This is a genomic window from Mesorhizobium sp. NPDC059054, from assembly GCF_042739215.1.
Classification (GTDB): domain Bacteria; phylum Pseudomonadota; class Alphaproteobacteria; order Rhizobiales; family Rhizobiaceae; genus Mesorhizobium.
On the sequence record NZ_JBHYHV010000001.1, the window covers coordinates 170122 to 285040 of the forward strand.

At 62.1% G+C, this 114919-nt stretch carries 99 protein-coding genes (2 of these 99 running past the window's edge); 61 read left to right on the forward strand and 38 right to left on the reverse strand.

Annotated features, from left to right (window positions below):
• Positions 1-478: the 5' portion of an allantoinase PuuE gene (gene puuE / locus ACFWXH_RS00805; protein ID WP_379116669.1), read on the reverse strand. The gene continues 956 nt to the left of window position 1, outside the view; only the first 478 of its 1434 coding nucleotides appear in the window; it begins with the start codon at positions 476-478; the stop codon falls past the left edge of the window.
• Positions 479-660: 182 nt separating this feature from the next.
• On the opposite strand from puuE, the gene uraH reads away from it, so the two are divergent.
• From uraH to xdhC, 4 genes are read left to right on the forward strand one after another with little or no spacing between them, the layout of a single operon-like run.
• Positions 661-1035, forward strand: a complete 375-nt coding sequence (uraH, locus tag ACFWXH_RS00810; protein ID WP_379116671.1) for a hydroxyisourate hydrolase — start codon at positions 661-663, stop codon at positions 1033-1035.
• A gap of 3 nt (positions 1036-1038) precedes the next feature.
• Complete coding sequence (gene xdhA / locus ACFWXH_RS00815; RefSeq protein ID WP_379116673.1) at positions 1039-2520, forward strand: xanthine dehydrogenase small subunit; 1482 nt, start codon at positions 1039-1041, stop codon at positions 2518-2520.
• A 1-nt stretch (position 2521) separates the two neighbouring features.
• Positions 2522-4882, forward strand: coding sequence for a xanthine dehydrogenase molybdopterin binding subunit (gene xdhB / locus ACFWXH_RS00820; RefSeq protein ID WP_379116675.1), 2361 nt, complete (start codon positions 2522-2524; stop codon positions 4880-4882).
• Between the two features lie 60 nt (positions 4883-4942).
• Positions 4943-5830, forward strand: coding sequence for a xanthine dehydrogenase accessory protein XdhC (gene xdhC, locus ACFWXH_RS00825; protein ID WP_379118893.1), 888 nt, complete (start codon positions 4943-4945; stop codon positions 5828-5830).
• A 15-nt stretch (positions 5831-5845) separates the two neighbouring features.
• On the opposite strand, the gene dps is transcribed toward xdhC, so the two are convergent.
• The gene (dps, locus tag ACFWXH_RS00830; RefSeq protein ID WP_054309284.1) at positions 5846-6334 is read right to left on the reverse strand and encodes a DNA starvation/stationary phase protection protein Dps; all 489 of its coding nucleotides are present in this window, start codon (positions 6332-6334) and stop codon (positions 5846-5848) included.
• A gap of 111 nt (positions 6335-6445) precedes the next feature.
• Positions 6446-7366 carry a LysR family transcriptional regulator gene (locus tag ACFWXH_RS00835; RefSeq protein WP_054309283.1) on the reverse strand — a complete coding sequence of 307 codons (921 nt, stop codon included), beginning with the start codon at positions 7364-7366 and terminating at the stop codon, positions 6446-6448.
• Positions 7367-7507: 141 nt separating this feature from the next.
• Between ACFWXH_RS00835 and ACFWXH_RS00840 the strand changes: the two genes are divergently transcribed.
• From ACFWXH_RS00840 to ACFWXH_RS00855, 4 genes are all read left to right on the forward strand, one after another.
• Positions 7508-8731, forward strand: coding sequence for a urate hydroxylase PuuD (locus tag ACFWXH_RS00840; protein WP_379116677.1), 1224 nt, complete (start codon positions 7508-7510; stop codon positions 8729-8731).
• A 167-nt stretch (positions 8732-8898) separates the two neighbouring features.
• A complete protein-coding gene (gene guaD / locus ACFWXH_RS00845) occupies positions 8899-10221 on the forward strand; it encodes a guanine deaminase (RefSeq protein WP_379116680.1) in 1323 nt (440 codons plus the stop codon).
• Between the two features lie 67 nt (positions 10222-10288).
• Positions 10289-10792 carry a heme-degrading domain-containing protein gene (locus tag ACFWXH_RS00850; protein WP_379116682.1) on the forward strand — a complete coding sequence of 168 codons (504 nt, stop codon included), beginning with the start codon at positions 10289-10291 and terminating at the stop codon, positions 10790-10792.
• A gap of 33 nt (positions 10793-10825) precedes the next feature.
• Complete coding sequence (locus ACFWXH_RS00855) at positions 10826-12088, forward strand: glycerate kinase (protein WP_379116684.1); 1263 nt, start codon at positions 10826-10828, stop codon at positions 12086-12088.
• Between the two features lie 26 nt (positions 12089-12114).
• Here the strand turns inward: ACFWXH_RS00855 and ACFWXH_RS00860 are convergent, their stop codons facing one another.
• The 3 genes from ACFWXH_RS00860 to ACFWXH_RS00870 all read right to left on the reverse strand — a co-directional run bounded on the left by ACFWXH_RS00860 (position 12115) and on the right by ACFWXH_RS00870 (position 15493).
• Positions 12115-13503: a glutamine synthetase family protein gene (locus ACFWXH_RS00860; protein ID WP_379116686.1), complete on the reverse strand. Its 1389-nt coding sequence runs from the start codon at positions 13501-13503 to the stop codon at positions 12115-12117.
• Positions 13504-13537: 34 nt separating this feature from the next.
• Entirely contained in the window at positions 13538-14920 is a 1383-nt protein-coding gene (locus ACFWXH_RS00865; RefSeq protein WP_379116688.1) for an aspartate aminotransferase family protein, read from the reverse strand.
• 144 nt (positions 14921-15064) lie between these two features.
• Entirely contained in the window at positions 15065-15493 is a 429-nt protein-coding gene (locus tag ACFWXH_RS00870; protein ID WP_379116690.1) for a MarR family winged helix-turn-helix transcriptional regulator, read from the reverse strand.
• Between the two features lie 73 nt (positions 15494-15566).
• Here ACFWXH_RS00870 and ACFWXH_RS00875 point away from each other — a divergent pair, with 73 nt between their 5' ends.
• On the forward strand, positions 15567-16016 hold the full coding sequence (locus ACFWXH_RS00875) for a hypothetical protein (RefSeq protein ID WP_379116692.1): 450 nt from the start codon (positions 15567-15569) through the stop codon (positions 16014-16016).
• A 3-nt stretch (positions 16017-16019) separates the two neighbouring features.
• Here the strand turns inward: ACFWXH_RS00875 and ACFWXH_RS00880 are convergent, their stop codons facing one another.
• Both ACFWXH_RS00880 and ACFWXH_RS00885 read right to left on the reverse strand, forming a co-directional pair.
• Entirely contained in the window at positions 16020-16994 is a 975-nt protein-coding gene (locus ACFWXH_RS00880) for a WD40 repeat domain-containing protein (RefSeq protein WP_379116694.1), read from the reverse strand.
• Positions 16995-17120: 126 nt separating this feature from the next.
• Positions 17121-18203, reverse strand: coding sequence for a CobW family GTP-binding protein (locus ACFWXH_RS00885; protein WP_379116696.1), 1083 nt, complete (start codon positions 18201-18203; stop codon positions 17121-17123).
• A gap of 386 nt (positions 18204-18589) precedes the next feature.
• On the opposite strand from ACFWXH_RS00885, the gene ACFWXH_RS00890 reads away from it, so the two are divergent.
• Positions 18590-19081, forward strand: a complete 492-nt coding sequence (locus ACFWXH_RS00890; RefSeq protein WP_054309273.1) for a MarR family winged helix-turn-helix transcriptional regulator — start codon at positions 18590-18592, stop codon at positions 19079-19081.
• Here the strand turns inward: ACFWXH_RS00890 and ACFWXH_RS00895 are convergent.
• On the reverse strand, positions 19078-19965 hold the full coding sequence (locus ACFWXH_RS00895) for an AraC family transcriptional regulator (RefSeq protein ID WP_379116699.1): 888 nt from the start codon (positions 19963-19965) through the stop codon (positions 19078-19080). The genes ACFWXH_RS00890 and ACFWXH_RS00895 overlap by 4 nt on opposite strands.
• 33 nt (positions 19966-19998) lie before the next feature.
• Here ACFWXH_RS00895 and ACFWXH_RS00900 point away from each other — a divergent pair, with 33 nt between their 5' ends.
• The 5 genes from ACFWXH_RS00900 to ACFWXH_RS00920 all read left to right on the forward strand — a co-directional run bounded on the left by ACFWXH_RS00900 (position 19999) and on the right by ACFWXH_RS00920 (position 26363).
• Positions 19999-20406 (forward strand): DUF2000 family protein, encoded by a 408-nt coding sequence (locus ACFWXH_RS00900; protein ID WP_054309272.1) that lies wholly within the window; start codon positions 19999-20001, stop codon positions 20404-20406.
• A gap of 181 nt (positions 20407-20587) precedes the next feature.
• Positions 20588-21472 (forward strand): DMT family transporter, encoded by an 885-nt coding sequence (locus ACFWXH_RS00905; RefSeq protein ID WP_379118895.1) that lies wholly within the window; start codon positions 20588-20590, stop codon positions 21470-21472.
• A gap of 66 nt (positions 21473-21538) precedes the next feature.
• Positions 21539-22561 (forward strand): LacI family DNA-binding transcriptional regulator, encoded by a 1023-nt coding sequence (locus tag ACFWXH_RS00910; protein WP_054309270.1) that lies wholly within the window; start codon positions 21539-21541, stop codon positions 22559-22561.
• A gap of 263 nt (positions 22562-22824) precedes the next feature.
• The gene (locus tag ACFWXH_RS00915) at positions 22825-25098 is read left to right on the forward strand and encodes a TonB-dependent receptor (RefSeq protein WP_379116702.1); all 2274 of its coding nucleotides are present in this window, start codon (positions 22825-22827) and stop codon (positions 25096-25098) included.
• An 11-nt stretch (positions 25099-25109) separates the two neighbouring features.
• The gene (locus tag ACFWXH_RS00920; RefSeq protein WP_379116705.1) at positions 25110-26363 is read left to right on the forward strand and encodes an MFS transporter; all 1254 of its coding nucleotides are present in this window, start codon (positions 25110-25112) and stop codon (positions 26361-26363) included.
• A gap of 20 nt (positions 26364-26383) precedes the next feature.
• Here the strand turns inward: ACFWXH_RS00920 and ACFWXH_RS00925 are convergent, their stop codons facing one another.
• Entirely contained in the window at positions 26384-27571 is a 1188-nt protein-coding gene (locus ACFWXH_RS00925; RefSeq protein WP_379116707.1) for an MFS transporter, read from the reverse strand.
• 145 nt (positions 27572-27716) lie between these two features.
• On the opposite strand from ACFWXH_RS00925, the gene ACFWXH_RS00930 reads away from it, so the two are divergent.
• The 8 genes from ACFWXH_RS00930 (at position 27717) to ACFWXH_RS00965 (ending at position 41314) form a co-directional block, all read left to right on the forward strand.
• Positions 27717-29444: an IucA/IucC family protein gene (locus ACFWXH_RS00930; RefSeq protein WP_379116709.1), complete on the forward strand. Its 1728-nt coding sequence runs from the start codon at positions 27717-27719 to the stop codon at positions 29442-29444.
• Positions 29441-30514: a GNAT family N-acetyltransferase gene (locus tag ACFWXH_RS00935; protein WP_379116711.1), complete on the forward strand. Its 1074-nt coding sequence runs from the start codon at positions 29441-29443 to the stop codon at positions 30512-30514. The genes ACFWXH_RS00930 and ACFWXH_RS00935 overlap by 4 nt, the downstream gene beginning before the upstream one ends.
• Complete coding sequence (locus ACFWXH_RS00940) at positions 30511-32331, forward strand: IucA/IucC family protein (protein ID WP_379116713.1); 1821 nt, start codon at positions 30511-30513, stop codon at positions 32329-32331. The genes ACFWXH_RS00935 and ACFWXH_RS00940 overlap by 4 nt, the downstream gene beginning before the upstream one ends.
• A gap of 18 nt (positions 32332-32349) precedes the next feature.
• Positions 32350-33666 (forward strand): lysine N(6)-hydroxylase/L-ornithine N(5)-oxygenase family protein, encoded by a 1317-nt coding sequence (locus tag ACFWXH_RS00945; protein ID WP_054309265.1) that lies wholly within the window; start codon positions 32350-32352, stop codon positions 33664-33666.
• 499 nt (positions 33667-34165) lie between these two features.
• On the forward strand, positions 34166-37075 hold the full coding sequence (locus ACFWXH_RS00950; protein WP_379116715.1) for an autotransporter domain-containing protein: 2910 nt from the start codon (positions 34166-34168) through the stop codon (positions 37073-37075).
• A gap of 8 nt (positions 37076-37083) precedes the next feature.
• Positions 37084-37614 carry an invasion associated locus B family protein gene (locus ACFWXH_RS00955; RefSeq protein WP_379116717.1) on the forward strand — a complete coding sequence of 177 codons (531 nt, stop codon included), beginning with the start codon at positions 37084-37086 and terminating at the stop codon, positions 37612-37614.
• Positions 37615-37839: 225 nt separating this feature from the next.
• Positions 37840-39525, forward strand: a complete 1686-nt coding sequence (locus tag ACFWXH_RS00960; RefSeq protein WP_379116719.1) for an ATP-binding protein — start codon at positions 37840-37842, stop codon at positions 39523-39525.
• 82 nt (positions 39526-39607) lie between these two features.
• Positions 39608-41314 (forward strand): hybrid sensor histidine kinase/response regulator, encoded by a 1707-nt coding sequence (locus ACFWXH_RS00965; protein WP_379116721.1) that lies wholly within the window; start codon positions 39608-39610, stop codon positions 41312-41314.
• An 8-nt stretch (positions 41315-41322) separates the two neighbouring features.
• On the opposite strand, the gene ACFWXH_RS00970 is transcribed toward ACFWXH_RS00965, so the two are convergent.
• Both ACFWXH_RS00970 and ACFWXH_RS00975 read right to left on the reverse strand, forming a co-directional pair.
• Positions 41323-41961, reverse strand: coding sequence for a LuxR C-terminal-related transcriptional regulator (locus ACFWXH_RS00970; RefSeq protein WP_379116723.1), 639 nt, complete (start codon positions 41959-41961; stop codon positions 41323-41325).
• A 208-nt stretch (positions 41962-42169) separates the two neighbouring features.
• A complete protein-coding gene (locus ACFWXH_RS00975; protein ID WP_152979735.1) occupies positions 42170-43183 on the reverse strand; it encodes a LacI family DNA-binding transcriptional regulator in 1014 nt (337 codons plus the stop codon).
• 444 nt (positions 43184-43627) lie between these two features.
• Between ACFWXH_RS00975 and ACFWXH_RS00980 the strand changes: the two genes are divergently transcribed.
• From ACFWXH_RS00980 to ACFWXH_RS00995, 4 genes are all read left to right on the forward strand, one after another.
• On the forward strand, positions 43628-44584 hold the full coding sequence (locus ACFWXH_RS00980) for an ABC transporter substrate-binding protein (RefSeq protein WP_379118897.1): 957 nt from the start codon (positions 43628-43630) through the stop codon (positions 44582-44584).
• 131 nt (positions 44585-44715) lie between these two features.
• On the forward strand, positions 44716-46212 hold the full coding sequence (locus tag ACFWXH_RS00985; RefSeq protein WP_379116725.1) for a sugar ABC transporter ATP-binding protein: 1497 nt from the start codon (positions 44716-44718) through the stop codon (positions 46210-46212).
• Positions 46209-47204 (forward strand): ABC transporter permease, encoded by a 996-nt coding sequence (locus ACFWXH_RS00990; RefSeq protein WP_379116728.1) that lies wholly within the window; start codon positions 46209-46211, stop codon positions 47202-47204. Before ACFWXH_RS00985 ends, ACFWXH_RS00990 begins: the two co-directional genes overlap by 4 nt.
• Positions 47201-48202, forward strand: coding sequence for an ABC transporter permease (locus ACFWXH_RS00995; protein ID WP_379116730.1), 1002 nt, complete (start codon positions 47201-47203; stop codon positions 48200-48202). The genes ACFWXH_RS00990 and ACFWXH_RS00995 overlap by 4 nt, the downstream gene beginning before the upstream one ends.
• A 6-nt stretch (positions 48203-48208) precedes the next feature.
• On the opposite strand, the gene ACFWXH_RS01000 is transcribed toward ACFWXH_RS00995, so the two are convergent.
• Positions 48209-49228, reverse strand: a complete 1020-nt coding sequence (locus ACFWXH_RS01000) for an LLM class flavin-dependent oxidoreductase (RefSeq protein WP_379118899.1) — start codon at positions 49226-49228, stop codon at positions 48209-48211.
• A gap of 158 nt (positions 49229-49386) precedes the next feature.
• On the opposite strand from ACFWXH_RS01000, the gene ACFWXH_RS01005 reads away from it, so the two are divergent.
• Positions 49387-49758, forward strand: coding sequence for a cupin domain-containing protein (locus ACFWXH_RS01005; RefSeq protein WP_054309254.1), 372 nt, complete (start codon positions 49387-49389; stop codon positions 49756-49758).
• Positions 49759-49768: 10 nt separating this feature from the next.
• On the opposite strand, the gene ACFWXH_RS01010 is transcribed toward ACFWXH_RS01005, so the two are convergent.
• Positions 49769-51178, reverse strand: coding sequence for a PLP-dependent aminotransferase family protein (locus ACFWXH_RS01010; RefSeq protein ID WP_379116733.1), 1410 nt, complete (start codon positions 51176-51178; stop codon positions 49769-49771).
• A 112-nt stretch (positions 51179-51290) separates the two neighbouring features.
• Here ACFWXH_RS01010 and ACFWXH_RS01015 point away from each other — a divergent pair, with 112 nt between their 5' ends.
• The 8 genes from ACFWXH_RS01015 (at position 51291) to ACFWXH_RS01050 (ending at position 59169) form a co-directional block, all read left to right on the forward strand.
• On the forward strand, positions 51291-52130 hold the full coding sequence (locus ACFWXH_RS01015; RefSeq protein ID WP_379116736.1) for an SDR family NAD(P)-dependent oxidoreductase: 840 nt from the start codon (positions 51291-51293) through the stop codon (positions 52128-52130).
• Positions 52131-52209: 79 nt separating this feature from the next.
• Positions 52210-53229 carry a BMP family ABC transporter substrate-binding protein gene (locus ACFWXH_RS01020; RefSeq protein WP_379116738.1) on the forward strand — a complete coding sequence of 340 codons (1020 nt, stop codon included), beginning with the start codon at positions 52210-52212 and terminating at the stop codon, positions 53227-53229.
• Positions 53230-53246: 17 nt separating this feature from the next.
• Complete coding sequence (locus ACFWXH_RS01025) at positions 53247-54755, forward strand: ABC transporter ATP-binding protein (RefSeq protein WP_379116740.1); 1509 nt, start codon at positions 53247-53249, stop codon at positions 54753-54755.
• Entirely contained in the window at positions 54752-55777 is a 1026-nt protein-coding gene (locus tag ACFWXH_RS01030; RefSeq protein ID WP_054309249.1) for an ABC transporter permease, read from the forward strand. The genes ACFWXH_RS01025 and ACFWXH_RS01030 overlap by 4 nt, the downstream gene beginning before the upstream one ends.
• A gap of 3 nt (positions 55778-55780) precedes the next feature.
• Positions 55781-56668, forward strand: a complete 888-nt coding sequence (locus ACFWXH_RS01035) for an ABC transporter permease (RefSeq protein ID WP_379116742.1) — start codon at positions 55781-55783, stop codon at positions 56666-56668.
• Between the two features lie 10 nt (positions 56669-56678).
• Positions 56679-57887 (forward strand): Tm-1-like ATP-binding domain-containing protein, encoded by a 1209-nt coding sequence (locus ACFWXH_RS01040; protein WP_379116744.1) that lies wholly within the window; start codon positions 56679-56681, stop codon positions 57885-57887.
• Position 57888: 1 nt separating this feature from the next.
• A complete protein-coding gene (locus ACFWXH_RS01045) occupies positions 57889-58722 on the forward strand; it encodes a phosphoenolpyruvate hydrolase family protein (RefSeq protein ID WP_379116745.1) in 834 nt (277 codons plus the stop codon).
• Positions 58723-58731: 9 nt separating this feature from the next.
• Positions 58732-59169 carry an SRPBCC family protein gene (locus ACFWXH_RS01050; RefSeq protein ID WP_054309245.1) on the forward strand — a complete coding sequence of 146 codons (438 nt, stop codon included), beginning with the start codon at positions 58732-58734 and terminating at the stop codon, positions 59167-59169.
• Positions 59170-59308: 139 nt separating this feature from the next.
• Here the strand turns inward: ACFWXH_RS01050 and ACFWXH_RS01055 are convergent, their stop codons facing one another.
• The 6 genes from ACFWXH_RS01055 to ACFWXH_RS01080 form a co-directional block, all read right to left on the reverse strand.
• A complete protein-coding gene (locus ACFWXH_RS01055; RefSeq protein WP_379116748.1) occupies positions 59309-60907 on the reverse strand; it encodes a GMC family oxidoreductase in 1599 nt (532 codons plus the stop codon).
• 77 nt (positions 60908-60984) lie between these two features.
• Positions 60985-62022, reverse strand: a complete 1038-nt coding sequence (locus ACFWXH_RS01060; RefSeq protein ID WP_379116750.1) for an extracellular solute-binding protein — start codon at positions 62020-62022, stop codon at positions 60985-60987.
• A gap of 191 nt (positions 62023-62213) precedes the next feature.
• Positions 62214-62996: an ABC transporter permease gene (locus ACFWXH_RS01065; protein ID WP_379116752.1), complete on the reverse strand. Its 783-nt coding sequence runs from the start codon at positions 62994-62996 to the stop codon at positions 62214-62216.
• Entirely contained in the window at positions 62993-63910 is a 918-nt protein-coding gene (locus ACFWXH_RS01070) for an ABC transporter permease (protein ID WP_379116754.1), read from the reverse strand. The genes ACFWXH_RS01065 and ACFWXH_RS01070 overlap by 4 nt, the downstream gene beginning before the upstream one ends.
• Positions 63907-65055, reverse strand: coding sequence for an ABC transporter ATP-binding protein (locus ACFWXH_RS01075; RefSeq protein ID WP_379116756.1), 1149 nt, complete (start codon positions 65053-65055; stop codon positions 63907-63909). The genes ACFWXH_RS01070 and ACFWXH_RS01075 overlap by 4 nt, the downstream gene beginning before the upstream one ends.
• A gap of 31 nt (positions 65056-65086) precedes the next feature.
• Complete coding sequence (locus tag ACFWXH_RS01080; protein ID WP_379116758.1) at positions 65087-66217, reverse strand: branched-chain amino acid ABC transporter substrate-binding protein; 1131 nt, start codon at positions 66215-66217, stop codon at positions 65087-65089.
• A gap of 196 nt (positions 66218-66413) precedes the next feature.
• On the opposite strand from ACFWXH_RS01080, the gene ACFWXH_RS01085 reads away from it, so the two are divergent.
• The 9 genes from ACFWXH_RS01085 (at position 66414) to ACFWXH_RS01125 (ending at position 75248) form a co-directional block, all read left to right on the forward strand.
• Positions 66414-67331, forward strand: coding sequence for a branched-chain amino acid ABC transporter permease (locus ACFWXH_RS01085; RefSeq protein WP_379116760.1), 918 nt, complete (start codon positions 66414-66416; stop codon positions 67329-67331).
• Position 67332: 1 nt separating this feature from the next.
• Positions 67333-68508: a branched-chain amino acid ABC transporter permease gene (locus ACFWXH_RS01090; RefSeq protein WP_379116762.1), complete on the forward strand. Its 1176-nt coding sequence runs from the start codon at positions 67333-67335 to the stop codon at positions 68506-68508.
• Positions 68505-69290 carry an ABC transporter ATP-binding protein gene (locus ACFWXH_RS01095; RefSeq protein WP_379116764.1) on the forward strand — a complete coding sequence of 262 codons (786 nt, stop codon included), beginning with the start codon at positions 68505-68507 and terminating at the stop codon, positions 69288-69290. Before ACFWXH_RS01090 ends, ACFWXH_RS01095 begins: the two co-directional genes overlap by 4 nt.
• Positions 69283-69984, forward strand: a complete 702-nt coding sequence (locus ACFWXH_RS01100; protein ID WP_379116766.1) for an ABC transporter ATP-binding protein — start codon at positions 69283-69285, stop codon at positions 69982-69984. Before ACFWXH_RS01095 ends, ACFWXH_RS01100 begins: the two co-directional genes overlap by 8 nt.
• Before the next feature lie 192 nt (positions 69985-70176).
• Positions 70177-71451 (forward strand): flavin-containing monooxygenase, encoded by a 1275-nt coding sequence (locus ACFWXH_RS01105; protein ID WP_379116768.1) that lies wholly within the window; start codon positions 70177-70179, stop codon positions 71449-71451.
• A 191-nt stretch (positions 71452-71642) separates the two neighbouring features.
• Positions 71643-72056 carry a RidA family protein gene (locus ACFWXH_RS01110; protein WP_054309235.1) on the forward strand — a complete coding sequence of 138 codons (414 nt, stop codon included), beginning with the start codon at positions 71643-71645 and terminating at the stop codon, positions 72054-72056.
• 10 nt (positions 72057-72066) lie between these two features.
• Positions 72067-72741, forward strand: coding sequence for a DUF1028 domain-containing protein (locus tag ACFWXH_RS01115; protein WP_379116770.1), 675 nt, complete (start codon positions 72067-72069; stop codon positions 72739-72741).
• A 30-nt stretch (positions 72742-72771) separates the two neighbouring features.
• On the forward strand, positions 72772-74262 hold the full coding sequence (locus ACFWXH_RS01120; RefSeq protein ID WP_379116772.1) for an aldehyde dehydrogenase: 1491 nt from the start codon (positions 72772-72774) through the stop codon (positions 74260-74262).
• A gap of 50 nt (positions 74263-74312) precedes the next feature.
• Positions 74313-75248, forward strand: coding sequence for a LysR family transcriptional regulator (locus ACFWXH_RS01125; RefSeq protein WP_054309232.1), 936 nt, complete (start codon positions 74313-74315; stop codon positions 75246-75248).
• A gap of 6 nt (positions 75249-75254) precedes the next feature.
• Here the strand turns inward: ACFWXH_RS01125 and argE are convergent, their stop codons facing one another.
• On the reverse strand, positions 75255-76424 hold the full coding sequence (argE, locus tag ACFWXH_RS01130) for an acetylornithine deacetylase (protein ID WP_379116775.1): 1170 nt from the start codon (positions 76422-76424) through the stop codon (positions 75255-75257).
• Between the two features lie 233 nt (positions 76425-76657).
• Here argE and ACFWXH_RS01135 point away from each other — a divergent pair, with 233 nt between their 5' ends.
• Positions 76658-78727, forward strand: a complete 2070-nt coding sequence (locus ACFWXH_RS01135) for an NAD(P)-binding protein (RefSeq protein WP_379116777.1) — start codon at positions 76658-76660, stop codon at positions 78725-78727.
• 36 nt (positions 78728-78763) lie between these two features.
• On the opposite strand, the gene ACFWXH_RS01140 is transcribed toward ACFWXH_RS01135, so the two are convergent.
• The 7 genes from ACFWXH_RS01140 to ACFWXH_RS01170 form a co-directional block, all read right to left on the reverse strand.
• Entirely contained in the window at positions 78764-80467 is a 1704-nt protein-coding gene (locus ACFWXH_RS01140; protein ID WP_379116779.1) for an FAD-dependent oxidoreductase, read from the reverse strand.
• A complete protein-coding gene (locus ACFWXH_RS01145) occupies positions 80454-81260 on the reverse strand; it encodes an SDR family NAD(P)-dependent oxidoreductase (RefSeq protein ID WP_379116781.1) in 807 nt (268 codons plus the stop codon). Before ACFWXH_RS01145 ends, ACFWXH_RS01140 begins: the two co-directional genes overlap by 14 nt.
• A 10-nt stretch (positions 81261-81270) precedes the next feature.
• Positions 81271-82008, reverse strand: coding sequence for an SDR family NAD(P)-dependent oxidoreductase (locus ACFWXH_RS01150; protein WP_379116783.1), 738 nt, complete (start codon positions 82006-82008; stop codon positions 81271-81273).
• A 69-nt stretch (positions 82009-82077) separates the two neighbouring features.
• A complete protein-coding gene (locus tag ACFWXH_RS01155; protein WP_379116786.1) occupies positions 82078-83196 on the reverse strand; it encodes a C4-dicarboxylate TRAP transporter substrate-binding protein in 1119 nt (372 codons plus the stop codon).
• A 71-nt stretch (positions 83197-83267) separates the two neighbouring features.
• Positions 83268-84575, reverse strand: a complete 1308-nt coding sequence (locus ACFWXH_RS01160) for a TRAP transporter large permease (protein WP_379116788.1) — start codon at positions 84573-84575, stop codon at positions 83268-83270.
• Between the two features lie 10 nt (positions 84576-84585).
• Positions 84586-85092 carry a TRAP transporter small permease subunit gene (locus ACFWXH_RS01165; protein ID WP_379116790.1) on the reverse strand — a complete coding sequence of 169 codons (507 nt, stop codon included), beginning with the start codon at positions 85090-85092 and terminating at the stop codon, positions 84586-84588.
• A 25-nt stretch (positions 85093-85117) separates the two neighbouring features.
• Positions 85118-85876, reverse strand: a complete 759-nt coding sequence (locus ACFWXH_RS01170; protein WP_379116792.1) for an SDR family NAD(P)-dependent oxidoreductase — start codon at positions 85874-85876, stop codon at positions 85118-85120.
• Between the two features lie 98 nt (positions 85877-85974).
• On the opposite strand from ACFWXH_RS01170, the gene ACFWXH_RS01175 reads away from it, so the two are divergent.
• Both ACFWXH_RS01175 and ACFWXH_RS01180 read left to right on the forward strand, forming a co-directional pair.
• Positions 85975-86751, forward strand: coding sequence for a GntR family transcriptional regulator (locus tag ACFWXH_RS01175; protein ID WP_379116794.1), 777 nt, complete (start codon positions 85975-85977; stop codon positions 86749-86751).
• Positions 86748-87368, forward strand: a complete 621-nt coding sequence (locus tag ACFWXH_RS01180; RefSeq protein WP_379116797.1) for a glutathione S-transferase — start codon at positions 86748-86750, stop codon at positions 87366-87368. Before ACFWXH_RS01175 ends, ACFWXH_RS01180 begins: the two co-directional genes overlap by 4 nt.
• A gap of 72 nt (positions 87369-87440) precedes the next feature.
• Here the strand turns inward: ACFWXH_RS01180 and ACFWXH_RS01185 are convergent, their stop codons facing one another.
• A complete protein-coding gene (locus ACFWXH_RS01185; protein WP_379116799.1) occupies positions 87441-88283 on the reverse strand; it encodes an alpha/beta fold hydrolase in 843 nt (280 codons plus the stop codon).
• A gap of 151 nt (positions 88284-88434) precedes the next feature.
• Here ACFWXH_RS01185 and ACFWXH_RS01190 point away from each other — a divergent pair, with 151 nt between their 5' ends.
• A complete protein-coding gene (locus ACFWXH_RS01190) occupies positions 88435-89343 on the forward strand; it encodes a LysR family transcriptional regulator (RefSeq protein ID WP_379116801.1) in 909 nt (302 codons plus the stop codon).
• Positions 89344-89378: 35 nt separating this feature from the next.
• Here ACFWXH_RS01190 and ACFWXH_RS01195 read toward each other — a convergent pair whose 3' ends face one another.
• Genes ACFWXH_RS01195 through ACFWXH_RS01215 form a run of 5 tightly spaced genes read right to left on the reverse strand, consistent with a single transcriptional unit; the run spans position 89379 to position 95075 of the window.
• The gene (locus ACFWXH_RS01195; protein ID WP_379116803.1) at positions 89379-90260 is read right to left on the reverse strand and encodes an ABC transporter permease; all 882 of its coding nucleotides are present in this window, start codon (positions 90258-90260) and stop codon (positions 89379-89381) included.
• Entirely contained in the window at positions 90257-91216 is a 960-nt protein-coding gene (locus tag ACFWXH_RS01200) for an ABC transporter permease (protein ID WP_379116805.1), read from the reverse strand. The genes ACFWXH_RS01195 and ACFWXH_RS01200 overlap by 4 nt, the downstream gene beginning before the upstream one ends.
• Before the next feature lie 13 nt (positions 91217-91229).
• Positions 91230-92870 carry an ABC transporter substrate-binding protein gene (locus ACFWXH_RS01205; protein WP_379116807.1) on the reverse strand — a complete coding sequence of 547 codons (1641 nt, stop codon included), beginning with the start codon at positions 92868-92870 and terminating at the stop codon, positions 91230-91232.
• Between the two features lie 36 nt (positions 92871-92906).
• Positions 92907-93692 (reverse strand): DUF427 domain-containing protein, encoded by a 786-nt coding sequence (locus tag ACFWXH_RS01210; RefSeq protein ID WP_379116809.1) that lies wholly within the window; start codon positions 93690-93692, stop codon positions 92907-92909.
• 24 nt (positions 93693-93716) lie between these two features.
• A complete protein-coding gene (locus tag ACFWXH_RS01215; protein WP_379116812.1) occupies positions 93717-95075 on the reverse strand; it encodes an LLM class flavin-dependent oxidoreductase in 1359 nt (452 codons plus the stop codon).
• A gap of 178 nt (positions 95076-95253) precedes the next feature.
• On the opposite strand from ACFWXH_RS01215, the gene ACFWXH_RS01220 reads away from it, so the two are divergent.
• Positions 95254-97095, forward strand: coding sequence for a dipeptide ABC transporter ATP-binding protein (locus ACFWXH_RS01220; RefSeq protein ID WP_379116814.1), 1842 nt, complete (start codon positions 95254-95256; stop codon positions 97093-97095).
• Between the two features lie 452 nt (positions 97096-97547).
• Here the strand turns inward: ACFWXH_RS01220 and ACFWXH_RS01225 are convergent, their stop codons facing one another.
• The 3 genes from ACFWXH_RS01225 to ACFWXH_RS01235 are packed head-to-tail and all read right to left on the reverse strand — an operon-like array spanning position 97548 to position 101366.
• Positions 97548-99824 carry a xanthine dehydrogenase family protein molybdopterin-binding subunit gene (locus ACFWXH_RS01225; protein ID WP_379116816.1) on the reverse strand — a complete coding sequence of 759 codons (2277 nt, stop codon included), beginning with the start codon at positions 99822-99824 and terminating at the stop codon, positions 97548-97550.
• On the reverse strand, positions 99814-100872 hold the full coding sequence (locus tag ACFWXH_RS01230; RefSeq protein ID WP_379116818.1) for an FAD binding domain-containing protein: 1059 nt from the start codon (positions 100870-100872) through the stop codon (positions 99814-99816). Before ACFWXH_RS01230 ends, ACFWXH_RS01225 begins: the two co-directional genes overlap by 11 nt.
• Positions 100869-101366 carry a (2Fe-2S)-binding protein gene (locus ACFWXH_RS01235; protein WP_379116820.1) on the reverse strand — a complete coding sequence of 166 codons (498 nt, stop codon included), beginning with the start codon at positions 101364-101366 and terminating at the stop codon, positions 100869-100871. Before ACFWXH_RS01235 ends, ACFWXH_RS01230 begins: the two co-directional genes overlap by 4 nt.
• A gap of 196 nt (positions 101367-101562) precedes the next feature.
• Here ACFWXH_RS01235 and ACFWXH_RS01240 point away from each other — a divergent pair, with 196 nt between their 5' ends.
• Both ACFWXH_RS01240 and ACFWXH_RS01245 read left to right on the forward strand, forming a co-directional pair.
• The gene (locus ACFWXH_RS01240) at positions 101563-102141 is read left to right on the forward strand and encodes a TetR/AcrR family transcriptional regulator (RefSeq protein ID WP_379116822.1); all 579 of its coding nucleotides are present in this window, start codon (positions 101563-101565) and stop codon (positions 102139-102141) included.
• Positions 102142-102253: 112 nt separating this feature from the next.
• Positions 102254-103507, forward strand: a complete 1254-nt coding sequence (locus ACFWXH_RS01245; protein WP_379116824.1) for a flavin-dependent oxidoreductase — start codon at positions 102254-102256, stop codon at positions 103505-103507.
• A 13-nt stretch (positions 103508-103520) separates the two neighbouring features.
• Here ACFWXH_RS01245 and ACFWXH_RS01250 read toward each other — a convergent pair whose 3' ends face one another.
• Complete coding sequence (locus tag ACFWXH_RS01250) at positions 103521-104399, reverse strand: LysR substrate-binding domain-containing protein (RefSeq protein ID WP_379116826.1); 879 nt, start codon at positions 104397-104399, stop codon at positions 103521-103523.
• 297 nt (positions 104400-104696) lie between these two features.
• On the opposite strand from ACFWXH_RS01250, the gene ACFWXH_RS01255 reads away from it, so the two are divergent.
• From ACFWXH_RS01255 to ACFWXH_RS01295, 9 genes are all read left to right on the forward strand, one after another.
• On the forward strand, positions 104697-106205 hold the full coding sequence (locus ACFWXH_RS01255) for a leucyl aminopeptidase (protein ID WP_379116828.1): 1509 nt from the start codon (positions 104697-104699) through the stop codon (positions 106203-106205).
• 50 nt (positions 106206-106255) lie between these two features.
• Entirely contained in the window at positions 106256-107161 is a 906-nt protein-coding gene (locus tag ACFWXH_RS01260) for a proline iminopeptidase-family hydrolase (RefSeq protein ID WP_379116830.1), read from the forward strand.
• A 15-nt stretch (positions 107162-107176) separates the two neighbouring features.
• On the forward strand, positions 107177-108838 hold the full coding sequence (locus ACFWXH_RS01265) for an ABC transporter substrate-binding protein (protein WP_054309211.1): 1662 nt from the start codon (positions 107177-107179) through the stop codon (positions 108836-108838).
• 23 nt (positions 108839-108861) lie between these two features.
• On the forward strand, positions 108862-109878 hold the full coding sequence (locus ACFWXH_RS01270) for an ABC transporter permease (RefSeq protein ID WP_379116833.1): 1017 nt from the start codon (positions 108862-108864) through the stop codon (positions 109876-109878).
• Positions 109878-110849 (forward strand): ABC transporter permease, encoded by a 972-nt coding sequence (locus tag ACFWXH_RS01275; RefSeq protein ID WP_054309209.1) that lies wholly within the window; start codon positions 109878-109880, stop codon positions 110847-110849. The genes ACFWXH_RS01270 and ACFWXH_RS01275 overlap by 1 nt, the downstream gene beginning before the upstream one ends.
• Positions 110846-111802: an ABC transporter ATP-binding protein gene (locus tag ACFWXH_RS01280; protein ID WP_379116835.1), complete on the forward strand. Its 957-nt coding sequence runs from the start codon at positions 110846-110848 to the stop codon at positions 111800-111802. The genes ACFWXH_RS01275 and ACFWXH_RS01280 overlap by 4 nt, the downstream gene beginning before the upstream one ends.
• An 8-nt stretch (positions 111803-111810) precedes the next feature.
• Positions 111811-112800: an ABC transporter ATP-binding protein gene (locus tag ACFWXH_RS01285; RefSeq protein ID WP_379116837.1), complete on the forward strand. Its 990-nt coding sequence runs from the start codon at positions 111811-111813 to the stop codon at positions 112798-112800.
• Positions 112801-113060: 260 nt separating this feature from the next.
• Entirely contained in the window at positions 113061-114275 is a 1215-nt protein-coding gene (locus ACFWXH_RS01290) for an ROK family transcriptional regulator (protein ID WP_379116839.1), read from the forward strand.
• A protein-coding gene (locus tag ACFWXH_RS01295) for a M20 family metallopeptidase (RefSeq protein WP_379116841.1) crosses the window boundary here: on the forward strand, positions 114275-114919 show its 5' portion. It continues 615 nt past the right edge of the window; only the first 645 of its 1260 coding nucleotides appear in the window; the start codon lies at positions 114275-114277; its stop codon lies beyond the right edge, outside the window. The genes ACFWXH_RS01290 and ACFWXH_RS01295 overlap by 1 nt, the downstream gene beginning before the upstream one ends.

The window sequence follows — 114919 nt, forward strand, 5'->3', positions numbered from 1 at the left end:
CGGCCGGGCGTTCGCCGACCACTTCCTTGTGCAGGCGGATCGCTTCGTCGAGGTCGCGCTTTTCGTCGGCCTCGTCATGGTCACGATAGTCGATCCATTTGAGCCCGTGAGAGGCGATCTCCCAGCCCGCGGCGGCCATGGCCGCGACATGATCGGGTGAACGCGCGAGCGCCGAGGCGACGCCGTAGACAGTCACCGGCACACCAGCCTCGGTGAACATGCGGTGCAGCCGCCAGAAACCCGACCGGGCGCCATATTCGTAGATGGATTCCATGTTCCAGTGGCGCTTGCCCGGCCAGGGGGCAGCGCCCACCACTTCCGACAGGAACGCTTCCGAGGCCGCATCGCCATGCAGGACGCAGTTTTCACCGCCTTCTTCGTAGTTGACCACGAATTGCACGGCGACATGGGCGCCACCCGGCCATTTCGGGTCTGGCGGATTGGCTCCGTAGCCACGCATGTCCCGTACGTAACGCATCATTCCTCCCTGCCGGTTGCTCCGGAAGTAGGCCCAAGATATCCAAAGGTTTCGGTCGCCATTACCACGAAATTTTTGAAAGTGCTTTTTGGTGCCGTCCGCTCGACCAGGGCTTATGCATCGCCTTTAATTGGCGCACAATTCATCACTATGTTCGATTGTACCGGAATGGGAGGCGGCAATTGGCGGAAACGTCGCACAATAATGGCGGGCGTCTGACGACGCATGTGTTGGATACGGCGACCGGCAAGCCGGCGGCCGGCCTGTTCGTCGATCTGTTCCGTCTCGACGACGGCAAGCGCACGCATCTGAAGAGTGTGACCACCAACAGCGACGGCCGCTGCGATGCGCCACTTCTGGCCGGTGACGAGTTCAAGCTCGGTGAATACGAGCTGGTCTTCTCGGCTGGCGATTATCTGCGCCGCTCCGGCGCCAAGCTGGCCGAACCGGCTTTCCTCGACATCGTGCCGATCCGCTTCGGCATGGCCGAGGCCAAGCATTATCACGTGCCGCTGTTGATCTCGCCCTACAGCTATTCGACGTACCGGGGAAGCTGAGCAATGGCCAAACTCAAGACCCGTTCCGAGCTGCGCTTCATCCTCAATGGCCGCGATGTCGCTCTGAGCGATGTTGCGCCCGACCAGACGTTGCTCGACTGGCTGCGCCTTTCCCGCTCGCTCAAGGGCTCCAAGGAAGGCTGCGCCGAGGGCGACTGCGGTGCGTGCACGGTCCTGGTCGGCAAGCTTGTCGCCGGCAAGCTGGTCTATGAGAGCGTCAACGCCTGCATCCGCTTCATGGGTTCGCTCGACGCCACCCATGTCGTAACGATCGAACATCTCGCCGGAGCGAGTGACACACTGCATCCCGTGCAGCAAGCGATGGTCGATTTCCACGGCTCGCAATGCGGCTTCTGCACGCCGGGCTTCGTCATGTCGCTCTATGCGCTTTGGATGAAGTCGCCCGATCCGTCCGACGCTGAGATCGAAAAGGCGCTGCAGGGCAATCTTTGCCGCTGCACGGGCTACGAAGCAATCATGCGCGCCGCGCGCGCCATTTCCAGTTACGGCAAGGCTGCGAAGGATCCGCTGCAGGCCGAGCGCAAGGCTGTGATCGCGCGCCTGACCGAGCTTCAGGACGGCACCCGCGTTGAGGTTGGTGCCGGAAAGGATCGCTTCATTGTGCCTGCCGATGTCGACGACTTCGCCAAGGTGCTGGAAGCCGAGCCGCAGGCCACCATCGTGGCAGGGTCGACCGATGTCGGCCTGTGGGTGACCAAGCATATGCGCGACATCTCGCCGGCGGTCTTCATCGCCGGGATCGAGGGGCTGCGCACGATCTCCGAGGACAAGGGTGTCATCTCGATCGGCGCCGGCGTCACCTACACCGAAGCGTTCTCCTTGCTCGCCAAGCGCATTCCGGCGCTCGGGCCGCTCATCGACCGCATCGGCGGCCAGCAGGTGCGCAACATGGGCACGATCGGCGGCAACATCGCCAATGGCTCGCCGATTGGTGACACGCCGCCGCCGTTGATTGCGCTCGATGCCAAGCTCACTTTGCGCAAGGGCAAGAAGCGCCGCACCATCTCGCTCGAGAAGTTCTTCATCGCCTATGGCAAGCAGGATCGCCAGCCAGGCGAGTTCGTCGAGGCCGTGCATGTGCCGATCCCGGAAAAGGGCGAAAAGTTCGCGGTCTACAAGATCACCAAGCGCCGCGACGAGGACATCACCGCGACGCTCGGCGCCTTTAGCCTGAAACTCGCCAAGGACGGCACGGTGGCATCGATCCGCATTGCCTATGGCGGCATGGCGGCTACGCCGAAGCGGGCCACGGCGGTGGAGAAGGCGCTGGTCGGCAAGCCGTGGACCGAGGCGACGGTGGAGGCCGCGATGGCGAAATACGCCGAAGACTTCGCGCCGCTCACCGATATGCGCGCAACCGCGGAATATCGGGCGCTGGCGGCAAGGAACCTTCTCCTGCGTTTCTATACCGAGACCACCGGCACCAGGGCGCCATTCCAGGTGTCACGTTACGAGGCGGCGTGAGATGACCAAGCACACTCCAAACCTCAAGGCGCAGAAGATCGTCGGTGGCGTACACACCGACCAGCGCCATGATTCCGCGCACAAGCATGTCGCCGGAACCGCGGTCTATATCGACGATCTGCCGGAACCGGCGGGCACGCTGCATGTCGGCCTCGGTCTCTCGACCGTCACGCATGCCACGCTGAAGGCAGTCGACCTGACGGCCGTGCGCGCTGCACCGGGTGTGGTCGACGTGCTGACCTACAAGGATGTGCCCGGCGAAAACGACGTGTCGCCCAGCGGCATGCATGACGATCCGGTCTTCGCCGAAGGCAAGGTACAGTTCCACGGCCAGCCAATATTCGCGGTCATCGCGGAGACACGCGAAGCGGCACGCAGCGCCGCGCGCCTGGCCAGGATCGAATATGAAGAGCTGCCGGCGATCCTCAACATCTGGGACCTCGATCCGTTGAAGGACAGGCAGGTGGTGACCCCGCTGACCCTGAAGCGCGGCGATCCCGACGCGGCGATCGCGGCAGCACCGCGCCGCATCAAGAACCGCATGAAGCTGGGCGGGCAGGACCATTTCTATCTGGAGGGCCAGGTTTCCCTGGCGGTGCCTGGGGAGGATGACGAGGTCATCGTCCATTGTTCCACGCAGGGGCCGAGCGAAACGCAGCACCTTGTCGCGCATGCGCTCGGCGTGCCGAGCCATGCCGTCACCGTGGAAGTGCGTCGCATGGGCGGCGGTTTCGGCGGTAAGGAAACGCAGGCCAACCAGTGCGCGGCCATTGCGGCGATTGCCGCCAAGAAACACAAGCGTGCGGTCAAGGTGCGCCTCGACCGCGACGAGGACATGACGGCGACCGGCAAGCGGCACGACTTCGTCATCGACTACGACGTCGGCTTCGACGACGAGGGCAACATCCTCGGTGTCGACTTCATGTTCGCGCTCAATGCCGGCTTCTCGGCCGACCTGTCCGGTCCTGTCGGCGACCGCGCGCTGTTCCACTGCGACAACGCTTATTTCTATCCGAACGTGCACGCCAAATCGGCACCGCTCTACACCAACACCGTGTCCAACACCGCTTTCCGAGGCTTCGGCGGCCCCCAGGGCATGGTCGGTGCCGAGCGTGTCATCGAAGAGGTGGCGTTTGCCGTCGGCAAGGATCCGCTCGAGATCCGCAAACTGAATTTCTACGACGCCATGGGCGCGACGGGCGAACGCAGCGTCACGCCCTATCATCAGAAGGTCGAGGATAACATCATCCACCGCGTCGTGGCGGAACTGGAAGCAAGCGCCGATTATGCCGGCCGCCGTCGCGAGATCGCAGCGTTCAATGCCAACAGCCGCTTCATCAAGCGCGGCATTGCGCTCACCCCGGTCAAATTCGGCATTTCCTTCACCAAGACCGAGTCCAACCAGGCCGGCGCGCTGGTGCACATCTACAATGACGGTTCGGTGCACATGAACCACGGCGGCACCGAGATGGGGCAGGGCCTGCATCTCAAGGTCGCGCAGGTGGTGGCCGAAGAGTTCCAGATCGATCTCGAGCGGGTGAAGATTACCGCAACCACCACCGCCAAGGTGCCCAACACCGCGCCGACGGCTGCCTCCTCCGGCGCCGATCTCAATGGCATGGCTGCCCAGAACGCGGCGCGCCAGATCAAGGAACGGCTGATCGACTTCGCCGCTGAAAAATATTCCGTACCAGCCGATCAGGTGGTGTTCCTGCCCAACCGGGTCCGCATCGGCAATCAGGAGATTTCCTTCAACGACCTGGTCAAGCAGGCCTATCTCAACCGCATCCAGCTTTCGGCGGCCGGGCACTACAAGACGCCGAAGATCCATTGGGATCGCGCCAAGGGCCGGGGTCATGCCTTCTATTATTACGCCTATGGCGCCGCCTGTTCGGAAGTCTCGATCGACACCTTGACTGGTGAATACGTCGTCGAACGCACCGATATCCTGCACGACACCGGCCGCTCGCTGAACCGGGCGATCGATATCGGCCAGGTCGAGGGTGGCTTCGTTCAGGGCATGGGCTGGCTGACCACCGAGGAATTGTGGTGGGACGGCAAGGGCCGGCTGCGCACGCACGCGCCGTCGACTTACAAGATCCCGCTGGCGTCCGACCGGCCGAAGATCTTCAACGTCGCCTTGACCGACTGGTCGCAGGCCTATGAGCCGACGATCCATCGCTCCAAGGCTGTCGGTGAGCCGCCATTGCCGCTCGGCATCTCGGTGCTGCAGGCGCTCTCGGATGCGGTGGCCAGCGTGGCCGATCACAAGATCAGCCCGCGCCTCGATGCACCGGCAACGCCTGAGCGTGTGCTGATGGCAGTCGAGCGGCTCAAGAAGGAAACGCGCGGCAAGGCGTGAGCCTGCCGCACGGGCAATCCGGCGCGACAAGTGTTATATTCCCAGGACGGGAATGCGATGATGACTTCGAAAGTGCAGGACCTGAAAGAATTCCTTGCCGGCACCGGTCCGGTCGCGCTGGTTGAAGTGGCCGGCACGAGAGGGTCGACGCCGCGCGAGAAGGGCGCCTATATGCTGGTGTCGCCCATAGCGACCTACGGCACGATCGGTGGTGGTCAGCTCGAATACATGACGATCGACAAGGCCAGGCAGATGTCGGGGGTGCTGCCGTCGCGCAAGGGCATGCAGCCTGCTACGGTTCATCGCATCGATGTCCAGGAAGTCTGCGCGACGCTCGATGTGCCGCTGGGGCCGGAGATCGGCCAGTGCTGCGGCGGTCGCGTCGAGGTGCTGATCAGGCTGGTGGATGGCGCCATGGCTGCCGACTTGATCGCGACGGCGCAAGCCGAAGAAGAGCATTTGCCGCATCTCTACATTTTCGGCGGCGGCCATGTCGGCAAGGCGCTTGCCGCCTCCGTATCGCTGCTGCCTCTCCATGTGGTCGTCGTGGAAACACGCGCCGAGGAACTGGAGGGCATCACCGAGGCAGTCGAGACAAGGCTGACCGCGATGCCCGAAGAGATGGTCCGGCAGGCGCCGGCGGGCTCAGCCTTCGCAGTGCTCACCCACGACCACGCGCTGGATTTCCTGATCGCCGCCGAAGCCTTGAAGCGCAGCGACACCGCCTATGTCGGCATGATCGGCTCCAAGACCAAGAAGGCGACCTTCAGGAACTGGTTCCTGAAGACTGCCAGCGGCTCGGAAGCCGAATTCGAACGACTGGTCTCACCGATCGGCGGCGATGCCGTGAAGGACAAGCGTCCGCCTGTGATCGCGGCCCTTGCCGCTTCCGAGATGATGACGGCGCTTGTCCAGCATCAGGTCAAGGTAGGCGCGGAAGTCGCCTGAAGCCGTCCGTTCTTCTCACTCTTTTTCCTGTGTGTGAGCCTCCAGGAACCACAGCGACTTGTCGAGCGCACGCGAATAGGCAGTGAAGATGTCGGCCGTGTCGGCATCGCCCGCCTCGTCTGATTCATCGATCGCGGCACGTGCTGACTTCGCCACGGCAGCGTAGCGTTCGATCAGCGCGGCCAGATGATCCTTGGTCTTGTGGATGTCGGTCGGATAGGGCTTCAGCGTGGTCGTCTTGGTGACATCCTGCGACGTGCCATGGGCTGTGCCGCCAAGCTGCACGGCACGTTCGGCAATGGTGTCGACATGGTCGTCCAGCTCGGTGCGGAAACCGTCGAGCATCTCGTGGATGGCGATGAACTGCGGACCTTTGACATTCCAGTGCGCCTGTTTGGTGATGAGTGCGAGGTCGATGGCTTCGGCGAGGCGCGCATTCAAGATGGCGATCGCGGTCGTGCGGGTGTTGGATTTCAAGTCGTTCTTGGTCTGGAAGTCGGCCATCGGGATCTCCTGATTTCGTGGGGGGCTTGCAGGATTGGCTAGCTGCGCGAGACTGGCGTGTTCGCTTTTCCCGCGCAAGCCGCAACGAACAGTGTGGCCCTATGGTTCCGCCTATTTCCCGGCCAGGATGTCGCGGATCAGCTTCTGGCAACGGTCGGCCATGAAATCGAGCAGGAGCCGTACTTTCGGATCCTGCAATTTCTTGTGCGGATAAACGGCGGCGAACTGCACGGGTGTCGGTGGCGTCTTGGTCAAGATCACCTGCAGGCGCTTGTCACGGATATACGGTTCGACCTCGAAGCGCGGCTTGTTGATGATACCACGCCCTGCCAGCGCCCATTCCGTCAACACGTCGCCATCGTCGCTGTCGAAGGGGCCATGGACCTCGAATTTCACCACGCCTTCGGGCATCTGCAGCATCCAGAAGAACTCCCGGCTGCCGGGGTAGCGCAGCATCAGGCAGTCATGTTTCCTACCGATGAGTTCGCTGGGATCGGAGGGCTCGCCGCGCGCTTCGAGATATTTCGGGGAGGCGACCAGCACGCGCTCGCATTCCATGATGCCGCGCATCCTCAAGGATGAATCCTCGATCACGCCGAGTCGGAAAGCAACGTCGATGCCTTCCTTGAGGATATCGACGTTGTGGTCGGACAGGCGCAGGCGCACCTCGATATCAGGATATGTGTCGTGGAAATCCGGAATGCCGGAGGCGATCAGCCTGCGTCCGAGCCCGAGCGGGGCGGTAACGCGAATAGTGCCGCGTGGCTGGCCCGACAATGCGGCGACAGCCGCTTCTGCTTCGACGATGGCATCCAGCACCTGCTTGGCGCCAGTGTAGAACACGGTTCCGTGCTCGGTTGGCATCAACTGCCGGGTCGTGCGGTTGAACAGGCGCACGCCGAGATGTTTTTCGAGTTCCTTGATACGATTCGATGCGACAGCCGGCGAAATGCGCATGTCGCGCCCGGCGGCAGACAGGTTGCCAAGTTCGACGACGCGAACGAACACGGCGATGTTGTCGAGATAAGCCATTGTCCAGGGCGTCCCCTCTGCGCCTGATTTTGATACCAGGCTACTATTTTCCAATTTTTTTTGAAAGTCATCGTGTCGCTCGCCTCTTTCCGTTTACGCACCAGTCCGTAATGTCGCCTGATCGGCACGAAGGGGTGGAGCATGCTCGACTATGTGATTTTCTGGGATTGGGCGGCATTCGCGGTGCGCTGGCTGCACGTGATCACCGGTATCGCCTGGATCGGCTCGTCCTTCTATTTCGTCGCGCTTGACCTCGGTCTGCGCCAGCGCCCCGGTCTGCCGGCTGGCGCCCATGGCGAAGAGTGGCAGGTCCACGGTGGCGGCTTCTACCACATCCAGAAATACCTGGTGGCCCCGGCCGAGATGCCGGAGCACCTGACCTGGTTCAAATGGGAATCCTATGCCACCTGGCTGTCCGGCTTCGCCATGCTGGCGATCGTCTATTATGCCGGCGCGGACCTGTTCCTGATCGATCGCAACGTGCTGGACGTATCGGCACCGGTCGCTATCCTGATTTCTCTTGGCTGCCTGGTTTCCGGCTGGATCGTCTACGATCTCCTGTGCCGTTCGCCGCTCGGTAATCACGACACGCTGCTGATGCTGGTGCTCTACGCAATCCTCGTGTTCATGGCGTGGGGTCTGACACATCTATTCACCGGCCGCGCGGCGTTCCTGCATCTCGGCGCCATCACCGCCACGATCATGTCGGCCAACGTCTTCATGATCATCATCCCGAACCAGAAGATCGTGGTCGCCGACCTTATCGCCGGCCGCAAGCCCGATCCGAAATACGGCAAGATCGCCAAGACGCGCTCGACGCACAACAACTACCTGACGCTGCCGGTGTTGTTCCTGATGCTGTCGAACCACTATCCGCTGGCGTTCGGCACGCAGTTCAACTGGATCATCGCCTCGCTGGTGTTCCTGATCGGCGTGCTGATCCGCCACTTCTTCAACACGCAGCATGCCCGCAAGGGCAACCCGACATGGACTTGGCTCGCCGCTGCCATTCTCTTCATCATCATCATGTGGCTGTCGACCGTGCCGAAGGTGCTGACCGGCGAGCAGAAGGTCTCGTCTACGGCAGAGGTCTACACCGCCTCCACGCATTTTCCGGCAGCGCGCGATGCCGTTCTTGGCCGCTGCTCCATGTGCCACACGCAGGAGCCGGTCTATGAGGGCATCTATCACGCACCCAAAGGCGTGATATTGGACAGCGATGCGACGATTGCCGAACACGCTCGCGAGATCTATCTGCAGGCCGGCCGCAGCCACGCCATGCCGCCCGGCAACGTCACCCAGATCACCGACCAGGAACGCGCGCTGCTGGTGACGTGGTTCGAAGAGGCCGGGAAGAAGCAGTAGACGTCGTCGGCAACCCGAAGGGATGGCGTTCAATCCGTTTCGCTGACACCTCTGTCCCGGATAACCGGTGGGTGAGGCTCGGGCAGCAAGTATCATCTCCTCGTTCGCGATGGAGGTGTCTGCAAAGCGGATGGCGAAGTGAAATTTGATACGGAAGCAAGAGCGAAATGACCACAACACTCCTGCGCGGCCGCACCCTGTCCTTCCTGCGCTGGCCTGAATCGATCGATGATCGCGCCGCCTATGTCTATGACGAGGATGGCGCTGTTCTCGTTGCCAACGGCAAGATCGTCGCTTCCGGTTCCTATACCGAGGTTTCAGCGCGCGCCGGTTCCGGTGCACGGGTGATCGATCATCGTCCACATCTGCTGTTGCCCGGTTTCATCGACGCGCATGTGCACATGCCGCAGATGCAGATCATCGCCAGTTATGGCGCCGAATTGCTCGACTGGCTGAACACCTACACATTCCCGGAAGAGTCGAAATTCGAGAATGCGCAACATGGCCGCCGTATTTCCCGGCTGTTCCTGGATGAGATGATCCGCAATGGCACCACGACGGTCGCCGCATATTGCTCGGTCCACAAGCAGTCGGCGGAAGCCTTTTTCGCCGAGGCCTACGATCGCGACATGCTGGTGATCGCCGGCAAGGTGATGATGGACCGCAACGCGCTGGAGGCGGTTCACGACACGCCGCAGTCCAGCTATGACGACACCAAGGCGCTGATTTCCGCGTGGCACGGCAAGGGTCGTGGCCTCTATGCGATCACGCCGCGCTTCGCCATCACCTCCACGCCGGAACAGATGGAGATGGCGCAGGCGCTGGCCCGCGAGCATCCGGACCTGCATATCCAGACGCACCTTTCGGAGAACCATGCCGAGATCTCCTTCACCCAGGAGCTCTATCCCTGGTCGAAGGACTACACCCATGTCTACGAGCACTATGGCTTGATGGGGCAGAAGACACTCCTTGGGCATTGTATCCACCTCTCCGAACGCGAGGCCGATGCCTTGTCCGATACGGGCGCGGTGGCTGTCTTCTGCCCGACTTCGAACCTTTTCCTCGGTTCCGGCCTCTTCGACTACCAGCGTTATCGCAGCCGCGAAAAGCCGCTGCGCATTGCGACGGCGACCGACGTCGGCGGCGGCACCAACTATTCGATGCTGCGTACCATGGACGAAGCCTACAAGGTGATCGCGCTGCAGGGCGAAAAGCTCAATCCGTTCCAGTCCTTCTGGCAAATCACCCGCGGCAATGCCGAGGCGCTGTCGGTGGTCGACCGCGTCGGTACGCTGGAAGCAGGAAGCGATGCCGATATCGTCGTGCTCGACAGCCAGGCGACGCCACTGCTGCAGGTGCGTTCAGAACGGATCAATTCGTTGGCCGAGGAGCTGTTCCTGCTGCAGACGGTTGGTGATGATCGTGTCGTGCGCGAGGTTTACGTTGCCGGAAAGCCAGCCAAGAGCGACTTGATGGTGGCGAATTCCTGATCTGCCCTTGACCTAAGGGGAGTTTGCCGTAAACGCGGATAGACATTCGTGCCTTCTGGGAGGAAGCATGGCCGCGAGCGAGGATATCGAGACGATCAGGCGTCAGGAGGCGGCGCTCGTCTTTGAGACGTTCGACGAAGCTGTTGCCTTTGAGATCGGCGGCGCGATCCGCGAGCGGGCGCTGAAGGAACAGCTGCCGATCATCGTCGACATCCGGACCTTTGACCGGCCATTGTTTTACGCCGCCCTGCCAGGCTCCAACGCGTCCAATCCCGATTGGGCGCGGCGCAAGATCAATGTCGTGAAGCGCTATCTGCGCAGTACGTACCGCATGGTGTTGGAACAACAACGCCCGGACCGCACCTTCAAGGTGGGTGAGGGGCTGGATATCGCCGAATACGTGCTTGCCGGCGGCGGCTTTCCCGTCACCGTCAAGGGCGCCGGTGTGGTCGGTGTGATCGCTGTTTCCGGGCTCCCGGAACGCGAAGACCACAACGTCGTGGTGGATGCGTTGTGTGCACACCTTGGGGTCGATCGCGCCAAGCTCGCTTTGCCGCCCTCCGTTGATTGACGTCTTTTCCGCCGTAAATAACAAGGTTCCGCCATGACCCTCGATCCGAAGGCCTTCCTCACCTCGATCTTCGAGGCTGCCGTGGCCGCTGCGGACCCTGAACTCACAATCCGCAGGCATCTGCCGGCGAAGCCCAGGGGGCGCACGATCGTCATCGGCGCGGGCAAGGGTTCGGCTCAGATGGCCGCGGCCTTCGAAAAGGTGTGGGATGGGCCGATCGAAGGGCTGATCGTTACGCGTTACGGTTATGGCGCACAGACCAAACACCTGGAGGTGGTGGAAGCCGCGCATCCCGTTCCCGACGCTGCCGGTCTTGCTGCGGCCAAACGCCTGCAGGAAATCGTCTCAGGTCTCAGCGAGGACGATCTGGTCATTGCGCTGGTCTGTGGCGGTGGTTCCGCGCTGCTGCCGGCGCCGGCAGGCAACCTGACGCTTGCTGACGAAATCGCCGTCAACGAGGCGCTGCTTGCCTCAGGCGCACCGATCTCGGCAATGAATACCATCCGCAAGCATGTCTCCACCATCAAGGGCGGGCGCCTGGCCGCCGCGGCATGGCCGGCCAGGGTGGTGTCGCTGATCGTTTCCGACATCCCCGGCGACAATCCGGCCCTTGTTGCTTCCGGGCCAACCGTTCCAGACGCGGCCAGCCGTGCCGATGCGCTCGCCGCCATCGCAGCCTATGGCATGAAACTGCCGGATGCGGTGATGGCGCATATCAATTCGCCAGCCGCTGAAGCGCCGCGTCCGGATGATCCGAAATTTGCCCGCAACGAGGTGCATGTCATCGCTTCGGCTGCAGTCTCACTCGAAGCGGCTGCGCAAGAGGCCAAGCGCCAGGGCGTCGAAGCCGTCATTCTCTCCGATGCACTGGAAGGAGAAGCGCGCGAAGTCGGTTCGGTGCATGCTGCGATCGCCCGCGAAGTTGCCACGCGCGACCGCCCTTTCAAGAAACCGGTGCTGATCCTGTCTGGCGGTGAAACCACGGTGACGCTGCGCGCCAAGGGCAAGGGCGGGCGCAATTCGGAATTCCTGCTGGCCTTCGCGATCGGCATCGATGGTGTCGAGGGCATCGATGCCCTCGCCGCCGACACCGATGGTATCGACGGCTCGGAAGACAATGCCGGCGCATTCTGCAATGCCTCCACCGTGACGCGCATGCGGGCAGCCGACGTCGATGCCAAGGCGATGCTGGCCGGCAACAACGCCTGGACGGCCTTCAATGCGGTGGACGACCTGTTCGTGCCGGGTCCCACCGGCACGAATGTCAACGACCTCAGGGCGATCCTGGTGCGATAGATCGGTTCTATCCGGGGCAGGCGGGACTACACCTCATGCAAATAGAGGTGGTAATCCAGCTCGCTGACCGTGCGGGCGACGCGCAGATATTCGGCCCATTTGATCTCGACGAAGGTCTTGTGCAGGTCCGGTCCCAGCGCGGTCTTCAGGAAGGATGAGCTACGGGCGGCCTCGATCGCTGCACGCCAGTCGATCGGCATTTTGGTTCTCGCCTCGCCAGCCGCCTCATAACCATTGCCGGTGACTTCGGCGCCTGGGTCGATCTTTTCCTCAAGCCCTTTGGCAACGCCCGCCAGAATGGTCGCAGCTACGAGGTAGGGGTTCGCATCGACGCCGGAAGGCCGGTGTTCGATGCGGCGGTTCTTGGCATCGCCGGCCGGCACGCGCAGGGCCACCGAGCGGTTGTTGACCCCCCAGGTCGGGGCCACCGGGGCATAGGATTGCGAAACGAACCGACGCCAGGAGTTGGCGTGCGGGGCAAACACCAGCATGGATTCAGCCATCGTCTCGGCAAGCCCGCCGAGCGCGTTGAGCAGCAGCGGCGACCAGGCGCCTGGCGTTGTCTCGGTAAAGACGTTCTTGCCGGTGCCATCCAGCAGCGAGACATGGAAATGCATGCCGGAGCCGGCATATTTTTCGATCGGCTTGGCCATGAAACAGGCAGTGACGCCGTGGCGGCGGGCCTGCATGCGCACCACACGCTTCAGCATGATGAGATCGTCGGCTGCACGCATCACATCCTTGCGGTAGTTCAGCGTCAGCTCGTATTGGCCCGGCGCATATTCCGAGATCACCGTTTCAGCCGGGATGCCTTGCGCCTTGGCGGCTGCATAGATGTCGGAAAACAGTGGCTCCATGCCGTGCAGATGGTCGACGGAATAGACTTCCGTCTTGCCGCTCCGGCGCCCGTCCAGCACGGCGTTGGCCGGCTGCACCTTGCCATCGGCATCGCGGTCATTGGCAAGCAGGAAGAATTCGAGCTCAAAGGCGCCGGCCGGGTGCAGTCCTTTCGCAGCCAATGCCTCGACCTGGCGGGCCAAAGCGTGGCGGGGGTCTGAGGTCATCGGCTCGCCGTCGAGATGGTACATCGCCATCAGGACCTGGCCGCGCGGCGGATTGGTGCCGTGCAGCGGCACCAGCGTGCCGGGGATCGGCCAGGCGCGCAGGTCGCCATCGCCGGAGTCCCAGATCAGGCCGGTTTCGTGGACATCTTCGCCGGTGATGTCGAGGCCCAGGATAGAGATCGGCATATGGCGGCCGTTTTCGTAGACGCCGGCAAGTTCGTGGCGGCGCAGGATCTTGCCGCGGCCGACACCATTGGCATCGGTCAGCACGATGTCGAAGGCTTCGATTTCGGGATGGGCATCCAGGAATGCCGTGGCTTCGGCAGGCGTCGAGCCTGAAGGTGAGGTCATGATTGCACTCTGAAGGATTGTTGTCAGGCTTCTCTCATGCCGCAAGCTTTGCGGCAACATCGGTGAAGGCGGCGATCAGCCGTTTCACCTGTGCCGCCGTGGTGACGGGCGAGATGAGCATCATGTTGTGGAACGGCGCGATCAGCACGCCGCGATTGACCAGCGCGACATGCACGGCCGCTTCCAGTTCCGGCGCGTGCGCGCCTTCCGCCTCGGCACCGTTGCCGAGCGGGCCGGGCGCGCAGATGAATTCGACGCGGGCGCCAACGCGCATGACATGCCAGGGGAGATGGTGACGTTTGATCGCAGCGCCCAGCCCAGATGCAAGCTTGCCCGCCAACCTGTCCATATGAGCGTAGTTTTCCGCCGTCATCACCTCTTCCAGCGTGGCACGCATGGTGGCGAATTGCAGCGGATTGCCCGACAGCGTCGTGCCCATGCCGGAATAGCCGGGCTCCTTGTCGCGGTTATAGGCGGCATAGCGCGAGGCAGTCTCCTCACTCATGCCCCACACGCTCGCCGGCACGCCGCCGGCGACCGGCTTGCCGAGGACGAAAAGGTCCGGCTCGAGGCCATGGGTTTTGGTGTAACCGCCGCGGCCGGTCGAAATCGTATGCGTCTCGTCGATCAGAAGCAGCGTGCCTGTTTCGCGGGTAAGGCGCCTGAGCGCATCGTGGAAACCGGGTTGCGGCAGCACCATGCAGGAGTTGGTCAGCACCGGCTCGGTGATGACGCACGCCACGTCCTTCGCTTTGAGCGCGGCTTTCAGCGCGGGCAGGTCGTTGAATTCGACGATCTTGGTGCGTTCGGTCAGATCCCGGAACTCACCGGCCAGTCCCGGCCGGTTGATCGGTTTGCCGTCCTTCATCCGCACCATCGTCTCGTCGACCGAGCCATGGTAGCAGCCGTTGAAGACGAGGATCTTGTCGCGACCGGTGACGGCGCGTGCGATGCGCAGCGCAAAACGGTTGGCATCGGTGGCGGTCGTTGCGATCTGCCAATAGGGCAGTCCGAAAAGCTCTTGCAGCAGGGTGCCGACGGCCAGCGCATCCTCCGATGGCAGCATATAGGTGAGGCCACGGCCGGCCTGCTTGCGGATGGCACGAGCTACGGGTGCTGGCGAATGGCCGAACATCGAACCGGTGTCGCCGAGGCAGAAATCATCGAGCCGGTTGCCGTCGACATCGGTGATGGTGGCGCGTCTGGCGCTTTCGACAAGGATCGGGAAGGGGGTCGGCCAGTCGGTCATCCAGTGCATCGGCACGCCATCGAAATAGCCGGCGATACCATTGCCGGTGCGAGCCTGCGATTTCGGACGGGCTTTTCGGAAACTCTCGGCCTCTGCTGCTCGCAGCTGCGTGATGCGGTTGGCGTCGATGCCACCGATGGTGCTGTTTAAACCTTTGCCTACGCTCATTCACTCCCCCTGTTGGCCGGCGCACTCTAGCCAGAGGTCGCGTCAAACAGCAATTGGCCGTCAGACGGGAGAGCGTTGGTTCAGGAGGGGGCGGCTGGGAGAGGATATTCGTCGCTTCAATTTCCTGATCTGTCGGAAAATCAATCACTCGTGCATTGCGGCGATGGCACGCTGCATGAGGAGCAGGAAAAGCTCGCGTTCGCCGGCGCTGAAGTTCGCCAGTGCAGCTTCATTCTGGGCTCGGGCGGCATCGGTCGCAGGAATGCGCAGGCCTTTTGCCTTCTGCGTCATGTGTATGGATTGCGAGCGGCCGTCCGCCGGGTTGGAACGCCGTTCTATCAGCCCATCGCGCTCCATGCGCGTCAACGTGTTGGCCATCGTTGCCTGCTCTACGTCGAGGCGGCGCACCAGTTCGCTCTGGGTCAGCCCGTCTTCGTCCCACAACGCAAGCAGTGTCATGAACTGTGCCGGTGCCAGACCCAGCGAACGGATTCGCTGCTGCAATCCCTTGGCGAACAGCCGTGCCATCTGGTTGGCAAGGAAACCGGCCGAGCGTTCTTTTTGAAAATCCATGGCTCAGGAATAGCTGTTGAATAGCATGCTATGCAATGATATATAGCATGCTATTCAAATCTGGGAGATCGCGATGAAAGCGAAGGTCCACGCGGCGGCCGGTGCCGTCGCGCTGCTCGCTGTTGTCTGCTTCTGGCTGTCAACAGCAGTGGCTGAAGTGTCGGGCAATGTGGAAACGATCGCGACGGTGAAATCAGCGATCCTCGCCGGCATGGTCGTGCTCATTCCAGCCATGGCCTTGGCTGGAGCTTCCGGTTTTTCCCTGGGCAAAGGATGGAAGAGCCCGGTCGTCCAGCGCAAGAAGCGCCGGATGCGCTTCATCGCCGTCAATGGCATGCTGATCCTGCTGCCGTCGGCATATATGCTTGCGGGTTGGGCGGCGCAGGGTCGTTTCGATGCAGCCTTCGTCGTCGTGCAGGCGCTCGAATTTGCGGCAGGGGCGGCAAACATCACTTTGCTGTCGCTCAACATGCGCGACGGGCTGGCGCTGCGGCGCAAGCCCTCAGCACAAAGTGTCGGGTGAGGATCAGGCGGTGATGTCGATGATGCCGCAATCGCCCGTGGCGCTGCCAAAGGCCAGGCGGCGTTCCGCCTTGTCCCAGGTCAGCGCCGTGATGGCGCCTTTGCCGGGGCGGCGCAGCATGACTTCCTTGGCGTCGTGGAAGCGCGCTGCAATGACCATGCCGTCTTCGTAACCGATCGCGACGACCTCTTCGCTGGGATGGCAGGCGACGGCAGTGACCATCGTGTTGCCGCGCGTGCCGAGTTCCAGCGGCGCCTTGCCCATCGGTCCATCCTTGGCCTGGAACGGCCAGACGATCGCGGCAGGTGCGCCTGAACTGGCCAGCCATTTGCCGCGCGCGCTCCACGACAGGCTCTTCACCTTGGCGGGATAGCCGGACATCCGCATATGCTTGCCATCGGCCAGCTTCCAGCCATGCAGCGCGTTTTCCTGCATGGTGGTGACCAGGAAGTTGCCGTCCGGCGAGAAGGTGACGCCGGTATGCGCACCGGCCCACTCCAGCTCTGCCGGCTTGCCGTCGGTGGCCGGGAAATGCAGCGTGGCGCCATTGTATCGGGCAACGGCGATGCGCATGCCGCGCGGTGCGAAGGCAACACCCTCCACCGTGCGCGGATGCTGGAATTCCTTGACTTTGCCATCCTTGAAACGGACGAAAGCGCTCTTGCCTGCACCATAGGCGACCGCTTCCTGCGGGCCGGCGGCAACGCTGCTGATCCACTTGCGGCCCGCCGCTGCCAATTCCTCGACAACGCCTTCTGGCTTGACGGAAAGCACCTTGCCGTCTTCACCGCCGGTGATGAGCCGGCCATTGGCCTCGTCGTAGGCGGCGGCAAGCAGCCCGTCATTGGCCTGCACCGTCTTGTGACCATTGTCCAACCGGTGGACCGCGCCGTCGGCAAACGCGAAATGCGGCACGTCGTTTAGGAAAACGGCAGCTATGCAATGGCCGTCGATATCAAGCGGGGCGACTGTGGGCATAGGGCAGAAATTCCATGCGATATTTTGGATGGGCCATCAAAAAGCAGCCCCTCATCAGCTGAAAGCCGGTGAGGGGCTTACTCGACCTTGCCGGTCCAGGCAAGAAAAGTGCTATGGCGAAGAGCTTTACGCCGCCTGGCAGGCGTCGAAGCTCGACTTCAGCCGTTCGGCATCGAGCTTGCGGCCGATGAACACCAGTCGGCTCTCGTGTTTCTCGCCGTCTTTCCAGGCGCGCTGGTGGTCGCCTTCGATGATCATGTGCACGCCCTGGAGCACATAGCGGTCCGGGTCGTCCTTCAGCGCGATGATGCCTTTCAGGCGCAGGATGTTCGGGCCTTCCATCTGGGTGATCTTCTCGATCCAGGGGAAGAACTTCTTCGGGTCCATCTCGCCGCCGCGGAGCGAAACCGACTGCACCGTCACGTCGTGGATCGGTGAGGCATGATGATGATGGTCATGATCGTGATCATGGTGGTGATGATCATGGTCGTGGTGATGATGGTGGTGATCGTGATCGCAATCCGGACCGCATTCATGATCGTGGTCGTGATCATGCGCTTCCAGGAAGTGCGGATCGTTCTCCAGCGCGCGCTTGAGGTCAAAGGCGCCGCGGTCGAGCACTTCGGTCAGGGCCACGCCCGAACGCTGCGTGCGATGGATGCGGGCTGATGGGTTGATGGCGCGGATGGTCGCTTCGACCGTTGCGAGTTCTTCCGGCGTCACCAGATCGGTCTTGTTCAGCACCACCACGTCGGCGAAGGCGATCTGATCCTCGGCCTCTTTGGAGTCCTTCAGGCGCAGCGGCAGGTGCTTGGCGTCGACCAGCGCCACGACCGCGTCCAGCTTGGTCTTGGAGCGCACGTCGTCGTCCATGAAGAAGGTCTGGGCAACCGGTGCCGGGTCGGCAAGGCCGGTGGTCTCGACAAGGATGGCGTCGAAGCGGCCGGGGCGGCGCATCAGGCCCTCCACCGTACGGATCAGGTCGCCGCGCACCGTGCAGCAGACGCAGCCATTGTTCATCTCGTAGATTTCCTCGTCGGACTCCACGATCAGGTCGTTGTCGATGCCGATCTCGCCGAATTCGTTGACGATCACGGCATACCGCTTGCCATGATTCTCGGAGAGGATGCGGTTGAGCAGCGTCGTCTTGCCCGCGCCGAGATAGCCGGTCAGCACGGTTACGGGGATCTGCGTCTGTGTCTCGCTCATATCGGGCCTCGAAAGGGAAATTTCCCTCCATATAGGACGTCACTTCGGCTTTTGCACCTGTCAAACCGCTGATCCAGACGGGTCTGCTGTCATTGGAGCGTTTCCGTTTTTCACGGAAACGCGGAAATGCTCCAACGCTCTATTTTTACGCAATTCCGGGCGCAAACCGCTGCGCACTTTTGCTGGAGTTGCTCTAGCCGCTGCAAGCATTTTGCGCTGCAATAATGCTTTGTCATCTAACTGAAATAATCATCTGTCATTAGCCACGGCGAATGTTGCGTGTCTTGCCGGCAAAGCGGTTCATTCGCCGGCCTCTTTGAACACTCATTGCCAATCCAGGCGCCGCGGCTATTGTGCCGATTTAGGCGCGGTCCAGGAGACTGACCATGGCCAAGGCTGACAAAAGTGCGACGATGAGCCGGCTGCATTCCGCGGCCAGATTGGCAAGAACGGCACTCGCCGCTCGATTGCTGGCTCATGGCTTTTATGCCGGGCAGGACCAGATCATGCTGGCGCTGAGCCGGGAGGACGGCCAGACGCCGGGTACGCTGGCCGACCGGCTGGGCGTTCGCCCGCCCACCATCACCAAGACCATCAACAGGCTGCAGGCACAGGGCTTCCTGGAGAAGCGCGCTTCCAATGCAGATGCCCGCCAGGCGCATATCTTCCTGACCGATTCGGGCCGCGAGACCATCCACGCCATCGAGAAGTCGGTGAAGAAGACCGAAAAGCAGGCATTGCGCGGTCTGGACAAGAAGGATCAGAAGACGCTGTTCAAGCTGCTGGCTCGCGTCGAGGCGAACCTGTCGGACGAAGAGATCGTGCTCGCCGATGAGGACGAGGACGAACAGGAGATCCGTCCCGCGGTTGCGGTTTAAGCGGCTGTCAGGATTTTGACCGGCGCTTCGCTGCGGATAAGCGCCGACCAGCGCCCCGGTGTCAGGCCGAACGCCTTCTTGAACTGACGATTGAAATGGCTCTGGTCGCTGAAGCCGGCATCGGCGGCGATCTCAGCCAGCGGGGTGCCGAGCGACATCATCCTCTTTGCCTGCTCCAGCCGCCGCATCACCAGGAAGCGATGTGGACTGGTGGAAAAGGCTGCGCGGAAATGACGTGACAGCGCATAGCGGTCGAGACCGGTGATGGCTTCCAGCTCTGCCGATCGCACCAGATCCAACGCGTTGTCCTTCAGGTAATCGCGGGCAAGGTTCGCCGCGCGCCAGGCTGTCTTGCCCAAGGGCTTGGCCGGACGGCTCGCATGGCGCAGCATGAAGCCTGCGAGCTCAGCGACGAAATCATCGACGAACAGCTCATCCAGTCGCTGGTCCAGTTCACCGAGCGCATTGGCAAGCATGGCGCGGAAGCCGGCGTCGTTGATGATCCCTTCCGGCACGAAGGGTAGTGGTGCGCCGCCCATGGCACCCGCAAGCAGGGCCGGTTCCAGATAGAGCATCCGATAGCGCAGACCGTTCTCCGTGCCGGCGCCTCCGTCATGCACCTCGTCGGGATGCAGCACGATCAACTGGCCGGGAAGGCTATGACGCACCGCGCCGCGATAGCGAAAGCTCTGCACGCCCGAAAGCGTGACGCCGATCGCATAGGTGTCGTGGCGATGCGGATCGAAAACCGGACCATGGAACCAGGCTTCGATGCGTTCCAGGCCCGTGGTGCCCGGCGCCTGCACGATGCGGTCGCCGCTGTCGTTTGCGCACAAACGTCCAAGACCCTGGAAGGCCTCGGCAGCTAGATCGGTGGACGTCATCTCATTCATCGGAATCCAATATAGGAAGCTGGCATGTTCGATACGAAATTTACAGTCGTGCTGAGGGAAGATCTCGCCGTCTGGCAAAAGCTCAACGTCACCGCATTTTTGAGCACCGGCGTTGCAGCGCAGTTCCCGGACATGATCGGCGAGCCTTATCGTGATCGCAGCGGCAATCTCTACAACGCGCTGTCCATCCAGCCGGTCATCGTCCTGTCGGCCGATCAGGCAACCTTGTCCACGATCCATCGCCGCTCCTTGGAGCGGGATGTGAAGGTCTCGCTTTATGTCGAGGAGATGTTCTCGACCGGCTTCGATGCGCTCAATCGCGAAACCTTCGCCAAATTCGCGCCGGACGATGCCAAGGTGGTTGGTCTCGCCTTGAGGGCGGACAAGAAGATCGTCGACAAGATCACCAAGGGCGCGCGGATGCACGCCTGAGAGAGGCCGGCGGCGAAGACCGTCCGAGGCGCAAAATTCCAGGGCTGGTGGCATCTTTTGTGTTGCCGCTAGGCGCCACTTCCCGCACAAGCGGGTAGGACCATTTTCGTGACGCCTTGCCGCAGTGAGCCAGCCAGACAGACAGGAAGAAAGTGCGACGCCTCCGGCGGCGATCGCCTACATGCTGTCGGTCTATGTGGTTTTCTCCTTCCTCGACACCTCGATCAAATATCTGGTTCTTGCCGGCCTGGCGCCGCTGTTCATCGCCTGGGTGCGCTTCAGCGTCCATGTCGTGCTGGTGATCGGCCTGTTTCGGGGCTGGCAGGGCATCGGGCGTTTCCGGACTGGGAATCTCAAGGCTCATATCCTGCGCGGTATGCTCCTGGCGGGATCCACGCTCTGCAACATCGTCGCGCTGCGTACGCTGCAACTGGCCGAGACGACGTCGATCTATTTCTTCGGTCCGATGGTGATTACCGCGCTTGCGGGCCCGCTGCTTGGCGAATGGGCCGGCTGGCGGCGCTGGCTGGCCATCCTGGCCGGTTTCATCGGTGTGCTGGTGATTACGCGACCGGGTGTCGGGGTGTTCGGCATCGGCCATCTGTTCGCGCTCGGCTCGATGCTCTCCAACTCGCTTTACGTGATCATGACGCGGCGCATGGCTGCGACCGAGACACCGGAAAGCCTGATCTTCTATTCAGCACTGGCGCCAGCGGTCATCCTCTCGCCGACGTTGTTCTTTTCCGCCACCTTGCCGGCGGATGCCTGGCATTGGCTGATCCTGCTCCTGCTTGGCGTGTTCGGAGGAGGTGGTCATTGGCTGCTGATCCGTGCCTACAAGCTGGCGACCGCCACCGCATTGGCGCCCTATCCCTATTCGCAAATGATCTGGATGATCGGTTTCGGCTACTTCATCTTCGGCCAGTTTCCCGATGGCTGGACGCTCGCCGGTGCAGCCATCATCGTCGCCAGCGGGCTCTACATCCTGCACCGTGAACACCGGCTGCGCGTGCGCAACAAGGCGGCTCTGGACGCCGAAACCGGCGAGCTGGCAAAAAAGCTTTGATTTGCCGTCGTTCGATGGCATAAGCCGCTTTTAAACAGTTTAAATCGCGAGCGGGAGCCCAGAGCGCTGGCACAGAAGATCAAGCTTTCGACCATTGCCGATGCGCTCGGCGTTTCCACGGCTACTGTTTCCCTGGCGCTGCGCGACAGCCCGCTGGTCGCGGGCTCGACCCGCGAGAAGATCAAGGAACATGCCCGCGAGATCGGGTATATCTACAACCGCCGTGCCGCCTCGCTGCGCACCTCCCGTTCCGGCATCGTCGGGGTCGTCGTGCACGACATCATGAACCCGTTCTACGCCGAGATCCTGCGTTCCATCGAGCACGAACTGGACCGCAGCCGGCAGACTTTCCTGCTCTCCAATCACTACGACCAGCTCGACAAGCAGCGCACCTTCATCGATACGCTGCTGCAGCTTGGTGCCGATGGCGTGATCATGTCGCCGGCAATCGACACGCCGGCTTCAGATATCATCATGGCCGAAGAAAACGGCCTGCCGGCGGTGCTCATCGCGCGCGATGTCGAAGATGCGCATGTGCCGGTGTTCCGCGGGGATGACGCCTATGGCACTGCCCTTGCCACCAATCATCTCATCTCGCTCGGCCACAAGCGCATCGCCATGGTCGGTGGCACGGACCAGACTTCCACCGGCCGCGACCGCTATCAGGGTTACGTCAACGCCATGGAAGCGGCCGGGCTCGAAGTGATGCCGTCCTGGCGTGTTCCCGGACCGCGCACCAAGCAGGGTGGCTTCGAAGCGGCGGCGCAATTCCTGGCGTTGAAGGACAAGCCGACCGCGGCCTGCTGCTGGAACGATCTCGTCGCCATCGGTCTGATGAACGGCATCGCTCGCGCCGGCCTGGTACCGGGCGTCGATATTTCCGTGACGGGCTACGACGACCTCGAGGAAGCGCAGATCGCCACGCCGGCGCTGACCACCGTTTGGAACGGCCAGCGTGAGGTCGGTCGCCGAGCGGCCAGCGCCTTGCTGGACAAGCTGAACGGCCAGACGGTGCGCCCTTCGCAGGAGCTCATCAAGCCGGAGCTTCACGTCCGCCAGTCGACCGGGCGTCCGGTGGAGCGCAGCTGACCGGGCCGATCGCCGGTAAGGCATTCTCCAAACACAGAGCTTGGTGTGGCTTTTGTTGAGGCCACGCGACGGCGATGGCTGCCGGCATCAACCAGACGATAGTCCTCGCTGCATGCCCTTTATGTGGCACTGCAACATCATCCTGCGAAAACTTGACTATTTTTGTAATCTTCAAACTTGACTCGTTTGGTTAAGTTATTTAGGCGCGCTTCAGGGAGCCGCGAGAGGGCATTGCCGGCTCCGCAATTTTGTGAGGGGCATAAATGCAGAAGCTTGTCGTGGTGTCGTTGCTGTCTTCCTCGATCCTGGCCGGGCCGGCCCTTGCGCAGAATGCGCAGAAACCGGTGCTTGCGCAGGACGCGCAAAAACCGGCGGACAACAATGCGACGATGCTCGACAAGATCATCATCACCGGGCGCGACGATCGCTCGATTTCCAGCGTTGCGCAGTCGGTGCAGGTGATCGACCAGAATGCCATCGGCACGGCGGTCGGGCAGGGCGAAAATGCCTCCGACCTGATCGCACGTCTGGTTCCGGGCTACGCGCCGCGCAACGAGACGATTTCGGGGGCTTCCGAGACCTTCCGCGGCCGCAGCGTCCTGATCATGGTCGACGGCGTGCCGCGCAACACGCCACTGCGCGACGTGTCGCGTATCCTCGCCACCATCGACCTCGACACGGTCGAGCGTGTGGAGATCATCAATGGCGCCTCCAGCCTCTACGGGGCCGGCGCCACGGGTGGCACCATCAACTTCATCACCAAGCGCGGCACCAGCGAAACGCCGAAAGTCACGGTGCGCACCGGTGTCACCGCCTTCACCGAAAACTTCGGCAAGTCGGCAGCACCCAGCGGCAATGTCCAGGTCGAGGGCCGCAGCGGTGACGTCGATTATTTTGCTTCCGCCTCGGGCAATTTCAGCCGTCGCACCTATGACGGCCACGGCAACGAGATGGCCTCCGACGCCATGCTGGGGCAGGGCGGCAGCGATCGCACAGGCTGGGGCGATCTGTCTGGCGTGATCGGGTATGAAAACGGTTCCAAGCGCATCGAACTCAGCGCCGACTGGACCTATGCGCGCCAGAAGGCCGACTGGTTCACGGACTACCTGAGCAATCCGGTCAAGCCGAACTTCTCCGACGCCTACACCGGAGAGCCGCTCATCGAGGATTCCAAATACCTGACGGCCAAATACACTGACAGCGATTTCGCGCTCGGCAAGCTCGAACTGAAGGCGTTCTACAACGACATCTTCAAGCAGTCGCCCTTCACCAAGTTCTCCAGGGTGAACTCCCAGGTCTATCTTCCGACCAACCCGGCGCGGCCGACGCTGCTGCCGATCAATCGGGACCCGACCGCCTCCTTCAATCAGACGGCGCTGGAAGTGCAGCGCTCGGGCATCAACGCCACCGTCAATACGCCGGTCGACTTCATCACCCAAGGCAGCACGCTGACCTGGGGTTTCGATTTCACCCACGATCAGACCGGGCAGACACTTTTGAACGGCCAGGACGCCATTTCACCGTCCGCGCAGAATTCCATAGCCGCCTTCGCGCAGGCCGAGGTGCCTGTCACCGAGCGTTTCCGCCTGCAGGGCGGGGTGCGTTTCGACCAGTTCTATCTCGATGTCGACAACTTCAAGCGTCCGGCGGCCGCGGTGCTGGTCGGGTCGAACCTCGTCGGACTGCCGGCGATCGACGTCGTCGGCGGATCGTTCGACTACAACGCCACCACCTTCAACGCCGGCGCGGTCTTCGACATCATTCCGGAGTTGCAGGCGTTCGGCAACTTCTCGCAGGGTTTCAGTCTTACCGACATCGGTGGTTTCACCCGCCGTGCCGGTCTCAACACCAACGCCGAAACCTGTGACGCCTACGGCACCAGCATCCGGCCGCTTCTGCCCTGCACCAATGCGCCCGACTACCGCATCAGCTATGCCGACATCGCGCCCGAGCCGCAGGTGGTCAACACCTGGGAAGGTGGCCTGCGCGGCGACTGGGGCAATGTACGCGGCGGTGCCAGTGCCTACCTGTCGACCTCCGACAACGGCGTCAATTACGACATCGCCGCCAACCGGGTGTCGCAGCAGAAGGAGCGCATCTGGGGCTTCGAGGCCAACGCCGAATACGACATCAACGAGATGTTCACTCTGGGCGGCTCGGTCGGCTACGTCGAAGGCAAGTACGACGCCAACAGGGACGGCAAGATCGGCTCGAACGAATATCTGCCCAACAACCGCATCCCCACCACCTACAAGGGGCTGGCTTATGTCGTCACGCATTTCGACAACAATCTGACGCTGCGCACCGAACTGGAGATGTTCTCCGGCCGCGACCGCATCGCCAGCCAGGAGCTGGATGGTGCGATCCTCGCCAATATCGGCGTGACGAAGAAATTCGCCGGCGGCCAGGAACTCAATTTCGCCGTCCGTAATCTCTTCGACACCTATTATGTCAACCCGACCGCATCCGCGACCCGTGGGGCTGACGTGCCGGGGCTTGGCCGCACCATTGCGGCATCCTTCAAGGTCACGTTCTGAGGGGCGACGGCATGAGCGCGGCGGAATTCCCAAAAATCCAGGAAAACCGCCCGCGGCTCAGGCTCTTCGCCGTGCTCGGCGGCCTCTATCTGGCGCAGGGCATCCCATCCTACCTGTTCGCGGCGGCGATCCCGCCGATCCTGCGCGAACAGGGTGTCTCCCGCACCGCCATCGGCATGCTGTCGCTGCTGATGCTGCCGCTGGTGCTCAAATTCCTGTGGGCGCCGCTGATCGACCGGTATCGTCCCTTCGCACGCGCTCACCGAGCCAGCTGGGTCATCATCACCCAGCTCGGCATCATCGCGGCGTTGTTCGGCATGCTTGCCGTCGAGCCGACCGATGTCCGGGCGATCTTTGCGATCGGCTTCTTCGTCGCCATGCTTCTGTCGACACAGGATATCGCCACCGACGGCTATGCCGCGAAATATCTCGATCCTGCCGACCGGCCGATCGGCAATGCCATCCAGGGCGGTTCAGTGGCGCTCGGCGTCGTCATCGGCGGCACGCTGGGGCTTATTCTTTATCATCGCTACGGCTGGGACATTACGATCGTCACGATCGCCGTGCTTTCTTTCATTCCGCTGGTGGCCGCGCTCGCTATGCGCGAGACCGACCCTGCCGCTGAGAGCCAAGCGGCTCTGACCCGGCCTTCGATCCGCAGCTTCCTGGCAAGGCCAGAGGCGCGGCGGATCCTGTGGATCGCCTTGGTCTACCGCGCCAGCGAAGGCCTGGTGAAATCCATGGAGGGCGCCTATCTCGTCGATGCCGGCGTGCCGCTCGACTGGATCGGCTATCTTTCCGGCGGTGCGGCCGTCACCGTTGGCCTCGGCGGTTCCTTCATCGCGGCGCTGCTCCTGCGCAGATATGGCTCGGCGTCTGTCCTGGCGCTGCTCGGCGGCCTGCGCACCATCTGCTTCGCCATTTTCATGCTGCACGCCTTCGCGCTGTTCACCGGCGCCGCGCCGATCTTCGGCGCGTCCTTCCTGCAGACGATGGTGCGCTACATGGAAATCGTTGCGCTCTACAGCCTGTTCATGTCGGTGACCTCATCTGAGCAGCCGGGCACCGATTTCACCATTCTCTCCTGCGCCCAGCTCATCGTCTATCTGGTCGGTTCCATGCTGGCCGGCCGGCTGGCTGACATGTTGGGCTACGGCCCGCTGTTCGCGCTGGCGACCGCGATTTCCGGTATCGCCGTGATCATGACCTACGGCATGCTGCGCAGCGCTGCTGCGGCTGAATGCCCGGCGGAGGCCGTCTCATGATGGCGCGCGGGTCGATGGCTTCATCGCTGCATACCGCCACGCCTGTCGAGCATCGCGGCAATAGCGGCGGCAGCAAAAGCCAGTCCCGCGCAGCCCAACAGCGGCAGCTCCGGTGCCAGCTGGAAGGCAAAGCCGCCCATCAGGGCACCGGCCGTCTGGCCGACGATATGGGCGCTCGACAGCCAGCCGGCGGCGGCGCCTTGTTCGTGGTTGTCCACGCGCCGTGCAAGCCAGGCCGTGTAGGCGGGCGTTGCCAGCGCGGTGCCGAAGCCCGTCGCCATCAGCGCCAGGGCGCCGACGCTATAATTGCTGGCGACCGTGAGGCCTGCCATTCCACCCACTACCAGACCGGTGCCGGCCAGGATGCCGTTGCGCTCGCTCCAGCGCAGTCTGGGCAATACAAGTGTCTGCACAGCGATCATCGTTACAGCCACCAGCGCGAGCGCGGCGCCGGTCATGGCCGTCGCCTGCGCGGCGTCGAGACCGAGCTTCCACTGCAGCAATGGCCCGAGCATGATCTGCACCTGTCCAAAGCCGGCGGCCATGCAGGCGCCGATCAGCAGGAAAGGCAGGATCCGCCTGTCGAATGGCGAGAGCTTGGGCGAACCGACCTTCGCATCAGCCTGAGGTGCTGTACCCTTCGGGGCCAGCCACAGCAGGAGCGGAGCCAGCGCAAACAGGGCGACGGTAAGCTGCGCGGTGATCGCGGCAGCGGCGCCGGCCACCGAACCCGCGAGCCTGCCGAAATTGAGGCCAGCACTCAGCAGTCCAAAGGCTGCCTGCCGGCGACAGGCATCGACGCTGCCCGCGAGCCAGCCCTGGGCAGTGGGCGTCACACCCGCTGCGGCAAAGCCGTAGAGCAGGCGCGAAACGATCAGTCCGGCGACAGCGATACCGTAGGCGGTTGGTCCGGCCAGCAGCTGGATCACCAGCAGTGCCTGTGCGACCAGCATCGCCAGCCCAAGCAGACGGATCATGCGGCCATGGCCGATACGGCCGCCAGCGCTGCCCCACAAGGGTGCGCCGATCAGGAAGGCGAATGTGCCCGCGGCCACAGCCAGGCCGAGGTCGAAGGTCGTCAGCCCGAGCCGAGCCATCACCAGGGGCACCAATACGACAAAGGCCGATTGGCCGAAGCCGATCGACATGGCGCCGAGCGCCAGGCGCCGCGTCAGGTTTGTTTCTTCGAGAGAGGAAATGGAGGTCATCACAAGTGGAGGCAAGGTTCTTCAGAGTTTGATATGCTCAATTCCACAATAAGTATATAATTGCAACTGCTGCGAGTTAAAACAAATGGACACCGTTACTTACGCAGAAGATAGAAGTAATATTGCTCCATCTGTCGATAGATTATTGAATTCTCTTGTCCGGGAATGGAAAGGATGCCGTTTCGATCGCGCCGAATGCTACGGTATCTCCGCTGGAGCCAAAGAGGTTCTTGTTCTTGATCTGCCAGCCACCGGCGCGGTCGTTGTCGCGCCACTGCGTCATCGGTCATGCGTCGGCTATCACGGTTTCGACGGCCGGATCTGGCTTCTGACCGACGGCAAGCCGGATCCCGTTGAAATCGAACTCTTCGATGTTCTCGCCATGCTGTTGCGCGAGGAAGACATCCGCGGCCGTTCCAGCAGCGCCGGCAGGCTGAACTTGCAGAGGCGGGCGGCCGCCAGTGTCGCCGCGATCGCGCAGACCGCCGCAATACGAGGTTCTGCACGACCGTTTGCTGGCGGCGTGTCGGACTTCATCGAGGCGGAAAGCGCGCTGCGCTTCGGTCATGCCGTCCATCCCACACCGATGAGCCGCGATGAGTTTTCCGAAGAAGACTCGCGCCGCTTCGGCCATGAATATGGCAGCGCTTTCCAGCTGCGCTGGTGGGCCGTGCATCCGGATGTTTTTGCCTGTGGCAGTGTCGAAGCGCACGACGTCAGGGAGATGGTGCAGGGACTCACGGGAGAGGACGCTGTCTCGCTCGTTCGGAAAGCCGAAGGCTCACAGCTCTTCCCGATGCATCCCTGGCAGGCTTCGCGGCTGATGCTGGTGCCGGCCATGCAGGGGCTCTTCGCGGCGGGTCTGGTGCGCGATCTAGGGCTCGGCGGATCTTCATGGCGCGCGACGACGTCGCTGCGCACGATCCATTCTGCCGACAGCGCCTGGATGCTGAAATTCTCGCTCGACCTCAAGCTCACCAATTCGCGCCGGGTCATCGAACGGCGCGAATGCGACCGGGGGCTTTCTGTGCACCGCCTGGTCAAGGGCACGTTGGGCGGGAAACTGAGAGACGTCTGCCCGACATTGACGGTACTCGGCGAGCCGGCGTGGATGGCATTGCGCGATGGACCCGGCGGCGCGGTGCTCACCAGCACCATCGTGTCCTTCCGCGAGAACCCGTTTGTGCGCGATAGCCCGCCCAAGGCAGCCGTGTTGGGTGCCTTATGCGAGCGTCACCCGGGCAAGGCGGAAAGCCATCTTTCCGACCTCGTCCGGTTTGTTGCGAAGCAGGAAGGTCTGGAACTGTCCGTGGTCGCGGAGTGCTGGTTCGAACGTTTCCTCGATACGGCGATCGAACCTTTCTTCCTTGCCTTCTCGGAGTTCGGACTGCTGTTTGGCGCGCATCAGCAGAACGTCGTCGTCGGGCTGAATGACGGCTGGCCCAGCCATCTCTATTTCCGCGACTGCCAGGGCACCGGCTATGTCCGGGAGTTCCTGCCGATGCTGCGGGAGCACCTGCCGTCCGCAGGTGGCAAGGGCGACCACGTCTTCGATGCGGAGGCGGCTGCCCGCTTGTTCGGCTACTACCTCGTCATCAACGGGGTCTTTGCCGTCATTTCGGCACTCGCCGATGCCGGATTGTCCAGCGAGGAGGCATTGCTTGCCCGCTTCCGCCTGCTGCTGGAACGGCTCGCCGCGCGGACACCCGCCAGCCCGGCCTGCCTCGATTATCTGCTCAATTCCCCCACACTCGGCAGCAAGGGCAATTTCCTGTTTTCGTTGAAGAACACCAACGAGAACACGGAGGTGACTGATCCGCTCGCCGGTTACGTCCAGATGTCAAATCCGCTTTTCACGAGGAAGCCCGCATGAACATCCAACTGAGAGAAAAGCCTAGCCAAACCGATGGCATTCTTGCCGTGACCAAACACTACCTGGGCTCGGACGACGGCGCGTTCGAAGTCCGGTTTGACGGCAACAAACTGAGCCTGGTGTCTCCTGCCGGTGTCTGCATCGCGCAGGCGGCACTGATACGGCACCAAGCCAATCTGCTCCTCGATGACGTCGTCTTCGAGATAGGCCGTCACGACCAGCCGCAGATGCTGGCCGCGCTCGCCGATGCGGTCTTCTGCCGCTTTCCCGACGCTGGGCAGCTCCTGTTGCCGCCGGTCGAGGAGGTCTGGCCGGTCATCACGCTGGCGACGGCTTGCACTGCAGATCCTGTCGCCGGCAAGTTGCGCACGGTTCTCAAGCGGTCTGCGCTGCGGCAGTTGCCCTTGCTCTGGCGCAAGCAGGCTTCGCATCTGACCTATCCTGCCGTCGAAACATCGATCGGTCCGGCCGATCGGCTGCCGCCGTTGCGTTCACCACGCCCCAACGGCGTCATGTATGAGCGCTGGCTGCCCGAGATCGACTTAACCTTGTCGTTCCGGCCGATCGATCGGCGAAACGACCTCGACCTTTTCCATGAATGGATGAATGACGGCCGCGTCTCCTTCTTCTGGGAACTGGCGCAGAGCCGGGAGGAACTCGACGGCTATCTCGCCGCGCAGGAACAGGACCCGCATATCTTCGGTGTCATCGCCAGCTTGGACGGCGAGCCGAGCGGCTATCTCGAATTCTACTGGGGCAAGGAAGATCGCCTCGGGCCTTACTATGAGCCGACCGATTACGATCGCGGCTGGCACGGTCTGATCGGCAACAAGCGGCATCTCGGCAGGCCGAAGACGATGGCGCTGTTCCGTTCGGTGACCCACTATCTGTTTCTTGACGACCCGCGCACGCAGCGCATCGTCGGCGAACCGCGCGCAACGAACCATAAGATGCTGAGCTACTGCGCGCATGCTGCCTACGACAAGGTCAAGGAATTCGACTTCCCGCACAAGCGGGCCATGTTCGTCTGCTGCCAGCGCGAGCGCTTCTTCAGCGAGGTGCCCCTGTGAGCGGGCACTTCATATCACTCGGTCCTTTGCCCAAAGGGCGGGCCGTCACCGGCGAGCTCTGGAGTCGCGCCAACCAGGCCATTCTGGCGCGCGCCATCCCGGAATTGATCTACGAGGAAGTGTTGCCCGTTCGGTCGATGAACGCGGCCGGCAGACATTGGGAAGTGCCGCTCGGCGTAGTTGCCTATCGCTTCGAAGCCGAGCGTCGCATCTGGGGTCAGTTGTCAATCAATCCGGAAACGCTGGTACGGGTCGCAAATGGCGATGAGACGCTAGTGGATGATGCCGTTGCTTTCTTCGTCGATGCGCGTGCCGTGCTCGAGATTTCGGCGTCCACCCTCAGCACCTACGCCAAGGAACTCTACAGCACGCTGATGGCGGATGTGCGCATCCTTGCCGAGCGTCAGGCCTTCACCGCCTTCGACCTCGCCAGATTGCCGGACCTCGACCTGCAGCGTCTGCTCGACGGCCATCCGAAGGCGCCGGCGAACAAAGGCCGCATCGGCTGGGGGCTCGAGGCTTTCGAGGCCTATTCGCCCGAATTCGTGTCCGAGTTCCAGCTGTTCTGGATTGCCGCGCAACGCACGCATCTGCGCTTTTCGGTCGATCCCGACATCACCGAAGACGCTTTGCTCGACGCAGCCCTCAATCGGACCGAACGGGTGCGGCTTGAGGCTGCCCGCGACGCAGCAGGCGCGTCTGCCGACACGCATCTGCTGGTGCCTGTCCATCCCTGGCAATGGCAGGCCATGCTTGCTGCAAGCTATGCCGGTGAGGTCGCTGCCGGGCGCATCGTGCCGCTCGGACAGTTCGGCGACTATTTTGCCGCCCAGCAATCGCTGCGCACGCTGGCCAACGTCTCGCGGCCGGAGGCGTTGCACGTGAAGCTGCCGCTCACCGTGCTCAACACCTCGGCATGGCGTGGCGTGCCCGGCAAATACATGGACATAGGCCCGCTCCTGTCCCGCTGGCTGGCCGATGTGGCTGCCGCCGATCCCGTGCTGGAACCGGCTCATATCCTCGGCGAAGTGGCCGGCGCCTTTTATCCGCACCCTCAGTTCGAACGCATCGAGGCCGCGCCTTACCAGCACCTGGAAATGCTGGGCGCGATCTGGCGCGAGAGTCCGCTCCAGAACCTGCCGAAAGGCAGGCGGCCGATGATGATGGGCGCACTTGCGCAAACCGATGCGCAAGGCCGCCCCGTCATCAGCGCCTTGATCGAGCTTTCGGGGCTTGGCCACGAGGTCTGGCTGGAGCGTCTGTTCTCCAGCGTCTTCGTGCCGCTCTATCATTTCCTGTGCCGCTACGGTGTCGGTTTCATCGCCCATGGCCAGAACATCACCATCCTCCTCGAGGGGGATGTGCCGGTCGGCGTTGCGGTCAAGGATTTCCAGGGCGATCTGGACCTGGTCGATGCCGATTTCCCGGAACTTGCGACACTCGACCCGGCGGTTCGCGCCACGTTGAAGCGACGCCCGCCGGCGCATCTGCTGCAGCATCTGCAGACTGGCCATATTGCCAGCGTGCTGCGCTTCGTCTCGGCTGCGCTAGCCGATTTCGACGGGCTGGATGAGGCGGTCTTCTATCGTGTGCTCGCCGACTGCGTCGTCTCCTATCAGGCAAAGCACCCCGAACTTGCGGAGCGTTTCCGTCTGTTCGATCTGCTCCAACCGAAAATACCGCGCATCGCCATCAACAAGGTGCGCTTTGCCATCGGCTATGGTGACGCCGGCGAGCGACCTGTCCCCGCCCTCGGCACCGAACTCGACAATCCATTGTACCTCGGCCTGACCATCGGCCGAGGCAAAGCGGCCTGATCAACAACGGAGCTGTCCATGACATCCCCAGTCCTAGACCTCGCAGGTATCGGCATCGGTCCCTTCCACCTGAGCCTCGCGGCGCATCTCGATGCAATCCCTTCCGCCGATGTGTGTTTCTTCGACGACAAACCGGCCTTCGACTGGCATCCGGGCATGATGCTGGAAGGCGTTGAACTGCAGACATCCTTCATGAAGGATCTGGTGACGGCTACGCTGCCGACCAGCCCCTGGAGTTTCGCCAGCTACCTGGTTTCGCAGAAGCGGTTCTACGAATTCCTCAACGCCGATTTTGACGCGATCCCACGTCGTGAATTCGCACGCTATCTTTCCTGGGTCGCCTCCGGTCTCGATAATCTCCGCTTCGGGCGATCCGTGCGCGAGGTCCGTTTCGAAGAAGGAGTTTTCCATGTTCGCTTCGATGCCGAAACGCGCCTGGCGCGCAATCTGTCGCTCGGCGTCGGGCTGAAGCCGAACATTCCCGATTGGGGGCAGGCAGCGCTGGGTAGCACCTGTTTCCACACCAGCCAGGCGGCCTACCGGCTGGGTGGCTTGAAAGGGCGGCGTATCGTTGTCATCGGCGGTGGCCAAAGCGGTGCCGAAATCATGCAGCATCTGCTGTCGCAACCGGAGGCGGCGGACCAGTCCATTGCCTGGATCAGCCGTCGGCAGAATTTCCAGACTTTGGACGATTCTCCCTTCACCGACGAGTTTTTCACCCCGCAATATGTCGAACGGTTCCATGCGTTGCCGCGCTCGCGCAAGCAACCAACCGTTGCCCAGCAGAAACTGGCCGGCGACGGCATTTCGGCTTCGACGCTACGGGCGATCTACCAGAAGAGCTATGCGCTGCGTCACCTCTCCGGCAAGGAACACGATCTCGCCTTCCTGCCGCATCGCGAGGTTCTCGACCTGCGCCATGAGGGCGGTGAGTTCCGCCTCGTCATGCGCAATGGTTTCGACGGCAGTGTGGAGATGGTGAGCGCCGATGCCGTCGTACTCGCCACCGGTTATGTTTTCACAGTGCCGGAATTCCTGGCGCCGCTGGGCGAGCGGCTGGATCTCGACGAACGTGGCCTTTATCAGCTGCGTGAGGATTTTTCGGTGGAATGGGACGGACCTGAGGCCGCGCGCATCTTTGCGCTCAATGCCGGCCGTCACAGCCACGGCATCGCCGAACCACAGCTCAGTCTGATGGCATGGCGCAGCGCCGTCATCGTCAATGCCTTGCTGGGGCACGAGCATTTCGATCTCGATCTTCGGCCATCGGCAGTGAAATGGGTAAACGATTCTGCGGAAGCACTGTCGCAGATGGCGCAGGGAGCCACCCTCTAGGACATGGCAACTGCTGAAGGGTCGCCGCATTAGGCGATATGTGACGATTGAACAAGCGCTTGCCTCGCAAGCGCTTGTTTTGTTTTGATTTTATCGACGGGCGCCCAGGGCGGAAAGGCGCGGACCTTCCGCTAGTGCATGTGTGCTAATGGCCGCCACAACCCTCAAAAGGCTAGATCGCGCCGTTGCGGTTTCAAGTGTGGTCGTCGGGCGGGCGGGCTTCGACGGTCATGTTTCATTGTTCGGCGACGAACGCTTTGCACTTAATGAGGGACGTGTCTTGATCGGAAATACGATCGGAAAATCAGGCGCAGCGCGCTGGACCAAAATTCTCCTGGCTTCCACGGTATTGGGCAGCGGCGGAGTAGGTATTGCCTCAATTGCTCTGTCTGCCGCATTGGGAGTGGGGCTGACCACAACCTTAGCCTTTGCCGCAGATTTTACCCTCGACGATGGTGCGTCTCATTCCTGGAACCTGGATCAGGCTTTCGATGAAGACTTGATCATCGGCTTGAACAACAAAGGGACAACCGTCACGATTGGCGATGGTGCGGAGACCCTTGTTGCAGGTCGTGCGATCATCGCTGGCATTGGCGGCTCTCAAGCCACCGTTACCGTGAGTGGCCTTGGATCCCGACTGGATGTCGCGCGTACCAACAACATCCTGGGCAACACACTTACGGTTGGCGGTGGTTGTAACGGCTATTCTGCTATGTGTGTCACGGGTGGCGATGGCACCCTCATCGTCGAAGCTGGGGGCGGTGTAGACGCCAAGTATACCTATGTCGGGGATGGGCAGGAATCCAAGGGGACACTGACGGTCACGGGCCCGGGATCGCTGCTGAACACTGACAAGCTCACTCTCATCACAGGTCTCAGCAGCACGAGCAGTTCTACGGTTACCATCAAGGACGGAGGTTCCATTACCTCCATCGATGTAGAGACCGCGGGTGATTTCAGCGATACCCCCGGTACGAAGGTGCTTGTCACCGGCGAGGGCTCGAAATGGGTCAATGCCGGCAACTTCAAGCTGGGCGGCGACATGACCATCGAGAGTGGTGGCGTTGTTACAACCTCGACCGCAGAAATTGGTAATTCAATCGTCGCGGAGAACACGCTTTTTCTTACCGGCGAAAAATCGTCGTTCAACGTCACCGACAAATTGACCATTGAAGACGGCAATCTTTCAGTTGCGAACGGCGCCAAGCTGAACGTCGCCAACGGCATTAAGCTGACCGGCGAAAATGGTTACCTGACCATTGGCGGCAAGATCGACATGTCGGACGTCTTCGATGAGCCGAAGGCGCTTGCCGCCGAGGCGGCAGGCAGCATCAACAAGGAAGCTGTCATAACGTTCGGGTCGACGCAGAATGAGGGGCATTTGAGCTTCAACCATACGGGTTCTGGCAGCACCGCCTATACGCTTGAGAATGCCCTGGTCGGTGACGGCATCATCACCGCATTGGCTGGCGAGACCATCCTGTCGGGTGACCTGACGAAGTTCTATTCCACCGCCGGCAGCTTGGGTGGCGGTGTTGTCGTCGATGGCGATGGCGCAAAGCTGGTCTTGAAGGGCGACCTGGGCACGGCCGCGTCCGATCCGGACACGCTCTCTCCAACCCGAACGAGCTTCAGGGTCAACAACGGTACGCTGGTTCTTGGCGGTGCGACCGGCCAGCTCGTTGCGAACAACAGCTATTATTCCAGCGTGGTTGATGTGAACGCCAAGGGCCGGCTTGAAGGCTGGGGTACAGTCGGCTCGACCGATATCAATGGTGGCGTGATCACGCCCGGAACATCCGATAATCGCATCGGCACCATTACGGTCAAGGGCGACCTGACCTTCTATCCCGGTTCGATCTACAACGTGGACATCGCAGGCAACGGCGCGAGCGACAAGATTGTCGTCGAAGCCGTGAACCAAAACGGGATTGTCGGAATCGGGGACAACGTCAACGTCAACGTGACCGCGTTGGACGCTGCAGCGAACTATCAGACCGGGCAGGCCTACACGATCCTGACGGCGGCGGGCGGCATCACTGGTCAGTTTGCGCAGGCGATTTCGCAGTCGGCATTCCTCGATGTTTCTCTGGACCAGCAGACCAATCAGGTCGACCTGAAGATCAAGGTGAAGGACACCGGCAATCCGGGCGAACCAGGAAATCCGGGTGAGCCGGGTAACCCCGGTGAACCGGGCAACCCTGGAAATCCGGGTAACCCAGGTAATCCCGGCACGCCTTCGCGCCCCGGCCCGAATGTGAGTGGTCCGTTCGACGACGTGACTGAGACACATAATCAGTACGAGACCGCGGTCGCGTTGAACTCGCTGCCGCAGGACGGTGGCGCGGGGCATGCACTCTACAATGCGCTGCTGCCGCTCAATGCTGCTGACGGGCGTGCGGCCTTCGAACAACTGTCGGGCGAGGTGCATGCTTCCGGTTCGACTGCACTGATCAACTCATCGCAATACGTGCGCAATCTTGCCAACGATCGCGTTCGTGCGGCCTTCGGTGATGTCGCGGCAGCGCCCCTGCCGGTGATGGCTTATGGCCCTGACGGCAAGGACATCGAAGCCGCCACCACCGCCAAAACTGCGGCCTGGGGACAGGTGTTCGGTGCCTGGAGCAGCTTCGACGGTGACGGCAACGCGTCTCGAATGAAGCAGTCAACCGGCGGCTTCGTTACCGGTATCGATACCGAGTTCGCGGAAGCCTGGCGCGTTGGTGTGCTGGCCGGCTACAGCCGCACCTCCTTCGATGCCAAGGACCGCTCGTCGTCCGGCGACAGCGATAACTATCACCTTGGTCTCTACGGCGGTACACGCTGGGGTGCCCTGGCGCTGCGCACCGGGCTGTCCTACACTTGGAGCAACATCGAGACCGGCCGCACCGTCTCCTTCCGCGGCTTTAACGACGGCCTGTCGGCTGACTACGATGCCGGCGCCTTCCAGGCCTTCGGTGAACTGGGCTATCGCCTTGATGCGGCAGGTGCCGCCTTCGAGCCTTTCGTGAACCTCGCCCATGTCAGCCTGCACACGGACGGCTTCACCGAAAAGGGCGGTGCTGCGGCGCTCAGCGCCGAGGCGCAGACGACCAACACCACCTTCACCACGCTCGGTCTTCGTGCCTCGACCGACTTCATGCTGGGCTCGGTCGCTGCATCGGCCAACGGCACGGTCGGCTGGAAGCATGCCTTCGGCGACACCACGCCGTTCACCAAGGTCGGCTTTGCCGGCTCCAGCCTGTTCACGGTGGCCGGTGTGCCGATCGCCAAGAACACCTTTGTGCTGCAGACCGGTCTCGACATGAAGGTGACCGACAACGCCACGATCGGTATCTCCTATAATGGCGAGTTCGGTTCGGGGTCGTCGACCAATGGCGTCGACGCAAGGCTTGGCATTCGCTTCTGATGCCAGCAATGAGACTGCTTTTCGGCGCGGCGGCCTTACTGGCTGCCGCGTCTGGTGCTTCTGCACAGGAACAGCAATCAGCCGCCGGCGCTGCCAGCGGTCCGTCGTCGCTGTCGGAAACCTATGACGACTGGCGGGTCGCCTGCGTGGCGGCGGCCGAAAACAAGAAGCAGTGCGCCTTCTCGCAGGGACAGGTCAGCCAGAACGGCCAGCGTGTGCTCACCGTCGAGCTTTCGCCGGCCGACGACGGCGGCCTGAAGGGCGTCCTTGTGATGCCGTTCGGACTCAATCTCGAGAAGGGCGTGACGTTCTCGGTCGACGACACACCACCTGGCAAGCCGTCGCGTTTCCGCACCTGCTTGCCGGGCGGCTGCATCGTCAGGCTCACCTTCACGCCAGCGACCACCGCCGCGCTGAAGACCGGCACCGCGCTCAGGCTTGGTGCCTTTGCTTCCGACACGGAAAAGGACGTCGCCTTCTCGATCTCGCTCAAGGGCTTCAACCAGGCCCTCGAAAGAACAATGCAATTGGGGAAATAACCAAGGGAGGCTGGCGCGACTCCAGGAAAAGCGTGTAACGATTTTTTTCGTCTGGAATTGCGTAAAAACAAAGAGTTAGGGCAATGCCGCGTTCCGCGAAGAACGCAAATGCCCTGACCCTGCCTTTCGCATACAGGAATGTCGCTGGTTCAGTGGCGGCATTCGAAATGCCCTGATTGTCGAGCCCCAGGCGATCAGCTTCTGCTCCTGATCGGGAAGCACATCATGCCTGGTGGCTTGCGCACAAAATTCGCTGACCTTTTCGTTACTCGGAACGATAGGCCGACTGATGCTGAACGGGCGCAGGCGACCTTTCGTCTCGGTGCCGCGACGCTGTTCACGGTCGGTATGCTGAGTGTCTTCTCGTCGAGAGGCGATACGGCGTTCAGCACGACCCAGACGATCCTGTCATTCTCGTCCTACATCCTTGTCTCGGCGTCGATCCTGTTCTGGATCGTGAAGCGGCCTGGGGAGAACCTGCTTCGGCGGGCGATTTCGATGGTCAGCGACTACATCGCTGTCGGCGGCATCATGACCTTTGGCGGGGCTGCGCTGCTGCCCGCTTACGCTCCCTTGTTGTGGGTGACCGTGGGCTACGGCCTGCGCTTCGGCTCGCGTTACCTGATCGCTTCCACCTGCATGGCGCTCCTGAGCATTCTGGTAACCGCCTATCTCAACCCGTTCTGGCGCGAGAACCCTTATGTGACGATCACCCTTCTCCTTACCACGCTTCTCGTTCCTGCCTACGCCTACAACCTGCTCGAGCGTGTCTATGCAGCTTTCAATGCCGCGCGTGACGCCAATGTCGCGAAGTCGCGTTTCCTGGCGCAGGCAAGCCACGATCTGCGCCAGCCGATCCACGCCATCAGCCTGTTCACGGCCTGCCTCAAGGATACCAGGCTCGACCGCGAGCAACGCCAGATGGTCGAGAATGTCGATCGCTCGCTGCAGAGCGTATCGCGCCTGTTCCGCTCCCTGCTCGACATCTCTACGCTGGACAGCGGCAAGGTGACGCCGGTTTTCGAGCCGGTTGCGGTGAAGGATCTGTTCGAGGACATCGTCCGGCAGAATTCCGAAGCGGCGCAATGGGCTGGTGTCGAATTGCGGGCGGTTCCGACGCGAGCCCATGTCATCATCGATGCCACGTTGATGACGACCATCCTGCAGAACGTCATCTCCAATGTCCTGAAATATGCACCGGGTCACCCCGTTCTGATCGGTTGTCGTCGTCGCCAGGGGCAGCTGGCCATTGAGGTCTATGATCGCGGCAACGGCATTGCCGCGCATCACCTGCCGAAAGTGTTCGACGAGTTCTACCAGGTTCGCGAGCGAGGCGATCGCGACGTCGATGGGGTCGGTCTCGGACTGCCGATCGTCAAGCGGCTGACGCGGCTGATGGGCCTGTCTGCCTATCTACGCTCCGTGCCGGGCCGGGGTACGGCAGTCATCATCGAGGGTCTGCAGGTCGCATCGCAGGCGACTACGGTGAAATCGAAAAAGGAGGGACCGAGACCGGCGATCGAAGGCCTTCGTGTCCTGCTGGTCGAGGACGACGAGGATGTTTTGCAGGCCACCGCCACCTTGTTACGGCGGTGGGGCTGCGTTGTCGAGATTCAGCTGACGATCCCCGACCAAGTGGCCGAGTGTGACCTGATCGTGACCGACTTCGATCTTGGCGCGAAAGCAACGGGCGTCGATTGTATAGCCCGCGTCCGGAGCCTGTTGAAACGCAAGGTGCCGGCGATCGTCATGACCGGTCACGACGAGAACAGGGTGAAAGATGATCTCGGCGATCCCGAGATCGCGATCCTGGCGAAACCGATCCGCCCAGCCGAGCTTCGTTCGATGATGACGGCGGAGAAACTAAAGATCGATCGGCTGGTCAGGCAGGCCGGTGCGAGTTTGCACTGACTGCGGATGTCGGCGAGTTCACAGGAGGACGGCGTCGGTGTAGGGGGAATGCCGATGCCACACACGGCCCATGGAGGGGGCGATGTTCAAGCGACGCGATCGTCCTAGGTTTTTTCCCGTTAAGATGGCAGGCACTTTCGAAGCCAGGGAACACGAGAATTACGAGGCCGAGCGCTCCCAGGCGATCGTGCGGATAGTGCTTGTTCCGATCCTGGCGATCTACATCTGGATTGTCGCCTGGCTCGACAATGCGGCAACATCCTATGCCAATGGCTTCGCCGCCTATTATTTTGCCTATGTTCCGTTTTCGTGGCTGTTGCTGTGGTGGGTGGTTGCCAAGCCGGTGGTCTATAAGCCACGGCGACTGGTTTCGATGGCTTGTGACTACCTCGCATTCTGCTCGGCGATGTCGATCGGCGGCGCAGCCTTGCTTCCGCTCTACGCGGCATTGCTTTGGGTTACGGTCGGAAACGGGCTCCGTTTCGGACCGCGCTACCTGCTCCTTGCCACGGCGATGGCGTTGGTGACGATCGCTCTGTCGTGCTATCTCAACGTCTACTGGCGCGAGAACCCATATGTCGCGCTGACGCTGGTAATGACCACCATCCTGGTGCCGGCCTATATCTACGCACTGCTGCAGAGGGTCTACGAGGCCTACGACGCCGCGCATGAGGCGAACCTCGCCAAGTCGCGTTTCCTGGCGCAGGCCAGCCATGATCTGCGCCAGCCGATCCACGCCATCAGCCTGTTCACAGCCTGCCTGCGTGATACCGGGCTCGATCGCGAGCAGAAGCAGATGGTCGAAAACATCGACCGCTCCCTGCATTCGGTGTCAGGCCTGTTCCGCTCGCTGCTCGACATTTCGACGCTGGACAGCGGCAAGGTGACGCCGCATTTCGAAGTGGTTTCGGTGCAGGATGTCATCGACGAGGTGCTGACCCAGAACGCCAGCCGGGCACAGTGGTCGCAGACGACCTTCAAAATGGTGCGCACCAAACATCATGTGCGCATCGATGCCGCCCTTCTTACCACCATCCTGCAGAACATCGTGTCCAATGCGCTGAAATACGCGCCGGGCAGCGAGGTGCTGATCGGCTGTCGCCGCCATCGCTACGGCCTGTCGATCGAGATCCACGATCGCGGCGAAGGCATCGCCGAGGAGCATCTGCCGAAGCTGTTCGACGAATTCTACCAGGTGCGCGAGCGCGGCGACCGGGACGTCGAAGGTGTTGGGCTCGGCCTCTCGATCGTCAAGCGGCTGGCCCATCTGATGTCGCTGCGGGTTTCGATCCGTTCTGTCCGGGGCCGCGGCACCAGCGTGCGCATCGCCGGCCTGCCTGCGGTATCGGCACCGGGGCGGACAAAAAAGATCGCGCCGGAGCGTTTTTCCTCGCCGCTCGAAGGCCTGCGGGTGCTGCTGGTCGAGGATGACGAGGACGTGCTGCTGGCGACCGCCTCGCTGCTGGAGAAATGGGGCTGCGTGGTGCAGGCCGAAGCGGGTACCGAACTGTCGGTCGCGCCATGCGATCTCGTCGTCACTGACTTCGATCTCGGCGGCGGCATCGTCGGTGCGGATTTCATCGCGGAGGTCCGCCGGCAGGCTGGCCGCGACATCCCAGCCATCGTCATGACCGGCCATGACGAGAACCGAGTGCGCGAGGAACTGGGACAGCAGGATATTCCGATCCTGTCCAAGCCTGTCCGCCCCTCGGAACTGCGCTCGACGATGATCGCGCTCGCATTGGGACGTACCACGCAACGAACCATGGCTCCGCAGCAACGCGCCTGAGCGGCTGCTCAGATCCGGTCGACCCAGCCTGCGTTGAGCGCCTTGACCGCTGCCGCCGAGCGCGAGCCGACATTGAGCACACGCAACAGCGCCGAGACATGGATGCGCACGGTGTAGTGCGAAATGTCGAGCGTACGCCCGATTTCCTTGTTGGATTTGCCGTCGGCGAGCAGTCGCAGCACTTCACGCTGGCGCGTCGTCAGGCTGTTCAGGATGTCGGCGTCTTCGGTGGGGTGGGATACCCGGTCTGATGATTTGAGCTTGATCACATAGTCGCCGTCGCGCACGGCCACGATTGCTTCCATCAACTCGCTCGGCGGAACGGATTTGGAGACGAAACCGTCGACCCCGCCGGCCATCACCATGTCGACAGTGCGGCGATCATCGACCATCGATACCACCATGATCGATGAACGCTGGAACTCCTGGCGCAGCTCGGCAAGCGAGCGTTCTGCGACGAGACCGGGAAACAGCAAATCCATGATGAAGAGTTTGGGCTGGCGTCCCGAGCGTGCGGCGGCCAGAACCTCTTCCATCGTCTCCGCTTCGACGATGTCCGCATCTGTCTCGACCGTCTGCACCACACGGCGCAGGCCTTCCCGGAAAACGGGATGGTCGTCGGCAACGATGATCAGGTCTTTTTGCATGCTTCCCCCTTGTTGCAGGTCGGCTTTCGGGGGCAAATCAAGCTCGGTTTTGCATCGGCGCTATTTAGCATTGACCAAATGGTCAAACAACATGGGTTACCCCTAGGATACCCCCTCTTGGGCTAGTGCATTTGCACTAGGGTGATGCCAGACGGTTCGATTGGAACATGTCGAGAGCTGATTATCGCAGGCCTCTCTGGACAGAATCTCAACGCAACCTTGGCGAAGCAGTCGTCTCCCTCACCACGAGCGGCCCGTCGATCTTGACCGTCATCGGACGGAATTGCTTTCTGTGCAGCACCATATCGATAAGCATCTCGGTTGCTCGTTGTCCCATCTCGTAGTTAGCCAGGACAAGCGTCGAAAGGCGCGGATGGGTGTAGCGGGCGAGTTCCTGGTCGTCATAACCCATGATGCTGAGTTCGTCGGGAACCTTGATCCCCATCTCGTTGGCGGCCTCCAAGGCGCCCAACGCCATCAGGTCGTTGCCACAGAAGATGGCCGTTGGCGGATTGTCGATCGACAGCAGGTCGCGCGTATGATGATAGCCGGTCAGCGGCAGCCAGTCGCCGCTGCGAACCAATGTTTCGTCGAACGCGACATCGGCGGTGGCGAGCGCCTGCCGGTATCCTTTGAGGCGATCGATGGAAGCATCCATCCACGGTTCGCCATTGATGAAGCCGATGCGGCGATGCCCGAGACCGGTTAAGTGGGCGGTGGCGGCAAAACCGCCGGCGACTTCCCCCGGCAGGATCGAGATGTGGCGCCGCGCTTCGCCGTAGCAGTTCAGCAAGACGGTGGGAATTCCGTGAAGGGCAGGGGGCACAGTGACACGCCTGGTGAAGATCGAGGAGTAGATGACGCCGACAATCGACTTGTCGCGCTTGATCGCCTCGATGGTCGCTGCCTCCAGTTGAGGGTTGGAGCGCGTTACATAGGCGGCAACGAGAAAGTCCTGCTCGAAGGCGAAGTCACGCGCGCCGTCGAAACTGACCACGGGGTGCGGGCTGGTTGAAATCTCGTCGACGATGTAGGCAATCGTCCTTCCTTCGACATCGGGCGAAATCTCCCCTCGGATGCCAGGCAACTGGTAGCTTACCTGCCTCGCCGCCTCGAGAACACGTTGTCTCGTCTCCGGGGAGATGCGCGCGCCTGTCATCTGATTGAGCACGAGCGACACGCTCGACTGCGACACGCCCGCAATGCGGGCGACGTCTGTCATCGTCGGCCGTCCCTGGCGTTTCTCGCCGCCGTTGCTTTGGCTCACAGCGCTGGTCCTCGCCTCGAATTCACGATTGTCCCCGCATATGCCGGCCCGATCCGCCGGGTCATCATAGTCATTTGATCATAAAATTATCAAGCGATCCTCAAAATTTCGGATAGCGATTTCTGGTATGGCTGACCTTGCACAAGTTTTCCATCGAGAATCGAGCATAACTCACTGATATTTGTATGAAATGATGGGATTTTACCGGGGTGGAGGTATTTTGTTCCGCTCGTTTGATGCGCAATCCCCATGACGTCATTCTGCTAATATCGCGCATTGACTGCTAATAAAATTATCGTAGGATCGATTGGTGATCAGCAGACGCATGTCTGCCCGGCTGGAGGAGCCGGTTGTCCACGTGGAGGAACCCCGATGTCACTGACCCGCCGTACCTTATTGATGACCGCAAGCGCCTTCGGCGTGCTGAGCCTAGTGTCCAGTGTGGCCATGGCCGCAGATCTCCCGCCGCTGGCCAAGAAGGACACCTACAAGGTTGGCTTCGCCCAGACCGAGTCCAACAACCCATGGCGCATCGCCCAGACCGAAAGCATGAAGGCCGAGGCCGCCAAGCTCGGCTATCAGTTCGTCTACACGGATGCGGCCGGCTCCGCGGCCAAGCAGGTCGCCGACGTCAATTCCATGATCGCGCAGGGCGTCGACCTGATCTTCCTGGCGCCGCGCGAGGAAAAGCCGCTGATCCCGGCAGTCATGGCTGCGAAGAAGGCTGGCATTCCGGTCATCCTGCTGGACCGCAGCGTCGACCCGAAATTGGCCGTAGCCGGCAAGGACTACGTGACCTTCATAGGGTCGGACTTCGTCGAGGAAGGCAAACGTGTCGCCGAATGGCTGGTGAAGAACGCCAACGGCAAGACCAAGATCATCGAACTTGAAGGCACCACCGGCTCCTCGCCGGCAAACGACCGTAAGAAGGGCTTCGACGAGGCCATCAAGGCAGCCGGCGGCTTTGAGATCGTTGCCTCGCAATCGGGCGATTTCGCGCGCGACAAGGGGCGGCAGGTTGCGGAAGCGCTGCTTCAGGCCCATCCCGACGCCAATGTCATCTACGCCCACAACGACGAGATGGCGCTCGGCGCGATTGCCGCGCTTGAGGCCGCCGGCAAGAAGCCGGGCACCGATGTGCTGGTCCTGTCGATCGACGGTGGCAAGGAAGCCGTCCAGGCGATCGCCGACGGCAAGATCGGCGCGGTGGTCGAATGCAACCCGCGTTTCGGACCGATCGCCTATGAAACGCTGAAGCGCTACGCCGGCGGCGAAAAGATCGACGCCTGGGTGAAGAACAAGGACAAGTTCTACGATACGTCCAACGCCGCGGCGGAGGTTTCCGGCGCCTATTGATTGTCTTCCCCACCTGCGGTCGGAGCGTCGCGAGGAACGTTTCGGCCGCTTTCTTTTGCGGCCTCCCGGGGTGTAGAAATCATCGCCGATAGGGCGCTGCGCGTCGGGGGCATGCGCCAGGAGGATCTGCGATGCTGTTGTCGATGACGGGCATCAACAAAAGCTTTGGCGATGTCCGGGTTCTCACCGACGCTTCGCTTCAGGTGGAGCCAGGCGAGGTCATGGCGCTGATCGGCCAGAACGGCGCCGGCAAATCCACACTGATCAAGATCCTGACCGGTGCCTATTCGCATGATGCCGGTAGCATAGAATTTCAGGGCGCAGATGTCCGGTTCGGCTCGACCGCCGCAAGCCAAGCGGCCGGCATCGCCACGATCTATCAGGAGATCAACCTCGCTCCCAACAGGACTGTGGCGGAAAACATCTTTCTCGGCCGCGAACCGCGCCGCTTCGGCCTGGTGGATCGCGCAAGAATGCAGGCCGATGCCAGAACAGTGTTGCGACGTTTCAAGCTCGACATCGACGTGAACCGGCCGTTGCAGGATTTCGAAGCCGCGACCCGGCAGATGGTCGCGATTGCGCGCGGCGTCACCCAGAATGCCAGGCTGCTCATTCTCGATGAGCCGACATCCTCGCTCGACGAGCGCGAAGTCGCCGTGCTGTTCGAAACCATCCGTACGCTGAAAGCCGACGGGGTCGCGGCGATCTTCATCAGCCATCGGCTCGACGAGCTGTTCGCCATCTGCGACCGGGTCACGATCATGCGTGACGGCCGCACCGTGGCGGTCAGCCCGATGAAGGACATTTCCAAGGTCGAATTGGTCAGGACCATGCTGGGCAAGGAACTGGCCGCGTTCACGGCCAAGAAGCGCGCGCATGGCGACGGCGAGGGGGCCGCGCTCGTCGGTGTCGAGAACCTGGGTGCCGGCGTAAGAGTGCGGGATGTCTCGCTCACCATCGGCAAGGGCGAGATCGCCGGCCTCGCCGGATTGCTCGGCGCCGGCCGCACGGAAACGGCGCGATTGATCTACGCTGCCGACCGCAAGGAGCGCGGTGCCATAACCGTCGATGGACGGGAGACGAACTATGTCGCTCCCGCCGATGCCATCGCCGATGGGATGGGTTTCGTTTCAGAAGACCGCAAGATCGAAGGTATCGTGCCGGAGATGAGCGTGCGCGAAAACATGACGCTCGCCATCCTGCCCAAGCTGCAGAAGGCCGGCATCGTCGACAAGGCCGCCCAGCGCGCGATCGTCGAGAAATACATCGCCGCGCTCGGCATCAAATGTTCCTCGCCGGAGCAGCCGATCCGCGAACTTTCGGGCGGCAACCAGCAGAAGGTCCTGCTGGCGCGCTGGCTCTGCATGAATCCGCGTCTGCTGATCGTCGACGAACCGACGCGGGGCATCGATGTCGGCGCCAAGGCCGAGATACTGAAACTGCTGCGCAGCCTGGCCGATGAGGGCTTGAGCGTGCTGATGATCTCCTCCGAACTCGAGGAACTGATCGCCGCGGCCGATCACGTCACGGTTCTGAGCGACGGCCTCTCGGTTCGCCGGCTGGCTTCCGAGGACATCACCGAGGCCAATCTCCTGTCCGCCATGGCCCATCAGGAGGTGCCGGCATGACCGCTGCGGAAGACACCGCCGGCCCAACCCCGCGCTTCAACTTCGCAGCATGGCTGAGCCGCTACGGCACCTTGCTGGCGTTTCTGCTGTTGATCGCCTTCAACGTCGTCGCGACGCCGAACTTCCTGTCGCTGCAGACCTTGAATGTGAACCTGACCCAGGTGGCCACCATCGTCATCGTCGCGGTCGGCATGACACTGGTGATCGCGACCGGTGGCATCGATCTATCGGTCGGCTCGCTGATGGCGATTGCCGGCGCGATCGCGCCGATGATCCTGCTGGGGGCGATCGCGCCCACCACCGATCCGCTCGTGGTCCTGCCGCTGGCATTCATCGTGCCGCTCGTCGTCGCCGGCCTGCTTGGCTGGTTCAACGGTTTCCTTGTCACCCACTATTCGATCCAGCCGATCGTGGCGACCTTGGTTTTGTTCACCGCGGGACGCGGCATCGCCCAGGTGATGACCAACGGCAATCTGCAGGTGTTCAAGAACCCGCCTTTCCAGTTCGTGGCGCTCGGTCATGTGTTCGGCATTCCGACGCAGGTGCTGATCATGATCGTGGTGGTGGCCGCGGCTGCCTTTCTGATCAAAGGAACAGCACTGGGGCGGCAGATCCTGGCTGTCGGCGGCAATGAAAAGGCAGCGCGCCTTTCGGGCATCCCGGCCAAGCGCGTGAAGCGTTTTGTCTATGTCATCAGCGGTGTCCTGGCAGGCCTTGCCGGGCTCATCGTCGTGGCCAGGAATTCGGCCAGCGACGCCAACCTGGTCGGGCTCGGAATGGAGCTCGATGCCATCGCAGCGGTTGCTGTCGGCGGCACGCTGCTGACCGGCGGCAGGGCAAACATCATCGGCACGCTGCTTGGCGCCTGCGTCATTCAGCTCGTCCGCTATACGCTTCTCGCCAATGGCGTTCCGGATGCCGCCGCTCTCGTCGTTAAGGCCGCGCTGATCGTGGTCGCTGTCTACATCCAGCAAAGCGCGGACCGGACATGATGCAGGAAAATTCGCGCTCGAATCTCGTTGCGGCCTTGATACCGCGCTCCAATCTTCAGCTCGCGCGGCTTTGCGTGATCACGGTCGTGTTCGGCTTGCTGATCTTCGGCGCGTTGCGCTACGACAACTTCCTGTCGAGCTACAACATCCTCTCGTTCCTGCGCTACAATTCCATGTTCATGCTGATCGCGCTCGGCATGGCGCTGGTGATCATGACAGGCGGCATCGACCTGTCGGTCGGGGGCACCGCGGCGATGACCAGCGTGGTCGCGGCAACATTGTCGCCCTATGGCTGGGTAGCCGGACTGCTGGGTGGAATGGCCGCGGGTCTCATCGTCGGCATCGTCAACGGGCTGGTCGTCACACGGCTGCGTATCCAGCCCTTCATCGCCACCCTCGCAGCCATGCTTGCCACTTACGGCACCGCCCTGCTGCTTTCAGGCAACCAGTCGGTCTCGGTGTCCTACGACACTGCCTTCATCTCGATAGGCCAGGACGATTTCCTCGGCTTTCCAATCCCTGCCTGGATCGCGATCGTTTGCTATATCGTCGGCTGGATCGCGCTGGAGCGGCATCCGGTCGGCAGGCGCATCCTGGCCGTTGGTGACGGCGAGGCGACAGCGAAACTGATGGGGCTGAAGGTCGGGCGCACCTTGCTTGGCGTCTATGCGACCTCGGGCCTGCTTGCCGGACTGGCCGGCGTCATCCTCGCTGCACAGTTCGGAGCAGGCCAGCCGACTGAAGGTGTGGGTTGGGAGCTGTTTGCGATCTCGTCCGTCGTTGTCGGCGGCACGCTGCTGTCCGGTGGGGTCGGCTCCATCGGCGCGACCCTGGCGGGGGCCATCCTGCTTGCCATGGTCTTCAACATTCTCAACTTCGAGAATGGCCTTGGCGTCATTTCACTGTCCGCCTACTGGCAGTCGGTCATCCGCGGCGCCTTCCTGCTGGTCGTCGTCATCCTGCAGGCAAAGCTGATGAACGGGCGGTCGCAGCGTTAAGGTAGCTCAGCGCCAGCCGAGCGCAGGCGCGACATGCTTGACGATCGACTCGATGACGTGGGCGTTGTAGTCGACGCCGAGCTGATTGGGCACGGTCAGCAGCAGCGCGTCGGCTTCCGTAATGGCGTCGTCCTGCTTCAGCTGCTCGATGAGGACATCCGGTTCTGCGGCATAGGTCCGGCCGAAGACTGCGCGTGTATCCGCTTCGATATAGCCGAAATGATCCTGGCTGTCGCTGCCGCCGAAATAGGCGCGGTCACGGTCGTCGACCAGGGCGAAGATGCTGCGGCTGACCGAGACGCGCGGCTCGCGCGTATGGCCGGCCTCCTTCCACGCGGCGCGGTAGGCACGGATCTGTTCGGCCTGCTGGATGTGCAGCGGTTTTCCACTCTCGTCGAATTTCAGCGTCGAGCTCTGCAGGTTCATGCCGAGCTTGGCCGCCCATTCCGCGGTGGCGTTGGTGGCTGCGCCCCACCAGATCCTGTCCCGCAGCCCCTCGGAGAACGGCTCCAGGCGCAACATGCCGGGCGGATTGGGGAACATCGGTCGTGGATTGGGCTGCGCGAAACCCTGGCCCTTGATCACGTCCAGGAATACTTCCGCGTGGTGCCTCGCCATGTCGGCATCGCTCTGGCCCTCAGGCGGTGCGTAGCCGAAATAGCGCCATCCATCGATCACCTGCTCCGGCGAGCCGCGGCTGATGCCGAGCTGCAGGCGACCGCCAGCTATGAGGTCAGCCGCGCCGGCGTCCTCGGCCATGTAGAGCGGGTTCTCGTAGCGCATGTCGATGACGGCCGTGCCGATCTCGATACGGCTCGTCCTGGCCCCGGCCGCTGCGAGCAACGGAAATGGCGAGCCCAGCTGCCGGGCGAAATGATGCACGCGGAAATAGGCACCGTCCGCGCCGAGTTCCTCGGCGGCGACGGCAAGGTCGATCGATTGCAGGAGTGCATCCGACGCCGAGCGTGTCTGCGACTGCGGCGAGGGCGACCAATGGCCGAAAGAGAGAAAGCCGATGTTTTTCATGATCAAGGATGTAGCACATCGACTTCAGGCTTCAATGCAAGGCAACGCAACGGACTGTCGCTGCCGCGGAGACGATCGAACCACTTCCTGCAAAGTGGAGCTTGCGGACAGCGAGGCCGATCGGTTCCTTCGCGCTGCCAACATGCAGGAGGAAAACCTTGGCTGAAGACCACAAGATCGTTGTCGCGAACAACAAGGGCGAGTTCTGGACCGACGAGCGCTGCTACATCACCGAGCTGCACAACACGGAAGCGTCACCGGAAGCCTCGTTGGCTGTGGCACGTGTCGAAGTTGGCGTGACGACGCAACTGCACAGCCTCACCGGCGTGATCGAGCGCTATATCGTTCGCCAGGGCGAAGGGATACTCGAAGTCAACGGCGTCAAGCGCAAGCTGATGGTAGGCGATCAGGCGGTCATTCCGGCGCAGGCTCCGCAGCGCATCGAAAATACAGGTTCGGTGGACCTGGAATTCTATTGCCTGTGCACGCCGCGCTTCTTTCCCGAGTCCTACGTCAATCTTGAACAATAGGTGACGGGCGTCAGGCTGCCGTCCTTCTCTCCGCCAGTTCGGAGATCGTTTCGATCGCGAATTGCATCGTCTCGGCGGGGCGCACGAATGGCAGGCGGATGAAGTCTCCGAAGTTCTCCTGCGCGGAATAGCCCGGACCCGCTGACAGCAGAAGCCGGTGTCGTTGTGCCTCCTGGCACAGCGACACCGTGTCGACGCCGGGCATATGGATCCACATGGCAGTGCCGCCGGCTGGTTGCGACCAATGCCAACGGCCCGCAGCGCGTTCGGAAATGAGGTCTTCGGCGATCTTGAGGTGGCGGGTGATTTCCCCATGCCGATGCGCCCGTGCCTCCTGGATGTTTTCGAGCAGGCCGACGGCGAGGTGCTGGTCGAACATCGAACAGCCGAGGTCGTTGACCGCCTTGAAGCTTGCCAGCCGTTTTATCGTCGGCGGGCTTGCCCGGATCCAGCCGATCCGGATGCCGCCCCAGAACAGCTTGGAGAGCGTGCCGATGGTGGCAACGCGGTCGGGCTGTGTCTGGCCGGCAATCGGCCGGGGTGTCGCTCCGGCGATCGTGGAAAGTTCACTCTGCGCGCCATCCTCGACGAGGAAAGTCGGATAGCGGTCGAGCAGCTCGACCAGATCGCGCCGACTTGCGTCGTCCAGCGATCTTCCTGTCGGATTGTGCACCTCCGGGAAAAGGTAGAGCAGTTTCGGCCGGTTCCTGAGGGCTCTTTCAAGCTGGTCCATGTCCAGGCCGTGGGCGCTGATGCCGACGGGAACGATCCTGGCGTTGCGCCGACGGAAAACCTCGAGCGAGCCGCGATAGGCAGGGTCTTCCACGACCACCGCATCGGATGCATCGACAAGAGCGTTCGCCAGCAGCCAGACGGCCTGTTGCGCGCCGCTGGTGATGAGGATGTTGTCGGAATGCGTGGGAAGACCGAGATCCGTGTAATAGCGAGCGACGGCCCAGCGCAGCGCCGGCAAGCCGGAGGCATCGTAACCCAGACCTGCCGCCATGCTCGCGAAATCGGCACCCCGCAATGCCGCCAGCGCCTCGGTGAGGATGGGCGAGGGCGGCAGCGCGCCGCTGGTCATGTCGATGTCTTCCGGCAGCGCCTGCATCTCACCGGCAAGGCGCGTGTGCGCAACGCCGGGCGCATTCGCCGACGCGATGATGCGGTGACCACTGCCGTGGCGGCTGTCGAGCACGCCGGCATCGCGCAGTGACGCGTAGGCCGCAACGACGGACCCGCGACTGACCGCGAGCGCCGTTGCAAGCGTCCGCTCCGATGGCATCAAGGCGCCTGCCGGCAACTCCCTCGCCGTGATCAACCTGCCGATCGCCAGGCTGAGCTGCTGGGTGACCTTGCCTTCCGTCGTTTGCCAGCCGCCGATGAGCCGGCTGATCCGTGCGGGTGAAATCCTGTTCATACGTGGTCCACTTCTCGACAAGTGGACTTTGCCAGATGCAGCTCAGTAGAGCAATTTCACTTTCGGGAAAACGGATAAGAGACCTCCACCTGGAGGTCCAAGGGGAGGAAATATGGGCTCTTTTGCCACCAGGGGCGAACATCGCCCGCTGGCCGTGCGCCAGGTTGCACCGGTACGGTCACACGCAAACAAACGCTATCTGATCCTCGGCGGTGCAGGTGGTGCCGGCAAGGCCGCGGCAGCATTGCTGGCTGCGGAAGGCGCTTCGGTGGTCATAGGCGACGTGCGCGAACAGGCGCTGAACGAAGCGATCGCGGATCTCAACAAGGGCGGCGGCAACACCAGCGCTGTCGTAGTCGACCTCGGCAATGCCGCCTCGATAGCAGCCGCGATCGATCAGGCCGAGCAGCGTCTTGGCGGCATCGACGGTCTGGTCAACTGTGCAGCAATTGTCCGTCACGTCGATCCGCTTGAAACGCCCTGGACCGACTGGGAGCGTGTCTTCGCCATCAACGTCTTCGGCGCCTTCGAAGCGTCGCGCCTCGTCGCCAAGGCGATGATCGCCAAGGGCATCAAGGGCGCGATCGTGAATGTCGCGTCGGAGGCCGGCAAGAAGGGCCACACCCAGTCGCTCGCTTACAGCGCCAGCAAAGCGGCGATGATCAATTTCACGCGGGTGCTGTCGGAAGTGCTCGCCCCCAACGACATCAATGTGAACTGTGTCTGCCCTGGCGGCATGGCAACCGACATGCTTCGCGAAGTTGCCATCGCTTATGGCGATCTGGTCAAGCAGGCTCCCAACGACGTCTTCGAGCAGCTGATCAGTTCGCAACTGCGCCGGCACATCGACCCGGTCGAAGTGGCCAGGACGATTTCGTTCCTGCTGAGCGACGATGCCATGATTATCCGTGGCCAGTCCATCAACACCGATGGCGGCGATACGCCGTATTGAGGCTATCTCCCTCGCCGACTACGCGGCGCCATCGGCGTAGTCGGTTGCAACCAATCATGCTTGCCTGTGGGGTTCAACAATGACGACTGCCAGCAAATTCCTGCATCTCTGCCTGGGTTCGGTTCTCGCCCTTTCCGCGGCTTCCGTTCCGCTCCGCGCTGAAGACAACACGTTTGTCCTGGTCACGCCCAGCCGCATCGGCGTGAACAAGTTCCTCGGTCTGGGGAAGACCGGCATTGAAAAGGCTGCCGCCGATCAGGGCGCCAAGGCCAAGGTGTTCGAAGGCACCGATCCGTCCACGCGCCGTCAACATGTGCAGGCGGCGATCGACATGAAGGCTTCGATCGTTGCTGTCATGGGGTTCGAATTCGGCGACATCATCGCCGACCTTGCGCCGGAAAACCCGGACACCAATTTTGTCATCGTCGACACCTGCATTCCCGAAGCGCCGAAGAACGTCTATTGCGCCGTTTTCCGTGAACAGGAGGCTGCCTATCTCGCCGGAGCGGAAGCCGCGTTGACCTCGACCAGCAAGACGGTCGGTGTGATCGGTGCGCTCGATATCCCGTTCCTGCACCGCTACACGGATTCCTTCGCGCTCGGTGCCAAGACCACCCGTCCTGATATCAATGTGCTGCCCACCTCGTGGATCGGCGGCGACAATCCGTTCCAGGATCCGGTGCGGGCGCAGACCCAGGCAAGCCTGCAGCTGTCCAGCGGCGCGGACCGCATCTACGCGGTTGCCGCCGGCAGCAATGGCGGCGTCTTCAAGGCCGTCGCCGACAAATCAGGCGCGATGGCGATCGGTCTGGACGTCAATCAATGTGGCGATGCGCCAGGAGCCATCCTCGACAGCACGTTGAAGAAAGTGGACGTCATTCTTCCCGCCACCATTGACGGCATCCTCAAGGGGACGGCGAAGCCCGTGGTCAGCTTCGGCCTCGCGGAAGGCGGCCTAGAACTGGTCGCCACCACGGACGCGGTCGCATCATCCGGCTGCAAGATCGCCGATACGCCGGACGTCATCGGCCAGCTCAAGGATATCCAGGCAAAGATCGTTTCGGGCGCGATCGCTGTGCCTGATCCGATGGCGCAATAACGCGACCTTGGAGCCCGATGATGACCTTGCTCCAGATGAAGGGCATCACCAAGCGATTTGACGGCGTCGTCGCCAATGACGGGATCAGCCTTTCCGTCAACAGCGGCGAGGTCCACGCGCTGATGGGGGAGAACGGGGCGGGAAAATCCACCCTGATGAACATCCTCTACGGTCTGCTCAAACCCGACGCCGGCGAAATCCTTGTCGACGGCAAGGCGATGGATTTCGCCAGCCCGCTTGGGGCGATCGCCGCAGGCATCGGTATGGTCCACCAGACCTTCAGGCAGTTTCCCGACTTGACGGTCTGGGAGAACCTGGTGTTCCAGAACGAGCCCAGGCAAGGACCGTTCGTTTCAGCTGACGCCGCGCGCGATTTCGTCCGGCGTCTCGGTTCCAGGCACGGCCTGGAGATCGACCCGGACAGCCGGGTTCGCGACTTGGCGGTGGGCATACGCCAGCGCCTGGAAATCCTGAAGGCGCTGTCGCGAGAGGCCAGGATCCTTATCCTGGATGAGCCGACGGCCGTTCTCACGCCGCAGGAGCGCGATGGCCTGTTCGCCGCCATGCGCGAACTGGCCAGTAAGGGCATGGCCCTCATCCTCGTCACCCACAAGATCCCGGAAGTGATTGCCATCACGGACCAGATCACCGTCATGCGTGACGGTCGCGTTTCCGGTACTCTGGTGACCCGTGAAACGAACGAGGCCGAGATCATCCGTGCAATGGTCGGCCGCAACGTGCCGCCGACCGTCGCTTCCAAGGTGACATCCGAAGCCAGGCCGATGCTTTCGGTCAAGGATCTGTCGGTCCGCAAGGGCGCTGTCACGGTCGTGGACAACGTCTCCTTCGATGTCCGTCCGGGCGAGATCGTCGGTATTGCCGGCGTCTCGGGAAACGGGCAGCCGCAGCTGATCTCGGCGGTCATGGGCCTTGAGTCGGCGACGGGTGTCGTGAGCCTCGATGGTCATGACGTTTCCAGCTTTTCGATCGCGCGTCGGCGTGCGGCGGGCGTCTCCTACGTGCCGGAAGATCGCCATTTGACAGGAACGGCTCCCGCTGCCTCGATCGCCGAAAACATCGTTTTCGGCACGCATCGCAATGCCGTGGCCTCCAACAAAGGATTTCTGCGCAAGGACGCCATCCGCGCCCAGGCGCGCAAGTTGATCGAACGTTTCAGGGTCAAGGCTGCTTCCGAGCAATTGCCGATCGGCTCGTTGTCGGGCGGCAACATGCAGAAGGTCGTCATCGCGCGCGAGGTGAAACATGGCTCGCCGCTGATCATCGTCGAGGAGCCGACCCGCGGCGTCGACGTCGGCGCCATCGAATTCATCCACCAGACCTTGATTGCCGAGCGCGACAAGGGCCGAGCGATCCTGGTCGTGTCGTCCGACCTGACCGAACTGCTCGCGCTTTCCGACCGGATTCTCGTGATGTTCGAAGGGCGCATCAACGCCAGTCTCACCGGAAGCGACATGAATGAGGACACCGTCGGCCGCTGGATGATGGGGGGAGCGGAAACCAGATGATTGCAGCGGCTCTCGATACGAAATCCCGCCTGGCGGCGATCCTGTTCTCCATCGTGGCCGCGGTCGTGCTCGGAGGACTTGTCGTCGGCCTGACCGGCGCCAATCCCATTTCGGTCTACCTGGAGATCGCCAAGGGCGCGGTTCTGGGACGCGGGCTGGATGAGACGCTGGCCCGCTCCGTGCCGCTGGTCGGCATGGCGCTGGCGGCTGCGATCGCCTTGCGGGCAGGGCTGGTCAATCTGGGTGGTGACGGGCAGATGCTGATCGGTGGTCTCGCCGCGGCATTGGTCGCGCTTTATTTGCCTGTTCCTGGTGTTGCCCGGGCGGTTCTCGCATTGGCCGCCGCAATCTGTGCCGGTGGGCTCTACGCCTGGCTTGCCGCCATCCTGCAGCTCAGCCTCGGCATCCCGTTCCTGATCGCAAGCCTGCTGTTCAGCTACATTGCGCGCGGCCTGACGTCCTATCTCGTGCGCTATCCGCTGCGCGATCCGTCCACCGGCATGCCGGAGACCTATCGTGTCGCGTCGGGCGCCCGACTTCCCGCCCACATACTCGATCTCCCGGTCAGCATGGCCATGGTCATCATGGCTGTCGTCGCTGTCGTCATCGTGGTCAACGACAGGAGCGGCGTGAATGGCTTCGAGTGGCGCATGACGGGCCTCAACGCCCGCTTCGCTCAGTACTCGGGCGTGGACTTGTCGCGGCAGACGCAGCGGGTGGCATTCCTCAGCGGCGCGCTGGCAGGCCTGGTCGGCGCCCTGCTGATCCTGGGACAGCAGTATCGTTTCACCGACGGTGCCTTGCTCGCTCCCGGCTACACATGGTCCGGGCTGATGGCGGCCGTTCTGGCCATGGCCAGCCCGATCGCGACGATCGTCACGTCGGTGTTCTTCGCCGCGCTCCAGGTCGGCGGCTTTTCCATGGAGCGAGCGCTCGGGCTGCCGGCGGTCCTGACTTGGGTGCTGCAGGCGCTGATCATCCTCTGCCTCGCCGCGCGGCCGATCTTCTTCAGGAAGCGATAGGCCATGCTCAACATGCTGCTTTCGCAAGTGCTCGATCTGATGACGCCGGTGCTGCTGGCCGCGATGGCCGGCGCATTGTGCGAGCGCGCCGGCGTGTTCAACATTGCGCTCGAAGGCAAGATGCTGGTCGGCGCCTTTGTCGCCGTCGCGACCAGCATCGCCCTCGGGTCTCCGGTTCTGGCGGTTGTTTCAGCCGTCCTCTGTACGGCGATCTTTGCTTCGCCGCTGGCGCTCGGCGGCGCGCGTCTCGGCGGCGATCCGATCGTCATCGGCATCGGGCTGAACCTACTCGCGTCCGGCCTGACCACCTATCTGCTGGGCGCGATATTCGGTGTGACCGGCACGCTGGTTGACCCGGCGGTCACTGCGCTGCCGAAGCTGGTCGTTCCCGTATTGGCGGACGTGCCGGTGCTTGGAGCGATCCTCGGGCACAACGCACTCGTCTATCTGTCCTGGCTGCTGATATTCGTCTTCAACATCTACCTGTTCCGGACGCCCTGGGGGCTGCGCCTGCGCGGCATCGGCGAAGTGCCGTCGGCAGCGGCAGCGATGGGCGCGAATGTCAGCCGCTACCAGACGGCGGTCGTGATCGTGGCCGGTGGCCTGTGCGGCCTGGCCGGAGCGCAACTGGCACTGGGTTCCGTCGCACTCTTCGCCGAAAACATGACCGCCGGACGTGGCTGGATCGCCGTGGTCGCGGTCATGCTGGGCCGTGCTCATCCTCTGGGGATCGCCCTGGCCTGTCTCGGTTTCGGGCTCGCCGACGCCGTTGGGTTGCGGCTGCAGGGGCAGGGACTGCCCAATCAGATCACCGACATTGCGCCTTATGCCATCACGCTGCTTGCGATGATCGGTCTTGGCCTGCGTAGCATGAAGAAAAGAAGTGTTTGAGGAGGAAGAGATGACCGTTCCGAAAACCGTCTATGTGGCGGGATCATGCGACACCAAGGGGGACGAACTCCGCTATGTGACCGGGATCATCCAGGCACAGGGCGTCTCGGCTGTCCTCGTCGATCTTTCCACCGACAAGCCCGCGGCCAATGCCGATATCGATGCCAGGACGGTCGCGGGTTTCCATCCCGGCGGCGTCGCGGCGGTCTTCACGGGAGATCGCGGTTCGGCGGTTTCGGCGATGGGCCTTGCCTTCGAACACTTCATGCTGTCGCGGGATGATGTCGGCGGCGTCATCGGCCTCGGCGGCTCCGGTGGCACCGCCATGGTGACGCAGGCCATGCGTGTTCTTCCCGTCGGCACTCCCAGGGTGATGGTTTCGACGGTGGCTGCCGGCAATGTGAGCGCCTATGTCGGCCCGAACGACATCGCCATGGTCAACTCGATCACCGACATCGCCGGCCTCAACCGGATATCGAGGACTGTCCTCTCCAATGCCGCCAATTCGATTGCCGGGATGGTGCGCAACCGGCAGGAGCTGGAGCAGGAAGACAAGCCGGCGCTCGGCCTGACCATGTTCGGCGTCACCACGCCGTGCGTCACCCAGGTGGTGGAACAACTGCACGACCGCTTCGAATGCCTGGTCTTCCACGCCACCGGCATCGGCGGCCAGTCGATGGAAAAGCTGGCTTCTTCCGGATTCCTTGCCGGTGTACTCGACATCACCACCACGGAGGTCTGCGACCTGCTCTTCGGCGGCATCCTGCCGGCGACGGAAGACAGGTTCTCTTTCCTGGCGGAGTCGCCCTTGCCCTATGTCGGCTCGTGCGGCGCGCTCGACATGGTCAATTTCGCCGGCATCGACACGGTTCCGGAGAAATACCGCAACCGCAATCTCTACATCCACAATCCCCAGATCACGCTGATGCGTACGACGCTGGAGGAAAACGTGGCGATGGGCAAGTGGATCGGCGAGCGCTTGAACCGCAGTGTTGGCCCTGTGCGTTTCCTGCTGCCGCTCGGAGGTGTGTCGCTGCTCGACGCTCCCGGCCAGCCATTCCACGATCCGGCTGCCGATGAGGCCCTGTTCACCACCATCGAGAGCACGGTCCAGCAGACCGCCGAGCGCCAGGTGCTCAGGGTGCCGCATGCGATCAACGCGCCGGAATTCAGTTCCGAAGTCGTTCGCCACTTCAATGAAATCAGCAAAGGTCGGTAGTATGAGATTTGAACGAAGCCAGTTGCTGGGCAAGTTTCGCGAGCAGATCAAGGCGAAGATCCCCATCATCGGCGGCGGCGCCGGCACCGGCCTCTCCGCCAAATGCGAAGAAGCCGGCGGCATCGACCTGATCGTCATCTACAATTCCGGCCGCTACCGCATGGCCGGGCGCGGTTCGCTGGCGGGGCTGCTCGCCTATGGCAATGCCAACGAGATCGTCGTCGATATGGCGCGCGAGGTTCTGCCCGTGGTCAAGCACACACCGGTGCTTGCCGGCGTGAATGGCACCGACCCGTTCTGCCAGTTCGATCCTTTCCTGGATCAGCTGAAGGAGATCGGTTTTGCCGGCATCCAGAACTTTCCGACCGTCGGCCTGATCGACGGCAAGTTCCGGGCGAACCTGGAAGAAACCGGCATGGGCTATGCGATGGAGGTCGACCTTGTTCGCCTGGCGCGCAGCAAGGATATGCTCACCACGCCCTATGTCTTCTCGGTCGACGATGCAAAGGCGATGACAGAGGCCGGAGCCGATATCATCGTGGCGCATATGGGCCTGACGACCGGCGGCACGATCGGCGCCGATACGGCATTGACGCTGCAGGACTGCGTCGGCGAGATCAACGCCATCGCCGCAGCCGCCCGTGCGATCAATCCCGACATCATCATCCTTTGCCACGGCGGCCCGATCGCCGAGCCCGAGGATGCCCGTTACATCCTGCAGCAATGCCCCGGCTGTCACGGCTTCTATGGCGCGTCGAGCATGGAGCGCCTGCCGGTGGAAAAGGCCCTCGTTGCACAGACGCAGGCCTTCAAGAACCTAGTCGTCCAACAATAGGAGAGGAATGTGGCCAAGGCTTATGCGAGCGCGGTGATCGACGCGCCGATCGAAACCGTGTGGAAGACCGTGCGTGACTTCAACGGGCTGCCGACCTGGCATCCTGCTATCGCCAAAAGCGAGATCGAGGGCGGAGCGAGCAGCGATTCCGTCGGTTCCATCCGTTCGTTCTATCTCCAGGACGGCGCGCATGTGCGCGAACAATTGCTCGCGCTCAGCGACAGCGAGCATTCGCTGTCCTACAGCTTCGTGAAGCCGGCATTCCCGGTGAAGAACTATGTCGCCTCCATCCGGCTGCTGCCGATCACGGACGGCAACCGCACCTTCGCGGAGTGGGTCGCCACCTTCGACGAGGAGCCGGAAGACGCTGGAAAATACGTGGAGATCGTTTCCGATCACGTGTTCGCGGCCGGCTGGAAAGCGCTGCAGGAACATCTGGCCAAATAGCCATGTTTGCCTGAGGCGAGCTCCCGAGCGGTGCGTTGGTCGCTCGGGAGTGATCCTCGACTAGAGCAATTCAAGCATTCGGACTGCGTAAAAACGAAGAGTTAGAGCGTTTTCGCGTTTCCGAAAAAACGGAAACGCTCTAGGATTGAAGGATCATGTCCGCCGCGCGCTGACCGATCATCATGCTCGGCGCATTGGTGTTTCCGGCGATCAGCTTCGGCATGATGGAGGCGTCGGCGACACGAAGCCCTTCCAGACCACGCACTTTCAGGCTTCCCGGATCAACGACGGCCATGGCGTCGTCGCCCATCTTGCAGGTGCCGACCGGGTGATAGACGGTGAGCGCCTCGGCGCGCAGATAGGCCAGGATCTCGTCATCGGAACGGACCTCCTTTCCTGGCAGCATCTCGACGCCGCGCACGGTGTCGAAGACTGACGATGCAAAGATCGCACGCGCGACCTTGATGCCTTCGACAAGAACCTGGGCGTCCCGTTCATCTGAAAAGAAACGATGATCGATCCGGGTGGTCGTTGACGAACCGTCGCGTGCAAGCGTGATCTCGCCGATGCTTTTCGGTCGCAGCACGCAGGTGTGGATGGCGTAGCCGTGGCCGTATTCGACCAACCTGCCGCGATGGCTGCGGTAGCCCGGCACGAAATGGAACTGGATGTCGGGCTCGGCTCCCGCGTGGCGGGTTCGCGCGAAGCCGCCGGCCTCGACATAGTTGGTCGTCAGCATGCCCTTGCGGCGCGCGAAATAGCTGTAGGGTGCGGCGAGGATCCTGGGCAGGTTGGCAACGGAAAGCCCAAGCGTGCGCGGGCTCGACGAACGCACCGTGATCATGCCGTCGACATGGTCCTGCAGGTTCTTGCCGACACCAGGCAGTTCATGGACGGGTGTGACGCCGACACGCCGAAGCTCCTCGGCCGGGCCGATCCCGGATTCGAGCAGGATCTGCGGCGAGTTGATGGCGCCTGCTGAAAGCACCACTTCGCGCGCCGCCGTCAGTTTTGTATCCACACCCTTGTGGCGGATGTTCACCCCCGTCGCGCGCTTGTCCGAGACGGTGATCGTCTTCACCGAGCATTCACTCAATACGGTCAGGTTCGGACGGTCGAGAACCGGTCGGACGAAAGCGGTGAAGGCGCTGAAGCGCTGCCCCCGGTCCTGCGTCACATTGTAGATGCCGACACCGAATTGGGAGCCGGCGTTGAAATCGCTGTTTTCGGGCAAGCCAGCGTTTTTGCCTGCCTGAACGAACATGCGGGAGAGCTCGTTGGGATCGCGCGGATTGTCGACCAGAAGGTCGCCGTCCGTGCCGTGATAGCGCCTGTCCTGATCGAGCAGATTGCGCTCCAGCCCTTTGAAAACAGGCAGCACGTCGTCATAGGCCCAGCCTGCACAGCCAAGGCTTGCCCACTCGTCATAGTCAGCGGCCGCGCCGCGGATGTAGACCATGGAATTGATCGAGGTCGAGCCACCCAGCGCCTTGCCGCGGTTGACCGGAATCCGGCGGCCATTCAGCTGCGGTTGCGGCACGCCGAAGTAGCAATAGTCGTAGTTCGGATTGCCATAGAGCGACAGGATTCCGGCCGGAACTTTCACCCGCAGGTTTTGGTCGCTGCCACCGGCTTCGATCAGGCAGACCTTCGTTGCCGGGTTGGCACTGAGACGGTTCGCCAGCACGCAACCGGCGGAGCCGGAGCCGACGACGATGTAGTCGTATGTGTCATTCATGATTTATGCCGGGATAGCGGGAGAGCTTCCCGCCCACAGGTTGGGGCGGGAGCGACATGCGGATGGGAGCTACGCTGCTACTGCAGAAGCTGCGTCCAGACCTTGGTGACCAGTTCCTGTGCCGCCGGCGAGCAGGCCTGGCCCATCTTGACGGGCGCGGTCGGGAAAAGCTCCGGTGCGTTTTCCTTGTTGTAGAGCGCCTTGCTGGCGTCCACCTTCACCGGCGAGGAGTGGCCATAATAGTTGTACTCGATGGTGGCGTTTTCCTCCTTGGCCATGAAGTCGATGAACTTCTTGGCGTTTTCGAGATTGGCCGCTCCCTTGGGCACCACGTAGGAATCCAGCCAGCCGACGAGGCCTTCCTTGGGCATGGCGTATTCGACATTGGCCTTGTCGTTGCGGCGCACCCGCATGGTGTTGCCATCCCACCAGAAATGCACGGCCACTTCGCCGCCGCCGATACGGTTTTCGATGTTGTCGCTCGAATAGGCGGCGACGAACGGCTTTTGCGCTTGCAGGAGATCGAGCACGCGTTTCATTTCTTTCGGGTCCTCGCTGCAATAGGGGATGCCGAGATAGTTCTGCGCCGCGGGGATGACTTCGTCGGGCTGTGCCAGGCTGGCGATCTTGCCCTTCAGCTCTTCGGACGGTTCGAAATAGACCTTCCAGCTGTCGACCGGTCCCTTGTAGAGGTTGCGGTTGACGGTGAAGCCAGCATTGCCATAGGCGAGCGGTACCGAGTAATTGCCGGTCGGATCCCACCATTGCTTCTGCCACTCGGGCAGGATCTGCTGGAAGGCCGGCATCGAGCTTGCGCCGATATCCTCGAGCAGGCCGCTGTCGATCATGATCTTCACGAAATGCTGCGAGGGCGTGACGATGTCGTAGCCCGAGGACCCTGCCTGCAGCTTGGTCAGCAGGTCTTCATTCGAAGAGAAGGCGTCGACGGTGACCTTGATCCCGGTCTCCTTCTCGAATTTCGTCACCGCATCGGGGGCGATCGAGTCCGCCCAGGCGTAGATTGAAAGCGAGCCCTCCGCCCATGCCGGGGCGCTGGCAAAAAGGCTGAGTGCGCTGGCCGCGGCCAGCATCGAGAGACGGATTTTTACGGACATGGAGCTCCCCTTATCGTTGTGTTCAGGGACGATAACAAACGGGCTCCAGTGATAAATTTCATTTGCCCGACGTGGTGCTTAGGAAAAAGCTCGCTCTGCGTACAGGGCATGATCCCGAACCGAAGCCGGACAAGATCATGAGCCAAAACAAGGAGATGGAGCAGGATGCTGATTCATCTTGTTCACACGCTCTACTGCCGGCGCTGCAGCAGGAAAGCGACGGTGGCGAGCACCACGGAAACGATCATGATCAGCGTGGAGATCGCATTTAGCTGCGGTGAGACCCCCTGCTTGATCAGCGAAAAGATGTAGACCGGCAGGGTCGTGGCGCCACCCGAGTTCAGCAGGTTGCTGGTGATGAAATCGTCCATGGAGATGACGAAAGCGAGCATCGCGCCAGCGAATACGCCTGGCAAGATCAGCGGCAGCGTCACGCGCCTGAAGGCAACCCAGGCCGAGGCGTAGAGATCGCGCGCGGCTTCCTCCAGGTCGGCATCCATGCCTTGCAGTCTCGCCCGTATCGGCAGGAAGGCGAAGGGAATGCAGAATGTCGTATGCGCGATAGTGAGCTTGAGCAGACCGTTGGTCAGGCCGACCTCGGAAAACAGGATGAGCACCGCCACCGCGACGACGATCTCGGGCAGCAGCAGGGGCAGATTGACCACTGTCTCGGAGACGCGCCGGAAGCGCACGTTCCTGCCGCGCACCAGCACAAGCGCTGCCATCAGCGCGACGGTGGTGGAAAGCACCGTGGCGATGGTGGCGACGAACAGGGACGTCTTCACCGCCCCGACAAGCGCTGCATTCGACAGCGCCGTCGTATACCAGTGCAGCGAGAACCCGCCCCAATTGGAGACGATGCGGTTGGCGTTGAAGGAATAGAAAACCACAACGGCAATCGGCAGATAGAGGTAGACGAAGAAGATCAGGCTGAAGAGACCGAAGCCGGGATAGCGCCGAACGTTGCTGGTCATGCGCTGGCCTCCCTGCCTTCCTTGCGCATCGCCTGGACGCCGCGCCACAGCAGGAAGATCATCACGGCGCACATCAGGACGATGGAAATGGCCGCACCCAGCGGCCAGTTGCGGGCAGCACCGAACTGCAACTGGATCAGGTTGCCCATCATCATCGTCTTGCCGCCGCCGAGCAGGACAGGTTCCAGCACGGCGCCGAGACATGGCACGAAAACCAGGATGGCGCCCGCGGCCATGCCCGGGCGACACAGCGGCAGGATCACGCGGCGAAGCGTTGTCAGGCGGCTGCCGTAGAGGTCATGCGAGGCCTCCACGAGAGCCGGGTCGAGCTTCTCGATCGAGGCGAAGACCGGCAGGATCATCAGAGGGATGTAGGAGTATACGAGACCGATCAGCATTGCCGTATCGGTGAATAGCAGGCTGCCCATGTTTTCGTTGATCCCGAGCGCCCGCAGCGCCTTGGCGATCACCCCGTCATTGCCGAGGATGATGATCCACGAATAGACGCGCACGATCATCGAAACCCAGAACGGCAGCGTCACCAGATAGATCAGTAGCATCTTGGCCGACGTCTTCTGCAGCGAGATGAAATACGCGACCGGGAAGCTCAGAGCCAGGCAGATGATCGTGGTGGCCAGCGACAGGATGACGGTCCTGGCGACGACGATCAGATATTGCGGATTGAATTCGAGTTCTCCGCTCCAGCCTTCGTTGAACAGGATCTGCTTGTAGGGTGCGGTGGTGAACACATAGTCGAAGCCGCCATAGGGGCCTCGGGTCGAAAACGACACCAGGACGATGATGCCGACCGGAATGATCAGCGTCATCAGCATGATCAGGTGCGCCGGCAGGAGCCCCAGCACATTCCAGTCAGACAATTTTGGCCAACTCGGCGATTTCGGGCGCTGGTTCATGTCCCCAGGATCCGTGTCGATTCCGCCGCGAAGCTCACGCGAACCGCCTGGCCCACTTCGAGTGTGCGGTCGCGGCTCTGGCTGTTGCGTTTGGAAACACGCAGCAAAGTGCCGTTCGCGTCCACCACATAGTGGGTGTAGCCGCCGAGATAGTTGGCCCCGACAATGGTGCCTTCGGTCGCTATCTGGCCGTCCTGCGAGGGCAGGCTGATCTTTTCGGGACGGATGGACATGACGGCCTTGCCGCCCACCGCCGCCTGCTTCTGCGGCGCGTTCAGCGTGACGCCGAGGGGGATCGAAACCGTGGCGCGATCGCCTTCGAGAGAGATCACCTTGGCATCGAGGAAATTGGTCTCGCCGATGAAGTCTGCCACGAAGCGGTTGGACGGCTCTTCGTAGATGTCGGCCGGCGTTCCCAACTGCTGGATCTCGCCGTCGCCGAGCACGCAGATGCGGTCCGACATGTCGAGCGCTTCTTCCTGGTCATGCGTGACGAAGACGAAAGTGATGCCGGTCTGGCGTTGCAGCGTGCGCAACTCGTCACGCATGGCTTGTCTGAGTTTGAGGTCGAGTGCCGAGAGCGGTTCGTCGAGCAGTAGCACCTCGGGCTCCGGCGCGAGCGCACGGGCGAGCGCGATGCGCTGCCGCTGACCGCCTGAAAGCTGCTGCGGTTTGCGGGTGGCGAACTTTTCCATGTGCACGAGGCGCAGCATGTCGGCGACGCGTGCCGCGCGGCGCTCTTTAGGCCAGCCCAGGTTCTCGAGTCCGAAGGCGATGTTCTGTTCCAGCGTCATGTGCGGGAACAGCGCATAGCTCTGGAACACGGTGTTCACCCGTCGTTTGTGCGGCGGCAGGGCTTGGATGTTTGTGCCGCGCAGCGCGATCTCGCCGGTCGAAGGCTGTTCGAAGCCGGCGATCATCCGCAGCAGCGTGGTCTTGCCGCAGCCCGATGGGCCAAGCAGCGTGAAGAATTCGTTTTCGTAGATATCGAAGCTGACCGGCTTCAAGGCCTGGAAGTTGCCGAATTCCTTGGAAACATCCTTGATTTCCACGGCCTTCTTGTGCTGCGCGGGGCGGCTCATATCCATGTAGACGATCTCGACAGGAGGGGCGTGGCTTGTCGCGACGCGATCGGTCGCCGGCATTGCGCGTGATGCGGCAATGCCGGCTGATGGATCACATCTTGACCCACTTGCCGTCGTGCACCACGAACCGGTCGATCTCGACAGGCATCTGCGTCTGGCCGTCCTGGTCGAACGAAACCGTTCCCAGGATGCCTTCGTGCTTGATCGCGCGAATGGCTTCGCTGAGTGCCTGCTTATCCTCGATGCCCTTTTCCTTGATGACTTCGAGCAGGATTTGCGTCGCTTCATAAGCGTATTTCGCATAGGAGCCGGCCGGATCGGGATAGGCCTTGGCCTCGTATGCCTTGTAGAAGGCTTCCAGCTTCGGATTGGTTTGCACGGCAGGCGTGCCGACGATCGTGCCCTCGGCTGCCGCGCCGGCGATCTCGATGAACTTCGGATCATAGATGCCGGAAATGCCATACATCGGCAGCGACCCCATTCCGAGGTCGGCCATCTGGCTGCGCACGAGCGCGGCCTCGGTCACCACGCCGCCGAAATAGATCGCATCCGGAGACGCGGCCTTCGCCGTCGTCAGCATGGCGCGGAAGTCGGTCGTCCCGACTGCAGCCGCATCCGAGAACACGATCTCGCCGCCGGCCGCCTTGAAAAAGTCGCCGAACCATTTGGTGTTGGCCGCGCCGTAGTCGGTGGTGTCGGAGATGATGGCGATCTTCTTGACCTTGCCTTCCTTGGCGATGGCCTCGGCAAGCGGTCTGTCTTCGTTGACGAGCGTCGGGGTGACGCGCGTGACGTTGGGAAGGTTCTGTTCGGTGATCTTCGGGCTGACCGCGCCCCAGACGATGAACGGCATCTGCGCACGGTTGAAGACCGGGATGGTGGCCAGTGCAACCGAGCTGTTCCAATGGCCGGTCGCGCCGACGACGGCCGGATCGTTGATCAGCTTCTGCGCGGCGGAAACGCCGACAGCGGGATCGGACGCGTCGTCCAGGACGACGCCTTCCACCTGATGCGGGTAGCCGTTGGCATTGGCTTCGTCGATGGCCTGCAGGAAGCCGTTGCGAGCGCCAAGGCCCTGCTGGGCGTTGCCGCCGGAGAGGGGGCCGATGAACCCAAGTTTGATCTGGTCGGCACGGGCTTCGGCCATCCCGAGGGAAAGCGCGAATACGGATCCGGCCAGCAAAGAAGATACGCGCGTGAGCGCACTGCGCCTGTTAAGCATGGTTCCACCTCTTTTATCGTTTTCTGACGCGATGGCCGCGTTCCGTTGGTTCGTGGACCACCATCTGGACGCAACTATATTGCGCTGCTGCCTGCCCGCGAAATTCGGAAATTGCTATCCGCTACATCGGAGATTCATTATGTGCTCATGCGGGAGGCGCTGCTAATCGTTCGCCTCCAATCGAGAGACGGGCGGCATGGCGGAGCTATTTGTCCAGCAACTGGTGAACTGGATAACCCTCGGGTGCATCTACGCTTTGCTGGCTATCGGCTTCAGCCTGATCTTCGGTGTCCTCAACGTCATCCATTTCTCGCATGGTGATGTCGCGATGACGTCGCCGTTCATCGCCCTGGCCGCGGCTCAGGCATTGGCCATTGCGATCGGCGTATCCGGTCCGGTCTGGCTGGTCGTTGCCGCCTGCTTCGCCGTGTTCGCCGTCGGCCTCATCGGCGTCATCCTGGACAAGGTGGTGATCCGGCGCTTCAGGGACGCGCCGGCGATGATGGCATTGGTCGCAACCGTCGCGCTCGGTATCGTCATTCGCGAACTGATCCGTCATCTCTATCCGCAAGGCTCCAATCCCCATGCGTTCCCACGCCTTGCCTCCGGCGTTGCGCTGGAAATCGCCGGCGTTCAGGTCGGCTGGTTCACGCTGCTGGTGGTGGCGCTGACGCTTGTGTTGGTGGTTCTGCTCTTTGCCTTCCTGCGCCTGACACCGTTGGGTCTGCGGATACGAGCGGCGTCCGAAGATCGCATCGTGGCGCGCATGATGGGCATTCGTGACACACGTGTTTTCCGCGCCACCTTCTTTGTTGCCTCGGCCATCGGCGCGATCGCCGGACTGCTCTTCGCGAGCTACGCCGGCGTGACGCGCTTCGACTTCGGCGTCATGGCCGGACTGCTTGGGTTTTCCGCGGCGGTCATCGGTGGCCTGGGTTCGATGCCGGGCGCCATTCTTGGTGGGCTCATCATCGCCGGCATCGAGGTATTGGCCCAGACCTTCGTGCCGGACGGAGCCTCCTACCGGCTCGTCTTTGTCTTCCTGCTGGTCATCGGCGTTCTGCTTTTCCGCCCGGAAGGGCTGCTCGGTCGCCCCGTCATGGTGAAGGTGTAGCATGAGCGCGCGTATATCTTCCGAAATGCCGGGTCTCGGCCAGGCTGCGGCCGTGGTCGCTGGCATCCAACTGCTGGGTGCCGCCTTCCTCTATCTGATCCTGAAGGCCGAAGGCGGCCTAGAGGTCGTGGGTCTGCTCGCACTGCTGGCTACCGGTTTCTATCTTCTCGAGAAGCGGCCGCAGATCACCGACTTCGTCACGGCAAGCTTTTCGCGCACGCCGGTCGTCGCTTTGGTTACGGCCGTCGCCGTCGTGGTGCTGTTTCCGTTCGCTGTCGGTAACAACACCTATGTGCTGCATCTTCTCATCGTCGCGCAGCTCTATGCGGTGCTGGCGCTGGCGCTCAACTTCCAGCTCGGCAGTGCCAACATCCCCAATTTCGCAACCGGTGCTTCATACGGTATCGGCGCCTACGTCTCGGCGCTGCTGGCCATCAATTTCGGCCTGAGCTTCTGGCTGACCCTGCCGGCCGCCGCCATCGCAGCCACACTGTTCGGCTTCCTCATCGGCATTCCGTCGATGCGCACACGCGATACCTATCTCGCGCTGGTCACCATCGCCTTCGGCGTGGTCGTGCAGCAGCTCCTGAACAATTTCGACTGGACCGGCGGTCCGAACGGATTGGTCGGCATTCCGGCGCCGTCATTGTTCGGCCATTCTTTCGCCAGCCCGCTGGTCGTGTTCGGCTGGAAGCTGCCGAGCCAGGCCAATTTCTACTATCTCTCCGCCTTGCTTGTGGTGGTGGCCATCGTCACGGCGCATCGCCTGCATTCCTCCCGCATCGGCCTGGCCTGGAACGCGCTGCGCGCCGACGAGATCGCGGCGCGGGCGCAGGGCATCAATGTTGCCTGGTTCAAGGTTCTGGCCTTCGCGGTTGACGCGTTCCTGGCCGCTTTCGCCGGCACCATCTATGCCTTCTACGTTTCCTATATCTCGCCCGACAATTTCACCTTCCTGGTCTCCGTCACCATCATGACGATGGTGATCGTCGGCGGCATGGACAACATCTTCGGCGTCATCGTCGGTGCGTTCCTGCTGACCATCCTGCCCGAAAAGCTCCGCGCCTTCTCCGACTACAGGCTGCTCTTCTTCGGCATCGTCATCATCGGCTTCCTGATGATCCGCCCGCAGGGTCTCTTCCCGCAGCGTATCCGCAGCTACGGAGAGAGCCGGTGAGCGCGCTGCTGGAAGTCAACGACGCGACGATGCGCTTCGGCGGGTTGGTCGCGCTGAATACAGTGAGCTTCTCCATCGGTCGCGGCGAAGTGCTGGCGGTCATCGGGCCGAATGGCGCGGGCAAGTCCACGCTGTTCAACGTCGTGACCGGCGTTTACCGGCCGACTTCGGGGCAGGTGCGCTTCGATGGCGTCGACATCACCGGCCACCCGTCGCACGAGGTGGTGGCGCGCGGCATCGGCCGCACGTTCCAGACGTCACGGCTGTTTTCGGATCTGAGCGTTCTCGACAATGTCATCATCGGCATGCACACGCGCACGAAGACCGGGGTGCTGGGCGCATTGTTCCTGCCCGGTGCATCGCGGCGCGAAATGGCGGCCTGCGTGGAGAAGGCCGAGGTGCTGTTGAAGGCCAGTTCCGGCGATCTCTTCGAACAGCGCCATCGGCCAGCCGGCACGCTGGCGCAGGCCGACCGGCGCCGGCTTGAAATCGCCCGTGCGCTCGCTTCCGAGCCGAAGCTGCTGCTGCTCGACGAGCCTTCAGTCGGCATGGACGAGGTCGAGACGGATGCGCTGATTGCCGACATAACTCGCCTCAGGACGGAGCGGCCCGAGCTTTCGGTGATCCTGATCGAGCACGACATGCGCGTGGTCGAGGCCTTTCCGGACCATGTCATGTGCGTGGATTACGGCAGCAAGATCGCGGAGGGGGATTTTACGGCAGTGAAGTCCGATCCGCGTGTGCAGGAAGCCTATCTGGGAAAGGCGGCCGCCCATGCTTGAATTGAGGGATGTCGACACCGCTTACGGACCGGTGCCGATGCTGCGCGGCCTGAACATCAAGGTACAGCCCGGCGAGCTGGTCTGCCTGCTTGGCCCCAACGGTGCCGGCAAGACAACCACCTTCATGACGGTCTGTGGCGTCGTGCGCGCGCTGCGCGGCAAGGTCGATGTCATGGGCCGCGATATGACTTCGCTCGGCACCGAGAACCTGGCCGCGCTCGGCGTCGGGCTGGTGCCGGAGGGGAGGCGGCTCTTTCCGAGCCTGACCGTGCAGGAGAACCTGCGCCTCGGCTATGACGCCGTTTCCGGGCGCGGGCCGAATTTCCAGTCTCAGCTCGACAAGATGTGCGACCTGTTTCCGCGCATCCGCGAAAGACTGCGCCAGGCTGCCGGCACCTTGTCGGGCGGAGAGCAGGCCATGGTGGCGCTGGCGCGTGCCCTAATCGGCGAGCCCAAGCTGGTCATCATGGACGAGCCTTCGCTTGGGTTGTCGCCGAAGCTGATCGACGAATATTTCGAGATCACCAGCGAAGTGCACCGGCGCGGCACGACCATCCTGCTCATCGAGCAGAATGCCGAGATGGGTCTCGGCATCGCCGATCGCGGTTATGTGCTGGTCAAAGGCCGCGTTGCACAGGAAGGTCCGGCCCGCGAGCTGCTGTCGTCGAAAGCGGCCAAGAGCCTCTATCTCTGATTCCAGGCCGCGGGTTTCAAGGTTTGCCTGTCCTTCCAGGCCGCGGTCGCTCGCTTCGATCCGGTATTTAGGGACAGGCTAACCACTGCCACGTGAAATCGTAATTTTCGTGATCCGACCCCTCCAGTAAACCGGCAGTCATACCTCCGCTGCGGTTGCAGGAATCCCGGGGGCCCAGAGAAGGGCGCTGAAATGTCGGTCGAAAAAATAGACACGCTTGTCGTCGGCGCTGGCCAGGCAGGGGTGGCCATGAGCGAAAACCTGAGCAAGTGCGGCGTGCCCCATCTCGTTCTCGAGCGGCATCGTATCGCCGAACGTTGGCGCTCCGAACGCTGGGATTCGCTGGTCGCCAACGGACCGGCGTGGCATGACCGTTTCCCGGGCATGGAGTTCCCGGATATCGACCCGGACGGCTTTGTCGGTAAGGAGCAGGTCGCGGACTATTTCGTCGCCTATGCCAAGATGATCGGTGCGCCGATCCGCTGCGGCGTCGAGGTCAAGGAGGTGCGGCGGCTCGTCGGGCGCCCCGGTTTTCGCGTAGAGACCTCGGCCGGCGTCATCGAGGCCAACAGCGTGGTTGCCGCCACCGGAGCCTTCCAGCATCCGGTCATCCCGAAGATCGTTCCGGACAATGCCGGTTTGATGCAGATGCATTCCAATACTTACCACAACCCGGAACAGCTGCCCGAGGGCGCTGTGCTGGTGGTTGGCGCCGGCTCATCGGGCGTGCAGATCGCCGATGAACTGGTGCGCACGGGAAAGCAGGTCTATCTTTCGGTTGGGCCGCATGACCGCCCGTTCCGCAGTTACCGCGGTTACGACTTCTGCTGGTGGCTAGGGGTCCTGAACAAATGGGACGCTGAAACCCCGGGCCCAGGAACCGAGCATGTCACGATCGCAGTGAGCGGTGCCCGCGGCGGCGAGACGATCGATTTCCGGCGCCTTGCAGCACGCGGCATGACACTGGTCGGCCGCACCGAAAGCTATGCGGATGGCGTCATGCGTTTCGCGCCGGATCTCGTCGAGAACATCACGCGAGGCGACGCCAACCATCACTCGCTGATGGACGAGGCCGACGCCTATGCCCTTGCCAACGGTCTCGATCTTCCGGAAGAGCCAGAAGCGCGCAGGCTCGACCCCGATCCGGCTTGCATGACCGATCCCATTCTCCAACTGAATCTGGCAGAGGCCGGTATCACCTCGATCATCTGGGCTACGGGCTATTCGGTCGACTACAACTGGTTGAAAGTGGATGCATTCGACGAGAAGGGCAGACCAAAGCACCAGCGCGGTGTGTCGAGCGAGCCCGGCATCTATTTCCTCGGCTTGCCGTGGCAATCGCGCAGGGGGTCCAGCTTTATCTGGGGCGTCTGGCACGACGCCAAACATCTGGCCGACCGCATTTCCACGCTACGCAAATATATGGCCTATCACGCTGCGGCCAGACGCCAGACCGAAGACGCCTAGCCGGCAGCGATCGCTTTCACGACCGACTGTTCTCATTGCCGACTGGGGCTGATTAGGCGGGTCCTTATCAGCAATGAGAAAGACTGTTCTTTCGGCGTTCAACGCGCCTGACGAATATCCGAATGACAAATACGGGCACGGACCGACTGTCGCATGACGCGGGCCTTCAGTCCGATCCGATGGAGACCAGCATGGCGCATACCCGGGTTCGCAAGTTCAACACCAAGGATACCTATCCCGAGCAGAAGCTCGACAATGACCTGTGCCAGGCGGTGGTGGCGCGTGGCACCATGATCTTCCTGCGCGGACAATGCCCGCAGGACCTGGATACGGCCAAGAATCTCGACAGCCACGACCCGGTCGAGCAGACCCATAAGGTCATGCAGAACATCAAGCAGCTCATCGAAGAGTGCGGCGGCAAGATGGAGCATCTGGTGAAGGTGGTGGTCTACATCACCGATGTCCGCCATCGCGAAGCCGTCTACCGGACCATGGGCGAATACATCAAGGGCGTGCATCCGGTTTCGACCGGCCTGGTGGTGACGGCGCTGGCTCGCCCGGAATGGCTGGTCGAGATCGACGGCACCGCCGTCATTCCGGACTGAGGGGCAGGCCATGACCTTCTCCATCGTCGCGCGCTGCAGCCGCACCGGCATGTTCGGCGTCGCCGTCTCGTCGTCCTCGCCGGCGGTCGCTGCACGCTGCGCCTACGCGCAGGCGGGGGTTGGCGCTGTTGCCAGCCAGAACGTGACCGACCCGACGCTGGGAACCCAGGCGCTCGATCTGATGGCGCGGGGCGCATCGGCGGCAGAGGCCGTAGCCATTCTCAAGCGCACCGGCGCGCATATGGAATACAGGCAATTGCTGACGGTGGACGGTGCCGGCATCAGCGCCATTCATTCGGGCCCCAAGGCCCTCGGCATCTGGGCCGAGGCATGCGACGAGAACGTCGCCTGTGGCGGCAATCTGCTTGCCAATGAAGGGGTGCCGCAGGCGATGGTCGACGCTTTCCTGGCCTCCGAAGGCCATCTCGGCGACCGCATCATTGCCACGATGCGGGCAGCGTTGAAAGCAGGCGGCGAGGCCGGTCCAGTCCATTCTGCCGGCATGAGGCTCGTCCGGGAAGTGGCCTGGCCGGTGGCGGACCTGCGCTGCGACTGGACGGAAGAATGTCCGATCGAGGAACTGGCGAAGCTCTGGGACATCTACAAGCCCCAGCTCGACGCCTATGTGACCCGCGCCATCAATCCCTCCGATGCGCCGAGCTACGGCGTGCCGGGCGACGAGTAACAGCGCAGACATAAGCAAGCAGGAGCCGGCATGAGCGAACTTGGCCACAAGGGCTGGATCGACAAGGCGGCCGCCATCCGCTTTCGCGACAAGGCCTTCATCGACGGCAAGTTCGTTGCCGCGCGCTCCGGCCGCACTTTCGCAAGCATCAACCCGGCGACGGGAGAAACCCTGGCCGAGGTGGCGTCGTGCGGGGAAGAAGATGTCGACCGCGCCGTCGCATCGGCTCGCCGTGCCTTCGCTTCAGGGAGCTGGTCGCGGGCGACCCCCGCGCGTCGCAAAGAAGTGCTGCTGCGCCTGGCGCAGTTGCTGCATGAGAACCTGCATGAGCTCGCTTTGCTGGAATCGCTCGACATGGGCAAGCTGGTTGCCGATGCCGCTACCATCGACGTGCCGGGTTCAGCCGGCATCTTCCAGTGGTATGCCGAGGCGATCGACAAACTCTATGACGAAGTCGCTCCGACCGGCTCCGGTGACCTGGTTCTGGTCCGGCGCGAGCCGCTCGGCGTAGTCGGCGCCGTGGTGCCCTGGAACTTCCCGCTCGACATGGCGACCTGGAAATGCGCGCCGGCACTGGCTACCGGAAACTCGGTCGTGCTGAAGCCCGCCGAACAGTCGCCGTTTTCTGCATTACGGCTTGCGGAGCTTGCCATGGAAGCCGGCCTGCCGGCCGGCGTCCTCAATGTGGTTCCAGGCCTGGGCGAGACCGCTGGCCAGGCCCTCGGCCGCCACATGGACGTCGACTGTCTCGCCTTCACCGGCTCGACCGCGGTCGGCAAGATGTTCCTGCAGTATTCCGGCCAGTCCAACATGAAACAGGTTTGGCTGGAAACCGGCGGCAAGAGCCCGAATCTGGTCTTCGCCGACTGCGGCAATCTGGATGCCGCGGCCGACATGGCGGCCTTCGGCATCTTCTTCAATCAGGGCGAGGTCTGCTCGGCCAATTCGCGCCTGCTGGTGCAGCGCAGCATCAAGGATGCCATGGTCGAGAAGCTGGCCGAGCGTGCCGCGGCGACCCAGCCCGGCGACCCGCTCGACCCGGCCTCGAAGATGGGGGCACTGGTGGACGCCCGTCATGCGGCCAATGTCATGCGGTTCGTCGAGGCCGGCAAGAAGACGGCGCGCCTGGTAACCGGTGGCGAGCAGGTGACCGTCAACGGCCGCGGCAGCTTCGTTCAGCCGACGATCTTCGACAACGTATCGCCGCAGGACACCATTGCGCGCGAGGAGATCTTCGGGCCGGTGCTGTCGGTCATCGCCTTCGATGACGAAGATGAAGCGCTCCAGATTGCCAACGACAGCGTCTATGGCCTGGCAGCTTCACTGTGGACGGACAGCCTTTCGCGTGCGCACAGGATCGCCGAGCGTCTGCATGCGGGGACGGTTTCGGTCAACACGGTCGATGCCCTGAGTCCGATGACGCCGTTCGGCGGTTTCAAGCAGTCGGGCTTCGGCCGCGATCTGTCGCTGCACGCGCTGGACAAATACACCGCGCTCAAGACAACATGGATCAAATATTGAGAAACACGGACGCCTTGATCAGCGCTTCGAAACTGGCAACATAGCCGGACATGCCACTCCGCTTTACCCTCAGACAGCTGGAATATTTCGTTGCCGTGGGCGAGGCGGGGTCCATCGCCAAGGCGGCGGAGCAGGTGAACGTCTCGCCGCCGTCGATTTCAGCCTCCATCGCGCAGCTGGAAACGGAATTCGGTGTCCAGCTTTTTGTCCGCAAACACTCCCACGGCCTGTCGCTGACAGCAGGTGGCCGCGTCTTCCTGAAGGAAGCGGCGCGCCTCCTTGCCGATGCCGATGCCTTGCACGACGTGGCGGGCGACATCGCCGAAAAGGTGAGGGGGCCGCTGGCGATAGGCTGCCTGCTGACCTTCGCACAGATCATCCTGCCCGCCTTGCGGCGCAGGTTCGAAGAGAGCTACCCCGACGTTCGCGTCCGGCAGTTCGAGCGCAACCAGGGCCAATTGCTGGAGATGCTGCAGCGAGGCGAAATCGATGCGGCGCTCACCTACGATCTCGAATTGTCCCAGGACATGGCCTTCGAGCCGGTGATGCAACTGCCGGCCTATGTGATGCTGCCGCCCGGACATGCGCTCGCCGGCAGGGAGTCGATATCGCCGGAAGAGCTGGTCGATCAGCCGATGGTGCTGCTGGACCTGCCGTTCAGCCGCGAATATTTCCTGTCCGCCTTCCAGCAAAAGGGGCTTCGGCCCTACATAGCCGAGCGCACCGGCGACATCGCGGTCATGCGCTCGATGGTGGCCAATGGTTTTGGCTATGGCATCGCCAACATGCGGCCGCTCAACACGCTGTCTCCCGACGGCAAACCGCTGGTGTTCGTGCCGCTGGGTGGCGACATCCGTCCGCTGACCATGGGCATCGCCATGCCCAACGCGGAACATCGTACACAGACCGTGCAGGCGTTCATCCTGCATTGCCGTCGCTTCGTGGTTGAGCAGGGTGTGTTCGGCACCGAGCGCGTCGTGGGATAGAACGACCTAGCGGTTCGCCGGCTCCACGCCCTCGACCAGCCGATCAAGAAGCTTTTCCAGCATGTCGTCGCAGCGGTGCATCTGCTCGACCGTGACGAACTCGTCCGGCTTGTGTCCCTGTGCCATCGAGCCGGGGCCGCAGACCACCGTCGGCGTTCCGACATCGCGGCTGAACAAGCCGCCTTCCGTGCCGAAGGCCACCTTGATGGTGCCGTTGGCTCCGGTCAGCGATTTCACGAAGGCCACGGCTTCCGAATTCACCGGCGTGTCGAGCCCGGGATAGGTGTTGGTGATTTCGATGTCGATTGCCGCTTCGGGAGCTATATCCGCTGCTGCGGCAGCGATGCGGGCGGCCTCGCCGCGCAGACGCTCGAGGATGACGTCCGGATTGTCGGCAGCGACGTTGCGGATCTCGAAATCGACCTGGCAAAGGTTCGGCACAATGTTCAGCGCCACGCCGCCATTGATCTTGCCGGCATGCACGGTGGTGTAGGGAATGTCGTAGTCCCCGTCGCGGACGCCATCGCGCGCCAGCCGGTCCTGCTCGCTGCGGAGGGCGCTGACGAAATCGCAGCCGAGGTGAATGGCGTTGAGTGCCAGCGGCGCAAGCGCCGAGTGACCCTCGCGCCCCTTGCAGAGCGCCCGCGCGGCGACCTTGCCCTTGTGACCGGTGGCGACCTGCATGGACGTCGGCTCGCCGACGATGCAGAGCAGCGGCTTGTGGGGAGCGGCTGCGAGCATCTCCACCAGGCTGCGCACACCAAGGCAGCCGATCTCTTCGTCATAGGACAGGGCCAGATGCAAGGGCGTGCGCAACGGGCGCGCCGTTGCCTTCAGCGCCGCGGCAACGGCACAAGCGACAAAGCCTTTCATGTCGGCGGCACCACGCCCGAACAGCCTGCCGTCCCGGCTCGACATTTCGAAAGGTGGCAGGGTCCAGTTCTGGCCGTCGACGGGCACGACATCGGTATGGCCGGAGAGCATGACACCTGGCCGGTCGGCCGGACCGATCGTGGCGAAAAGATTGGCCTTGTGCCCGTCGTGATTATGGATGAGCTGGCACTGGATGCCTTTGGCTTCCAGCAGATCAGCGACATAGCGGATCAGAGCCAGGTTGGAATCACGGCTCACGGTCGGGAAGGCGATCAGTCTTTCCAGGATATCGATGCTGTTCATGGCCACGTCTCACATTCGTGGCGACCTTCTAGCATCGGCGCGTCGGATCGTTGAATTCGCATTTGCTTCTGCCTTGCATCGGCTTTGCCGTTCCTGCGGGGATCCGTGGTTCCGGGCCGTTAGGCGGCTCCTAAGCGGCACGGAAGAAAACTCTAGTTTTGTGTCGCCGCCGTCCTCCTATGAATAGACGGCAATATTGCCAGCGCCCGATGCCAGCCACCGGAGGAGAGTTCATGCGCGATCCCCGCTACGACATTCTGTTCGAGCCGATGAAGATCGGCCCGGTCACCGCCAAGAACCGGTTCTATCAGGTTCCACATTGCAACGGCGGTGGCTATCGCGATCCGTCGGCGGCGGCCGAGATGCGGCGCACGAAATCGGAAGGCGGCTGGGGCGTCATCTTTACCGAACAGACCGAGATGCACCACACCTCGGAAATCACGCCTTTCATCGAACTGAGACTGTGGGAAGACCAGGATATCCCGGCATTGGCGAAAATGGCTGCAGCGATGCGCTCGCATGGCGCGCTGGCCGGTATCCAGCTTGCCTATTCCGGCATCAACGGGCCGAACCTCTATACGCGCGAGGTGCCGCGCGGGCCGACGGCATTGCCGATCCGCACCTTCACGAATGATCCGGTGCAGGCCCGCGCTATGGACAAGCAGGACATACGCGACCTGCGGCGCTGGCACCGCAATGCCTTCAAGCGCGCCAAGCTGGCGGGCTTCGATCTCGTCTGTCTCTACGGAGCCCACGGTTTCGGCATCATCCAGCATTTCCTCTCCACCGCCACCAACCAGCGCACCGACGAATATGGCGGCTCGCTGGAGAACCGTTCGCGCCTCATGCGCGAGTTGATCGAGGAAGGGCGCGACGCCATCGGTGACACCTGCGGGCTGACGCTGCGCCTTTCGCTGGACGAGATGATCGGCGAACTCGGTTTCGCCAATTCCGAAGTCCGCGACATGATCGAGATGCACGCCGATCTGCCTGATCTCTGGGATCTTGCCCATGGTGCCTGGGAGGATTGTTCCGGCCCGTCGCGCTTCAAGGACGAAGCTGCGCAGGAAACCTTGGTGGCTGGCATCAGGAAACTCACCTCCAGGCCGGTCGTCGGGGTCGGGCGCTTCACCTCGCCCGACGTGATGGTGAAGATGATCAAGTCCGGCACGCTCGATTTCATCGGCTGCGCCCGGCCGTCGATTGCCGATCCCTTCCTGCCGAAGAAGGTGGAGGAAGGCCGCATCGAGGACATTCGCGAATGCATCGGCTGCAACATCTGCATCACCGGCGACATGACCATGTCGATCTCGCGTTGCACGCAGAACCCGACCTTCATGGAGGAATGGCGCAAGGGCTGGCATCCGGAGCGCATGCAGGCGAAAGGCGCCAGCGAAACGGTGCTGATCGTCGGTGCCGGTCCCGCCGGGCTGGAAGCGGCGCGCGCGCTTGGAGCGCGCGGCTATCAGGTTGCGCTTGCCGAAGCCGGAAAGGAGCTTGGCGGGCGTGTGGCGCGCGAATGCCGCTTGCCGGGTCTCTCGGCCTGGGGCCGCGTGCGCGATTATCGCCAGTACCAACTAAGCCAGATGTCGAATGTCGATGTCTATTTCGACAGCCAGCTCTCCGCCGATGACATCCTGGCCTTCGGCTTTGAGAACGTCGCCATTGCCACCGGTGCCGCCTGGCGGCGTGACGGCGTTGCGCGTGCGCATGTCGTGCCGATGCCGATGGATGCGGCCATGCCCGTCTACACGCCGGACGACCTGATGGACGGCAACGTGCCGGGTGGCAATGTCGTGCTGTTCGACGACGACCATTACTACATGGGTGGCGTGCTCGCGGAGCTGATGGCAAGGCAAGGCGCGAAGGTCACGCTGGTCACGCCATCGGCCTATGTCTCGGATTGGACCCGCAACACGCTGGAGCAGGGCGCGATCCACCGGCGTTTGGCCGAACTCGGTGTCGAGATTGTTCTCAACCGTGTGGTGACGCGGGTGACGGCCGGCGGTGTCGCCACGGCCTGCGCCTACACTGGCGCCGAACGTGCCTTCGCCGCCGACGCGGTGGTGCTGGTGACCTCGCGCCTGCAGAACGAGGGGCTCTGGAGCGAACTGAAGGAGCGCCGGTCGGAATGGGCCGACAACGGCATCCGCTCGATCAAGGTCATCGGCGACGCCGAAGCGCCCGGTCCGATTGCCTGGGCAACCTATGCCGGCCACCGCTTCGCCCGCGAACTGGACGAGCCGGATATCGGCGACGCGCTGCCATTCCGACGCGAGGTCACGGCGCTGGCGGCCGAATAGAAAATCGGCACCAGCAATTTACAAGGCCGTTGTCAGTCAGCCCTTTGCTGCCGTTTCGCCGACGACATAGCCAAAGGTCAGCGCCGGCCCGAGCGTGATGCCAGGACCCGGATAGGAGCCTGACATGACAGAGTTGATGTCGTTGCCGCAAGCGTAGAGGCCCGGAATCACGCGGCCGTCCCGGTTTTTCACCTGGCCCTTGGCCGTGATGTCCAGCCCCATCGTCGTGCCGATGTCGCCGGGAAATATTTCGATGGCGTAAAATGGACCTTCGAGTGGTCTGACACACGGGTTCGGCTTGTTCTCTGCATCTCCGAGATAGCGCTGATAGCTGGTTGTGCCTTTGCCGAATTCGGGATCGTCACCGCGCAATGCTTTGTGGTTGAGGGCAGCAACGGTTCGCTCCAGTTGCGTGGCATCGATACCGCATTGCCGCGCAAGCTCGCCGAGCGATGTGCCTCGCTTCAGATAGCCGCTCTTCAAATGCCTGCCGATCCTTGCCGGAAATGCATGAGCCGCTCCCAGACCGTAGCGGCGGAGCGCCGTATGATCGGCAATCAGCCATGCCGATTGCCGGCCTTCGTCCAGAAGCTTCGCAATGAGGCCTTGGACAAAATCATGATAGCTGACGGCTTCGTTGACGAAGCGTTGTCCGTCATGCCCGACAGCGATAACACCGGGTTTGGCTCGATCAAGGAAAAGGTGCGGGAATGGCCGCCGCGAGCCGTCTTCATTGGGCAATAGCGAAACCGGCGTCCAAAACCCGCCATTGGTGTTTGTCTCGACGAAGGCCGCGCCGATGGCTTCCGCCACCGCGATCGCTCCGCCTGTGCTTGCTGCCGGTGACATCGAATAATGTGGCAAGCCTTTACGAACATGGTCGAATTGGCGGGCTCGTCGCACCGTGTCGTGCGGAAACCCGCCAGTCGCGAGCACGACGCCGTGCTTGGCGACGATACGTGTCGTCCCGTTCGGACCGGTGAGTTCCGCACCTGTGACACGGCCATCACCATCCTGGACGAGCTTGATCAATTCATGACCCGTGTGGAGCGCAATGCCGCGCTCGAACACGGTTTCGGCAAGCCGCCCTGCCACTGCTGCCCCCATGACAAGCCGCGTGTTTCGCTTCCAGACAATTCGGTCACGAAGATAACGGAGCACGGTTTTGGCAGCGTAGACTGCCGATTTCGCGGAACGCGTCAGTCGCAGGAAGTGATAGATATCCGGTCGGCCAAGAGGCATGCCGCCCAGAATGGTGAAGTCGGCGATCGGCGAACGCAGTCGATAAAGATCTTGGCCAAGGCGGCGCCCATCATAGTCAAGCGCATCGAGGGATCGGCCACCCTCGGTCGCGCCTTCGCTGTCAGGGTGATAGTCCGGGGAAAAGGCGCGATGTGACAGTTTGAGCGCTGTCTTGTCATGGAAGAAAGCGATTGCCTCCGGCCCCTTTTCCAGGAAAGCGTCGACAAGCTCGGCGTTGAAACGGTTACCGCTTTCGCCGCGGATATAGGTTCTTGCAGCTTCGCGGCTGTCGGCCATTCCAGCAGCCTGCATCAGCGGGTTGCAAGGAACCCAGATAGCCCCACCCGAGACTGCCGTTGAGCCGCCGAAGACATCCGCTTTTTCGACAATGACAGGGTTCAAGCCGTGATGGCTCGCAGAAATAGCGGCTGCCATGCCGGCAGCGCCTGATCCGATGACCAGGAGATCGCAGCTTTCGGGGAGTTCAGATGTCGGCATGGATGGGCTCTTCGCGTGGATAACGTCCCATGGCCCAGCCGCCATCGACGGCCAGTACCTGGCCGGTAATGAAGCTCGCCTCGTCCGATGCCAGAAAGCGTACGGCGCGCGCTACGTCCTCGGGTTTTCCCACCCGGCGAAGTGGTGCACCATCGATCATCTGGTGCCGCCGCCATGCCTCCGTGCGGATGCGCTCTGCCGTAAGCGGCGTTTCGATCAAGCCAGGTGCCACCGCATTGACGCGTATTCCATTGGGCCCGAAATCGGTCGCCATCTGGCGGGTCAGCCCGATCACCGCCGCCTTGGAGGCGGAATAGCCGCAGGAGTTGAACGCGCCGATCTCTCCGAAGATCGAGGCCGTGTTGACGATGGCCCCGCCGCCCCGGCGCATCATCTCACCGACCGCCCACCGCGAGAGCCGAAACAGCCCAAGCACATTGACTTGGAAATAACGGTCGAAATCCTCATCGGTCGTCTGCAGCGCATGCGCTCCGCGCGCGATGCCTGCGTTGTTGATGAGGATATTGGGAGACAGGCCGGCAGCGGCCATGGCCGCATCGATTGCTTCCGGCAACGCTGGATCCGTGACATCGCCGCCGACTGCCGTCACCTGGGGGTGGGCCGCAACCAGTGCCCGGAGCCCCTGCGCCTCGCGGTCGACTGCCACCACATGCGCTCCAGCCGCAAGCAGCGCCTCGGCAATCGCCAGGCCGATTCCTTGCGCCGCGCCGGTCACGACTGCAGTGCGGCCATGCAAGGCCGAAGGCTCTAGTGACGAAGATAGAGATGCCAACGTATTCTCCCTAAAATGCCGCAGTGCCACCGACGGATCGGCCGCCGTCGACGATAAGAACCTGCCCGGTGATGTATTCCGCGAATGGGCTGGCGAAGAACGCAGCGGCATGCGCGATGTGTTCCGGTTTGCCGAGCCTGCCTGTCGGTTGCTCTGCCGCCAGTTCCGCGATCCCGTCCGGCCGTTCCAACAGCATGTCCGTCATGATCACGCCCGGCGCGATGGCGTTGACGGTGATCTGTCTGGCCGCCAGTTCCAGCGCGAGCGCCTTGGTGAGGCCGGCCACGCCCGCCTTCGAGGCAGCATAGTGGGCATAATTGCGTGCCCCGAAGGCCGCACGCGAGGCCAGATTGATGATGCGCCCCCCTTCGGGAAGAACCCGAGCCGCTTGCTGGCAGAGGGTGAACATCGCGATGAGGTTCACCTCATACATGCGGCGGAAATCGTCCGCGGTCAGTTGATCGAATTTCTTCACGTCGAAAATGCCGGCATTGTTGACCAGCACCCGCAAATTCGGAGCTGTGTCGATGAGACGCTGCGTCGCGGCTGCATCCGTGATGTCGAGAATTTCCGCGCGCGCCTCGTGACCTTCGGCCTGCAACTGACGCACTGTTTCCTCGGCCGGTTCCGTCGCACGGTCGACGACGACGACGGCGAAGCCCTCATTCGCCAGGCGGCGGGCGATGGCGCGTCCTATGCCGGAGCCCGCACCGGTGACGATTGCTTCTGGAAGAACCTGTTTTGGCATTCGGATCTCTGAAGGACAGGGCAAGGGATCCGGCGCGGCGGGGAGACGCGCCGGTCCTATCTCGGCTCGTTAGTCGGCACCGAAGGTTTTGGGATCGATCTTGTCGTAGAGATTGGTCTTCAGGATCACTGCCACGGCGTCCGGATTGGTGCGATCGACGTCGGCGACGAGCTTGCGCCACTTCTCCTCGAGCGTGACGAATTCGTTGAGCACGTCCGTCGGGTCTTCGATGCCACGCGTCGCAACCGCCTTTGCCGGCAGGGCCTTGGCCACGGAGGCCTGGAACGCGCTCAACGCATCTTTCATTTCCTGCGTCGGTTCCGAGACCTTGAGGCCGCGCTCGGCAGAACCTTTCAACGCCGCTTCAACGCCGACATGGTAGGCGACCTGTGATCGGGCAAGTCCCACGGCGACTTCATCGAGCAGAATGCGGCGCTGCTCCGGTGTCCGCCCGGTCCAGAAGTCCTTGTTGAAGACATATGTAGCCCCGACGACAACGCCCATCGGCAAGGTGTTCACCGTCTTCGCCACCTCCCAGAATTTGTTGCCCTTGTCGAGATTGGTGGCGTCCGACATGGTGCAATCGATGGAGCCGCGCTCCAGACCCGAATAGACGTCCGCGATTGGCACGGAGACCGGCACGCCCTTCAACGATTGGATCCATTCCGTCTGCGCGGTGCCGGCGACGCGCACTTTCTTTCCCGCGACATCCTTGGGGGAGACGATCTCGTTCATGCAGATGAAATTGTAGAACGGCGTCGAATAGCCGCCGACGAAGACGCCGCCATTCTTCGACCATTCGGCGCGAAGCTTGGGATTGGTCAGCCCGAGCTCCGTCCAGGCGAACGCCGCTGCCAGATCATCCTTGGCGACAAAAGCCAGGTCGTTGACTGTGTTGCTGAGCGGAAGCTCCGAAGGCGTGTAAGGTGGATAGACGATGCCGAGCTGGGCCACGCCGTCCGAGATCGCCTGCATGGTGGTCGGTGCCGGCACCAGAGCTCCGGACGAATAGACCTCGAACTGCAGCGCGCCATCCGTCGCCTTGGCGACATCCTTGGAGAACTGCTGGTACGGAAACTCGTTGAGAATATGGGCAGGCGCCATCCAGTTCGTGGCCTGGAAGGTGTCCGACCATGCGGCCGAGGTCAGCAGCGACAGGGCGGCTGTTCCCAAAAGCAGTTTTTTCATCTCTCACTCCCTTTTTTGTTTGATTGTTGGACGCGTTGTCTCTTCCGGCGCCGGGGCGCTGGCATCGTTGGCTATCGGCTCATCATCAGGTTTGGCAGCCACAGGCTGATCTGCGGAAAAGCGATCAGCGCGGCCAGCACGAACAGGTCGACGATGATGAACCAGGTCACGCCCCCGAAAATCTGGTTGAGCGTGACGCGATCACCGAGCGCGGATTTGATGACGAAGACATTCATGCCGACCGGTGGGCTGATCAGCCCGATCGTCATCAATTTGATCACCAGGATGCCGAACCAGGTGAGATCGATACCGTGGCTGCTGAGCACCGGCACCAGAACCGGCATGGTGAGCAGCATGATGGAGATTTCCTCCATGAAAGTGCCCATCAACACCAGGATGATGCAGATGCAGATGACGATTGTCATCGTCTCGTAGCCGTCGAAGAAGCCCATCACCCAGGTCGGGATCGTGGCGAGCGCAACGAAACGGGCAAACAGGGCTGCGCCGAGAACGATCATGAAGATGGCCGAGGTGCCGGAGGCGGTGTCGATAAGCGCGCGCCGCAACATCGGATAGTTGAGCCTGCCGCGGATCGCCGCGATGATGCAGGCTAGGAAAGCGCCGACTGCCCCGGATTCGGTTGCCGTGAAAGCACCGGTGAAAATGCCGCCCATGACGATGAAGGTGATCACCGGCAGCGGCCAGGCATCGCGGATAAGCGCCCATTTTTCAGCACCGGTCGTCGTGTCCACATAGCGCGGCGCGAGATCGGGGTTGAGCACGCAGCGCAGCGTGATCATGATTATGAAGGCTACAGCGGTCAGGATGCCCGGCACCACGCCCGCCATGAAGAGGGTGTTGATGGAACTGTCGACCAGCAGGCAATAGACGATCATCAATACCGAAGGCGGTATGAGCGCCGCGAGCGTGCCGGATGCGGCAACCGAGCCAGTCGCGAGGCCGGGATTGTATTTGCCATCCAGCATTTCTGGGATGGCGATGCGCGAGAAGGCTGCCGATGTGGCAACGCTTGAGCCGCTCGCGGCTCCGAACAGGGCCGACGCAAAGACGGTAGACGAAGCAAGCCCACCTGGAATACGGGCCAGAAAGATACGCGCAGCGCCGAACAGGCCGCGTGTCAGCCCGGCTTCGACCGCAACGAACCCCATGAACAGGAACATCGGAATAGCCGAGAGATTCCAGTCACCGATGAGGTTGAAAGGGATTGCCTTGGAGATGCCGATCGCAGGACCCAGGCCCATCATGGCCCAGATTCCGAAGAAGGCAGTCGTGCCCATGGCAACACCGATCGGCACACGAATGCCGATCAGCGCGAGAATGGCAAAAATGCCGATGAAGCCGATTTCCAGCCGTTCCATCTTGGTCCTCTCAGATCTCGACGGCGGAATGAGCCGCTTTCATGCGCCCGCGCTCACCCATGGCAATGCGCATCAAAAGCACGACAACGACGAGGCCGAAGCCGAAAGGCAGCAGGAACTTCGCGGGCCAGGTGGTGACGCGCCAGATTCCGTCGACCGTTTCGTTGATCCTCCAGGCGTGAACGGCGACGCCCCAGGAGAACCAAGCCAATACGCTGTAGTAGATCGCTGAAACGACGTCGGCCAAGATCAACATGACCTTCTGCGCGCGCTCCGGGACCTTCTCGTAGATCACCTCGACAACGATCGAACCACCCGAAACTTCAACCCATGCCAGCGGCAGGAACACTGCGCCGATCATGTAGTAGGCGGCGACCACTTCGGCGGTGCCGGGCAGGGGGGCGTTGAAAAGATATTTTCCCAGCACATCGACCATGACGTGAAACATCATCAGCAGAACGGCCAGCCCTGCGACCCAAGCCAGCAGCCGGGTCAGCGTTTCGGCGATTTTCACCATGATTTCTTCCCTCCCGTGGCGTGCATCACTGCATCCGGTAGCCGCCATTGATGTCGATCACCGCGCCGGTGATGTAGGCGGCATCCGGGCCGATCAGGAACGATACGGCGCCGGCGACGTCCTCGGGCGTTCCGAGCCGCTGGAGCGGGATATTGCTCGCCACCACGCCATCGTTTTCCGGAGGCAGAGACTGGCGAAGCATCGGCGCATCGATCAGGCCGGGCGCCACGGCATTGACCGTCACGCCCAGTGCCGCCGCTTCGCGCGCGCCGGCCTTGATCAGCCCCAGGATCGCGGTCTTGGACGCGATATAGGCTGCACTGGAACGATACCCGCCAAGTTGTGCGGCGACTGAACTGAAGCCAATGAAACGGCCATTGGCGATTTGACGGCGGGAGGCAGCGCGCAGGAACTCGCGCAACAGCAGGAATGTGCCGGTGGAGTTCACGGACTGGGTGCGTTGCCAGTCGGCAAGAGTGATGTCGACGATCGGTGGCCGCTCGCCATTGTCTGCGAAGAGCAGGATGCCAGCAGCAGCCACGACTTGGTCGATTGGAGTTCCTCGTTCGGCGGCGTCCGCGAAAACGGAGGCCACTTCGGCTTCATTGGCGACATCGAGTGCGATCGCGCGGTGATCGCGGCCTGGAATGCCCGCAATCGTCGCCTGCGCTTTCTGCTCCGAAAGATCGGCAGCGAGCACGGAGTAACCGTCCTGCGCCAGACGCGAGACAATAGCTTTCCCGATGCCACCGGCAGCGCCGGTGACCAGACAGATATTCGACATGCAGAGAGGCTCCTCCCTCTTGGGTGGGCGACAATGAACACATTATTGGCATTTCTGCAAACAAAAATCGTGCAAAATGACAATTTTGGATACATTATGTGCGCGACTGCACGGAGGAACCGCCTTTGACAGATGCCCATACGAGCCCTGAATTCGTCACCGAACGTATCCGTGAAGCGATCCTCAGCGGGGATCTGCGTCCGGGCGAAAAACTGCATCAGGACAAACTCGCGGACATGCTGGGGATCTCCCGCACGCCGCTGCGGACGGCACTGACGGCGCTGACTCAGAGCGGTCTCGTTTCCTACGAAAACAATCGCGGCTTCTATGTCCGCGAGTTCTCATTTTCCGATGTTGCTGGTGCGTTTCAGGTCAGGGCAGAGTTGGAGGCGACAGCCTGCCGCCTGGCTGCCTCCAACATGTCGGAAGCAGCCGAGCAACTTCTGTTCGAGCTCGTCGAAGAAGGAGACCGGCTACTGTCGCCAGGTTCGCTTTCGCCTGAGAATCTCGTGCCCTACCGGCGCATGAATGTCGGCTTCCACACCGCAATCATGGAGCTTGCCGCCAATCCCTGGATAAAGACCTTCGTGGAAAGCCTTCACAATGTGCCGCTCGCTTCGGACCGGGTGATCATGTGGCGTGATTTCTACGTCATCCGCCGATCACACGACGATCATCACCGTATTGCCCGCGCCTTGGCCAAAGGGCAGGGCGAGCGCGCCGCTGCCATCATGCGCGAGCACATCACCTTCGCGCTCGAGCACCTGCATACGCAGTTGGAGGAGTATCCCGAGGATTTCCTCCGCGTCCCGACCGCCGATGCGCTCTCAAGCAAAACCCGTACCCGCAGACGACACCGGAGGCCTGCAGCATGACGATCAGACTTTTTTTCTCTCCCGCTTCTCCTTTCGTACGCAAGGTCATGGTTTGCGCCCATGAGCGGGGCCTAGCCTCCGAAATCGAGAAATTGCCATCGGCCGCCTGGCCGGTGAAGCGGGACGAGAGCATCGTTCGCCACAACGCCTCGGGCAAGGTCCCGTGCGCGCTGCTGGAAGACGACACTCCGGTGTTCGACAGCCGTGTCATTTGCGCCTATGTGGACTCGCTCGCATCAAGCGCGGGCTCACTCTATCCGCAAGACGCGCGTCGCTTCCCTGTGCTTACCTTGGAAGCGTTGGCTGATTCCGTTCTCGATGCAGCGCTTCTGTGCCGTTACGAATCGGTTCTGCGCCCAAAGGAATTCTTCTGGGACGACTGGTATCGCGGTCAGATGGAAAAGATCGACTCGGGTCTCGACGCCTTAGAGGGGCGGTGGTTCTCCGACATATCCGCCGACTTCCATGCTGGCGCGATCGCTGCTGCCTGCGCGCTGGGTTATCTCGACTTCCGTTTTGCCGACAAGGACTGGAGAAGCGCACGCCCGCAACTCGCCCAGTGGTTCAGCAAGGTTTCGGAGCGCTCGTCGATGATGGCGACGTTACCTCATACCTAAACGCATTCGGGGCACGAAGGACCTGCAAGTTAAAGCGGCGCGGCTCAAGCCGCGCCGCTTGCATCGCCGTCGTCAGGCCTGGTCTGATTTCAGGAACGCCAGCACCTCATCAGTGAACTCTTCCGGAAATTCGATGTTGGTAAGGTGCACGGCGGGAAAGCCTTTCAGCCGCGCTCCGGGGATGCCGGCCGCGATGGCCTCGCTCATGGCATAGGACGTCACCGTGTCGAACTTGCCACCAATGACCAGGGTAGGGCTTTGAATGAGGGCGATGGTCCGGCGCAGGTCGGCATCGCGCACCGCCGCAAAGAGACCGGCAAGTCCTTGGCGCGGTGTGTGGAGCAGGTCCTGCCGGAACCTGTGGACGATCGGTCGGTTCGCCTCGATCATCGCCAAGGGAAACCAGTTGTGCAGGAAGCCTTCAGCGGTATCCTTCATGTCTTCGGCCGCGAGAACCTTGCGGATGGCGGTGTCGAAATAGTCGGCAGGTCCGAGGTGGGAGGCGGTGTTGGCAAGCACCAGCCGGTCGATGCGCTCCGGCGCATGGATGGCCAGCCACTGACCGATGAAGCCGCCAAGAGACAGACCCAGGAAATGCGTGCGCTCGATACCGAGATGGTCCATCAGCTCCAGCACGTCGCGGCCAAGCCGGCCATCCGAATAGGCGCCGGCCGGTACATCGGAGCCGCCATGGCCGCGGTAATCGTAGCGGATGACCCGGAAGTGTTTTGACAGTTCGGGAACCTGGTCGTCCCACATGTGAAGGGTGGTGGCGATGGAGTTGGCCAGGACCAGTGCCGGAAGGTCGGCAGGACCATCCGTTCTGTAGGCGATCTTGATGCCGTCGCCGGTCGTGAAGAACGAGAGGCTGGTTGGCTCTTCTTGGCTCGGATTGGCTCGTTGAGCGGAGGTCATGATGGCACCTTTCTTTGCGTCGCCAGCGTGCTGCTGGGCTTTGTCTGGTCGGCACCCTTGCCGGCCTCGATCAGGAATGGTGCGAAGCTAGTACGAAGCAGTTTCGATAAATATTGAAAAGATCAGTATATTTCTGTAATCAATATCTACAATGTATCCGTTCACGCTTCAGGAACTTCAATGCTTTGACGCTGTGGTCCGCGAGGGTGGATTCCAGGGAGCAGCGTTGATAGTAAACCGCTCCCATGCCGCGGTGTTCGCGGCTGTTGCCAAGCTGGAGGACAATCTCGAGGTCGCTCTGCTCGACCGCAGCGGCTATCGCGTAACGCTAACCGATGCCGGCCGCTCGTTTCATCGCAAGGCGCAGTCGCTCATTTCCGAGATGGAAACGCTGAAGCTGCACGCACGACAACTGGCGATGGGAGAAGAAACGCATCTGCGTGTCGTGATCGGCGATACCTGTCCGTTGAATGACGGGCTGGAATTGCTGAGCGGATTTTTCGCAAGCTGTCCGAACACGCGGCTCGATCTGCATTTCGAAACGATCGGTGGGCCGCGGGAACGACTCGTGGACGATGAGGCCGACCTCATCCTGCACTGGGTTGAAAAGACTGACGCCCGGCTGGAGTGGATCGACCTCGGCAAGGTGTCGTTCGTTCCGGTCGTCGCTCCGGATTTTCTGCCGTTTCCGCTCTCAGGCACGATCACCCCGGAGCGAATGCGTGACCTCACCCAGTGCATCATCCGTGATACCGCCCGGACAGTGCAACAGACCAATTATTATGTGGTGGAAGGCGCGCCGCAATGTACCGTGGGCGATCATCTGATGAAGAAGGAGATCATCCTGCGCGGCATGGCCTGGGGGCATCTGCCACGCTTCATGATCGAGGAAGACCTGCGAAGCGGTCGTCTCCTGTCGATCGCCGGAAAGCATTTCCCGGGTGTCGATATCGACCTTGTCGCCGCGCGTCGCCGCGACCGCTCGCACGGACCTGTCGCTACCCGTCTCTGGGAGCATATTCAAACCTGTGCGCCAGATTTTGGCGGCGACATGCGCTGACAATCAAGTCTGAGATGCCGCTCTGGGTGCAAACGCTAACCCTTGTCAGCTTCGAACGCCCCCACTCCCTGCGCAATCAGGTTCGCAGCCATCACCAGCGAGATGATCGCGCCGGAGTTGAAGACGACGATCCACCATTTGCCTCCGGTGAGGAACCCATATCCTTCGGCGATCGCAAGCCCCCAGTCCGCCGACGGTGGCTGGATGCCAAGCCCCAGGAAACTGAGCGTCGCAATGGAAAAGAAGGCGTAGCCGAGCCTCGTGATGAGCTCCACAAGGATTGTCTCGCGCACATTCGGTAGGATTTCGAACAGCATGATGCCGATAGTACTTTCGCCCGCCAGCCGCGCGGCGCTGACATAGTCGCGCTCACGCTCTTGCCTTACCGCGGTTCGCACGGTGCGCGCCACCAGGGGAGCGTAGGCGATGCCGATCACCAGGATGACCGTGAGGTTCGAAGGTCCGAGCGCGACGAGCGTCATGGTGACCAGAACGATGAAGGGAAAGGCCATCAACGCGTCGAGCAGCCTAGCGCCGATGGCATCAACCCAGCCATCGAAATATCCCAGCACCAGGCCGATGAAGCTGCCCGCTGTGACACCGGCCAGCGTGGAAAGCGGCGCGACCAGCAGGATGTCGCGCGAACCGACGACGATGCGGGAGAAAACATCGCGGCCCAGCGAATCCGTTCCGAACCAATGAACGGCATCTGGAGGCGCAAGCATGGCGAGAAAATCTTCGGCATACGGATCGAAAGGCACGAACAGTTGGCCGAAGAGCGCGCACACGCTCCAGAACAACAAGACGGCGCCACCAACCAGGATCGTTGGCGCCGGCAGCGCATCGCGCAACCTGGCCCGGAAGCTCAACCTCAGCATGGCTGTATCGGGAGCCGGAGTGTGGACAAGATCGGTCATGCGGCTGCCCTGCGGCGCAGGCGCGGATCGAGCAGGGTCTGGATCAGATCGCCGATGGTGGCCGACACCACGAAAATGGCTGCGATCACCAACACGCCGGCTTCCAGGGTGGGAAAGTCGCGCGCCTTGGCCGCGGTCAGGACGAGGTTGCCGAGTCCCTGGATGCCGAACAGCGCTTCGATGACGATCAATCCACCGAGCAGGAAGCCGCTCTGCGTTGCAATCACCGCAATCGTGGGCGTCAGCGCATTGCGCAGTACGTGGCGAAAGATGATCTCACGTCGGGTAAGCCCTTTCAGGACTGCCGAGCGCGTGTAGTCGGCATTGGCGGCCTCGATCACGCCGGCGCGGGTCATGCGCGCGATGTAGCCGATGAGATTGAGCACGAGCGGCAGTGCCGGCAGGATCAGATAGTAGCTGCCGATCCAGAAGCCGGAACCCGCCGGGGCAACGCCCGATATCGGAAACCAACTCAACCACAGGCCGAACACGATCAGCAGCAGAAGACCGGAAACGAAGTCCGGCACGACACCTAGGGAAACACCTGAGAGCACGATCCCCCGGTCAACAAGACTTCCGGCCTTCAGGCCGGCAACGATGCCGGCGCTTATGCCAAGGGGGATAAGCAGAACCAGTGACACACCGGCCAGTGCAGCCGAGTTGCGAAGACTTTCCAGAACCAGGGGCGCGACCGGCTGGCGCAACGACAAGGACACACCGAAGTCGCCCTGGATCGCCTTCTCGAACCAGTTCCAATATTGCACGAGCACTGGCTGGTCGGTGCCGAGCTTCTGGTTGAGCGCCGCGACGGCCTCGGCATCCGCAAAGGGACCGAGCATGACGCGCCCGACGTCGCCGGGCAGAACCTGCCCTGCGAAGAAGACCAGCACGCTGACCAGCCACAGCGTCAACAGCAGCGAACCGATGCGCGAAGCGATGGTTCGGCCGAGCGTCATCGGTCGCCCCCGCTCATGCGAAGGAAGCGCGATCGAGCAGAAGATGCGAGATCGCGGTGAAGCGCACGCCCTCGATCTTCGCGCTGGTGATGCGGCTGTACTGCGAGAAATAGCTGATGATCAGCGGTGTTTCGTCCAGCAGCAGGTTCTGGATCTTGCCGGCAACCAGCCTTTGCGCCTGGAGGTCGCGTGCCTTGCTGTAGTCAAGCAGCAGCCCGTCATAGGTCGGGTTGTTGAAATGCGCGGCATTCCAGGTGCCGCTGCTCTTGAGCGTCGCATTCAGGAAGATGTCGGGTGTGCCGCGATGGCCGAAATCGGTAATGCCGAGCACCGAATCCAGCCAGGGTGAACTGCCGAAGGTGGCCGACCCGTAATAGGCGTCCTGCGGCAGCACGTTGAGCTTGATGTTGATGCCGGCCTTCTTGGCGAAGTTCTGGATCAGCACGGCATAGTCAGGAATGTCATAGGCGCGCTCGGTGGTCAGCGTGACGTCGAAGCCGTTGGCGAGGCCAGCCTCCCCAAGCAGGCGCTTCGCCTCGGCGAGATCCTGCTTGCGCTGCGGAACCGACGGATCCGATGACGGGAAGATCGGTGCGAAAGGCGTATCGTTGCCGACGATCGCCCTGCCTTTGAGCAGACCTTTCACCACGGCTTCACGATCGATCGTCAGCGCAAGCGCGCGGCGCACGCGTTTGTCGGTGAACGGCGCCTGGTCGGTGCGCAGATGCACCTCGTCATGCGAGCTTGCCTGCACGCTGATGATCCGGAAGGCTGGGTTGCCCTCGATCGCCAGGGAAGATCGGGTGGTTTCGGGGATCACGTCCAACTGGCCGGCCTGCAGCGCCAGCAGTTGCGCCTGCGAGTCGTCGAAGAATTTGATTTCGACCTTGTCGGGCAGGGCCTGCTCGCCCCAGTAGTCAGGGTTGCGTACGAAGGTCGCGCCCTGCTTGGGGCGGAAGGATTCCAGCTTGAACGGTCCGGTGCCGATGAAGGTCTTTTCGAAGTCGCCGTTGTAGTCCGCGGGCAGGATGATGGCGTTGACGACGTCGGACGAGACATAGAAGGGAAAGTTGCTGTTGGGTGCATCGAGTTCGAAGGCAACCGTCTGCTCATCGACCTGCCGGATACCACCCTTGGAGAGGATGCCTTTATAGGCTGAGAGCGCGGATGATCCGCTCTTGGGGTCGACCAGCCGTTCGAAGGAAGCAACGACATCCTTCGCCGTGACCGCTCGACCATCGTTGAATTTGACGCCTTGCCTCAACTTGAAGGTCCAGCGCTGGGCGGTTTCATCGGCCTCCCATGAAACGGCGAGGCGCGGCAGCAGCCCGTCCTTCGGGTCGTCCAGCAGCAGATATTCCCCAACCTGGCTGATCAGCGCGATGCTGGCCGGGTCCGTCACCAGGATGGGATCGATCGCGGCGGTCGGCTGGTCGAGGCCGACGCGAACCGTGCCGCCCGGCTTGCCAGCGGCGCGCGCCGGGCTAGAGAAGCCGAGCCCTTGCGATGTTGCAAACCCGGTCAGGCCGATCAGCATGGCGTATTTGAGCAGGTCGCGGCGTTTGAGGAATCCGGCGGCATGTTCGTCGACGGCGACATTCCAGAGGACGCCGGACAGGCCGCGCAAGGCATCGATATCAGAACGTTTGGTCATGGCTTTTCCGATGAATGGAGGAAGTGGCGGGAACGGTTAGGAGACGATTTCACCGTCGAGTTCGATGCGATCCACGGCTTGCGGATAGAAGGCGATCAGCCCCTTGATCTTCGGGACCTCCTCGATCGGATCGCGATAGCTCCAGGCGATATCCTTGGCGATCGAACCGTCCTTCAGCCGTCCCGACCAATAGGAAGCGATGCCCTTGTAGGGACAGCGTGTGTTGCTGTCTGAGGCGATCAGGCGGTCGAGCCGCACATCGTCCGGATGGAAATAATAGCGGGTCGGCAGATGGGTCTCGAACAACAGCACCGGGCGCTGGCTGTCCGCGATCAGCTCACCATCGAACCAGACCCGAACGTGGCTTGAGCTGTGCAGGACATCGATGCGGGCGTAAGGGTCGCGCGCATGGACGAAGACTTCTTCTTCCTCTTCGAGCCATTGGTCGACAGCATTCCAGACGAACGCGATGCGCCCGGCAAGCGGGTGCAGTTCCTCATCCGGTGGCGACACGAAGGTCCAGGCGGCATTCGCCACCCTTCGGTCGCCGGCATCCAAATCCCAATATTGACGCTCACCGCCGACGTCATGCGGGTCGCGATGTCCCGAGGGCTTGAGCACGGATGGCGGCACCGAGTCAGCCGGGAAGAAGTAGATCGGCAGAAAATGGTTCGAACGCAGCACGAGCACGTCGCGGCTGTCGGCGATGGTCTGACCGTCGAAACGCACGCGAATGCGCTTCGGGCTGGAGAGCACGTTGATCAGCCGAGGCGTGGTGGCTTCGCGCGGCTGCAGCTTCGTGTTGGTGACGGGCGCATTCATGGCTTCATCTTTCCTGGACGTCGGTCACGACACGGCGCGCGCATTGTCGCGCTGCTCTGCGAACCGGTTGGCTGGGCGGGCAAGGCCGAGACGGTCGCGCAATGTGCCCGGTTCGTATTCGGTCCGGAAAAGGCCACGGCGTTGCAGCTCCGGCACCACCTTCTGGGCAAAGGCGTGCCAGTCTTCCGGCAGCAGCGGGAACATCAGGTTGAAGCCGTCGGCGGCTCCGGCAACGAACCAGTCTTCCAACTGGTCGGCGATCTCAACCGGCGTTCCGGCGACCGTCGGGACTGAGCCGCTGTTGGAAAGGCGGCGCGCCACTTCGCGCAAAGTGAGGTTCTGCTTGGCCCATTCCCGCACGCGGTTGAGCGAGGTGTGACCACCGTTGAATGTGCTTTCGTCCGGCAGCGGCGGCACCGGGCCGTCCGGCGGATAGGCGGAGAGGTCGAGCCCGCTCCAGCTCGACAGAAGGTCGATGCCGACCTGATCGGGAAGCAGGGTCTGCAGATAGTCCTGACGCTCGAGCGCCTCGTCCTTCGAGCCTGCAACGATCGGTAGGATGCCCGGCAGGATCTTGAAGCTCTCGGGCCGCCTGCCGTGGCGGGCGAGACGTTCGTTGATATCCTTGCGGTAGCGGACACCATCTTCCTTGGTGCTGAAGATCGCGAAATGCGCGTCGGCGTGGGCGGTCGCGAAATTCTTGCCGTCTTCCGAGGAGCCGGCCTGCACGATCAGCGGATGGCCCTGCGGTGGCCGCGAGACGTTGAGCGGGCCACGCACCCTGAAGTGCGGTCCTTTGTGATTGATGGCGTGGACCCTGGCCGGATCGGCGAAATAACCGGTCTCCTTGTCGATCAGCAGCGCCTCGTCTTCCCAGCTGTCCCACAGCGCCTTGACGATATCGAGGTACTCAGCGGCCCTTTCATAACGCAGCGCATGGTCGATGTTGCCGTCCCGCCCGAAGTTCCTGGCTTCTTCCTCCATGGCGGAAGTCACGACATTCCAGGAGGCGCGCCCCTTGCTGATGTGATCGAGCGAGGCAAAGAAGCGCGCCACATTGTAGGGCTCGCTGTAGGAGCTCGATGCCGTTGTGATCAGGCCGATGTGCCTGGTCACACCGGTGAGTGCGGCCAGAAGCGTCAGCGGTTCCAGCCGGGCATTGGCGTAGTGGGCGACGCCGCTGTTGACTGAGTCCCAGATCGATACGTGATCGGCGACGAAGATCGTATCGATCTTGGCGCGTTCGGCTGCCTGAACGAGTTCGCGATAATAGTCGAAGTCGAGGATCTCGCGGCCAGGCGCGCGCGGATGTCGCCAGGACATGCGGTGGTCGCCCTGCGGGTTGAAGAAGAATGCGCTGAGGATGATATGACCACGCGCCATGGCTGGTTCCTTCCCATTTGCAGTCAAAAACTTTCGCCGCATCGATGAAGTTGGCGGCCGGAAAATCTCCAAACTGGCAAAAGGTTAGATTGCGTGCATATTCAATACGAGTAATTTTATAGACATTATGGATCTCACATCCGGAAGCCGTTGCCCCGGACGGCAAAGCGAGAAGAATGTGGTTCCGAAAGAGACGCCATCGCCATCCGTTCTGAACATCGAACGCCTCTCGGTCAGCTATCGGTCTGGCGGCTCGCTGCAGCGAGCCGTCAGCAACGTCTCGCTGAGTATCCAGCCCGGCGAAGCCTTGGGACTGGTTGGTGAGTCTGGTTCGGGCAAGAGTTCGGTAGCGCTGGCGGCCTTGCGCTATCTGCCGAAACACACGCAGGTGGAAGCGTCCGCGCTGCAATTCCTGGGGCGCGATCTGCGAACGCTTTCAGCCGAGGAACTGCGCCGGTTGCGGGGAGACCGTATCGCGGCCGTCTACCAGCACCCGGGTTCGGCACTCAATCCCAGCCTCACGATCGGCAGGCAGATCACCGAAACGATCGTGCGACATCGTCATGCCAGCCGGGGGGACGCAGCCTTGCAGGCGACAGACCTTTTACGCCGCGTGCGTGTCGCCGATCCGGAACGTGTGCTTCGACTCTACCCGCATGAATTGTCGGGGGGCATGCAGCAGCGCGCCAACATCGCCATTGCCATTGCACTGGACCCGGCGCTGCTGATCCTGGATGAGCCGACCACCGCGCTCGACGCCAGCGTGCAATCCGAGATCATTGCAATCCTCGACGACCTTCGCCGGAGCCACCAGACCAGCATCCTTCTGATCAGCCATGACATCGATCTGGTCAAACGCTGCTGCGAGCGCGTGGCGGTGATGCAATCGGGCGCCATCGTCGAAGACGGCAGGGCCAGAACGCTTTTCGACGATCCGAGACACCCCTACACGAATATGCTGGTTCGCAGCATTCCAACGCCGGCTTATACCAAGCGTGCCGGTCGTCTTGCTGAAGCCGGACCGTCTTCCATCGGTGGCTTCAAACGCGTTGAAGTATCTTCGGGTTCGAAGATCTCGAGCAACGGCCGCCAGCCTGGGGCGGTGCTCGTCTGCAGAGATATTCGGCAATCGTTCGGAGATCAGACGGTCTTGCACGGGGTCGACCTGCAGATCGCTGCCGGTGAGACATATGGCCTGATCGGTGAATCCGGCTCCGGAAAGTCGACGCTGGCAAAGATTGTCGCCGGCTTGCAGGCTCCTGTCGGAGGCACCGTCGAACTCTCTGGGCAGGTGGCCGCAACGCGCGTGGAACGGCGCAGGCCCGACCAGCGCCGCGACCTGCAGATGGTTTTTCAGTCGCCTGATCGCACTTTGAATCCCCGGCAGCGGATCAGCACCATCCTTGGCCGCGCGTTGCGACGGCTGGCAGACCTGCCACGATCAGCGAAGGCGCAGAGAATACCTGAACTGCTTCGATCGGTGCGGCTTTCGCCCCAACTCGCCGAACGCAAACCCGGCGCGCTTTCCGGTGGTCAGCGCCAGCGCGCGGCGATCGCACGCGCTTTCTCGGGCACGCCGAAGCTCGTCGTCCTGGATGAACCGACCTCGGCTCTCGACGTTTCGGTGCAGGCGACCGTTCTCAACCTGCTCAACGACCTGCAGCAACGCGACGAGACGGCCTATCTGTTCATAAGTCACGATCTCAGGGTCGTGCGTTACATGGCCGACAGGATCGGCGTGCTCTATCGCGGTCATCTTGTCGAAGAAGGTTCGTCCGATCAGATTTTCGCGGGCCCCAACCATCCATACACGGAGATGCTGCTCGCAGCCTCGTCAGGCGATACCGATCTTGCAAAGCCCACATCCTTTGCGTCGGAAATCGAAACCCAGCCTAGCCGAGGCTGCGCCTTCGCCGGCCGGTGTCCACAGGCGCAACCGGTCTGCGCGGAGGCGGAGCCGCCGTGCAGACCGGTCGCGGGAGGACATACAATCCGCTGTTGGCAGCGGGGATCGCCATGACTCTCTTGTGTTTCAGCGATCTCGCCAAGCAGTCAAGTCTGGAACAGGGCCGCGGCCGGTTCGCTGACCATGCTGTGGGTTGACAGCTCGATGGAGGAACTGCTCTCCAAAACTGCTTCCTGGAAATGCTCGATTTCCCACGCCCTGAGTGGCGACAGAGGACCCTCTACTTCCAGTTTGCCACTCTTCCACCCATCTCCGCGACAGCTTTTGACAACAGCTCATCCAGGCGAAGCAGCGTCATGTGATCGTTCGCCGGAGATGTTTGGAGGAGGTGGCCGATCTTGCCGTGCAGCCTGTCCGCCTCGGACATGAACGCTTCGATTGGCCGGCGAGGTGCCGGTGGCGGTATTCTGATTTCTGTCGTGATAGCGACTTGTCGCATTGGGAGTTTCCGATTGCTGCACCCTCAGGTGCCTGTTGGTAGCTTTTGGTTGTCTTTTCCGGACAAGCTATTTTCGCGAACTGTCCCGGCCGATGATGAGATCCTCGATGCGGATCGGGAATCGCCGCACGCGAACGCCCGTGGCGTGCCAGACCGCGTTGGCCACGGCGCCTACGGTGCCGGTGATGCCGATCTCTCCGACGCCTTTGATGCCGAGCGGATTGACGTACGGGTCATTCTCCTCGATCAGGATCGCATCCAGCGAAGGCACGTCCGCGTTGACCGGTACATGATACTCGGCAAGGTCGGCATTCATGATCCTGCCGGTCCTGTGGTCGGTTATTGCTTCCTCGTGCAGCGCGAAGGATGCCCCCCAGATCATGCCGCCGAAATACTGGCTGCGCACGAGTCGAGGATTGATCACGCGGCCTGCCGCGAAAGCGCCGACCAGGCGCGTCGCACGGATCTGTCCGAGATCGGGGTCGACCTTCACCTCGGCGAAGACGGCGCCATGCGAGAACATCGCATGCGCCGCCGCAGCTTCCTGATCGCGTGCCGCCTTGGCTGTCCCAATCACCTCGGCCTGACCGGCGCGGGCAAGGATCTCGACGTAGCTTTCGCTGCGACTGTCATCATCAAGCCTGTGAAGCCGGCCGGACCGGGCCACCACACCGATATTGCCGGCGCCGAACAGCGGAGACGCGGGATTGGCGGTGGCGAGTGCCGCGAGCTTGGCGATCGCGTCCTCGCCCGCGTTGTTCAGCGCCAGACCGGCACTTGCCGTGTGGCCGGAACCGCCGGCGATACCGCCGTCGGGCAGGCTTGAAACGCCGGAGTGGAACTCGACCTGGTCGGGATCGAGGCCAAGTGCTTCCGCCGCGATTTGGGCGAGCGCTGTCCAGGCGCCTTGTCCCATGTCGGCACCTGACGTTTCCACCAGCGCCGTGCCGTCGGCTCGCAAGGTGGCGCGTGCTTCCGCCGGGAAGTGCGGGCAGTGGAAGACGGCTGTGCCCATGCCCCAGCCGACGAGGAAGCCGTTCTCGTCACGCATTTGCCGCGGTTCGAGCGGCCGGCCGGCCCAGCCGAAACGTTTGGCGCCTTCAGAATAGCATTCCCGGAGTGCCTTGGACGAGAAAGGCCTGCCGGTACCGGGCTCGGTTTCGGCATAGTTGGCCAGCCTGAATTCAAGCGGATCCATGCCGCAGGCGACAGCAGCCTCGTCCATCGCGACTTCGAGTGTCGCCGACCCGGACGCCTCGCCGGGCGCACGCATCGGCCCTGGTGTGCCGGTGTCGAGCCTGAGGCCTTCATGCTCCACAAGGATGGCAGGGCTTTCGTAGAGTGGCAGCGAGGCATTTGCCGCGGCCTCGAGAAATTCGTCGAAGCTGGAGGTGGCGCAAACGGCATGATGGTGGAGGGCGGTAAGGCGTCCTTCGCTGTCCGTGCCGATGCGCAGCTTCTGCCAGGTGCGGCCGCGATGCCCGACCGGGCCGTACATCTGCGCCCGGGTCAGTGCCAGCTTCACCGGTCGCTTGAGCATGCGTGCGGCAAGGATGGCCAATATCTGCGGCCCATTGAGGATGGCCTTCGAGCCGAAACCTCCACCCAGGAAGGGCGAGCGGATCAGCACGTTCTCGACCGGGATCCCGAAATAGGCGGCATAGGATGCGCAGCTGAGCGCCATGGCCTGGTTGGGCATGTCGAGGGTAACCCGGTCGCCATCCCATTCTGCCACCACCGCATGAGGTTCCATCGCGTTGTGATACTGCGCGGGCGTTGCATAGTCCGCCTCGATCACGTGAGTGGCGGCAGCCAGCCCCGCCGCAATATCGCCATGGGCCGTGCGTGCCGGCATGCCGATGCTGACGGAAGCGGTGTCGAAACGGTCGCCATTCGAGAGATTCGTGCGGGCATCGGCGACTTCATATTGCGGGTTGAGGAGGGCTGCTCCTTCCGTTGCCGCTTCCAGCGTCTCGGCGACGACGAGCGCGATTGGCTGGCCGACATAGCGCACGCCGTCATTCTGCAGTACCTCCACACGGAAGCCGAAGGGCATCATCTTCTCTTCCGGATCATGCGCCAGCGGTGGCCGATTGGCCGGAGTGAGGATCTCGACGACGCCGGGATGCGCCTTGGCAGTGGCAACGTCCAGTGCCGTGACGCGCCCGCGTGCGATGCGGCTGACGGCGGTCACGGCATAAAGCATGCCTTCCGGATGGTTGTCGGCGGCATAGGTTGCGCGGCCGGTCACTTTGAGCACGCCATCGCGGCGCGTCAGCGGCTGGCCGGCATTCGATCCGTGGCGGCGGGGTTGGGTGGTTCGTGAAGCGATCTCAGGCGACATGGCTTGCTCCAGCTGTTGTGGAGAAGGGCGAGGCCGGCAGCGCGGGCATGACCTCGGGCGTTCCCTTCAGTGCGAGGCTCAAGGCGCGCACGATGATGCGGCGCGCCAGCTCGATCTTGAAGGCGTTGTTGCCGGACGGAAGTGCATCGGCGAGCGCCAGTTCGGCGGCCTTTGTGAAGGCTTCGGGTGATGCAGGCATCTCCACCAGAGCGGCTTCGGCTCCTCGTGCTCGCCAAGGTTTGGCGGCAACGCCGCCGAGCGCGATGCGTGCCTTGCGGATCAGGCCACCTTCGAGCTCCAGCGCTGCCGCAGCCGAAACCACGGCAAAGGCGTAAGAGGTGCGTTCACGCAGTTTCAGATAGCGGGTATTGCCTGAAAAGCTCGCGGCTTCCGACGGCAGCCTGAGCGCAACGATGAGTTCGCCTGGCGCCAGCGCGGTTTCCCGTTCCGGCGTCGCGCCCGGCAGGACATGCAGCAAGTCCACCGGAATGTCGCGGGCGCCGTGTGGGCCTTCGACTTCGGCCACCGCATCCAGTGCCACCAGTGGCACGCAAAAGTCGGAAGGATGGGTGGCAATGCAGTGCTTACTCCAGCCGAGCACGGCGTGGAGGCGGTTTTCACCATCGCGGGCATCGCAGCCCGATCCGGCCACCCGCCGGTTGCAGGCGCTGGCCAGGTCATGGAAATAGGCGCAGCGTGTGCGCTGCATAAGGTTGCCGCCGACAGTCGCGGCATTGCGCAATTGCGCCGAAGCGCCCGAAAGCAGGGCTTCGGCCACGGCCGGGAAGGTCCGTGCGAAGCGCGCGTCATAAGCAAGATCGGAATTGCGGACCATCGCGCCGATCCGAACGCTGCCATCCGCCAGCCATTCGATACGATCGAGGCCCGGCAGTCGCGTGATGTCGATGACGCGCTCGGGCCGCATGGTGCCCACTTTCATCAGGTCGAGCAGGTTGGTGCCGGCGGCGAGATAGGCCGACCCAGGAACGGCTGCGGCAGCGACCGCCTCGGGCACGCTGGCTGGGCGTATATAGTCGAAACGGTTCATGCTGCGTCCCTCCGGTTGCCCTCGGTCACCACTTTCTGAGCTTCCAGGATCGCTTCGGTGATGCCCTGGTATGCGCCACAGCGGCAGATGTTGCCGCTCATCAGTTCGCGGATGCGTTCCGGATCGCCTTGCGCATGGCCTTCCTTGATGAGGCCGACTGCGCTCATGATCTGCCCGGGCGTGCAGTAGCCGCATTGAAAACCGTCATGCTCGATGAAGGCAGCCTGGACCGGGTGCAGTGTTTCGCCTTCGGCGAGCCCTTCGATTGTGGTGACGTCGGCTCCGTCGAGACTTGCAGCCAACGCCAGGCATGAATTGATGCGTCGCCCATCGACAAGCACGGTGCAGGCCCCGCATTGGCCGCGGTCGCAGCCTTTCTTGGTGCCTGGCAGTCCGAGCCTCTCGCGCAAAAGGTCGAGCAGCGTCACACGCGGGTCGTCGAGCACAACCGTGCGCGCTTGACCATTGATGGTGAGGCTGATGGAGAGTGACATCGCGGTACTCCATTCAGTGATCGTGATATATGGAAGCCGCTGTCCAGCGGCGAAGGATGCGGGCGCCCGGAAAGATCTGGTGCGAAACGGTCCGTTGACCCTGACCGAGATTGCCTTTGTGCAATGTCCCGATCTGCATTACTATATACGGAGGGTGCCTCCGTTTATCAAGGGGGAATGTGTCCCGTTGGAGAAAATGGAACCGAAGATCGAAAAGGCAAGGAGAAAACCGCGCGCGGATTCAGTTCGCAACCGGGAGCTTTTGCTCGAAACGGCGACGCAGATCTTCAGCGCCGGTGGCCCCCAGGCCAGCTTGGAAGCGGTGGCAAGGCAGGCCGGCGTCGGCATCGGTACGCTCTATCGTCATTTCCCCACGCGCGAAGCCTTGTTCGAAGCGGTCTACCGGCACGAGGTTGATCAACTTGGAGATCTCGCCGAAAGGCTGGCAAGGGACGCTGAACCGGTCGAAGCGCTGCGCACATGGCTGCACGCCAATGTCCGTCTCGTCGCTACCAAGAAAGGAATGATCGAAGGACTTCAGCTCGTGGCGCACGGCTCCTCCGAACTCAAGGCCTACTCCTTCGAACGGCTGACGAACTCTATTGGCCTCTTGCTCGACCGTGGGGTTGCGGCTGGCGAACTTCGGTCCGACATTTCGCCGGAAGATCTGCTGCGGACCCTGGTTGGCATCTTCTATTCGCAAGGCACTGCGGAATGGCAGCCCACCGCGCTTCGTCTTGTCGATGTCTTTGTCGACGGGTTGCGCAAGCGCTGAGACAGGTATCTGTCCCGGTGTCGCTAGGTATTTGCTGGGTCATGAACCGAGGAGGAGCACCTCACAGGGCACGATAGGGCAGGGGGCCGAACTCAAACCGGGAGAGGCACGAATGAAAATCCTGATCGTGGGTGGTGGCATCGGTGGGCTGGCAACGGCACTTCGCCTGCATGCGGCGGGTATCGATGCAGAAGTGTTCGAACAGGCCCCGTCAGTGCGCGAACTCGGCGTCGGCATCAACATGCTGCCGCATGCCGTCAAGGAACTGGCCGCACTTGGCCTTCTTCCTGCTCTGGATGAGACAGGCATAAGGACCCGCGAACTGATTTATGCCAACCGCTTTGGCCAGACCGTCTGGCAGGAATTGCGGGGTTTGGACGCAGGTTACGATACGCCGCAGCTGAGCATCCATCGCGGCAAGCTGCTTCAGGTGCTGTTCCAGGCGACGATGGAGCGATTGGGGCCTGCGCGTGTCCATCTCGATCACAAGCTGGTTGGTTTCCGGGAGCAAGGGGATCGAGTGGTGGCGCGGTTCGATCAAACCGACGGCTCAGGGCCGATTGAAGCGGACGGTGATGCGCTGATTGGCGCGGACGGCATCCACTCCAGAGTGCGCTCCACCCTCTATCCCGATCAAGGACAACCGATCTGGAGCGGCATCATGATATGGAGAGGCGCGATCGATTGGCCTGTCTACCAGGACGGCCGCACGATGGTCATTGCGGGCAGCAACATATCCAAATTCGTATTCTATCCGATCCATGCCGATCCCGCGAAACCCGACAGGCGTCTGACCAACTGGGCCGTCATGGCGCGTACGAACACGGAGAAGACACCGCCGGGACGGGGAGACTGGAACCGACCTGGAAACCTCGAAGAAACACTGACCTTCGTGCGTGATAAATTCCGGCTTGGCTTCATCGATCCGGTCAGTCTCATCGAGGCGACCGGGAGCTTCTATGAATATCCCAACTGCGACCGTGACCCGGTGCCGCGCTGGTCATTTGGCCGAGTGAGCTTGCTCGGCGACGCCGCTCATCCGATGTATCCGGTAGGCTCAAATGGTGCCAGCCAGGCAATTCTCGATGCGAGTTGCCTGGCCAGGCACTTGAGCACGGCTACATCGATCCAGGAGGCGTTGAGCGCTTATGAAGGGGAACGCCGTGTCGCGACCAGCGAGATTGTGCTGGCAAATCGCAAAGGGGGCCCCGAGGGGGTCATTGACATGGTGGAGCTGCGTGCTCCGGATGGCTTCGACGATATAGAGCGGGTGGCGAGCCACAAGGAGCGCGAAGCCATCGTGCGCGGCTATGCGACGATGGCCGGCTTTGCCAGGGAACAGGTCAATCGCAACGGAAGCAGCTAGCAACTATCCCTTGCTAGTCGATCGCCATGACTCTTTTGTGTTCGGCGACCTCTCCCAGCAGCCAGGTGTGGAACAGGGCGGCGCCCTGTTTGCTGCCTATGCTGCGCCGCTGATACAGGTAGATACCCGCCGGATAGGTATGACGAGCGCTGAAGGGGGCGATGAGCTTGCCTTGCTGTAACAGGTCCTGGGCCATCATCGTGTCGGCAAGCGCTATCCCTCCGCCGTTCATGGCCTCTCGCATGATAAGCGCGCAGTCGTCCAGGACGGTGCTGGATTTCGGCATCGTTTCAAAGACACCCTCCTGCTCGAGCCAGCGCTTCCACCTGTTGGTCTCGCATTCATGGATCAGATGATGGTGGATCAGGTCCGCCGGTGAACGCAGCGGAACAGGACCTTCGAGCAGCGAGGGTGCACAGACCGGGGTTAACAACAGCGGGATGAGCAGTGTCAGCGCCGGGCCGGCCTTGTAGTCGAACTCGTCGACAATGGCTAAATCGAAATTGGTGCGCTTGCCCGACGTCAGGATCTCCAGGTCAACCGATGGATGCTGCCGCCGAAATCCCGACAGACGGTCCGCCAACCAGAGGTTCAACACAGGGGGCACGCACAAGACACGCAGACGATGGGCCTTGTCGCGACGGGTGCCGTCAATAAAGCTGACATCTTCCGTGGCGCGCCATATGGCCTCGAAAGCCTCCGAGAGATTGCGGGCGTAATAGGATCCCCTGGTCGTCAGCGTCACCTGCCGAAAGCCGCGCTCGAACAGATCCTGGCCGAGATTTTTCTCAAGCGTGCGGATATGGCGGCTGACCGCCGATGCCGTCAGATGCAGTTCCTCGGCAGCATCCTTGATGCTGCCGAGGCGTGCGGCTGCCTCGAAAGCGCGCATGCCATTGAGTGAGGGTAGGGCCATTGCCCGATCATGAGTTCTCAGCTGAGTTTTTGTCAATCGACAAGGACGAAATTGACGTTTGAACGCCTGCGTTGTCAGCGATACCGAAGGATCAAGAACAACTAAGTCGTCATGAGAATACGACAATTCGGGGCTTTGGCAGCATTCCGTCTTCATCGACGGACGCAATTTCGCAAAAATGAGAGTCCGCATCGGGCATAGCAGCACGTTTCGGGCATTTCACGGCGATTGCGCTCTTTCCAGGCCACGACATTTGGAGGAGATGCCTGCCTGATGCCGCAGTCGCCAGTGCCGGTCTTTGAAACGACAGACAAACTCCCTGCGGATGCTTCCGTCATCGTAGTCCTGCAGACTGCCCGAGGTGATCTGGGCGCTGGAGCAGCCGCATTGGATGCCGACATGGGCGGGATTTTGTCCCGAGCTTGTTCAGATGCGGATGCTCTGGCTGAAAGCGGCGCCTGCATCGATCTTGTTCCGCCTCAAGGACTGACCGCGCGGCGCGTCGTCGTGCTTTCGCTGGGCAAGGTAGGCGCGATCACTGCGCTGTCGCTGACGCGCGCTGGCGGTGCTTTGGCTGCTCATCTGGAGAGCAAGGGCGAGAACGAAGCAACTTTGATTTTCGAAAGCAGCGTCGGTGCCGGTCTGGCCGAGGCCGAGGTCCTGTCGCGTGTCGCGCTTGGCATGCGGCTTCGCCGCTACCGGTTCGACCTACGCAACAAGCGGCCGAAGGCCGGCGCTGATCAAGCCTGGCGCATTCGTCTGGTCACAACCAGCAGGGCGGAGGTGAATTCCGAACTCAATCGGGCCAACGCTGTCGCCGACGGCGTGGAATATGCGCGGACCCTGGTCAACCTGCCGCCGAACCATCTCAACCCCGACAATTTTGCCGATCATCTCGAGCCGTTGCACCAGGCCGGCATTGAGGTCGAAGTTCTGGATGCAGCACAGCTCAAGAAACTCGGCATGAACGCGCTGCTGGCCGTTGGGGCAGGCTCGGTTCGCGCACCCAAGGTGGCTGTTCTGCAGTATCGCGGCAAGAACGCCAACGCACAGCCGCTCGCCTTCGTGGGTAAGGGCGTCTGCTTCGATTCCGGCGGCCTCTGTATCAAGGGCGGCGCGCAGATGTTCGACATGAAGGCCGATATGGCTGGCGCTGCCGCAGTCTGCGGCCTGTTGCTGGCGCTGGCTCGACAAGGCAGTCCGGCGCATGCGGTCGGGGTGCTGGGCATTGCCGAGAACCTGCCTTCGGGCACCGCGCTCAAGCCACGTGAGATCATCACGACGGCTTCCGGACAAACCGTTGAAGTGTTCGATACCGATGCCGAAGGGCGCCTGCTTCTGGCGGACTGCCTCTATTATACGGCGACACGCTTCAAGCCTGCGGCAATGGTCGACCTGGCAACCTTGACCTATTCGGTGATGCGCGGCCTTGGCTCCATCTTCGCCGGCCTGTTCAGCACCGACGATGCCATTGCTTCGCAGATGATCGCAGCCGGCGAAACGGTGGGTGAGCGGTTCTGGCGTCTGCCGCTCGACCGTGCCTATGACGATGGGTTGCAATCGCCTTTCGCTGATCTGAGGCATCACGCCAAGGACATGGAAGACGGCGACGCGCCCTACGCGGCGGCGTTCCTGCGCCATTTCACGGAAGACTGCGCCTGGGTTCACCTCGATATCGCCGGCAAGGAACTGGCCGAAACCGACGGCCCGCTCGGTCGTCAGGGCGCCACGGCTTTCGGTGTCCGGATGCTGGAGGAATGGGTTCGCGCCGGCGGGGCTTGATGGTCCGCATCAGGCGCTCGGGGCTGGTTCAACAAGGGTAGGAAAACGGAATGTCGTCTGGGATCGTCGGTAAAGAAGGGCGTGCAGGTTTCAAGGGTTATGAGACCTGGTACCGGATAAGCGGCGAACTTGACGGCAAGAAACCTCCGGTGGTGATCCTGCATGGCGGTCCAGGCGTCGCGCATAACTATGTCGATGCCTACAAACTGCTTGCGCGCGATGGGCGCGCCGTCATCCACTACGACCAGTTGGGCTGCGGCAACTCGACATTGCTGCCCGAGAAAGGCGCCGATTTCTGGACGCCGCAACTCTTCATCGACGAGCTCGAAAACCTGGTCGAGCATCTCGGCATCCGCGCAGCCTTCCATGTTCTTGGCCAGAGCTGGGGCGGCATGCTGGGCGCTGAGTATGCGGTGCTGCAGCCGAAAGGCCTGAAGTCGCTGACGATTGCCAATTCGCCGGCCTCGATGAAGCTGTGGGTCGAGGAAGCCAATCGCCTGCGCGCCGACCTTCCCAAGGATGTTCAGGAAACGCTGACCCGGCACGAAAAGGCGGGCACGACCGACGATCCTGAATACCAGCAGGCGACCATGGTCTTCTATGAACGGCACGTCTGCCGCGTGGTGCCTTTCCCATCGGAAGTGGTTGAAACCTTCCACCAGGTGGCACGCAATCCCACCGTCTACAACGTGATGAACGGTCCGAACGAATTCCACGTCATCGGTACGCTGAAAAACTGGACCGTGATCGATCGCCTGCCTCTCGTGGAGGTTCCGACGCTGATCATTTCCGGGCGTCACGACGAGGCCACGCCCGCGACCGTGCAGCCCTACAAGGACGGCATCAAGGGTTCGCGTTGGCAGATATTCGAACACTCCAGCCACATGCCGCATGTGGAAGAGCAAGAAGAATGCATGCGGGTGGTTGGTGCATTCCTGGATCAAAACGACAACTGAAAAAGGGGAACAAGAATGAAGAAATTGCTTTTGGCGGCAGCCGCCGCGGCCTTGTTGACCTGCACATGGCAGGCGCCCGCAAATGCGGAATATCTGAAGGAACATCGGGGCGGCACCATGCGGCTGCTGGCGCGCTCGGCCGCCGGCACGCTCGACCCGCATATCAATTACACGCTGCAATACTGGCAGATCTTCCAGCCGCTCTATGACGGTCTCGTCGCCTTCCGCAAGGCGGATGGCAAGGACGGTTTCAAGATCGTCGCGGACCTCGCCGAGGATATGCCGACGGTGAGCAATGACGGCAAGACCTTCACCTTCAAGCTGCGCAAGGGCATCAAGTTCTCCAACGGCCAGGACGTCACGGTCAAGGACGTGGTGGCGTCGTACCAGCGCATCTTCAAGGTGTCCGGCCCAACCTCCGGTACCTTCTATGCCGGCATTGTCGGGGCCGACAAATGCCTCGCAGACACCAAGAGCTGCACGCTGGAGGGCGGCGTTAGCGCCGACGAAGCCACCAACACGATAACGATCAACATTGCCAAGCCGGACGCCGAGTTCATCGACAAGCTGGCCATGCCGCATGCGGTGATCCTGCCGGCCGACACGCCGACGGAAGATGTCGGTTCCAACCCCATTCCGGGTACCGGAGCCTACACGATCTCGGCCTACGATCCGAACAAGGGCATGACGATGGTGCGCAATCCGCACTTCCAGCAGTGGAGCGAGGAAGCCCAGCCCGACGGCTATCCGGACGTGGTGCAATATGACTTCGGCCTGACCGAGGAGGCCGCCGTGACGGCGATCCAGAAGGGCGAGGCCGACTGGATGTTCGATCAGCCGCCGACCGACCGGCTGGTGGAACTGGGCACCAAATATATGGATCAGGTTCACATCTCGCCGCTGACGGCGTGGTGGTATGCACCGCTGAACACGCGGCTGGCGCCGTTCGACAACGAAAAGGCGCGCCAAGCCGTCGCCTACGCGGTCGATCGCAACACGCTGGTCAACCTTTTTGGCGGCAAGGTGCTGGCCACGCCGGTATGTCAGGTGCTTCCGCCGGACTTCCCCGGCCATGAGGATTATTGCCCCTTCACCAAGAACCCGGGTGCGAAGTGGTCGGCCGTTGATCTCGACAAGGCCAAGCAACTGGTCGAGGAATCCGGAACCAAGGGCCAGAAGGTCACCGTCATCGTCGAAGATACCGCCGTGTCCCGGTCGATCGGCGTATACCTGCAGAGCGTGCTGACCAGCATTGGTTATGTCGCCGACGTCAAGCCGATCTCCAGCAACATCCAGTTCACCTACATCCAGAACACCAACAACAAGGTGCAGATGTCGGTCAGCCAATGGTATCAGGACTATCCGGCCGCATCGAACTTCCTGAACATTCTGTTCAGCTGCGCGTCCTTCCGCGAAGGTTCGGATGCCTCGATCAACATCTCCGGCTTCTGCGACAAGGACATCGACGCCAAGATGCAGAAGGCATTGGAACAGGGCGTGACGGACCAGCAGGCCGCCGACAAGATGTGGGCGGAAATCGACAAGGCGGTCACCGACAAGGCTGCTGCGGTGCCGCTGTTCACGCCCAAGCATGTCGACTTCGTCAGCAAGCGTCTCGGCAACTTCAAGTTCAACGCCCAGTTCTACTGGATCGTGACCCAGGCCTGGGTACAGTGACGTTGCACTGACGGGTTACCTTCATGTCGAGCGACGTCGTAGCCGTGCCGCGCAAGACGCGGGGGCCTTGGGCCCTCGCTTTTGCGAAACTGACGGGAAACAAGGCCGCCATGGCGGCCTTGACCGTCTTCGTCCTCATCGTGATCGCCTGCCTCAGCGCGCCGCTCTATGCGCGCTGGGCCGGCGTCGACCCTTTCGTGTCGACACTCGATGCGATCATCACCATCGACGGGCAGGACGTTCCCGTGATGGAGCAGTCCACGGAAGGGCTGGGGTTGGGCTACACCCCTCTCGGCCCGACGTGGCGGCTCGGCAATTATTTCCTCGGCGCGGACAATCAGGGCCGCGACGTCATGGCCCGCATGCTTTACGGAGGGCTCAACTCGCTCCTGATCTCCGCAGTGGCGACCGTGCTGACGCTGCTTCTCGGGACGACGACCGGTCTGGTCGCAGGTTACTTCGGAGGCGTCACCGACACCGTGCTGTCGCGGCTCCTCGACATATTGTGGGCCTTTCCGATCTATCTTCTGGCGATCTCGCTTTCGATCGTCATGATCGCGCAAGGGATCACGATCGGGCCGATCACCATCGAATCCGGAAGTCTCTGGCTGCCGATCATCATCATCGGCATCGTCTACGTGCCCTATGTGGCACGCCCTATTCGCGGCCAGGTTCTCTCACTTCGCAACAGCGAATTCGTGCTGGCTGCCATCAACCTGGGCGTTCCCGGTTCGCGCATCCTGTGGCGTGACATCCTGCCCAACATCACAACGACCCTGATCGTCTTCGTACCGCTGATGATGGCGCTCAACATGCTGACGGAATCGGCGCTGTCCTTCCTGTCGATCGGCGTGCAGCCGCCTGCTGCAAGCTGGGGCACCATCATCCAGGACGGGCAGGCCTTGCTCTACACGCGCCCGATCGTAGCCCTGGCGCCTGGCATCGCGATCGCCATTTCCGTCATGGCGCTCAATGTCTTCGGTGACGGCCTGCGCGACGCGCTCGACCCCCGATCCAAAGTTCGGCTGGGGCGCGACTGATGATCTACGCAATCCTGCGCCGCTTCGGTCAGATGTTGTTCGTGATGTTCGGCATCTCGGTCATCGTGTTCCTGATCTTCTTCGCAACGCCGGGCTCCGATCCGGCAGCCCGCATCGCCGGCCGCAACGCATCGCCTGAGGTGCTTGAAGCGGTGCGGCACAATTTCGGTTTCGATCGTCCGCTCTATGTGCAGTACGGGCTGATGATGAAGAAGATCTTCGTCACCGGCGACCTGACCTCCTTCGTCAATCGCGGTTGGAAAGTCGTGCCGGCCGTGCTGGATTCGATCCCCGTGACGCTGTCGCTTGTCTTTGGAGCGGCGGTGCTGTGGGTGGTGGTCTCGATCATCATCGGGATTGTTGCCGCCGCCACGCGCGACAGCTGGGTGGACAAGCTGCTGATGGCGCTGGGGCTGCTTGGCATCTCCATGCCAGTCTACTGGCTGGGCGAGGTCATGAACCTCATTACCCAGAGCCGCTATCACGACACCTGGCTGTTTTCCTGGGTGCCGCCGCTTGGCTACAAGAATTTCTCCGACGATCCGAAGGGCTGGTTTCTTGCGCTGGTGATCCCGTGGGTGACGCTCGCCATCCTCTACATCGGCATTTACGGTCGTGTGCTGCGGGCAGCGATCATCGAGTCGATGCAGGAAGACTATATCCGCACCGCGCGTGCCAAAGGCCTGTCCGAAACGCGCATCCTGCTGCGCCATGCGTTGCGCACTTCGCTTATCGCCTTCGTCACCTTGTTCGGCCTGGATTTCGGTGCGCTGGTCGGCGGGTCGGCTCTGCTGACAGAAGTGGTTTTCGGCCTGCAAGGCATCGGCAAGCTCACTTATGATGCGCTGCAGAGCCTGGATCTGCCGATGATCATGGCAACCGTCATGTATGCCTCGATGTTCGTTGTCGTAGCCAATGCGATAGTGGATTTCGTCTACATCCTTCTCGATCCGCGCGTGAGGACATCATGATGCTGTCGGTGCGCGATCTCAGGGTGTCATTCCGTACACACGAAGGTCTTGTGCGGGCGATCGACGGGGTTTCCTTCGACCTGAAGGAAGGCGAAATCCTGGGTGTCGTCGGCGAATCCGGCTCCGGCAAGACTGTATCGCTACTGGCCGTCATGGGGCTGATCACCGATCCCAATGCCGTCATCGAAGGTTCGATCCGCTACAGGGAACGCGAGCTGGTGGGATTGCCTGCCCGGGAGCTCCGGCGCTTGCGCGGCAGCGAGATCGCCATGATCTTCCAGGATCCGATGACGGCGTTGACGCCGGTCTACACTATCGGCTGGCAGATAGCCGAGCAGATCCGCGCCCACAAGCGCATCAGCAAGTCACAAGCGCTGGAGCGTGTGGAGGAATTGCTGGCGGAGGTGAATTTCCCCAATCCGCGCGAAGCGATGTCACGCTATCCACACCAGCTTTCGGGAGGCATGCGGCAGAGGGCGGTGATTGCAATGGCGCTGTCGTGCAACCCGGCACTGCTGGTGGCGGACGAACCAACAACCGCTCTCGACGTGACGGTGCAAGCAGGCATTCTCGACCTCGTGCGCAAGCTGCGCGCCACGCATAATTCAGCTGTCGTCTTCATAACCCACGACATGGGCGTTGTTTCGGAACTCGCCGACAGGGTGATGGTCATGTATGCGGGGCGCGTCGTGGAGCGCGGCAGCCGCACCGAACTCTTTTCCGACCCACAACACCCTTACACGCGCGCTCTGCTGGGCTCGATCCCGCCGCTCACTGGCGAGAAGCCACATCGCTTGCCGGCCATTCCGGGCTCGCCGCCCTCGCTGCTGCGCCTGCCCGAAGGGTGCGCGTTCGGTCCGCGTTGTCCGGTCAATTACGAACCTTGCCGGGCCGGCAGGCCTGTACTTGGCGACGGCAACCATGCCGCAGCGTGTTTCCGGGTTCAGGCGTGAGCGGGCAGATGATCGAAAAAGACCGGCCAATTCTCGAAACGCGTGAACTCAGCAAGCGTTTCTCCATCGGCACGCGCTTTTCGTCGCAAGGCAAGCGAACAGTCCATGCCGTCGACAACGTTTCGCTGACCGTTCAGCATGGCGAAACCGTCGGGCTCGTCGGAGAGTCGGGATGCGGCAAGTCCACGTTGGCGCGCTGTCTCGTCAGGCTCTACGACATCACCGACGGCCAGTTGCTTTTCGAGGGTGATGACATCACCGCAAAATCACTGGCGGAACTCAGGCCGTTCCGGCGGCGCCTGCAGATGGTTTTCCAGGATCCATCGGCGTCGCTCAATCCGCGGCGCAGGGTAGGTGACCTCGTCGCAGAGCCGCTGCGCATCCACACCAAGCTGTCTTCCCGGGAGATCATCAGGCGGGTTGCCGAGCTCTTCGATCTCGTCGGGCTGCTGCCGGATCACGTGATGCGTTATCCGCATGAATTCTCCGGCGGCCAGCGGCAGCGCGTGGGTATCGCCCGCGCCATCGCGCTCAACCCCGACCTGGTCGTGCTGGACGAACCCGTCTCGGCGCTCGATGTGTCGGTGCAGGCGCAGATCGTCAATCTGCTGGCCGATCTCCAGGAGAAACTCAAGCTCACCTATATCTTCATCGCCCACGATCTGTCGGTGGTCCGCCAGGTTTCGACCCGCATTGCGGTCATGTATCTCGGATCGATCGTGGAAGAAGGTCCGGCTGAAGAGCTGTTTGCAACGCCTGCGCATCCCTACAGCCAGGCACTGATCTCTGCTGTTCCGGTGGTGGAAACGACGCCGAGCGGGCAGCGCAGGCGCATCATCCTGACAGGCGACGTGCCGAGCCCGCTCAATCCACCATCCGGATGCCGGTTCCATCCAAGGTGCCCGATTGCGGTGGACAAATGCCGTGTCGAACGACCTGCGCTCACCGAACATCGCTCCGGTCGCAGGATCGCATGCCATTTCCCAACGCTTAAATGAGGCCGGTCTCGGTTCGACTTTATGAGCGAAGGGCATCGTGAGCGGCCGTAGCGGCCACCGCGCCGTTGTTCAAATTGGGATGCGTGCCCCAAGGTCTTTTTGTGATCCGCGATACACAAGTCCACCTGGATTGAATATATTCTATTGATTTTATTGAAGTTTTGACTTCTCGGCCGGTGGAAAGGCGCCGTGAGAAACCCGATTGACGTCTCCCTTTTCGCATAATAAGTTCGGTAACAGAACGAATTAATGAGGCCTTTGTGACCGACAGCCTGCGCATTTCCCGACGGTTCTCACAGCGCTCGGTCATGGAGGCGGTCGTGCAGGGCGGGCCGATCTCGCGCGCTTCCATTGCCAAGCAGACCGGACTTTCCAAGCAGACGATCTCGGAGATCGTGCGCACCCTGGAGCAGGATGGCTGGGTGCAGGAGACGGGGCGCACGAGCGGCCACGTCGGGCGCACGGCCGTCACCTATGAACTGGTCTACGATGCCGCCTACATCGTTGCCGTCGATCTTGGGGGCACCAAGGTGCGGGTGGCGATTACTGACCTTGCCTGCCAGATATTCGCGGAGGACACCGTGCCGACCGATCCGCGTGGCGGTCAGCACATCGTCGACCAGATCGTCGCCCTGGCTTTCCAGGCGGCGTCGCGCCGCGGAATTCCTCGCAAGAAGATCCGCCTGGCAGTGATCGGTGTCCCAGGTGCGCCGGACAATGCGACAGGCCGTGTGCTGATGGCGCCTAACATCGCCGGCTTCGACACGATGGACGTGGTCGCGGCATTCGAACATGGCTTCGGTTTCGACACGATGCTCGAGAATGACGTGAACCTCGCCGTTCTCGGCGAGAACTGGCTGGGCCAGGGGCAAGGCATAGACAATCTCGCTTATATCGCGCTGGGCACCGGCGTTGGCTCCGGGCTGATGGTCGGTGGCCATCTGGTGCGCGGCGCCATCAACGCCGCCGGCGAGCTGGGTTTCCTGCCCATGGGCGCCGACCCTTTCGAAGCGGAATCTCTGCGCACCGGCGCCTTCGAGCGCGTTGTCGCTTCACACGGCATCGTCGAGCGTTATGCCGCTCTTTCCGGCGAGCGGCTCGGCGTCCCGGGTATCTTCGAGAAGGCTGACGCCGGGGACGAGACCGCGCTGAGCGTTCTGGACGAAACCGCGCGCTATCTGACCCGCGGCATCGCCGCCATTGCCGCCATCGCCAACCCGGAAAAGGTCATTCTCGGCGGGTCGATCGGCCTGCGTCCGGAAATGCTGGCGCGGGTGAGAGCCTTGCTGCCGCTCTGTTTCCCCTATCCGGTCAATGTCGAGACCGGCGAGCTCGGATCACGCGCGGCGATCGTAGGTGCGGCGGCGATTGGTCTTGGGCAGCTCCACAACTCGCTCTTCGGGGTCAATGCGCCCGACGGCCGGATTTCACTGCCGCCCGCCAATATGAGCGCGGCACTTCGGGAGGCGGTGTGATGACGATCGCGGATGATCTGACCGGGCGTCTGCGCGCCGCGCTCGATCGCGACGAGGCCCTGGCACTTTTCCGGGGCGCCGTGCGGCGGGAAAGCATCACCGGCAACGAGGCAAATTTCGTCACCTATCTTCACGACAAGATGCATGCGCTCGGCCTGACGGGTTTGAAGACGGCCGAATTCCTGCCTGGCCGCCCGAACATCTGGGCGGAGCGCAAGGGAGCAGGGCAGGGCAAGCGCCTGCTGTTCATCGGTCATACCGATACGGTCCATGTCGATGGCTGGCGCGAACATTGGTCCGGTACGGAACGCGAAGACCCATTCGGCGCACCCGTGATTGACGATGCGGTCTGGGGGCGAGGTAGCGGCGACTTGAAGGCCGGCATTTCGGCATCTCTTGCGGCGCTTGCATTGCTGGACAGGGCTGGGATCAAGCTGGCCGGCGACGTCGCCTTTGCCTTCATCGGCGACGAGGAAAGCGGCCAGCCAGGCACAGGTGTGTCCGCCGGCATCAAGCATTTCGTCTCGCGCATCGAAGCGGGCGAAGTGGAGCGTCCGGACTTCACCGTCTATGTCGAACCCACCCGCCTTTCGGTCTATCCGGCGCAGATCGGCTTCTTCATCGCCGACATCGCGATCACCGGC

What these genes read in the sequence shown, in the direction of transcription:
- xdhC (WP_379118893.1), top strand. Translation starts at nt 4,943, where the DNA reads ATGACTTCGAAAGTGCAGGACCTGAAAGAATTCCTTGCCGGCACCGGT.
- ACFWXH_RS00925 (WP_379116707.1), bottom strand. Translation starts at nt 27,571, where the DNA reads ATGACCTCCATTTCCTCTCTCGAAGAAACAAACCTGACGCGGCGCCTG.
- ACFWXH_RS01215 (WP_379116812.1), bottom strand. Translation starts at nt 95,075, where the DNA reads ATGGCGCGTGGTCATATCATCCTCAGCGCATTCTTCTTCAACCCGCAG.
- ACFWXH_RS00880 (WP_379116694.1), bottom strand. Translation starts at nt 16,994, where the DNA reads ATGCCCACAGTCGCCCCGCTTGATATCGACGGCCATTGCATAGCTGCC.
- ACFWXH_RS01240 (WP_379116822.1), top strand. Translation starts at nt 101,563, where the DNA reads ATGGAACCGAAGATCGAAAAGGCAAGGAGAAAACCGCGCGCGGATTCA.
- ACFWXH_RS00970 (WP_379116723.1), bottom strand. Translation starts at nt 41,961, where the DNA reads ATGCAAAAAGACCTGATCATCGTTGCCGACGACCATCCCGTTTTCCGG.
- ACFWXH_RS00915 (WP_379116702.1), top strand. Translation starts at nt 22,825, where the DNA reads ATGCAGAAGCTTGTCGTGGTGTCGTTGCTGTCTTCCTCGATCCTGGCC.
- ACFWXH_RS01110 (WP_054309235.1), top strand. Translation starts at nt 71,643, where the DNA reads ATGGCGCATACCCGGGTTCGCAAGTTCAACACCAAGGATACCTATCCC.
- ACFWXH_RS00900 (WP_054309272.1), top strand. Translation starts at nt 19,999, where the DNA reads ATGTTCGATACGAAATTTACAGTCGTGCTGAGGGAAGATCTCGCCGTC.
- ACFWXH_RS00860 (WP_379116686.1), bottom strand. Translation starts at nt 13,503, where the DNA reads ATGACCTCACCTTCAGGCTCGACGCCTGCCGAAGCCACGGCATTCCTG.
- ACFWXH_RS01075 (WP_379116756.1), bottom strand. Translation starts at nt 65,055, where the DNA reads ATGCCGGCGACCGATCGCGTCGCGACAAGCCACGCCCCTCCTGTCGAG.
- ACFWXH_RS01000 (WP_379118899.1), bottom strand. Translation starts at nt 49,228, where the DNA reads ATGAAAAACATCGGCTTTCTCTCTTTCGGCCATTGGTCGCCCTCGCCG.
- ACFWXH_RS01085 (WP_379116760.1), top strand. Translation starts at nt 66,414, where the DNA reads ATGGCGGAGCTATTTGTCCAGCAACTGGTGAACTGGATAACCCTCGGG.
- ACFWXH_RS00875 (WP_379116692.1), top strand. Translation starts at nt 15,567, where the DNA reads ATGAAAGCGAAGGTCCACGCGGCGGCCGGTGCCGTCGCGCTGCTCGCT.
- ACFWXH_RS01210 (WP_379116809.1), bottom strand. Translation starts at nt 93,692, where the DNA reads ATGAATGCGCCCGTCACCAACACGAAGCTGCAGCCGCGCGAAGCCACC.
- ACFWXH_RS01120 (WP_379116772.1), top strand. Translation starts at nt 72,772, where the DNA reads ATGAGCGAACTTGGCCACAAGGGCTGGATCGACAAGGCGGCCGCCATC.
- ACFWXH_RS01035 (WP_379116742.1), top strand. Translation starts at nt 55,781, where the DNA reads ATGCTCAACATGCTGCTTTCGCAAGTGCTCGATCTGATGACGCCGGTG.
- ACFWXH_RS01270 (WP_379116833.1), top strand. Translation starts at nt 108,862, where the DNA reads ATGTCGAGCGACGTCGTAGCCGTGCCGCGCAAGACGCGGGGGCCTTGG.
- ACFWXH_RS01285 (WP_379116837.1), top strand. Translation starts at nt 111,811, where the DNA reads ATGATCGAAAAAGACCGGCCAATTCTCGAAACGCGTGAACTCAGCAAG.
- ACFWXH_RS00995 (WP_379116730.1), top strand. Translation starts at nt 47,201, where the DNA reads ATGATGCAGGAAAATTCGCGCTCGAATCTCGTTGCGGCCTTGATACCG.
- ACFWXH_RS01025 (WP_379116740.1), top strand. Translation starts at nt 53,247, where the DNA reads ATGATGACCTTGCTCCAGATGAAGGGCATCACCAAGCGATTTGACGGC.
- ACFWXH_RS00865 (WP_379116688.1), bottom strand. Translation starts at nt 14,920, where the DNA reads ATGAGCGTAGGCAAAGGTTTAAACAGCACCATCGGTGGCATCGACGCC.
- ACFWXH_RS00990 (WP_379116728.1), top strand. Translation starts at nt 46,209, where the DNA reads ATGACCGCTGCGGAAGACACCGCCGGCCCAACCCCGCGCTTCAACTTC.
- ACFWXH_RS01020 (WP_379116738.1), top strand. Translation starts at nt 52,210, where the DNA reads ATGACGACTGCCAGCAAATTCCTGCATCTCTGCCTGGGTTCGGTTCTC.
- ACFWXH_RS01105 (WP_379116768.1), top strand. Translation starts at nt 70,177, where the DNA reads ATGTCGGTCGAAAAAATAGACACGCTTGTCGTCGGCGCTGGCCAGGCA.
- ACFWXH_RS01230 (WP_379116818.1), bottom strand. Translation starts at nt 100,872, where the DNA reads ATGAACCGTTTCGACTATATACGCCCAGCCAGCGTGCCCGAGGCGGTC.
- ACFWXH_RS01080 (WP_379116758.1), bottom strand. Translation starts at nt 66,217, where the DNA reads ATGCTTAACAGGCGCAGTGCGCTCACGCGCGTATCTTCTTTGCTGGCC.
- ACFWXH_RS01135 (WP_379116777.1), top strand. Translation starts at nt 76,658, where the DNA reads ATGCGCGATCCCCGCTACGACATTCTGTTCGAGCCGATGAAGATCGGC.
- ACFWXH_RS01055 (WP_379116748.1), bottom strand. Translation starts at nt 60,907, where the DNA reads ATGAATGACACATACGACTACATCGTCGTCGGCTCCGGCTCCGCCGGT.
- ACFWXH_RS01170 (WP_379116792.1), bottom strand. Translation starts at nt 85,876, where the DNA reads ATGTCGAATATCTGTCTGGTCACCGGCGCTGCCGGTGGCATCGGGAAA.
- ACFWXH_RS01180 (WP_379116797.1), top strand. Translation starts at nt 86,748, where the DNA reads ATGACGATCAGACTTTTTTTCTCTCCCGCTTCTCCTTTCGTACGCAAG.
- ACFWXH_RS01250 (WP_379116826.1), bottom strand. Translation starts at nt 104,399, where the DNA reads ATGCGCGCTTTCGAGGCAGCCGCACGCCTCGGCAGCATCAAGGATGCT.
- ACFWXH_RS01190 (WP_379116801.1), top strand. Translation starts at nt 88,435, where the DNA reads ATGTATCCGTTCACGCTTCAGGAACTTCAATGCTTTGACGCTGTGGTC.
- ACFWXH_RS00945 (WP_054309265.1), top strand. Translation starts at nt 32,350, where the DNA reads ATGACATCCCCAGTCCTAGACCTCGCAGGTATCGGCATCGGTCCCTTC.
- ACFWXH_RS01205 (WP_379116807.1), bottom strand. Translation starts at nt 92,870, where the DNA reads ATGACCAAACGTTCTGATATCGATGCCTTGCGCGGCCTGTCCGGCGTC.
- ACFWXH_RS01225 (WP_379116816.1), bottom strand. Translation starts at nt 99,824, where the DNA reads ATGTCGCCTGAGATCGCTTCACGAACCACCCAACCCCGCCGCCACGGA.
- ACFWXH_RS00905 (WP_379118895.1), top strand. Translation starts at nt 20,588, where the DNA reads ATGCTGTCGGTCTATGTGGTTTTCTCCTTCCTCGACACCTCGATCAAA.
- ACFWXH_RS01070 (WP_379116754.1), bottom strand. Translation starts at nt 63,910, where the DNA reads ATGAACCAGCGCCCGAAATCGCCGAGTTGGCCAAAATTGTCTGACTGG.
- ACFWXH_RS00870 (WP_379116690.1), bottom strand. Translation starts at nt 15,493, where the DNA reads ATGGATTTTCAAAAAGAACGCTCGGCCGGTTTCCTTGCCAACCAGATG.
- ACFWXH_RS01090 (WP_379116762.1), top strand. Translation starts at nt 67,333, where the DNA reads ATGAGCGCGCGTATATCTTCCGAAATGCCGGGTCTCGGCCAGGCTGCG.
- ACFWXH_RS00960 (WP_379116719.1), top strand. Translation starts at nt 37,840, where the DNA reads ATGCCTGGTGGCTTGCGCACAAAATTCGCTGACCTTTTCGTTACTCGG.
- ACFWXH_RS01235 (WP_379116820.1), bottom strand. Translation starts at nt 101,366, where the DNA reads ATGTCACTCTCCATCAGCCTCACCATCAATGGTCAAGCGCGCACGGTT.
- guaD (WP_379116680.1), top strand. Translation starts at nt 8,899, where the DNA reads ATGACCACAACACTCCTGCGCGGCCGCACCCTGTCCTTCCTGCGCTGG.
- ACFWXH_RS01150 (WP_379116783.1), bottom strand. Translation starts at nt 82,008, where the DNA reads ATGCCAAAACAGGTTCTTCCAGAAGCAATCGTCACCGGTGCGGGCTCC.
- ACFWXH_RS00920 (WP_379116705.1), top strand. Translation starts at nt 25,110, where the DNA reads ATGAGCGCGGCGGAATTCCCAAAAATCCAGGAAAACCGCCCGCGGCTC.
- ACFWXH_RS01280 (WP_379116835.1), top strand. Translation starts at nt 110,846, where the DNA reads ATGATGCTGTCGGTGCGCGATCTCAGGGTGTCATTCCGTACACACGAA.
- ACFWXH_RS00835 (WP_054309283.1), bottom strand. Translation starts at nt 7,366, where the DNA reads ATGGCTTATCTCGACAACATCGCCGTGTTCGTTCGCGTCGTCGAACTT.
- ACFWXH_RS01040 (WP_379116744.1), top strand. Translation starts at nt 56,679, where the DNA reads ATGACCGTTCCGAAAACCGTCTATGTGGCGGGATCATGCGACACCAAG.
- ACFWXH_RS01010 (WP_379116733.1), bottom strand. Translation starts at nt 51,178, where the DNA reads ATGAACAGGATTTCACCCGCACGGATCAGCCGGCTCATCGGCGGCTGG.
- xdhA (WP_379116673.1), top strand. Translation starts at nt 1,039, where the DNA reads ATGGCCAAACTCAAGACCCGTTCCGAGCTGCGCTTCATCCTCAATGGC.
- xdhB (WP_379116675.1), top strand. Translation starts at nt 2,522, where the DNA reads ATGACCAAGCACACTCCAAACCTCAAGGCGCAGAAGATCGTCGGTGGC.
- ACFWXH_RS01015 (WP_379116736.1), top strand. Translation starts at nt 51,291, where the DNA reads ATGGGCTCTTTTGCCACCAGGGGCGAACATCGCCCGCTGGCCGTGCGC.
- ACFWXH_RS01185 (WP_379116799.1), bottom strand. Translation starts at nt 88,283, where the DNA reads ATGACCTCCGCTCAACGAGCCAATCCGAGCCAAGAAGAGCCAACCAGC.
- ACFWXH_RS01065 (WP_379116752.1), bottom strand. Translation starts at nt 62,996, where the DNA reads ATGACCAGCAACGTTCGGCGCTATCCCGGCTTCGGTCTCTTCAGCCTG.
- ACFWXH_RS00975 (WP_152979735.1), bottom strand. Translation starts at nt 43,183, where the DNA reads ATGACAGACGTCGCCCGCATTGCGGGCGTGTCGCAGTCGAGCGTGTCG.
- ACFWXH_RS00935 (WP_379116711.1), top strand. Translation starts at nt 29,441, where the DNA reads ATGAACATCCAACTGAGAGAAAAGCCTAGCCAAACCGATGGCATTCTT.
- ACFWXH_RS01125 (WP_054309232.1), top strand. Translation starts at nt 74,313, where the DNA reads ATGCCACTCCGCTTTACCCTCAGACAGCTGGAATATTTCGTTGCCGTG.
- ACFWXH_RS01275 (WP_054309209.1), top strand. Translation starts at nt 109,878, where the DNA reads ATGATCTACGCAATCCTGCGCCGCTTCGGTCAGATGTTGTTCGTGATG.
- ACFWXH_RS01260 (WP_379116830.1), top strand. Translation starts at nt 106,256, where the DNA reads ATGTCGTCTGGGATCGTCGGTAAAGAAGGGCGTGCAGGTTTCAAGGGT.
- ACFWXH_RS01160 (WP_379116788.1), bottom strand. Translation starts at nt 84,575, where the DNA reads ATGGAACGGCTGGAAATCGGCTTCATCGGCATTTTTGCCATTCTCGCG.
- ACFWXH_RS00955 (WP_379116717.1), top strand. Translation starts at nt 37,084, where the DNA reads ATGAGACTGCTTTTCGGCGCGGCGGCCTTACTGGCTGCCGCGTCTGGT.
- argE (WP_379116775.1), bottom strand. Translation starts at nt 76,424, where the DNA reads ATGAACAGCATCGATATCCTGGAAAGACTGATCGCCTTCCCGACCGTG.
- ACFWXH_RS00980 (WP_379118897.1), top strand. Translation starts at nt 43,628, where the DNA reads ATGACCGCAAGCGCCTTCGGCGTGCTGAGCCTAGTGTCCAGTGTGGCC.
- ACFWXH_RS00885 (WP_379116696.1), bottom strand. Translation starts at nt 18,203, where the DNA reads ATGAGCGAGACACAGACGCAGATCCCCGTAACCGTGCTGACCGGCTAT.
- ACFWXH_RS01255 (WP_379116828.1), top strand. Translation starts at nt 104,697, where the DNA reads ATGCCGCAGTCGCCAGTGCCGGTCTTTGAAACGACAGACAAACTCCCT.
- ACFWXH_RS01060 (WP_379116750.1), bottom strand. Translation starts at nt 62,022, where the DNA reads ATGTCCGTAAAAATCCGTCTCTCGATGCTGGCCGCGGCCAGCGCACTC.
- ACFWXH_RS01100 (WP_379116766.1), top strand. Translation starts at nt 69,283, where the DNA reads ATGCTTGAATTGAGGGATGTCGACACCGCTTACGGACCGGTGCCGATG.
- ACFWXH_RS01265 (WP_054309211.1), top strand. Translation starts at nt 107,177, where the DNA reads ATGAAGAAATTGCTTTTGGCGGCAGCCGCCGCGGCCTTGTTGACCTGC.
- ACFWXH_RS00895 (WP_379116699.1), bottom strand. Translation starts at nt 19,965, where the DNA reads ATGACGTCCACCGATCTAGCTGCCGAGGCCTTCCAGGGTCTTGGACGT.
- ACFWXH_RS00840 (WP_379116677.1), top strand. Translation starts at nt 7,508, where the DNA reads ATGCTCGACTATGTGATTTTCTGGGATTGGGCGGCATTCGCGGTGCGC.
- ACFWXH_RS01165 (WP_379116790.1), bottom strand. Translation starts at nt 85,092, where the DNA reads ATGGTGAAAATCGCCGAAACGCTGACCCGGCTGCTGGCTTGGGTCGCA.
- ACFWXH_RS00850 (WP_379116682.1), top strand. Translation starts at nt 10,289, where the DNA reads ATGGCCGCGAGCGAGGATATCGAGACGATCAGGCGTCAGGAGGCGGCG.
- ACFWXH_RS00855 (WP_379116684.1), top strand. Translation starts at nt 10,826, where the DNA reads ATGACCCTCGATCCGAAGGCCTTCCTCACCTCGATCTTCGAGGCTGCC.
- ACFWXH_RS01115 (WP_379116770.1), top strand. Translation starts at nt 72,067, where the DNA reads ATGACCTTCTCCATCGTCGCGCGCTGCAGCCGCACCGGCATGTTCGGC.
- ACFWXH_RS01045 (WP_379116745.1), top strand. Translation starts at nt 57,889, where the DNA reads ATGAGATTTGAACGAAGCCAGTTGCTGGGCAAGTTTCGCGAGCAGATC.
- ACFWXH_RS00890 (WP_054309273.1), top strand. Translation starts at nt 18,590, where the DNA reads ATGGCCAAGGCTGACAAAAGTGCGACGATGAGCCGGCTGCATTCCGCG.
- ACFWXH_RS01030 (WP_054309249.1), top strand. Translation starts at nt 54,752, where the DNA reads ATGATTGCAGCGGCTCTCGATACGAAATCCCGCCTGGCGGCGATCCTG.
- ACFWXH_RS01195 (WP_379116803.1), bottom strand. Translation starts at nt 90,260, where the DNA reads ATGACCGATCTTGTCCACACTCCGGCTCCCGATACAGCCATGCTGAGG.
- ACFWXH_RS01155 (WP_379116786.1), bottom strand. Translation starts at nt 83,196, where the DNA reads ATGAAAAAACTGCTTTTGGGAACAGCCGCCCTGTCGCTGCTGACCTCG.
- dps (WP_054309284.1), bottom strand. Translation starts at nt 6,334, where the DNA reads ATGGCCGACTTCCAGACCAAGAACGACTTGAAATCCAACACCCGCACG.
- ACFWXH_RS00965 (WP_379116721.1), top strand. Translation starts at nt 39,608, where the DNA reads ATGTTCAAGCGACGCGATCGTCCTAGGTTTTTTCCCGTTAAGATGGCA.
- ACFWXH_RS00985 (WP_379116725.1), top strand. Translation starts at nt 44,716, where the DNA reads ATGCTGTTGTCGATGACGGGCATCAACAAAAGCTTTGGCGATGTCCGG.
- ACFWXH_RS01140 (WP_379116779.1), bottom strand. Translation starts at nt 80,467, where the DNA reads ATGCCGACATCTGAACTCCCCGAAAGCTGCGATCTCCTGGTCATCGGA.
- ACFWXH_RS01200 (WP_379116805.1), bottom strand. Translation starts at nt 91,216, where the DNA reads ATGACGCTCGGCCGAACCATCGCTTCGCGCATCGGTTCGCTGCTGTTG.
- ACFWXH_RS01245 (WP_379116824.1), top strand. Translation starts at nt 102,254, where the DNA reads ATGAAAATCCTGATCGTGGGTGGTGGCATCGGTGGGCTGGCAACGGCA.